The following is a 115,343-nucleotide window of genomic DNA, read 5'->3' on the forward strand; positions in this document are numbered from 1 at the left end:
ATTTAATTCAGTTACAAAACCGAATTTCCCAGTTGAATTAATTTTTAAAACTCCATCAAATTCATCATGTAAAATCGGTGTGTAATATTCACCGTCTCAATTCTTAAATATTTTTAATTCAGCTTCAAGCTCGATCAAAGCTTTACTTACATTTTTATTTTCACTAGGCAAAAATTTTAATTTTCTAACTAATTGAACAAAATTAATTGGTCCAAATTTGTTAATAATCTCAAAAATTTCAGTTTTAATATTTTTTTTATCCATAAAACTATAAGAAAATTCTAATTAAAATGCTTGCTAAAAGTAAAAGAATACCAAAACCAAACATTGAATATTTAAGAATTTTCTTAAACCCTCTCTCCTTTGAAGTTTTAAATAACTCTAAATCTCCAGAACCAACTAAAGCTCCAGAAAAGGCATTAGAATCAGGTGACATAATAAATGAAATTATTATAATAATTACTGAAATAATTAATAAAACAATAGTTAAAATTAACATTTTCCTCCTATTCAAGTATTTTTAAATTTTACACTTTTTTATCCATATTAAAACTTATTCATTTATATTATATATGAGAGTTTTTGATTTAAAAATTGAGTATTTTTGTGTTTTCTTAAGATTGCTTTAGTTTTCGATTTTGGTTAGGAATAAAAATTGTGTCTATACACAGAAATTATTCGTCTTTTATTTAATTATTTACAATTATGGTAGAATTTATATGAATAAAAAGTGTGTCTAGACACAGAAATTATTCGTGGAGTGTAAAATGATTATTGAAAGAAAGCAATATTTAGATAAATTAATTAGAAAAAAAGATAATGGAAGAATTAAAGTTATAACAGGGATTAGAAGATGTGGGAAATCATTTTTACTTTTTGATCTTTATAAAAATTATTTGTTACAAAATAATATAACTGATGAGCAAATAATCGAGATCGCACTTGATAATATCGATTTCTTAGAATATCGTGATCCATTTAAGTTAAATGATTTTATTAAAAGTAAAATTAATGATGATAAAAAATATTACATTTTTATTGATGAAATTCAATTTTGTACAGAAGTTGATAATCCTTATCTTAAATATAGTGAAGAAAAAATTACATTTGTTGATATTTTATTATCCTTAATGAAGGATAAAAGATTAGATATTTATGTAACTGGAAACAACTCAAAAATGCTTTCAAAAAATGTTTTAACTCAATTTAGAGATCGTGGAGATGAAATTCACGTTTTCCCTCTATCTTTTAGTGAATTTTCTTCATTTTATTATGATAAAAATATTGCATGAGAAGAATATGTCCTCTATGGTGGAATGCCTTATGTTTTACAACTAGAAACTTTTGAAGAAAAGAGCCAATATCTTAAAAATTTGTTTGATGAAACTTACATTAAGGATGTAATTGAAAGAAATAAAATAAATAATGAAGCTCAAAATTTAGATATTTTATTAAACTTTGTTTCTTCTTCAGTAGGATCATTAACTAACCCAAATAAATTATCTAATAGATTTGCTTCTGAACAAAAAGTCAACATTTCAAATAATACTATTTTTAACTATTTAAGTTATTTTGAAGAGTCTTACGTCTTGTATTGTGCTAAAAGATATGACATTAAAGGTTCTAAATATTTTTCTACACCTAATAAATATTATTTTGCTGATATAGGTCTTAGAAATGCACTATTAAACTTCAGACAAGTTGAAGAAACTCACCTGATGGAAAATATTATTTTCAATGATTTATTAAGACGTGGGTTTAATGTTGATGTTGGTGTAGTTGAATCATTTAGAAAAATTGATGGTAAAACAGAAAGAAAAACATTAGAAATTGACTTTGTTATAAATAAAGGAAATAAAAGATATTATATTCAATCTGCTTTTGCACTAAATAACCAAGAAAAAATTGAACAAGAGAGAAATTCACTAAGAAAAATTGATGATTCATTCAAGAAAATCATTATTGTAAAAGATAATATTATTCCTCGATATGACGAATTAGGAATATATTATGTAGGAGTAAAAGATTTCTTGTTAGATGATAAATTTTTTGATTAGTTATTTTATTAACTAAATGTTTATTTATTTTCATACATATTTTAAACAAGTTAAAAAAAGCCTCTTTAAACTTTTGTGTTTCATTTTAAGATTTTACATTGTAATATCTAAAAACTTGTTCCCTTAAATGTAAAAGTTGTTATACAGATAAGAGTTTATTTAATACAAACAATGCTTCAATGTTCTATTACACTTCCTCTTATATAGTTTATGTATATGTTTATAATATGTTTAATTAAGTATCTATACAAATTTAACAGAATTTTAGACATTGAACGATTTCATATATAAAGATATTTATTTTTAATTATTGAAAGGAATTAAAAATATGAAAAAACTTATCGAAAAACATCTGAAGAAAATTATTTTTTCACATTTTATTTGTGGATTGATAATGACTATAGTCTTCATTGGAATTTTAATAAAATTAAAAAATGGTAATGATATTATTACAAAATTTAAATTAAATAAACTAGATATTATATTTCTTGCATTTTTCGTATTTTTTCATTTAATAATATTTATTTGTATTGTTAAATACAATAGTTTTAGTTTATCGATGGTTTTCTTATTTATTCCATCAATTCCTTTAAATATCATATTTTTTGACATTTATTTAATTAAAAAATTTCCTTTTCATTTTTATAAAGAGACTAATAAAATAGATATTAATGATGTTTTATTAAATTATTGTGATAAATATTCTACTAAATCAAACGATAATAAAGATAATAAACAAGTCAATGATGAAGACAATTATAAGAAGGGAATGGTTTTTGAATATCAAATAATTAACGAATATATCGAATTAGGTTATGAAGTAAAATGAAATGCCTTATTAAGGGAAAAAGATAATGGAATTGATTTAATTGCTAAAAATAAAGATACATTAATTTTTATACAATGTAAAAATCATTCAAATGAACCAAATCAAAAAGATATAAGAGCTTTTTTTGCAGATTCAATTTGAAAGAAATATTTTATAGATCGCAAAAAAGGAGATTTAAGTAAATATGAAAAATTAGAAATTGTTTTTATATATAGCAATAAGACTGATAATTCAATATCAAATTGAGTTAAATATCATAGACAATTTAATTATGAAAATACGAAAATTGATGTGTATGAAAAATGCATTGAATGAGATTCTAAAAAGTACCATATGAACTATAAAATACCAGAATTTAATCCTGATAAGTGAATTAGTAAAAAAGACATGAATAACAACTAAAAGAAGTTTATATTTGTATATGAATTATGATTTTATAAAAAATATTAAAACTAACAAAAAACATTTATTAATATAAAATTTAAATATGAAAAATAATACATTAAAATTTGCCTCAATTGATATTGGTGGAACTAATACAAGATTTGCGATTTTTGAGAATGATAAAATTATTAAAAAAATAAGATTCTCAACTGATCAAAATGATTATAAAAAAACATTAAATAAAATTTGTGACTTACTTAATGAATACAATATCTCTGGTGTTGGTATTTGTATTCCAGGACCTGCTGATTATGAAAATGGGATTATTTTAACTAGTCCGAATTTACAAGGATGAAATGGTAAGGATATAAAAAAATATATTTTAGAACATTCTAATATTTCAGAAATTGCATTTGAAAATGATGCTAATGTTATGGCTCTTTCAAATCATGTAGAATTTAATCAAGGGATGAACGATATTACTCAATTTTTTACCATTTCAACCGGTTTAGGTGCTGGTTTAGTATTAAATAACAAAATTTTTACTGGTTCTAAATACCTAGCTCAAGAAATTGCTAGAGCACCAATTGCCCCTATATCAGAACCTGGATTCCATCTGCCAGAGTACTCACTTGAATTATTTTGCTCTGGAACTGGATTTTCACTAAGATATGAAAAAGCAACAAACTTGAAGAAAACAACTAAGGAAATTTGTGATGCTTACCTAGCTAAAAATGATAATGTTGCTTATAAAATTATTTCTGAAGGAATTGAAGTTCTTGCTAGATTAATTTCAATTTCAATTGCTTTTGTTAATCCAAATTTAATATCATTTGGTGGATCAGTAACTGAATTTAATAAATGATTTGTTGAAGAAGCAATACAAAGAGCAAGAAGTTGAACTGAAGAAAATCAATTTAACAATGTTAAATTTGTTTTTGATAAAAATGGTGATGATTCAGCTCTATTCGGACTAAATTATTTAATTAAATCTAAATTTGCTGAAAAATAATAGAGGTTAGTATGATTAGAAAATTATTTATTCAAGAGAAATTTCTTAAAAAAATTAGAGAAGGTAAAAAAACTATAGAGATGAGGTTAAATGATCCTCGTAGACATAACTTAAAAGAAGGAATGGTTCTTAAACTTGAAAATATTGATGATAACAAAGATATTCAACTAATTGAAATCACGAAAATTAATAAGTATAAGAATTTTGACGAGTTATATAAATGCGAGGATCCTATTTTACTTGGATATGATTGTGCTGAAGAAGCTAATCCAAATGATATGCTATACTTTTATTCTAGAGAAAAACAGGATGAATGAGGAGTTATTGCCATCCACTTTAATATAGTTAATTTTAGTTTTGATTTAGTTGACACTTTCATTTTTGATATGGATGGAACAAGCCTAAACTCTAAAGGACTAGTAAGTAACGAAAATAAGGAGGCTTTTGCAAAGCTTAAATCATTAAATAAAAATATTATTGTTGCAACTGGGCGTCCTCATTATACAGCTTTTGATTGAATTCCTCATATTGGTACTGATTTACCTATCATCACAGCTAATGGTTCAATGATTTATGATCACAAGAATAAAAAAATGTTACATTTCGAATCAATACCAAAAGATGAAGCTAAATTAATTTATAGATTTTTACATGAATTAGAATATGATTTTTTAGTTTATACAACAGTTGGAATTTTAGGTAATAATGCAAATAAAACTGATTTTTTTGTGAAGTCAAATTACAAGACAAGAATACCAGAATTTTACCAAGAAGGTTATTTTATAGATCAAATAGACAACTATGATGTTACTAAATTTTTAGTTATAACCACAAGTAACTCACAAAGAATACTAAATTCAGTATTTGATTTTATGAGTGAGTGTAAAGGTTCGTACATAGTTCAATCTCAGTGAAATATGGTGGATATTCAAAGCAAAAAAGCATCTAAAGGAAATGGACTTAAATTTCTACTTAAAGAATTAAATTTAGATATAAATAGAACAATTTCCTTTGGTGATGCAGATAATGACATTAGCAACTTTGATGTAACCAAATTCTCTGTAGCGATGAAAGAAGCTTCTAGCGAAGTAAAAAGTGCTGCAGTTCTTCAAACCAAAAGTAATGATGAACCTTGAATAAATGATTTTATTGAAAAATATTCAAAATAAATTATCGAATTTAAGTTTATTAAATTAACATGTTTAAAAATAGTTGTAAAATAATAACGGGAATGATGTTCTCCCTGTTGGATTAAACAAACCGCATTTTTAATGCTAATGACGTCTACGACTTTTTTGTCGTAGGCGTTTTATTTATAAGGAGGTAGAAATGAGTGGATTTATATTTTCATTAGGAATAATAATTCTTCTGGGTTTTATAATTGGTTGAATTTTATCAAAAATTAAAATTCCAGGTTTAGCTGGAATGATATTATTTGGAATCATTATTGGACCGTACATGTTAAATTTAATTAGTAAGCAGATGTTAGATCTTTCAGATCAATTTAGACAAATTGCCTTGGTTATAATTTTAACTAGAAGTGGACTAAATTTAGATATTAAAAAATTACTTAAAATTGGTCATAGTGCAATTTTAATGTGTTTTTTACCAGCTAGTTTTGAGATAGCTGCTATTACAGTAATTGGACATTTTTTATTAGGAATAAGCTTTGTTGAATCAGCAATGCTTGGAGCAGTTCTATCGGCAGTTTCTCCTGCTGTGGTATCACCCAGAATGATTAATTTAATTAATAAAAATATCGGAACTGACAAACAAATTCCGCAGGTTATTTTAGCCGGTGCTTCGTTTGATGATATTTATGTAATTGTATTATTTTATAGTTTCTTAAATATTGCGACAAGCAGTAGCTTCTCAGCACTTAGTTTATTAAAAATCCCAACAAGTTTAATTACAGGTATTGTTGTTGGAGTTGTTTTTGGAATTTTTGTTGGTAAACTTTTTGTGTTCTTAACAAAAGAAAAAGTCTTAAAAGTTATCTTAATTTTTGGCATTAATGTACTATTTTTATATTTTGAATATTTAATAAATCAAATGAATTGAAATTCATTTAGTTATAATGCTTTGATTTCTGTGCTAGTGTTTAATATAACAATTTTTATTATTAATAAAGAAAAAGTAAAAGAAACTAGCGACACTTTTAATTATCTTTGGATAGTATTTGAGATTATTTTATTTGTTTTAGTAGGTGCTAAGCTTCAAATTAAGACATTAAACTCAAATATATTACAAATGATTTTAACAATCTTTATTGGTTTATTTTTTAGAGCAATTGCAGTATATTTATGTTTTATCAATACTAATTTAAATATTAAAGAAAGAATCTTTTGTGTCATTGCTTTCATGCCTAAAGCTACAGTTCAAGCTTCAATTGGTAGTGTTGCACAAAGTAAAGGAGTTGACCCTAATGGTGTTATATTAGCCACTTCAATATTAAGTATTTTAATTACAGCACCTCTTTTTGCCTTTTTAATTGATTTTAGTTCTAAAAGATTATTAATCACTCCAAAAAACATTTCTAAATGAAATATATAAATAATATCTATCAAAAAATACTAATATGTAAAAAATAGTGTAGAATTAAAGAACATTTATATTAACATTGATTATTATAAATTGATGTTTATAATGCGGTTTTTTACCATTATTATGTTTTATTATTTAAAAAAATTTTTATGGTATAATTCTAAAGCATTTAATAACATATACTTATTGAAATTAAAATTAACGTAAAAGGAGAAGCAATGAGACAAACTACAATCGTAAATAAAGAAAATGCTGATAAAAAGTGATTTGTAATCGATGCTGAAGGTCAAGTTCTTGGTCGTTTAGCAGCACAAGTTGCTACAATTTTAAGAGGAAAAAACAAACCTACATTTACACCTAATGCAGATATGGGTGATTATGTTATTGTTGTAAACGCAGAAAAAGTTGTTTTAACAGCTAAGAAAGAAGATGATAAAGTTTACTACTCACACTCAGGATACATGGGCGGATTAAAATCAATCACTGCAGCTAAATTAAGAGCTAAAAAACCAACAGCATTAGTTGAAAAAGCTGTTCACGGAATGATTCCACACACAAAATTAGGTGACAAACAACGTCGTAATCTTTTTGTGTACGCAGGACCAGAACACAAACATGAAGCACAACAACCAGTTAGAATTGAGGTTAAATAATTATGGCTAAATCATTAGAATATCGTGGATTAGGAAGAAGAAAATCTTCAGTAGCTCGTGTAATTTTAAGACCAGGTAAAGGTAAATTTGTTATCAATGGTCGTGAAGCTTTAGAATATTTAACATCTGAATTATATTTAAAAGATGCTAGCCAACCATTTGTTTTTACAGAAACAACTGGACAATTTGATGTTAGTGTTAAAGTTGCTGGTGGTGGATTAAATGGACAAGCTGGTGCTATTCGTCTTGGAATCGCTAGAGCATTACTTGAAGCTAGTGAAGATTACCGTGGAAAATTAAAAGCTACTGGTATGTTAACTAGAGATGCACGTGCTAAAGAACGTAAAAAACCAGGTCTTCGTGCAGCTCGTCGTGCAAGACAATTCTCTAAACGTTAATTTTCAAATAATTTTATATCTATTTTACTTTTTTATGGTATAATAGGTATACATTTGCGAGCGTAGCTCAGCTGGTTAGAGCACACGACTGATAATCGTGAGGTCGATGGTTCAAGTCCATTCGTTCGCACCATTTCATTAAGTTGACCAAATAGCCTTAAGGCTATTTTTTATTTCCAGTTTTTTCCACAATTTTCAAAAATGCAAAAATAATATATAATTATTAAACATTTATACAAAAAGGAGATAAAATGAACCAAAAAAATGTAAAAAAAGACCGTTTTTTATTCGCTATTGACCTTGATGGAACTACACTCCAATCAAGTGAAACATGCGAAATTCATGATCAAACAATAGCTGCGATTAAAAGAGCTAAAGATGAAGGTCATGTTGTATGTATTTTGACAGGTAGACCTTGAAGAAGTACTAAATTTATTTATGATGAATTGGGCCTAGACACTGTAGTAGGAAACTATAATGGTGCTCACATTCACCACCCATATGATGATTCATTTATACCTTATGTTAAATATCTTAACTTAAATGAAGCTTTATATATATTAGGTGACGAAAAAGTTAAAAGCGAAGTTACTAATATTGCTTTTGAAGGACCAGATTGAGTTCAACTTCAAAATCGTGATGTTGATCTTGAAAAAGTTTTCGGTTTTACTTCAACTTCTAAATTCAAAGAAGGCCTTGACTTATATAAAATTCCATTGATGCCAACAGGAATTATTTTTGATGTTAAAAAAACAACAAACCCTGAAGAACTTAGAACATATTTAAAGACCCGTTATGGTGATTTAGCAGAATTTTCATATTGATCAAAAGGTGATGGACTTACTCCAGTTTTTGATATGACTAACATAACTGCTAATAAAGGTAAAACACTAAGTATGTTGATAAGATATTACGATGTAGATGTTGATCATACTGTTGCTATAGGTGATGGTTTTAACGATGTCCCTATGTTTAAGGTTGCTAATATTTCAGTAGCTATGGGAAATGCAGAAAATAGCGTTAAAAAGTATGCAACTATAAGAATTAATAAAACCAATAAAGAAGGTGGAGTTGGTTGATATATCAATAAATTCTTAGATAATCCTGAGAAAGAAATTAAAAGAAGTAAAGAAAAGAAAATAGCGATGAACAATCCTAAGATTGATGAATAATGAGATATTATGATTCATTACATGAAGTAGATTTAGAACAAAAATATATCATTGGAGTTGACGAAACAGGTGTAGGAGACTATTTTACACCTCTAATATCATGTGCAGCTCTGGTTCCAATAGAAAACATTGAAAGACTAAAGAAATTAGGAGTTAAAGATTCTAAAGAATTAAGTGATATTCAAATAATAAAAATGGCACCAGATGTTTTAAAGCTTATTAAAACAAGTGTTTATAAACTATCTCAAACTGGTTATAATTCACTAACTAAGAAATATAACACTAATGAATTAAAATTTTTTAGTCATATTAAAGCAATTAATCTACTAATTAATAAAGTTGATACCAAACCTAATTTAATAATAATTGATAAATATTCAACAACCAACTCTATATTAAAATATCATAACAAAATAATGGTTCAAGATAATTGAGCAGAATTGAAAAATATAGACTGTGATGTTTTATTAATTTCTAAAGCTGAAAAAATTCATATATCAGTAGCTGCTGCCTCAATAATAGCAAGATACAAATTACTTGAGTATATGAAAGAGCAAGAAAAAGAGTGAAATTTTATTTTTCCTTTAGGTGCAAATCATGAAGTTAAGGAAAAAGTTAAGGAATTTGTTCAAATCTATGGTGAGAAAAAATTAAAAAATGTATGCAAATTAAATTTCAAGATCTAAAGCATTTTTGCTTTTTTCTTTTTTAAAAAAAATCAACATTAAGTTGATCTTTTATCCTATTCTAGTGTATAAAGTGTATCATGTAGGTAATGTTCAAGCAGTTTCTAATTTGTTCAATATCACTAAAGTGAGCAATATTATAATCACCATTAAAACAGTAAAATCAATTCAAGTAATTCTTAGTATTCTATAGTTTGTTCTTTTTGCATAAGGATCATATCCTCTTGTTTCCATGGCATTACTTAGTTCTTCTGCTTTATTAAATGCAGAAACAAATATCGGTATTATTAAAGTGGTCATAGAAATAACTTTTTCTTTAAGTTTCCCGTTCTTAAAATCAACACCACGACTAGATTGAGCTTTCATAATTCTGTTTGCTTCATCTAACAAGGTTGGAATAAATCTAAGTGCTATTGAAATAATCATTGCAAAGATGTGTACTTTAACACCGATGAATTTCAATGGGTATAGTAATCCTTCGATTCCTTTAGTTAATAAAATTGGTTTAGTTGTATTAGTTAATAATGAAGTTAACAAAATCATTATGTAAATTCTAATAAATAGTGAAATTGACAGCGTGATAGCTTCATATGTGATAGCTATTCCTTTAGCAGGTCAAATTAATACCTTAAAATCTGGGTATTTTGTAATAATGTTATTAAATTCTCAAACATTATTCACTTCATTGAATGTTCCTGATTCAGCATATTTTATAGAGTAAATATTAATAAGCAATATAAAAACAGAAATTACAAATGGTAATTTAATAAGTTTTATGGTAGATCAAATTCTTTTATTAGCAATCATAAAAACTAAAACTACTGGTATAGTTAGAATTAATAAGTCAATTAGATATTTTGAAATAAATAATAAAACAAAATATAAAATTAAAAAAAGTATTTTGATTCTTGGATCAATTCTGTGCATAAATGAATTTCCAGGAATGTACCGACCAAATAAACTATTCATCGTTACCTCCATTTAAATATTCTGCTAATTGATCAATATTTCTAACTTTAGGAATCTTGAATCCATTTTCTTCTAATTTATCAATAAATTGAAATAACTTGGGAGGTTGCATGTCATTTTCTAATAAAAATTTTGTGTCTCTTAAAACATCATAGGTATCACCATCGCGAACAATTTTTCCTGACTTGAATAAAAGACATCTTTTTGAGTGATTCAAAATATTATCCATGTCATGCGAAACATTAATGATGGTTTTTCCCTGATTGTTTAATCTAGTAAAAATATCTAAAATTTCCTTAACCCCAACCGGATCTAATCCTGCAGTTGGTTCATCTACTACTAAAAAATCAGGTTCCATAGCTAGTATTCCTGCAATAGCTACCCTTCTTTTTTGACCTCCGGATAGTTCAAATGGTGATCTATTCATATATTCTTTAGTGAGTCCAACAAGTTCTAGGTATTGTTCTGCTTTTTTATAAGCTTCTTCTTTAGACATTCCAAATGAAATAGGCCCAAAGGCAATATCATCACAAATTTTATCTTTGAATAATTGATATTCAGCGAATTGAAAAACTACTCCAACTCTTTTTCTAAGTTGTTTAGCTTTTTTTATTTGTCTAGTTTTTGTTTTTGAGTGCACGATTATATTATCTATAAAAGAAACATCGCTTTTTGATTTTTTATCGTATTTTGTGTTGGAAAATACTCACTCAATTGTTCCACCATCAGGAAGGAGTAAAGCGTTTAAGTGCTCAATGAATGTAGTCTTACCTGAACCTGTTTGTCCAATAATGCCAACATATTCACCTTGTTCAATATTTGCAGAAACATTATCTAAAGCTTTAAAAACTAATGGTGTTTTTTTGTTGAAAATGTGAGTTAATTCTTTGATTTTAATTTGCATAATTGTTCAATTAACTCCTTTTCATCATATGTTGTTTCAACACCCTTAATTTTTTGGCTAAGCTTAAAAATAAAAGGGGAATCGATTTTTGCTAATTCAATAATTTCATTGTTATTTAATATTTCTTTAGGTGATCCTTGAGCAATTAATTCACCTTGACTAAAAACAAGACAATAATCTGCTAAAATTGCCTCATCCATGTCGTGAGTGATTGAAATTAAAGTCTTTTTCCTTGTTGATTGAAGCTCTTTAATAATGTCTAAAACCATTGATTTACCTTTTGGATCCAACATTGATGTGACTTCATCAAAAATAATTATTTCTGGGTTCAAAGCTAAAACTGAAGCTATAGCAACCCTTTGTTTTTGTCCACCACTAAGAAACTCAGGTTCTCGATCAAGGTAATTTAACATTCCAACCTTATTTGCGTATTTTTCAACTAACGGTCTCATTTCATTAGTTGGAACTTGATTGTTTTCAAGCCCAAAGGCAATATCATCTTCCACAGTTGAACCTATAAATTGACTATCAGGATTTTGAAAAATGATACCAACCTTTTCACGTATTTTTTTCTTCGTTTCACGTGAGTACTCTATCCCGTCAACACTAATAGTTCCGCTATTTGGTTTGATCAATGCAGACATTATTTTAGATAAAGTGCTCTTACCTGACCCATTGTGTCCTAAAATAGCAACATATTGACCAGTCTCAATTTTAAATGAAACATTTTTTAAAACTGGTGGCAATGAACTGCTATAACCAAAAGTAATATTTTTTAATTCAATCATAGATATTATTATACCAATATTCTATGATACGTACTTAATTTTAAGATTTAAACTTACTGATTATATTTTCCTTTATCATTGATTTTATAGGTTCAAAAGTTTTTCTATGAAATTGAGTATATCCATGTTTTTTTATAGCCTCTATATGTGCTTTGGTGCCGTAACCATAGTTATCATCTCATTTAAATTCTGGATATGTTTTTGACAATTCGCTCATGAAATTATCCCTAGTCACTTTGGCTAAAATACTAGCAGCAGCAATAGTTAGTGATTTGCTATCGCCTTTAACTAAATTAATCTCTTTTATATTATCATTCCCTAAATTAATCTTTTCAAAATCTGTTAAAATTAAATCAATTTTATCAAGAAATGGAATTATAGCTTTTTGCATACCGAATATGGATGATTGCTTAGGATTTAATTTTTCGACTTGTTCAACGTCAATAAAAACTATCTTATAAAATAAGCAATCTTTAAGTATCTGTTGATATATTGCTTCTCGTTTATTTTTAGTTAATTTTTTTGAATCATCAATATTATTATTAACATAGTTTTTTGGAAGGATTACACTTGCAACAACCATAGGTCCAGCAATACACCCTCTACCAACTTCATCAACTCCAATAATATTATTGAATTCATTTCATAATTCTGTTTCAATTTTATTCATTTTATAATTTATTATATGCATATTTTGCTAATACATGAAAAAAAAAAAAAAAAAAAAAACATATAATTATTCCAAATCTAAATATATATACATTAAGAAGGTAAAATGAAAAATAAAAAATCGATTTTAGTATTTGCACCATTAACAATTCTATCACCGATAGTATTTTCTTCAGCAATTGAAGCACAAACAGTTCCATATACAGATCTAAATGACACTCATGCATACTACTATAGTTCTACTAAGTTAAATTTTAATGACTGAATGTCAGCTGTTCCAGGTTGAAAAAAACTTGGAGATTTAAACATTCCCGGAACACACGATTCAGGTATGTTTAGTGGTCATGGAATTGCATATGCTTTTGGTAAAGCATATGCAAAAACTCAATCATTAAACTGAGCTCAACAATTAAAACAGGGAATACGTTTCTTTGATATTAGAGTTAATGAAGAGATGTGAATAAAACATGGTGCTACATGGTCATATTACGAAAATTTATCAACATTTTTAAACGCTATGGTCGATTTTCTAAAGCAACATCCAAGAGAAACTGTTATCTTCAGAGTTAAGGATGAGGATATTTCATCACCTTCTAGTCCAAACCTAGATTTTGTTAGAAAAATGAGGGAACGTTTTGAAAATACTTTATCCGATCCTAAATATCAACCATACATGTTTAAGAATACCAAAAAAGTTATTGGTCTTAATCCAACATTGGATGAATTAAGAGGTAAGATATTTGTTTATAATCATATGCACCACAATATTTCTACTGATATAAGATTTGGTACATTATGAAATAATACTTATAACAAAACAATACAACAAGATTTTTATAATAGTACTGAACAACAAAAGTTTAATGCAGTAAAAGGGTTGATTCAATTAGCACAAGAAAGGCAAAACGGCGATACTATATTTATGAACTTTGTTAGTCGTGCTAATGGTGAGACTATTTGAAACACTTCTAGTCCTATGAATAAAAAGATTCTTGAGTATTTGAATACTGAGGCTAAAAATTATAATAAACTTGGTGTATTGATTTTTGACTATCCTGGTGATTCGCTTGTTCATAGAGTTATTAAGACTAATTATTATATAAGTGATGAAGAAATCTCTAGAGGTGTTTTAGGTAAAAATAATACTAGTTTTCAAATTTCTAATATTTATGACTACACTGATAAAATTAATTTTGGTTCTAATTTTAATAACAATACTTATATTGATTTATATATCGATAATGTTGCTAAACTTAAAAGATATAAGTTGTCAGCAAATACAAACTCAATTACTTTACCTAACTCTCAAAAACTAGTTTATGGTCAAAAAGTTAGAATCGATTCATACAAATTAGTTGAAGATAACATTTACTACCCAGAACGTAAATTTAATATGATAAGTTCTGAAAGAGTTGTAGAACCGTACCCACCTTATATTTCTTTAATTGAGGGCACAAAATCAAAAATATTAGCTGAATTAGGTAATGTAATTAATTCAAGCATTAAAACTAGAATTCAAGAGTTGATTGAACAGCTTTATTTATCTAAATTAGATAATCTTTATTCAACAAAAAAAGCAAGTGATGCAAACATTCAATTAGTTAATAAAATTGCATCTGAGTATCTTGAAATGTTTGGAAAAATGAATGAAGTTTCAAGCTTAGTTAATAAGTATGATAATTTAAAAACCAAATTAAATGGATTAACAAATGTTTTTGATAATAGTATTAAAAACCAAATTGATGCTAATGTTGCAAAAATATGAACAAATATAAATGCAATTATTGATAATTCATTTGATTTAACTAGGTCAAACACTTCGATAGATTCATTGACTAAAGAACTAGATTTTAATAGCGGAATATTCAACATTTTTTCAAATTTAAATTCTAATTGAATTAATCTTGATTCAACTTTTGAAACAAGTAAAACATTGACTTGATTAGACACTTCGAAATTAATGTCAACATTAAAATCTGAACAACAAGAAATAATTAATCAGTTTAATTCATCATTACATTCAAAAAATTATTCTAATTTAGAGACAGATGTTTTTGCTAAAAATAATAAAATAAAAACCCATGTAAATCATTTTAATAATGTCATTTCAGTTTACGATACAAATAAAGTGAATAAACTTTATCAAAATCAAATAAAATTGATTAATAATTTATTTAACGAACATGTAAGTAATTCAAATTTAGATTCGAATGTTTTAAGCAACAAATTAAATGACTTATCTACTCAAAAAACACAAATATTGGAAGTGTTAAATAAATATGAACTTTTAATTAGTGAGAATTGATACATTTGAGTTAATCAAGCATTAAAAAGTCAATTAACAACAGATCATACAAATTTAATATCATTATTCGAAAATAATTACTCAAATAATAATGCTATTGATGTTAGTCATATTTCAGAAAAAATAGCAAATCTCAACAATACTATTAATCTAATTTTTGAACAAAATGTTACTTTTGAAGACTATAAAACAAGAGCACTTGAAGATTTAAAATTAAGCAATCAAATTATTAAATATATTAAGAATGATTATTTAAGCAAATTACAAAATGCAAAAGCAATTAACGAGATCAATTTACTAATTGTTGAATACAATAGAGTCAATAACGAGAAATTATCTTTACTAAAAAACTATAATTTAACAGGACCAAAAGCAAGTGATTTAATAAAGAATGATTTATTAAAGAGTAACTCAGAAGCTGAATTAAATGAAATATTAGCTAATAAAGCCCAAAAAATGCAAGAGTTAGTTATTCAATTGAATGCTTTACCTCAAAAATGACTTAAAGTTTTAGGCTTAAAACAATATGATAATATAATCATTGATCCTTATAATGTTCCTGAGGAAATTAAAAGCACTTATGCAGATTCGATTAATTTAGTAAATGAATCAATTAGAAATATTTCGGATATTTATGAAAATGAAAAATTGTCTGAAATAATTAATAAATATAATCATTCTGAAAGTGAATTTGTTAAATACGATTATTTTTCAAAGAAACTAGACGGATTAAAGCAAAATTTAAATACTTCAAATATTAGTGCAATTCAAAAAAGAGAATATTTAACAAATTTAAGTACTATTTCTTATATCTATGATTTAGTGGCGCTTGAAAATCAATTCAATACTTCTAAAGCTAAAGTTGAGAAATTCAACGGAATTAGAGTTTATAAAGAAGCTTCAGAGTTACAGGCAAAAATTCTTAACTTAAAAGACCAAATTTCAAACGATTCTGGATATGATGAATTTTATAGTAACACTTTAGTTCCATTAAATGATGCAATTTCAAGATTAAAAGATTTAATTAATACTGCAACAAATGCTAAAACATCATGAAATTATAAAAACTCAGATTTATCACTAAAAAATAACCTCGACACAAATTTACAAAATTCTCCTACATTACTTAATGAATTAGACTATAAATTAATAAATAAACAATCGGATTTATTAAGAACTTCTGTGCAAAATCTTAATGGTGATATTAGATTTAATAAAATATTAAATGAGTTTTTATCGATAATTCATAACCAAAAAATATTAAATATCTCAGTTAGTGATGAAATTTATGCTAAAACACTTAAAATAAATGATATAAATGAACTAGAGAGTTATAAAACCTCAATAGAGAAAATAATTAACAATTTAATTGAATTAAAGAAAGCAAAAGACACAAGTTATAAGATATTATCTGAATATAACTATATTGATTCAGATGAATCAATTAAGAATGAATATAGTAAAAACGTTCAAAATATTAATTCAATTTTAACTAGTCAAAATTCATTAGATAAGGTTGATTTTAATACTGTAATCCAACAATATAATAATAGTTATGGAAAATTAAATGGAACAGCTAAATTAGTTCTATTTAAAGCTGAAAAAAGTAAATCTTTAACTGATGAAACAATTCCTACATTTAGCAGAATTATTTCAGACTATAAGCTAGAACTAAATTCAGATGAAATCAATAATCTAGCAAGTGCAAATGATAAATGAAATGAAATTGAAACTAAAGTTAATGCTCTTAAAAACATAGATAACATTTTAAGTGAATTTAATAGTAATTATAATATTACTGAATTTAAAAACAACTTTGTTGTTTCGATAACCACAAAACAAGATATTAATGAGTTAAATGAAACGGCTGAAAAATTAAAATCAACTAAATTAGCTTTTAACGAATTAATTAAGGAAATTGAATATGATAGTGAATTTGTAAATACAGAGGAATTTACTAAACTCACAGAAAATGAGTTAGCCAGATATAAAGAAACTTTATCTGTTTCTAAACAATATATTGGAACTTATTTCGATTTAGAAAATCTTAATTTACATATTAACAATTTAAGAAATTCAAGAATTCATAATATTCAAGTAATTCCATTGATTCCTCTTCAACCTTCAAGACCTATCGCCAATAATAAACCTACTATATTGCAATTTGTTTATAAATCTGTTGATGAACAAACAAATAAAGAAGTTGAACATTTTGTTGGTGATGCTATAGAAATAAGTGATAAAGATTTTGATAATTTTAAATATGAAGAGTTTGTTCCACAAGGCTTTGTTGTAGTTTCTCCTGTATCTTTAGTAAAAGGGCAAAAAAACATTGTTTATATTTCATTAATTTTAGAAAATAATAAACCACTACAACCTGAAGGACCATCAGTTACTGAACCAACTGTACCAGAAAAACCAAAGGAACCTGAAATTACAGAGCCATCTGAACCGGTTATACCAAATCAACCTGAAGAACCATCAGTTACTGAACCAACTGTACCAGAAAAACCAAAGGAACCTGAAATTACAGAGCCATCTGAACCAGTTATACCAAATCAACCTGAAGAACCATCAGTTACTGAACCAACTGTACCAGAAAAACCTAAAGAACCAGAGATTACAGAGCCATCTGAACCGGTTTTACCTGATGAACCTGAGCAACCAAATAACACTAATAAACTTCCTGAAGCAAATTCTTCATCGAAATTAAAAATAATTGTCGCGGCCGTATCTACGCTAGTTGCTTTAACTCTTGGTTCAATATTTATCTATTTAGGAGTTAAGAAAAAAATATTTATTAAACTATTTAAAAAGTAAATATGTTTTAATGTCTCTTAAAATACAAGCATTATGTTTGTATTTTAATTTTGCCCTTTGATCCGTTGAATATGCATGCATTAATACATAAAGAACTTCATTTACTATATCTTATATTATGGATACATTAATTATTAAATTTAGATTTAGTTTAATTAAAAAAATGACAGAAAAGATCCCATCATTTTTTATATATAAAATTATAGCTTGCCTTTTTTTATTTTTGTTCCTAAAATATGACAGTGTCTGCAACGTGCCTCATATTCATTATCACCAAGTAATCTAATTTCCGTAGAATTATCTTTTCTAAATGAGAAGGCGGCAGCCGAGTGACAAACTACACAAACTGATTTTAATTTGGAAACTTCATCAGCAATTGCAAGTAATTTAGGGACTACACCAAAAGGTCTCATCATATAGTCCATATCTAAGCCACTTACTATAACTCTCACGCCTTTGCTAGTTAATTTGTTTATAACATCAATAATTTCTTCATCAAAAAAGTGAACTTCATCAATCGCTACTGATTTGATGGATTTATCATAATGTTCTAAAATCTCACTAGGTTTACTAACGTTTATTGCTTTAACAAATTTACCATTTCTACTAACAATATTGTCAAACGAAAATCTTGTGTCAAATCTAGGTTTAATAATTAAGGTGTTAATATTTGCGATACTTAAGATATTTATTCTTTTTAATAATTCTTCAGTCTTACCAGCGAACATAGGACCAGTAATGACTTCTAATGTTCCATCAGGATATTTTAAAAACATTTTGCCTCTTTTCAATATTATTTAATTATAAATTTATTTTCTTAAAATCTAATAAAATTTAATATGTTATGGATAAAAATCTTAGCTTTGCTCAAGAGATAAAACTCGAAATAATCAATAATCAGAAATTACCAAAAAATATTAAATCTTTTATTAAAGGTTTTATATTTTCTGGATCTAAAATTTTTGATGATAGTTATGTGTGCATTGTAAGAAATAAAATTTATTTAGAAAAAATAGTTAATTTATTAAAAATAATTAAAGTGGATTTTGATTTAAATAACACTAAATTAATTATTAATAAGAAGTATTTTAAGAATGATTCTATAAATTATCCATCAAGTTTTTTTGCAGGTGTATTCTTTTCTACTGGTAGTTGTTTTAATAAAAATAGTACATCATATCATCTAGAATTCAGTTGTAATTATGAAAGTAATATGGATGTTTTAGTTGATAAATTAAATTCATACGATTTTAATTTTCACGTATTAAAAAGAAATAATAAATTTACAGCTTATATTAAAAAAATAGATAAAATAAGCGAGTTTCTCTTAGCTATTGAAGCTAAAAAAGCTTATTTTTCGTTGCAGGACGTTAAAATAGAAAGAGATTTAGAAAATACAATCAATCGGGTAAATAATATAGATTTTTCTAATCTAACTAAAGTTGCAAAATCATCGATTAGTCATATAAAAATGATTAATTTTGTGTTTGAAAATAATTTAGAGAAATATTTTAATCAAAACCAATTAGTTTTCTTTAATATTAAACTTCAACACCCAGAATTATCACTACAAAATATCTGCGAAATTTTAGAGAAAGAATATAACATCTTTATAACTAAGGGTGGATTGAATCATTGAATAAACAAGTTAAAAATGGTTTACACTAATTATAAATAGTGTTTTTTACTTATTTTTAATACTAAAAAATAAAAAACCAATCATAAGATTAGTTTCAATTAGTTATTTTTGTTGTTTGAATTATTCTTGTCAAATACTTCTGCAGCTACAGACATTGTTGATGCCACATCTGAGATATTTGGTGGAATAATTATTTTTGTTGCATTACCATCTGCTAAAGTTTTGAGGCTCTCTATTGATAAATATTTTAAATACTCTGATGTGATTTTAGCAGAAGAAATCAATTCAATAGATTCTTTTTCAGCTTGAGCTTTTAATATTTTAGCTTCTTTATTTGCTTCAGCTTCAAGGATTAAAGCTCTACTTTTACCTTCTGCAATTTTAATACTTGCTTCTTTTCTTCCTTCAGCCTCAAGAATATTAGCTCTCTTTTCACGTTCAGCTTGCATTTGTTTTTCCATAGCTTTTTGAACGTCTTTAGGTGGTGTAATGTTTTTAACTTCAACTCTATTTACTTTGATTCCTCATGCATCAGAAGCTTCGTCTAAAATAGATGTTAGTTTATTATTTACAATTTCTCTAGATGTTAGAGTGTGATCTAAATCTAACTCACCTAGTAGGTTTCTTAGTGTTGTTGCTGAAAGTTTTTCAAGTGCTAAATTAGGATTTTCTGCTCCATATGTGTATAACTTTGCATCTGTAATTTGGTAAAAAACAACTGTATCAACAGTAATTAAGACATTGTCTTTTGTAATCACGTCTTGTGGTTCATAATCCGAAACCTTTTCTTTATAATTACCCTTTAATGCCACTTTGTCTATAAAAGGAATTTTTACGTGAATTCCACTATTTCATACTTTTTTATAAACTCCAAATCTTTCGATAACATAGAATGAAGTTTGTGGAACAATTTTAACCGACAAAGCAAATCCAACAACGATTAAAACAACGATTATTATTATTGGTATTAATAATAAAAAATTTATTGTGTTCATTTTAAGCTCCTTTAACTGGTTGAATAAATAAGGTATTTCCTTCAATTCTAACAATTTCTACTTTTGTACCTTGTTTGATAAAATCGATATTTTCAACTGGGATAGTTCTAAAAGTTTTACCGTTTACATAAACTTTACCATATTCTTCTATGGTTTTTGGTTGTTTGTGACTGTCAACTAATAAATCGGTTGTCTGTCCAATTAACTCTAAAATAGGACCTTGATATTTTGTTTTAAGTAATTTTTTACCAAAGAAGTAAAATAAAACAATTAACAAGGATGATAAGACAATAAATAAAACTATTTCAACCAAGATACTAGTTAAACCTGGTTTAGAAAAGATAGAAATAAATAGTGAAGGAATTGCTGAAATAGTTATTAAACTACTGTAAATCCCAAAAGTTGATAATTCAATTATCAATGTAATTAGGATAATTGCAGATCAAATAACTACTGATGTTATCATAATTTCGTTCATGTACTAATTATAAAATAAAATATGTTATTTTATAAAATTTAACTATCTAAAACAAACGATATACATTTTTAATATTTAATTTTAAATAACAAAAAGATTCTTAATTTATTAAATTACTATAAAAATTTAGCATAAAAATTAGATCATTTTAAATAAATGATCTAACGTCGTTTTACGGTTAAAACTAATTAAGTAATGACTAGCCTCTAAAGTCTAGGTCCGCTTTTCCTTCTTGTTTTCATTTATTTAAAAGTTCTTCTCATTCTTGTTCATTTCTACAACGAAGATAATCAACTTGCATTTTGTCTTTAACTAAGCTATATTTTGGCGAAACATTAGTGTTAGTGTAGTATCTATACCATTGTTTTATTTTATTGATATCATCTAAAGTTTCAGATTCATTTACTGCAAATGTGTAATTAGCAATTCTTCTTTGTTCTAAATCAACGCCTTCAGGATTTTCATAATCACCTTTATCCTCTTCAAGAAATGCAGCTACAATGCTATATTTTTTTGAATTCATTAGATATGAATATAATTGAGCTTGTTTTCGATAATTCGATGGTATGTTTTCAAATGAACCATTACTATTTTTCTTGTTTCAAGTTTCAAAATTTTTACTACCAGTTGTTTTTATTTCTAAGATCATATTCTTAGATGGAATATATCCATCTGGGACACCACCTATAATATCGTCTTTATCTGCAAAATAGTCATAATTGTAGTCTTTAGCACTATAATTTTCAATATCTAAACCTTTAAATTTTTTTCTTAAAACATCAAAAATTTTCGGCTCCAATACAGTACCTGCATAAATATATTTCTTTTGGAGTGCGTCCATTTTTAATCTAGAGATATGACAAAAAGCATTAAATTGAGAACTAAAAGCAGTTACCTCAAGAACATCAGCAACTGTACTACCACCAATTTTTTTATATGACTTAAATTTGTTGCTTTTATCTTTTAATTGAGCAAAAAAATCAGGTGATAAAATTACAACCTGTTCCTTCTCATCTAAAATATATTCTTTTCCGTTGTAATATTTTCTATTCAAAATTTCTCCTTATTTTAAGAGGTTAGCTATTATAGCTTGAGTCATTGTTGTAACATTATCAAAGTTAGCTACACCATTTTCGTTAACCATAATTTTAGCAGGAACTATATAGTCAAAGCAAATGTTTACTAATTTATCAAAACTTGTTTCTGTTATATTATCATCAACCCCAACAACAAATTTGTTTGCATCCATAAATTTTTCTATTCTTATTGACAGTATTTTTACTTGTGAATTATTAGTACTGTTTTTAATTTTAGCGATATTACCTTTAAAGTAATCCAATTCATTTGGAAATCTCATATCATCAATTAAATATAAACTACTAACACCATTTGACTCTGCTAATTTAACATTTTCAACAATTTTATTAAATGTTCTTGCGCATCAAATGTCTGGATCGATATTTCTTCCTACTTCTCCCATTGCAATTCATAATGGTCTAACAACTTCTTTATCTTTACCATCTCAAGCAATTTCATCTAAAATAGGTTTTGTAATAGTTTTGATCGGTTCAGCAAAAGAAAGAATTTTAATATCCTTAAATTCTTCTGATAAGTGTTTTCTAAGAGATTCAGTTAAAAGTCCTTTTCCTGACCTTCTCTTACCATTTATTAAAATAATAATGTGTTTTTTTATATCGTTCATGATTTCTCCTAATTCTACATTTATAATGTTTGTATAAAATAATAATAGCACTTAAAGTTTTAAGAGTTTATAAATTTTCAAAATAGTTAGGTGTAAAAAATAAATAATTTTCAATGCAAATTTTTAAATTTTTTAAAGTAATTTCACAATAAAAAATATTCATTGATTTTTTATAGAAAAAATAAGCTAAATTACATTTTTTGATTTTCATAAACTGCCAATAATGTGGAAAAATTAAATAAAAAACTTTTTCACATTTTTATATTTTCAATAACAAATTTAAAATTACCTAGTTAAAAAATTCTTATGTGTAAAATTACCAAAATATCCACAAAATAACTAGCTAAGTAAACCTAAAAAGGATATCTCTACACTTATTTAAATATATCTTTGTAGTAAAATATAAAGTATATGTTAAATAATAAGAAAAATATGCAAGAAATTGTAAACCACTTGAAAAATTCAGGTTTTGTTTATCAAGGAAGTGAAATTTATGGAGGTCTCTCAAACACATGAGATTATGGACCATTAGGTTCTCTCCTAAAAGATAATATTGAAAGTTTTTGAAAAAAAGAATTCATTTTTAAGGAAAAGCAAAATTACTTAATTGACTCAAAAATTTTAATGAATCCACAAGTTTGGGTAGTTAGTGGACATGTAAGTAATTTTAATGATCCTTTAATTGAAAACAAAGTTAATGGTAAAAGATATCGTGCTGATAAGTTGATTGAAGAATTTGATCTATCTATAAATGCCGAAATTATGAGTTTTGAACAAATGAAGAACTTTTTAGTTGAGAATGTTAAAAAATATGATGGTAGTGAAACTAATTGAAGTGATATAAGAACCTTTAATTTGATGTTCGAAACTAAACAAGGTGTAACAGAAGATTCTAAAGCTAAAGTTTATCTAAGACCAGAAACAGCTCAAGGGATTTTTGTTAACTTCAAAAATGTTCAAAGAACTACAAGAAGTAAATTACCAATGGGAGTTGGACAAGTTGGAAAAAGCTTTAGAAATGAAGTGACTCCTGGAAACTTCATTTTTAGAACTAGAGAATTTGAACAAATGGAATTAGAAGTGTTCTGTTCACCAGAACAAGCAAATGATACATTTAACTATTATGTAAATAAATGCTATGAATTTGCTCAAAAATTAGGAATTAGAAAAGATAGCTTAAGAATCAGACCTCATGAAAAAGATGAATTATCTCATTATTCAACTGCTACAAGTGATATTGAATTTACTTTTCCATTTGGTTGAGGTGAGTTATTAGGTATTGCTAATAGAACTAATTATGATTTATCAAGTCATATGAATGCAACAGGAGAAAGTTTAGAATATCTTGATCCAGTTACAAATCAAAAATTTATTCCATATGTAATTGAACCAAGTATTGGTTTGGATAGATTAATGCTTGCTATTATTGTTGACTCATATGTTGAAGAACAATTAGAAAATGACAGCAGAATTGTATTAAAATTATCTAAAGAAATTGCACCATATAAATTTGCAGTTTTACCACTTGTTAAAAAACTTTCAGATAAAGCTAGTGAAATTTATGATAAGTTGATTGAATCAAATATTTCAGTTACTTATGATGAAACAGGATCAATTGGAAAAAGATATCGTAGACAAGATTCCATAGGTACATATTATTGCTTAACTGTTGATTACGACACTTTGAATGATAATTGTGTAACTATAAGAGATAGAGATACTATGGAACAAATCAGAATAAATATTAACGATTTACATAAATATTTTTAATTGGAGTTAAATGAAGGATTTTAATCAAATAATTAATGATGCTGATATAGTTTCAACTATTTCAAATTTTGTTAATTTACAAAAAAAGGGTAAGGATTATGTAGGTCTTTGTCCTTTTCATGGCGATTCAAATCCTAGCATGAGTGTTTCTCCAGACAAAAGAATTTTTAAATGCTTCAGCTGTGGTGTTAGTGGGAACGCCTTGACTTTTTTGATGAAAATTAAGTCATTAAATTTCACTGAAGCTATAAAAATTTTAGCTAGAGAGCAAGGTATTGAATTAAATATTAGAGATCATTCACTTGATTATATGAATCAAATTAGCGATGAACAAAAAGAACTTTTAGAGATTTTAACAAACGCAGAAAGTTTCTTTCATGTTAGCTTATTAGCTAATATTAACGCAAGGAAATATTTAGAATCAAGAAATATTTCACTTGATTTAGCTCGCTACTTAAAAATTGGTTATGCTCCGCAAGATGGTATTTTAAAATTAATTGAACAATTCAAATATAAAGATTCCGCATTGAACAAAGCCGGTTTAAAAAATGAAAATTTAAGTGAGTATTTTAGAAATAGAATTATATTTCCAATTCATGATGAATATGGTAATACAATAGCATTCAGCGGAAGACAAATTAGTAAGGAAGAAAATTCACCAAAATATTTAAATTCACCTGAAACTATTGTTTTTAATAAATCAAGTGTTTTATATAACTATGACCGAGCTAAAGAAGAAGCAAAAACAAAAAAAGAAATTTTTCTATGTGAAGGATTTTTTGATGTTATAGCACTTCTTAAAGTAAATTATAAAAACGTTGTTGCTTTAATGGGAACTGCATTAACTAAACAACATTTAAACTTATTAAAAAACTTAAAAATAAATATTTTTCTTGATAATGATAGTGCAGGGATTAATGCAACCTTACATTCAATACATTTTTTACTTAAAAATAAATTCGAAGTTTATGCTGTAGAAAATCCTTTTGATTTAGACCCGGATGAAATTTTATCTAAAAATGGACCAAGTGCTTTAACCGGGGTGTTAAGTAACAAAATTACGGGTATTGAATATGTTTATAAAATTTTAATTAAGCGTTTTAATTTTAATGAACCTAGAAATATTACATTATTAAATATTAAAAATTTTGTAGAAGAATTTAAAAATTATCTTGCTTATTGTGATGATGAGACAATTAATTATTTTAAAAATATTATCCATAACAAATTTAATTATGAGTTTGATGTTGTAAAAACACAACTAGATGAACCTAAATATGAAATAGATAATGCAAGTAATTTAATCGATAATTCAAAAATCTTTTACAATACTACAACTACAACAAGCAATCGTAATTTTAATGATAAATCTAGAGTTAAACGGTTCAATCAAGTTAAAATTAAGAATCATCTCTCTTCAGATCCCTTAAATATCCTTTTAATATCATTTTTAAAAATCCTAGCATTGAACAATATGTTTGAGAAAAGGGCAATAAAATAATTAATGAATATGCTCGCTTTCTTAAAGAATCTATTACTCATGAACTATTTATGCAATATTGTTATGAGTATAAAAAAAGTAATGGAAAAATTTCTCAAGAACAAAGAAATAGAATTTTACAATCAATTTATAATAAATTTTATTATTTTATAATCTCACACATAAACTCAGAGGATATTTCTAAAAATATTCTTGATAATTTAATTAGTGATATTGATAAACGAGTTAATGAATTTAGAAATTTAGAAGAATTTAGAAACTTCATTAAAAATACTTATGATAATATTAATTCTAACCAATTTTTAATTCATAAATATACCTTAGCCGAAATTCCAGAGTTTAAAAAAGACATACTTATTAAAAATATGGAAATAAAAAAAGGTAAGAAAACAGAATAAGAGGTGAATATGGAATTTAAATACAAAGATTTAATTGATATGCTTGAAGCTTACATGAAGTCTAAAAAGAAAAAAACGCTTAGTCAAGAAGACGTTTTTGAATTTTTAGAAAAAAATAATTTAAGTATAGATGATGAAGAATCAATAGAAGAGTTGCTTGATGAACTTTACGAAGCAGAATTAATTGAAGATAAGGTTGATGATGGTGATCTAAACGACATCTCTGATTCTGATTTTGATGAAATTACTAAATCAATATCATCAAATAAAAAAGATTCTAAAAAGAAATCAAAAAAATCCGAAAACATCGATATTGATGAATTTGATTCAGACAGTTCAGCTGATAAAAATGAAGATGAAATGGATTTTGATTCAATGAATGATGATTTTGATGATGAAGATTATGATGATTTTGATGGCGAATTTGATGAATTTGACGATTTATTAAATTTAGATGATCTTAATGAAGATGATTTACTTAATGATTCAAACGAATCTGAAGAAGATGAAAAAGAAGAAGATGAAGAAGTTGAACTCAAAGATCATGAAAATTACTATGATGAAGATCTTAATTTAGATAATTTAGATTTAGATGTATATAATGATGCAGATTTTGATGTTAATCAAGATGATTTAATTAGAGGAAAATCGCTAAATAATAAACTTACTGAAACAAATGATATTGTTAAATGATATATGAGATGAATTGGTAAGTATGGTGAACTTCTTAGTGCTGATGAAGAAGTTGAGTTAGCAAAAACCATGAATCTTGGTGGTTTTAGAGGAAAAAGAGCTAGAGATAAGCTTATTAAACGTAATTTACGTTTAGTAATAAATAATGCGAAAAAATATAAAAATAGAGGACTTTCATTTATTGATTTAATCAGTGAAGGTAATGCCGGTATTCTTAAAGCAGCTCAAAAGTATAACGTTGATAAAGGATTTAAATTCTCTACTTATGCAACTTGATGAATTCGTCAAGCAATAACTCGTGCTGTGGCTGATCAAGCTAGAACTATTCGTGTACCTGTTCATATGGTTGAAACAATTAACAAAATCACCAAAATAGAACGTGAATTACAACAAGAACTTGGTCGTGAACCTTTAGATGAAGAAATAGCAGCTAAATTCGGAAATGCTTATACCGCAGAAAAAGTTAGATATATAAGAAAAATTAATATTGATCCGATCTCTTTAGATAAACAAATCGGGAAAGAAAATGATTCATCATTTAGTGATTTTGTTAAAGATGAAAGTATTCCAAACCCTGTTGATTACGCTTCGCAAGAGCAACTTAGTGAATTATTACTTGATTTGATTGAAAATAATCTTGATAAAAATGATAAAGAGTTAATTTGCAAACGTTATGGTGTTGGATATGATGAGAATGGAAATAGATATAGAGTTCACTCATTTGAAGAGCTAGCTAAAGAACGTGGTGGTGTTTCTAAAGAAAGAATCCGTCAAATCGAAAACAGAATTCTTAGAAGACTTAAAAACTCATCAAAAAATGGTAAGCAACTAATTAAGGATTTCCTTAAAAACTAATTATGAAAATTAAACAATTAACTGAATATTTATTTAACAAGTATCCTTTAAGTCTTAAAGAAATCTGAGATCCGACTGGTTTTGCATTTAAGTTTAATTTAAGTGAGAAGTTAACCGGTGTACTTTTAGCAATTGATGTAACTGAAGAAGTAATTAATTATGCTATTGAAAATAACTGCAATGTTATACTAACTCATCATCCCTTTTTATTTGAAAAATCAATTGAATTAGAAAAAATTAAAGCTCCATACAAAATAGAATTAATTAAAAAAATTAAACAAAACAGAATTAATATTATTTCATTTCATACAAATTATGACAATCACATTCATGGAACTAGCTATCAAATTGCTAGATTTATGGGTATCGAGAACTATTCATATTTTCAAAACGTTGGTTATCCTTGTGTCTTAAACTATAAAACTACCGTCAATGAATTTATTAAACTTTTAAGAGATAAAATTAAAATCAATAGTTTTAGAACAAACTTAAATGACAAAGAATTAAATAAAAATATCTCAAAGATTGTTCTAATGAGTGGTAGTGGTTTTGTGGGTGATATAAACCAATGAACTAAAAAAGGTGCCGATTTAATTATTTCAAGCGATTTTCGCTGAAGTGATTGAATAAATTTTAATCAAATAAAAGCACCAATTTTAGAAGTTCCGCATCTAGACGAACATGTTTTTGTCTGAGATCTTAGTACTCAACTAAAGAAGAAATTCACTAAAGTAAATATCCTTACTTTTGAAGTTTCTCAACCTTATCGTAATATAGACTAATCAGATTATCTGATTTTTCTTTTCAATTTATTTTAAAGTATAATAAATAATATATGCGTTTAGATAAGTTTTTAAGCAAGGTTTTGAATTTAACTAGAAGTGAATCAAAAAATTTAATAACAAAAAATTAATAAAAGTAAATGATTCAATTGTCACTAAAAATATCAATATTCATGAAAATATCGATTTAATTTATTTCGAAAATAGATTACTTAAATATCAAGAATTCATCTATTTAGCACTAAATAAACCAAAGAATTTTGTAAGTTCCCATGCAAATGAATTAAATTACCCTTCAGTTTATAATTTAATAGATAAGAAATTTTATAAATGCCAAATCATTGGTAGATTAGATGTTGATACCACTGGATTACTAGTTTTTACAAACCAAACTGACAAAATTCATGAATTACTTTCACCAAAAAAACATGCCTGAAAAACTTATTTAGTTACCCACTTACATCCTTTAAGTGACCTTGATATTTCAAAACTAGAAAAGGGAATTCAGATAAACAAGGACTTTCTAACATTAAGCTCCAAAGTTGAAAAAATAAAAGGAAACCAAACACTTTTAAGTATTAGAGAGGGTAAGTTCCACCAAATAAAGCGAATGTTTGAAGCGATTAACAACAAAGTTATCGAACTTGAAAGAGTATCTTTTAATAAATTACAACTTAATAATCTAAACCTTAAAAGTGGTGAATATAAAGAATTAAATGAAAGGGAAATAGAATTACTATTAAATAATGAAAAAGACAACAATTAAAGATATATCTTATATTTCTATATATTTTTCAATAATATTAATTTTTTCTTTAGTACCTTTTTTAGGTTTAGTTCAAGTTTTCAGCGTAAGCATAAATTTACTTACTATAATTATTGTGATAGCTACATTTCATTTAGGAATAAAAGGTTCTCTTTTTACTGCATTGTTTGTTGGTCTTGGTTCATTTATTAGTGCATTAATTTACGGAAAACCGTTATTCATTTTTCCAGATATTTCTATAATTTCAAGGTTTATGCTTGGTTTTATAAGTTATTTTATATATTGAGTTTTCAGAAAAAAAGTCACCATTTTCTCAGTATACATCAATACATTTGTTACTGTGTTATTTAACAGTGTTTTAGTAACAACTGTTTTATTTATTCATCACTCAATTGCAAAAATTGACTTCATTCAAAACTTTAGGGTTTGAGTAAGTTTGATTTGATTAAATGTTGTTATTGAAATAAGCATTTTACCAATTTTAGGAATTTTATTATTCAAATTTATAAAATTTATTCATGATAAAAGAATGGATGAATCTAAAAATTCTTCTAACATATATTATTAGTTATTTTTTCATATTTAAATCATTATTTTATGTTAAATTAATTTTTTACTAAAACTAGTATATAATTAATAAGAATTACTATAGTAAAAAAGGATGTAAAATGAGTATGACAAACAAAAAAGCTCTAAAAATTATTACAGGATTACTTCTTGGTGGTGCTGTTGTTACAGTTGGTTCATGTGTTGTAGCTCAACAAATGATTGAAAAAGAATCTCTAAGAAGAGCATATACAAAAAATTTTGAAATCAACGAAGTTAGACGTAATGGTTTAAGAAACTTAATTAATAAATTTGATGATACTGACGAACACAGAAATAAAAGAAATTCTTTATTAGCTAAATATGACTATATTTTAAGTGTGACAACCGATCCTAAAAAACTAAAAGAAAATAACACAGAATTAGAAAATATATTTAATGAACTTTCAAAAGAGATTAATCCATTATATAACACCGAAAAAGAAAAACTAGAGAAAGTTTATAATTCATCACTAATGGCCAACTCATTATATGATGAATTATGTCAAATTTTAGTTATTAAAGAAATTAACGATTCAAAAGATTGATTAAACAACATTGACAACGCTATTACAATTCAAAATATTAAAGATGAAATAGCTAGAATTCAAAAAGATATTAATGACTTACAAGAATCTGCAGAATTAAGAACTAAAATTAAGAATTTAATTAGTTTCCAAAGTCCAGAATCTCTCAAAGCTAAAAATATTATTGATGCTGCAAAAAATTCTAATAACCCAACATATAAAGATCAACCTGCAACAGCTGAGACAGTTACAAAAATACTAAACATTAGTAATCAAATCGAATCGAAACATTCAATGTTGGAAGCTTTTGCAAAAGTAGGAAAATTCACAGTAGCTCAAAAAGAATTACTAAATCAAACTTTTACTGAATTAACTGCTCTTTACTCAAGTTTAGAAAATCTATAATTAATATGCCTATATGGCATTTTTTATTACGTTTTTATTTAAAAAGCATTAAAAAAACACCGATTAAGGTGTTTGGTCAACTTTCATTGAACTGGTACGCTCTAGAGGATTCGAACCTCCGACCCAATGGTTAAAAGCCATTTGCTCTACCTTCTGAGCTAAGAGCGCAGATAATTGGTGCCCAGAACTGGACTTGAACCAGCACAGTATTGCTACCGAGGGATTTTAAGTCCCTTGCGTCTACCTATTCCGCCACCTGGGCTTTTGTTTTGTTGCTTTACTATTATATACTAAATTTTTTTATTTCAAAGAATTTTTAGTCTTTTCTTTTAAACTTTTTTGTTTACTTAGTTTAACAACGGAGTAATTATATTACAATATAATTAAACTTAAAATATTTTTTTTAAATATATTATTAAAACGGATTTACATTTTGTTAATATAGTGCTAATGATTATGAAAAATTACTAAAAGTAATAAAATATAAACATATATAAAATATAGGAGATTTTATGGATCAAAACAATAAAAAAGTTATGGTTACCGGAATTAAGCCCACTGGTGATTTAACTCTAGGAAATTACATTGGTGCATTAGTCCCTTTTGTTAATATGCAAGATAAATTTGATGAATGTTACTTTTTTGTAGCAGACTTGCATGCTTTAACTACAGGAGATATTAAACCAAGTGAATTACACAAAAACAGAAGAGATGTTGTAGCTTTTTACTTAGCTTGTGGTCTTGATATAAGTAAGGTAAATATTTTCTATCAATCTGAAGTGATGGAACATGGAATGATTCAATGATTATTAACATGCGAAACAGCTATAGGTGAGTTAGAAAGAATGACGCAATTTAAAGATAAATCACAAAAAATGATTAAACAAGCAAATGGAACCGAAAAAATTCCAACTGGGTTATTAATGTATCCAACCTTGATGGCTGGGGATATTATTCTTTATGATGCTGATGCTGTTCCTGTTGGTGAAGATCAAACTCAACATTTAGAATTAACAAGAACATTGATCAAAAGAATTAATAAACGTTATAAATTGAACTTTAAAACTCCTAAATCATTTATTCCTGAAGTTGGTGCTAGAGTAAAATCCCTTAGTGATCCAACACAAAAAATGTCAAAAAGTGAAAAGAGTAGCAAATCAACAATTTACTTATTTGACGAACCAAGAGAAGCATATAATAAGATTCTTAAAGCAGTTACTGATAGTGAAAATAAAATTTATGTAAGTGAAGAAAAACAAGGTGTACTTAATTTATTAAATATTTACGCTGCTCTTAAAAAAATTTCTCTTGAGGATAGTGAAAAACATTTTATAAATAAAAATTACAAAGAACTTAAAGAAGAAGTAGGACAATTAGTGTTTGATTTATTAACTGATATACAAACTAAATATAAACTAGCTCTTGAAAAAGTTGATGAGATTACTGAAAAAGGTGCAAAAAAAGCAAGAGTCGTAGCTTCACAAAATCTAAACAAATTAATGAAAAATATGGGATTTAAATAAACGAGGTTAAAATGAAAGCGAATAAACAATTAAATCACACAACAAGTCACTTACTTGGTGCAGCTGTTGAAAAATTATATCCAAATGTTAAACTTGGTTTTGGTCCTGCTACTGATGAGGGATTTTACTATGATTTTGAATTCGAAAATCCAATTAGTGATACAGAATTAAACAAAATTGAAAAATTGATGAAAAAACTAGCTTCAAGAAATTTAGTTATGAAGCAAGTTACAATCAATGAATATAATTTTGAAAATAAACCATATAAAAAAGAACTTTATGATGAACTTAAAAATAAAGGTGCAGATATTACTTTTTATGCACTAGTTGATCCGCTTAGTAACGAAACTGTATTTGTGGACTTGTGTGCTGGAAATCACGTTGAGGATACTAAAAAAATCAAACATTTTAAACTTCTTTCTTTAGCCGGTGCATATTGAAGGGGAAATTCAGATAATATTCAATTAACAAGAATTTATGGAACTTCTTGAGAAACTTCTCAAGAATTAGAAGAATATTTAGAAATTCTTAAAGATAGAAAAGAAAGAGATCACAGAAAAATAGGTAAAGAATTAAAACTTTTTGCATTCAACCGCCTTTCCGGACAAGGCCTTCCTATTTGACTTGAAGATGGAATGTATATTCACAATGAAATAAGAAACTTAATTCTCAAAATGGACCGTAAATACGGCTTTACAGAAGTGTTAACTCCACACTTTGGTGAGGAAGAACTTTATAGACGTTCAGGACATTTAGCACACTATAAAGATGATATGTTTAGTGCTATGGTAGTAGAAAATGAAAGACTTATTCCTCGTCCTATGACTTGTCCACATCACATTATTTGTTACAACATGGAAAAACGTTCATACCGTGATTTACCAATTAGATATAGCGAACAGTCTCAATTATATCGTTATGAAAAATCAGGTGCTTTAACAGGTCTTGAACGTGTTAGAGGAATGCTTTTAACTGAAGGTCACCTATTTTTAAGAAAAGATCAAATTAAAGAAGAGTTTAAATTAATGTATTCGCAAATTAAAGAAACTCTTGAACTTTTCAAACTTCAAATTAGTTATATTTCACTTAGCTTAAGAGATAAAAATAATAAAGAAAAATACTATGATGATGATAATATGTGAAATACTTCAGAAAATCAACTTCGTGAAGTGTTAAACGAACTTGGTGTTGAATATGAAGAAAAAATCGGTGAAGCGGCATTTTACGGACCAAAGATGGATATTCAGATCTTTACAGCTTTAGGACATGAAGTTACAATTTCTACATTACAATTAGACTTTTTATTACCTGAAAAATTTGATTTAAGTTTTATTAATAAAAATAATGAAAATGAAAGACCTGTAATGTTGCACCGTGGACTTATTGGTACTTACGAGAGATTTGTTGCTACAATGCTTGAACAAACAAAGGGTAATTTACCATTTTGACTTGCCCCAAAACAAATCACTATACTTCCAGTAAATGAAAAAATTAATTTGGATTATGCTAGAGAAATTAGAGATTTATTATTTAATTTAGATTTTAGAGTAAAAATTGATGATCGCGAAGAAAGAATCTCAAAGAAAATGAGAGAAGCACAAATGTCTAAATCTAAATTCCAATTAATCTTAGGTGATGATGAACAAAATAATAGAACCATTTCTTATAGAGAATATGGTAAAACAGAAACTAAAACTGTTTCAATTGATGAATTTGTTTTGTTAATAAGTAAATTAAAAGCAAATTATGAATAAAACAACAGAAAAAATAAAACAAATAAACCAATATATTTTTATAACAATTTGCATATTTTTGCCCGCGATAACCTTTTGAATTATCGGAACTGATGACTTTAAACTAAGAATTTTTTCACAAAAATGACTTTGAATAATTATTTCTATAACAATAATATTTGATTTAATTATCTGAGTTGTTTTACTAAGATTAAATCTAGTTAAAAGTAATAGCTTTGGAATTATAGGTTCATTGTTGGCAGCTTTTTTCTTTATTTTAGGTTTTAACGAACTTAAAAATATTTGAAGAGTTGTTATGTTAATACCAGTTATTGTTCTTTCATTATTGAGTTTCTATGTTTCAGACATCATCGAGGACTATTTAACCGTTAAAAAAACAAGGAGGTAAAATGACACTAACTAAAATCGCACGAAGAACTTGACTTGAGTCAAGTATTTCAATTATTTTTGTGGTTATAGAAGTTGGTTTTCAAATTTTAATACCAACTTTGATGGCTAATTTAATTGACAAAGGTATTAGTGCACAAAATCAAAGTGAAATTTACAAATGAAGTGCTTTAATATTTCTTTTTGCAATATTATCACTGATTTGTGGAGTTATTTCTGGAGTATTCTCTTCAAAAGCTTCAGGTATTCTAGCTAGAGATTTAAGATATGAATTATTTAATAAAATTCAAAATTTTTCATTTAGTAATATTGATAAATTTAACACAGGTAGTTTAATTGTTAGATTAACTAATGATATTACCAACATCAGAATGGCTTTTATGAACATGATTAGATCACTATTTAGAGCCCCAATTATGCTAGTAGGAGCGATCATATTAGGTTTTCTAACTAGCGGTAAATTAGCATGAATTTTACTAATTTCACTTGTGATTATGAGTATAGTTTTTACTACTATTTTCGCTATTGTTTATCCTAAATTTAAGAAATCGCTTGCTATAATGGATGAATTTAATAGTAAAGTTCAAGAAAATCTAAGTGCAATTAAAACTATCAAATCTTTTAATAAAGAAGAATATGAACTTACCAATTTTGAAAGATTTACTATTAAACTTAGAAATATTTTAATGAAAAATGACAAAACCATCGCTTGAGGTCAATTCACCTTTTTAGGTTTAATTTTCTTATCATCTTTAATTATTTCCTATCTAACTGCTCAAAATATTGTAGAAACTAAAGGTAATGGTGATATCACTATTGGTATTCTAACTTCATTTATTTCATATTTATGACAAGTTATGATGTCATTGATGATGATGGTAATGGTTGCCGGTTCAATTATTTTTGCTAAAGCTGGTGCAGTTCGTGTTGCTGAAGTTCTTAATGAAGAAACTACAATTAAAAATAGTGACAAAGCAATAAAAGAGATGAATAATTTTGATATTAAATATGACCATGTATTCCTTAAATATCATCAAGGTGATGATAATTACACATTAAAAGACATTAATATCGAAATTAAACAAGGACAAACAATTGGAATAGTTGGTTCAACCGGGTCAGGAAAATCATCATTAATTCAACTTCTTCCGCGTCTTTATGATATTTCAGAAGGTAAATTAACCATCGGAGATGTTGATGTTAAGGACTATGATCTAGAGTTTCTGAGAGACAATGTTTCGATGGTATTGCAAAAAAATGTTCTTTTTAGTGGAACTCTTAGAGAAAATATGCAATGAGGTGATCCAAATGTTACTGATGAAGAGATCAATGAAGCCCTTAGAAATTCTAGTGCTTATGATTTTGTTTATTCTAAAGAAGAAGGACTTAATCAACAAGTATCACAAAAAGGTAATAATTATTCAGGCGGACAAAAACAACGTCTTTGTATAGCTAGAGCATTAATTAAAAAACCAAAAATTTTAATAATGGATGATTCAACAAGTGCTGTTGATACAAAAACTGATAGACAAATTCGTCTTGCTCTTAAAAATAATTTACCTAATACAACAAAAATTATTATTGCTCATAGAATTAGTTCTATAGAAACTGCTGATAAAATTATTGTTATGAAAGAAGGGGAAGTAAACGGTTTTGGAACTCATCAAGAGTTACTTAATAGTAATGAATTCTACTCTGGATTATACAACTCACAAAAAGGAGGTGAATAATGCATAATAAAAAAGTGCATATAAAACACCTATCCAAAAAGGAATGTTTAAGGCGTTGTTAAAATATGTTTTTAAAACAAATAAAATTAGATACCCGCTTGCAATCATTCTAAATTTATTTTCATCATTAACAATGATTCTTGCACAGATGTTTATTGGAGTTATTGTAATTGGTAAATTTTTAGAACCATGACTAAAAGATACATCTGTGCAATTTGATTGAAAAACATTTAATCTTTATATAATTGCATACATTTTAATTTTAATATTTACTCTTGTATCGATGATTTTATCACAAAGACTTATGGCCAATATTACTCACAATACCTTAAAAAGTCTAAGAAATGAACTTTATAAATCTATCCAAAAGAAACCAGTTAAATTCTTCGATACAACTAAAGATGGTGAGGTGATGGGTTACTTTATTAATGATATTGAATTAATTAAAACAATGATCCAATCTATTCCCGATATTGTTCAAGCTATTTTTACCGTTATAGTTTCATTTACATTTATGGCAATTTTAAGTTGATTATTAGCTATTGTATTAGTGATTCTGGTTATATTTATTATGGTGGTTATGCAAATTATTGTTAGACTTTCAAGTAAATATTTTGTTAGAACCCAAACTAGTTTGGGTAATACTAATGCATATATAAATGAAATGATTGATGGCTTAAGAGTTTTTAAGGTATTCAATCATGAACAAAAATCGCTTGAGAAATTTAATGAATTAAATCAAGATTTATATAATAATGACAGAATAAGCAAAAGCTTAAGTAATATTTTAATGCCTGTAGCTATAAATATGGGAAATATTAATTATGCTATTTTAGGATTAATCGGATCAATTTTAATTATTAATACAACTTCTTTAGCATCATATGGCTTAGCCTTAAGTGTTGGTGTATTAATCTCATTTCTACAACTAGCTCGTAGCTTTACTCATCCAATTAGTTCAATTTCACAAAATATAGGTTCAATTTTAATGGCATTGAGTGGATTTCAAAGAGTTAAAAATGCCCTTGATCTACCTGAAGAAATTGATGAAGGTAATGTAGTTAGCGTATATGCTTATAAAGACAATAACAATAATATTATCGAAGTTGATCAAAAACTAAATGATAGTGAGATAAATGTTAAAAAATTCTGAAAAATTAATAATAATGGGACAATTTCTTATATTCCTTGTTCAACTAAAGGTATAGTTCTTGAAAATGTAAACTTTGGATATAATGAATCTAAAGAAATTCTTAAAAATATTAATTTAACTGTTAAGCCAGGGCAAAAAATTGCTATTGTTGGTCCTACAGGAGCTGGAAAAACCACTATAACTAATTTATTAAATCGTTTTTATGATATCACTTCAGGAAATATTTATATCGATGGAATCAACATAAGAGAAATTAGCAAAAAAGACTTAAGAGAAAAAATAGGGGTTGTCCTTCAAGATACATATCTTTTTAGTGACACAGTTAAAAATAATATCTCTTATGGAAATCCAAATGCAACTCTTGAAGATGTTATTCGAGCAGCTAAAGTTTCAAATGCAGACTCATTCATTAACTTAATGAGCAAAGGTTATGATACTTTTCTTGAGAGTGCTGGAGCCAATCTTTCCCAAGGTCAAAGACAACTTCTTAGTATCGCTAGAGTAGCTTGTTATAATCCTGATATTTTAATTCTTGATGAAGCCACAAGTAATATCGATACACAAACTGAAAAAGAAATTCAAAAAGCTCTAAGTAACTTAATGGACAATAAAACCAGTTTTATTATCGCACATAGATTAAGTACTGTTAGAAATGCTGATTTAATACTTGTGCTCAAAGATGGTGAAATTAATGAACTTGGAACTCATGAAGAATTAATCAAAAATAAAGGTCTATATTACGCATTATACACCGGAAACCTTGAATTATCTTAAACAACACATATATGTTGTTTTTTTATTTGATTTTTTGCAATAGTAAAAATTAATTTTTAGACGTTGTTGAATTATTTAAATAACTTTATGGAATATATGAAATTAATATTTGAAATTTTCGTAAAATAGAAAAGTCATGCGACCATTATCGCATGACTGTTTTTATTTATTGGGTCTTTTAGTAAAATAATAGTGCAAAAATAAGAAAGGACCCAATATGATTATAGCAAATATTAAAAAATCTTTAGAAGAAGTTGTATGCATAAAAACTAAACAAAAACATCTTCCTAACAATCATTATTTGATAAAGAATTCTGACGAAGAAATTAGGCTATTGCATTCAAAAATCATAAAAACGAGATTATTAAAAGAAAACCAAATGAGTATTCTTCATTTCAATGAATGTTTAAGATTAATTAAAGAAAATAAGACTATTTCTCAAGTTTCGAAAATTGTAAGATTTCAACCAAAAACTATTAGAAGGCTGTTGAAAATTTCTACAACAAATCAGGGTGATTTTGTTAAGAAATTTAAAAAAGTTTGTCCTAATTGTGACAATTATATTAACTATGTTAACTATTTAGATTTTAATTTATTAGCTGAACATTTAATATTTTATAAATCAAAAAGAACTAGACTTCATTCCAAAACTATTCAAGATAAATGAAAAAGTTTTGTCAAATTTTGAAATAATGAAGTTAAATACTTTAGGGAAAATCGCTTTAGTAAGGATTTTACAAAAAGAGCTATAAAAGTTTCTGCTAAGGCACTTGTTAATAAATTTAAAAAACATTATCCTAATAGTCCTTGTCCCACTACAAGTACTGTATATAAGTGTTTAAAGTCAAATGAGTTTTCCTTATCTATAGATATTTTGCAGTTTCTTTCAGTAGGAAAATACCGAAAGAGAGTTATTAAAACTCAAAAAAGTTCACTTAAAAATGCAATCCCAATTCATCAAAGACCTGAGGAAGCTAACAACAGAACTACTGAATGACATTATGAACTTGACACAGTTATTGGTAAGCGCGAAGATAAATATTGCTTAGTTACTGTTTTAGATAGAAAATCTAGAAAACTTTATTCAGTTAAATCCTTAAAGACTTCACTAGCAGTAAAAAACTCACTGATCAAAATTATTAAAAATAATGCATTGCAAGTCAAAACTTTGACAATAGACAATGGCTCCGAGAACGTGTTGTTACACGAAGTTATTAATCAAAATAATTTATACAAATGCGATGCATATTGTTCATATAAAAAAGGTTCAATCGAAAATATTCATAGACATATCAGAAGATATATTGCTAAAGGAATTTCGATGGACAAATTTTCGGATGAACAAATCCAAATAATGATCAATAGAATTAACGAATATTTATTACTTATCTCAAAATAATATCGAAAAAAATTTAAAATCGGTCATGACCGATTCTTTTGGTGTGCTTTTTTATATAAAAAAGCAATATAATTATAAATATTGAAGCACTATCGTACTTCAAGCTCTTTAAATAAAAATAATGGTCGCATGACTTTTCCACTTTATATATTTGAAATTTTCATGTTTTTTTTTTTTTTTTGATAAAAATATAATTTAAATATCACACTTAATTAAAAGAAGATCAAAATGAAAAAGAAACACAAGAAAATACTTATATCATTAATTGCTTTAGGTGCTGTTGGTGCTACAGCGCTAGGTGCTACTTTGGTGGGTTGCACAGTTTCAAGTAGCAATACAAATTCAGAATATAAAAAGAAACTTTATGAATTAATCAACAAAACTAAGAGTGAATTAGCATTTTTAACTGATGACAAAAGAGAAGAGGTAGTTAAATTTATTGAATTAGTAAGTCAATTTCAGAATGAATTATCAAATAAATCAATTAATTTCAAAGACAAATATAATGAATTATCCAAATTATATGCTGAATTTAATTTAAGCATAATTGAACAAGAAAAGACAAACTTAACAAACTTAATTGATAAAACTAAAAAACTTTTAGAATCAGAATTTGCAGATGAAAAATATTCTGATATTGTTAATCAAATCAAATCTTTATTAGATAAAAATTCAATTAAACCTGAAGATAATTTCACCTCATATGTACCATTAATTCAGTCTCAAAACGAGATTCTTAAAGCTATTGAAAAAGCCAACAGTTACAAAAATCAACTTATTGAAAACGAAAAGAACAACCAAGATAAAGTTGCTCAAGAACTAGAAAATAAACAAAATGCTTTAATTGATAAAGTAAATAAAATTAAAAAACAATATCTTAAAAATTATCCAAGTTTAAATGACTTTAAACTAAATTCAACATTAAGTCCATTGAATGATTTAGCAAATAAGATCTTAGATTCAGCTAAAGATATGGAAGTAGAACAAATTAATGAGAATACAACTAAATTAAATGATTTACTAAAGAAAACATTGAATGAATTAAATACATATAATGAAGATAAAGAAAAATCATTAAAAAATTATCAAAATAATTTATCAGCTCTTAATGAATTAAAGAACACATTAGTTGCAAATAATTCATATGAAATTTTAGATAAGGTTAATACTTATTTAAGCACTCTACCCACTGAAGAACAATTATCTAATTTTTCAAAAGAACAATTAGATGAAAAAGCTGAACAAATTTCGATTGTTGTAGAAAATGTTGTATCAAGTATAAATGAAGTGAAATTAAAACAACAATATCTAAAAAGTCTTTATGATAAAGTTATTGCAAATGAATTAGAAAAATACAATGACTATCCAGAAATAAAAGAAGAATTCAAAAAATCATTAGATAAAAGTATTGATAACTATCAAAATGTTATGGATATGAATGAATTAAATAACAGAATCCAATCGATTAAAGATGCAAATACTAAAGCTAAAAGCGATTTAGAAAAAGCACATAATGCTGCTTTACATGAAGCTAAAGTAGAACAATTAAAAAACTTAATTGAATTTATAAAAGAAAATCAATTAAAAGATTATGAAACAATTAAAGAATCAGAGATCAAAAATATATTATCTGAACTTAATGATGCTACAACTGATGCTGAAAATAACATTTCTAATCTTAATGATCATGAAATTGATGAAAAAATAAATCTATTAAATAATATTATTGATAAAACCAACACTAGTATTACAAATTATAATAATCAAAAAGATGAAGCTATAAAACAACTTAATGAAGATATAAAAAATGCTACAACTCTTTTAGATTCACTAGCAGATCAAAACTTAGATAAATTTAAACAAGAACTTTCTAAAATTATTGATGATGCTAATAGTTTAGACACAAATGTTGCTACTCTTGCTGACATAAATAATTTAAGCTCAAAATTAAATGACAAAAGTACTAAAATTACTGCAATAGCAAATCTTTATGAAGAAATTAAAAAAGCTAAACAAGAAGTTTCGAATGCATTAGAAAATAAAACAGAATATCAAACTATTCAAGATAATTTTGATAACATCGTAAATAATCTTTTAGAAAATATTAATCTTGATCAAAAACAAGAATTGTTCGATCAAAATATAACTCAATTGCTTGAACAATTAAATAAAGCTAAAGATAATGCCTTAATTGATAAATATAGAACCGATATTAATGCTGAAGTTTCGTATTGAAATGAAAATGAACGTCTAAATAATGATTTTACTTATATTGAATCAACAGATTTAGCTAGTGACATTAAAACTTCGTTTGATAATGCTTCAAATAACCAAGATTATTCATTAGAACAAATTAAGGAATCATTTGATACTATGAACTCAAAAGTTCTTGAAGGTTATAAAGATATTCTAAATAAACTTGTTACTAAAGTTGAAGCAGAAAATTATAATTATGATTTATATCCCGAACTTAAAACTAAACTTGATGAAGCAAAAGCTTTATCAACAAGCACTAATTCTCGTGAACTTCAAGCTAAATTTACTGAATTAAAAGATGAATATGAAAAAGTTAAAACTACTGAACGTGCTAGACTTAGTTCATTAGAAAAGTTAAAGAATAAAATTGCTGAATCACAAACTTTTGACGCTAATACAAAAGATAATGCAAGATTTTCTCAAATCAAAACTGATATTAAAACTGCAATAAATTTAGCTAATGAAGGAACCATTGAAAATTTAAGTCAAGCAGAGATTGAAAAAAGATTAACTGTACTTACTCAAGCACTTGAAACAGCTACAAATGCTAAAGCCGTTGAAGAACAAGCTGCTGAAACAAACAAAACAACTTACGAATCAATAATTAAGCAAATTAAAGCCGAAGAAATAAAAATAATGTATGAACCTCTTTATGCAAATATTAAAACTACTATGCGTAGCAACACTGATTCAATAGTTAACGAAAACACACCTAAAATTGATGATTTACACTCAAGCACAATTGCCGAATTAAATACTAAATTATCAAAAATTTTAGAGGATTCTAAACAAGCTGAAGCTAATAAATATAAAGAAATTAAAGATCGGTTAACAGAATTATCAACTCAATTTGATACTAAATATACTGCTTTTTCAACTTTAGTTCAAGGTGATCAATGATTTGCTAACAAAAAATATAGTGATGATTTCAAAAATAAAGCTAGAACTTATGCTACAAAAATGAAAGTAAAAGCAGATAAATATAAAGAGTATTTAACTTCTAAAAATGCTGACATTTTCTCTATGTTTGGATATTCAAGAAGTTATGAATTCTTATTAAAATTCATGGAATGATTCGAAAATGTTGCAGCAGTTAGCACACAAGATGAGTTTATTACTGATAATTCTAAGGCTGAATTGCTAAACGAAATGATAAACTTACATTACAATAGTGACACAACATCTGCGTATAGACAAAGTGTTCTATTTACTGGAGCTAGCGGGTCAGAAAATTATAAAAATACGTTTAATACGAATATTTATTCAGAACATGGATATCAAAAAGAGATATATAAAGATTACATAAACAAGCAAGGACAGAATTTAGATGTTAGAGATGCCAAAAATGAGGAATTATGAAATAAAAATGGTCTAATACCTCTTATTTGAAATACACAACAATGAATGGATTACCTATTTTCACCTAGTTTCTTAGCTTCAGTTGATGCCTCAAACCCAATGTTTAGAAGCAATCTTTACAACAATGTTTTTGTTAAGGCAGAAAACGATGATACTGTAATCGGAAACAATGCTAGACCTCATGTTGTAATGAGACGATGATTCTCAGCAAAATACTTAGTAGAATTACAAAGTAAATTTATATCTAATAAAAAAACCTATCCAGAGATTAATTTTACTGCTGATAGATTATTGGATTAATAAACGCAAAGTTGACATTAATTAGTCAACTTTTTTAATCAGATTCAAATTAAGTTATAATTATCCTATGAATAGATTTTTTGCTATAAGTAAAAATAATCAAGAACTATTTTTTGATGATAAAACTATCAAACATTTTAAGGTTCTTAGATTAGAAAATAAAGAAATTGTTGCTGTCTATGATAAAAGATTTTATTTGTGTACATTAAAAAATAATGTTGCTTTAATAAAAGATGAAATACATGAAAATCATGAGTTCAATTTTAAAGTTAAGTTAGGTATATCTTTAATTAAACTTGAACGCTTTGAATGGTTAATAGAAAAAGCGGTCGAATTAGGTGCAACTGAAATAATTCCTTTTGTGTCGCAACATACCATCAGTGAAATTGCTAAGTTTAAGTTTAATAAGAAAATAGAACGTTTTAATGAAATTATGTTTAATGCAGCCCAACAGTCATATAGAAATATTAATATTGAATTAAGTCAACTAAGAACTTTTGAAGATATTTTAAATGAAGAGGCTGAAATTAAAATCATTGCTCATGAAAAAAATAATAATGAATTTATTAATCAAAAAATTAATAAAGATGTTTTATTTTTGGTTGGTCCCGAAGGTGGTTTTAGTGAAGAAGAGATTAATAAAGCAACCCAAAAAGGATTTTCATCAGTAAGTTTAGGAAAGCGAATTCTGCGTGCCGAGACAGCAGCGATTTATTTATTAAGTCAAGTTGAGGTAAGTAATGATTAAAAAAAATGATAAGTTAATTAGTTATTCTCAATTTAGAATGTTATTTATCACTATAGTTGAAAAGGAATATAATAAAGTTCAAAGGAAAATTGAGCGTACTAAAATAAGAAAAGCTAAAAATAGAGAGTATTTAAACAGATTAGAAAAATTGATGAATGAATTAAAAACAGGTAAAATTAAAGATCAAGATCTTGAAAAAAACAAGAGAGCATTCGATAAACTTAGAAATGATCATTATTTACATTATTGAGTTATTGGAATTCTTTCAATTGTTGTCATTTTAATATTTATTACTACTTTATTAAATTTTCTTTTTGCAAATAGATAAGGAGAAATTATGTTGAAAGTTTTAGAACACCCTTTAATTAAAATTAAGTTAACAAACATGAGAGATAAAAACGCAAATCACTCACGTTTTAGAAGAAATCTTAATGAGATTGCCATGCTTATGGTTTATGAAATTCTCAGAGATTATAAAACAAAAAGTAAACTTATTACTACACCATTAGAAAAAGAATATAACGGTTTTACATATGATAAAGAAATTGTAATTGTTCCGATTTTGCGTGCAGGGCTAGGAATGGTTGATGGACTTCTTGAATTAGTTCCAGAAGCTAGAGTAGGACATATTGGTCTTTATAGAGATGAAAAAACTTTTCAAGCTAAGGAGTATTACTATAAAATGCCCGAAGTTGCAAAAGATAGTGAAATTTTTGTAGTTGACCCAATGTTAGCGACTGGTGGTAGTGCAGCTGATTCAATTGAGAGATTGCAAAAAGATGGATTTACTAATATTAAATTAGTATGTTTAGTTGGAGTTAGAGAAGGTGTAGAGCACATTGAGAAGAAATTCGGCAAAGATTTTATGATTTATTTAGCTTCTCTTGATGAAAAGTTAAATAAAAATAAATATATTGAACCAGGTCTAGGCGATGCTGGTGACAGAATATTCGGGAGTAAATAGTGAAAATTTTAATTTTGTCAAGTGCCAGTATTGCTCTAAAAAAGACAAATCAATTAATTAAGGTCTTTAGTGAAAATAATCATGAAGTTAAATTTGCCTTAACAGATAATGCTCTAAAGATGAATTTGGTAAAGTTAGATCATAATTACGTTGTTGATGATGATTTTAATAATCTAACAACTAAACATATAGAACTTGCAAAATGAGCTGACAAAATAATAGTGTATCCAGCAACCTTTAATACAATTAATAAATTTGCTAACGGAATAACTGATAATTTTGTTCTATCAATTTTATCTATAGGTTTTTTTAATAAAATTTATGTTTGTCCAGCAATGAATTATAGAATGTTTGATAATCTAATTTTGCAGGAAAATATTAACAAATTAAAAAAATTAGGGGTAAGTTTTATTGGTCCTGAATTTGGTCAACTTTATTGTGGTGAAGAAGGGTATGGAAGAGTTTCTGAACCTTGTGATGTTTTAAATTTTTTTAATAATGAAAACAAGAAGAAACTTTTGATTACAATAGGTTATACAGAAGTTAAACTTGATGATGTTCGTACAGTTTCAGTTCGTTCATCAGGGAAAATGGGATTATCATTAATTAATGAATTAAAGAATACTTTTGATTTGACTGTGATAAATTCTAACTTACCGGAGTTAAATAAATATATTAATAATGATATAAAAATAATTAACGTATCCACAGTAGATGAATATTTCGAAGCTGTTAAAAATAGTATTGAATCACAAGATATTTATTTGTCAGTTGCAGCTGTTAGTGATTTGATTTTTGATAAATTTGATGGAAAAATAAAGAAAGATTCAGAATTTCAATTTACCTATAAAATAGGTGTAGATGTACTTAAGTGAGTTTCGGAAAATTACCCTGATAAAGTGAGAATTGGTTTTGCTTTGGAAAGTCAAAATGTCCTAGAAAATGGACTAAAAAAACTGAAAAATAAAAATCTTAATATGATTATTGTTAATAATAAAGAAACATTAAAATCAAATTTATCTTCAGGTTATATAATCACAAATAATTCTCAAAGAGAATTTAATAATTTATCTAAAACTGAATTGGCAAAGAAAATAGTAAGAGAAATAAAAAATGAAATCAAATAATATATATATGGTTATTGACATTGGTAATACAAATTGTAAAATCAATGTTATGGATTATGAAACAAACGTTATAAATAATACTAAAATCGAGAAACACAATAAATATGATATTGAAACAATCATGAATAATCTAATTGAGCTTATTAAAAAATATAATACCAAGACTATATTGATTGGTTCGGTAGTTCTTAATATTGCAGAAAAAATTATTAAAAAACTAAAAATACAATTTATTGGTATAGATATTTATAACATGGATTCATTAAGAAAATTCATATCTTATGAAATAGATGAAAAATTGCTTAACCAAAAGGGAATAGATTTAATAGGAAATACAGAATTCTTGTTCAATAAATATAGAAATTGTCAACAAAAAGGTATATTTTTATTTGGCACAGCTTCGATTTTTATTTCGTTAAATGATAATAAATATAATGAAATAATAATTACCTTAGGAATAGTTAGAACTATTGTAAATCTTATTAAAGACGCTTCAATTTTGAGAAAAAGATACTATAAATCAATATCAAAAATGTCTAATCAAGAAATAATTGAATTTACTAAAGTTAATATACCAAATGTATATAAAGGAGCATTGGTAAGTGCAAATGGATTTATTAATGAATGTCACAATACATATTTAGACAATAATAATTCATCTAATTATTTAATAAGTGGTGGCGATGCTAACTTGATAGATCCGATGCATCATAAATTTATAGAACAAGAAACTACATCTAAAGGTTATCTATTAATCTTTAAGAATTTCAAAAGAACTGAAGAAATATTTTAGTTTGTAACACACATCACAATTAATTTGTGGTGTTTTTATTTGAGCTTTAAATAAAAAAATAGCACAAATGTTAGTTTGTGCTACTATTGTTTATTTTTTGCCTTTTTTACTTTTGAATAGTATGATGAGACCAACTGTTGCTATTACTACTAATCCGCTAATTACACTACCAATAATAATTCTTGTTCTCTTAGTTCTTGCTGTTTTTTGTTCTTCTTTTTGTTTAATTAATGAATTAACTTTATTGTTAAGTTCGTTTATAAGTTGTTTTTGTGTGTTCAATTTAGTGGTTGCACTTAAAATAATTTTAGATGAACTGTTTAGTTGGATTTTACTTTGTAACTCACTTAGTTCAGGTTCATCAGTTAAATTATTTTTAGTAATTAGGTCTTCAATTTCTTGTTTTAATGTTTCTAATTCATTAAATTGACTATTAATAAGTGTTATTCTCAAGTTTATTCAAAGTTGGTCATATTGTCTTACTAAATTGGTGTATTGATCAATTAGTTCTAAGAAAGAATCATCATAATTAAGATTATTAATTTGATTAATAATGTTTTGATATTGATCGATATTAAGTTGTTTTGATGATTCGTTCATTGTTGAATTTATCGATTCTTTAATTTTTTCTAAATTATCTCTAATAACATCTTTTGATAATGGAATACTTAGTAAAGGAAGAGTGACTAAGTTAGATTTTAAAATTTCATTTGCTTTTGTTGTTAATTGTACGATCAAGTTTTGATGAGTTTCTTTATCAGAATCAGGAATGTTAGTTACATCAAATGAGTTTATGTTCGTGATTTCTTGGTTTAATTCGTTTTTAATCGGATTTTGAATCTCTTGATTACTTAATAGTTCTAAAAATCTGTTTAATTGTGATAAATTAGATTTAATTCAATTTCTATTGTTAGCAACTCTCTTGTTTTGAATCTCATTTATTTTACTATCAATTTGAGTTTCAATCATGCTAAGTTCTTCAAGTGTATTAGAATTATTAACGTTGTTTTTGTAAGCGTCTAATTCACTTTCTGTTGAAATTTTATTTAATAATTCAAGTTTTTTATTTTGGATTTTTTGTTGAGTTTGAACTTGAAGTTTATCTTCCAGTAAAGCAATTAGATTTCTTATTTGAACTAAGTTATCGATTTGTTGAATTTGATCATTAGTAATATCTTCCTTATTTTCAATTTTATCCAATAAATTAGATGCTTTTTGTTTTAGTGTATTAATTAATTCTTCTATTTTTTGATCTACTTTTTGTTTGAAAGGATCGTATTGACTTAGTTCAACGATACTTCCTAATTCATCAACTAAGGCAGAAATTAGATTTTGATCATCAAGTTGCTCAATTTTTGATCTAATTTGTGCAATTTTTTGTTGTTTTAATTGTTCTTGTTGAATCTTGAATTTATCTTGAATTTCTTTAATTAAATCTTTTAAGACGTTTACATTATTTGTATTTTCAATTCTTGTTGCGTAATTTTCTTTGTTAATTAATTTGTCTAACTCACGATTTGCATCTGTTTTATATTTTGAAATCAACTTATCAACAATTTCTCTTAATTCGTTGTTTAATGTTTTAAGTTCATCTAATGTGTTTGAATTTTGAAGTCTATTAGTAAATGAATCTTTTTCTGATTCAAGTTGATTAATTAAGTTGTTATTTTGTGCTCTCAATTTGCTTATATTCTTAATTAACTCATTTTCTTTTTCTCTTTTAATTTGTTCTATATATTCATTTAATTTTGAGATTGATAAACTTGATAAATTATTATTTACATCATCTAATATAGAATTTTTTAGTTGTTGATTTTCTAATTCGGTTAAATTATCTCTAATTTTAGAAGCTAATTGTTCTTTAGTTTCTTGAATTTGATTTCTAATTAAATTAATGATGTTTTCTAGACTTTGAATATCGTTAGCATTATTTAAGTCATAAATGAATTCATTAATTTTTTCTTTATTGAGTAATTGATTAGCTAAATCAATTCCTTCATTACGTTTTTTGTCAATCTTATTATTAGATTCTTCTATTAGTTGATTTTTTATTTTTTCAATAATAACTTTTATTGTCTCTAGATTTTGAGCTTGATCAATTTCATTATTAATTTCTTCTTTATTATTTTCTAGTTTTTCAGCAAGTGATTTTGCGTATTGTTTGATGCCATCTAAATTACTTTGATCTTTTAACTGTAGTTCATCTGTTGCAGTTTTCATATTTTCGATTAATGAATCAATCTCTTCTTCTAAAATTTTATCTGGGTTAGCGACAAGATCCTTAATTTTATTTGCAACTTCTAGATATTTATTGAACGATTCTTCTGTGTATATTTGCCCATCCTCAATCAATGTAGTCGCAATAGATTTTAATTTATTTATTTTATTAGCTTTTTCAGTTTGAGAATCATTAAGAGCTTTAGTTAGTCCTTCTATTGCGGCGTTTATAGATTCAATTGTTGAATCATCGCTGTTAACTTGTTTGTCAAATTCAGTTATTTTATCATTTAATTTATTTGATAAATTTTGTCATTGTGAACCATTTTGGTCGATAAATTTATTAGCTAATTCTTTGATTTTGTTATATTCATTGAACTTAACTCCTTTTTCTGAATCTACTAACTTTTTGTATAACTCATCATATTCAGAAATTAGTTTAGCAAATTCTTTTGGGTGAATTTTATCGGTTAATGAAGCTATATCATCATCGGATATTTTTTGTTTTATTTTAGTTACTTTTTCATGTAATAATTGATAATTTTCTTCTAAAAATCTATTAGGGTTTAATTTCTCAAAATCATTAACTTTTATTTTTAATTCGTCCTTGTTTTTAGGTGAAAATCTAAGTTTAGATTTAGCGTCCATTAATTCTTGATAGATTAAGTCAATAACATCTTGTGTTTCATCAGCTGAGTTAGCTATTAAATTTTTAGCTTTTGCTAAAGAATATTTATATTCTATGGTTGTCGATTCAACATAATATTCCAGATCAGTTATTTCAGAGTTAACTTCAGCTTGTAATTTGCTTATATCCCCTTTTAATCTTTTGTTTTGAATTATACTATTGATATTATTTACTAGCTTATCTAAAGTTTTTTGTGTGACATGTTCATAACTTAAAACTTTTTTAGCAATTTCAATTAAATTGTTTAATTTGGCTTTATCTTCATTAACTCAATTATCAAAATCACTTGGCAACTTTGTTAATTTTGTTAAAGGTTCCTTATTCAATTCAGAAGTTTCATCAGAGTCATATAAGGTCATCTCTTTAATTTGAGGTTTCTTATCTGTTCAATTTATTTTAACTTCTAATATACTTTCTTTTTCAGGTATTCTAAATGATATATTATCTATAGATAACTTACCTAGTTGATATTCTTTGACTACCCCAGTTTCGTTAGCTGTTTTTACTGTTACAGTTGCATCTGAATATTTATCAGTTGTAATAAATTGAATAAATTTACCTGGTTGTGGATCATGTTCGAAATATTTAATTTCTGAGTTTGACTCTTTTGGTTCATAATAAGTTGATAAATCTGAATCCATCATTTTTGATGGAGTTGTGTTCTTTGAACTTTCTTCTGCACCGCTAAATCTAGGATCGTTAGGAATAGATATATATTCACCATCATTTATTTGAATTTCATTAAATACCAACGAAAGGTTTGGATAATCTTTAGTTACTAATAATTTAATGTATCTAGCTTTTACTGGTTGGTTTAGGTCTTGTTCGTGTCCAAAATATCTCATTGCTGGATATTTGCTGTCTACTTTAATAGATTCTGAATTAACATTATCTAGTCTAGTGTTACGATCATCAACGGTAGGAATGTCAAATAACTTAGTGTAATTATTTTCAAGGTTTGTCGAATATAACACTTCGATATTTCTTGGAAAGTCAAGTGAATTACCACGTGCATAAATACGTAATTTACGTAAATCAATTTCTTTTCCTAAGTCATAAATTATGTAATTACCCTTTTTAGGTACCATTCCAAATTTAGTTGCACTACCAATATTTCCATCAAAGGCAGCCTTGTTTCATCTACTGTCACCTCATTTATTTATACCTTGACCAAAAGTAGTTTTGGCTAATTTACCAAATTCAAGAGTGTCTTCTGTTGTTATTACAACACTATCTAAAGTTATTGATTTACTTGATTCAGTTTCACTGTTATTTATTATTCTAATAAATCTAACAATTTTGTTTTTAATAGAATCTACTGAATCTGCATTTTCTCAAACTATACCATTTAGTGAAGTTTGTAATTGAGCGCCATTTAAATTGATTTGGTTTTTACTTACTTCTTTTATTTTTTCAAGTGTTTTTAAGTCAATTCCAACATATTGATCTTTATTTAGTGTAATTGTTTTAGCATCATTTCCTTGTACTACTAATTTATAATTATTTTCACTTCTTTGAACTAATAAATTGTTAGCTGGATTTTCAATTACATATTCTTTTGAAGGACGTCTTTTTTCATGTATTATAACATCTGCTAATTGTCATCAAGAATTAGTATTTTTTGTTGATGATACTCTTATTTTTGTGAAGTGATTTGTTAATTTTGATGCATCTACAGTATATTCTCTAGGAGCATTACTTTGTTCATCTATTTTGATTCACTCACCATTTTCATACCCTTCAATTTTTATTCCAGATATGTTATCTCCGTCACCTTGACGTACTATAATTTTTTCTATTTGCATTGATTTGTCAAAATCTATGACAAGGTTGCTATTAGCTTTAATGTTTTGATTTCTTTTTCCATTTTCTGTTACTGACATTCACGATATAGTATTTCTATTACCATCTAATACATAAGAAAGTTTATTGTTATTTGATCAGTCGTTGATTATACTATTTGTAGCTATAACCAAATTATCGCTTGAAATACTATATTTAACATTTTTTCTTGGTTCATAACCATATGCTCTAGCTTCTGAGATTCTTCATCAAACATTTTTATCTTTTCTATTTCTTACACGCATTTTTGTCGTGTTAGCATAACCAATCACACTTTGAACTCTTGAATTATTTATTTTACCATCTCCAAATTGTTTTCATGATTTAGAAGCATCATCATATCATTCAACAACTCCTTCATTAATTACATCATTAGCTGAAGAAATACCTTGTATAAATTCAAATTTAGTAACTTCAGTTTTTTGATTAAAATGAAATTCTACCGATTCATCTTTTTTTATAGAATCATTTTTTGGTTGCTGATCTGTTTTAACATATAACTCAATATTTTCTGCGTTATCTATTGCGTTTTTTGGTTGTGTTCCATATACCGCTTGTAATTTATCTAATACAACATTATTAAATTTGATAGGTTTAGCTAGTTCAAGATCTTTAAGTTCAGGTTTGTTAATTTGAAAACGGTTAACATCGATTCATTTTGTTCCGCCATCATTTTGTGTAGAAATTAATCTAACAGCCTTAACGTTTCTTATTTTTAAGTTACCTACCTCAATAGGTTCAATTGATCCTTCGGGTCTAAAATATACTTCACCATTAATGTCTTTTCATTCTGTTTGACCATTTAGTTGATATTGTAGTTTAGATCTAAAGAAATGTCTTCTTCCAGTACCCATTTCAATTGATACACTATTTAATTCAATTGGTTTACTAAACTCAGCGCCAATGTAGTCATCTTTTTTGACAAGATTAGGATTTGTGAATTGAATAGGCTGAGGCTTGTCTAGATTAAATACACCATTTAAGTTGCCGCTACTTGGATTTTTAAATACATTAGAAGTTCAAGTTGTGGTATATTTGTTTTTATTTAATACTTCATTTAGGTATTCAAATGTAAAATTATCTAATTTGGTTAAAAAAGGTTGAATGTGTTGAGCACCTACTTCAGCATTCTTAGATTCTGAAAGATATGAGAATTTATGGTTATTTCTAGCTGAGTATAACTTAGCTTTAGCTTGAGTATATAGTGAATTAATTGTATTGATATCTTCATCTTTTATTTTCACCAATATTTCTAAATAGAATAGTGCAGCTTGTGTAAGATCTATTCATGATTCTAGAAATGGTCTAATTTGCTCAACTAGTTTTTTGTTATTTGCTTGTTCAATAAATAAATTTGCAGCATCCCCTAATTTTGCAAATTCAGCAACCAAACCGTGAACTTCATCTTTTGTGTATGATTTTTCAGTTAATTTATTTAATAGAGCTGTTAATTTCGGTGCTAATTCAATAGATTCTTCTAACTTTACAACACGACTGTCCATTTTTTGGTTGATCATGTGTTTTGAAAGTTCCCTAAATGCTCTTGATACCGGTGTATCAAATGCTGATTTATTGTCAATGTGTTTAAATGCATCATCTCAAATTTTGTCGGCATCATTTCTATCACTTCATTTGTTTCATGAATATGATGCTGCACCAAAAATCGCAACTTTTGATGGTTCTGATTGTTGCATTGGGTTTAGAATAATACCTTCAATGTTTTCTGGATTAACATTAGCATGTAAAAATTCTTTGTATCCACCCATAATTAAGTGATTCTTTGAATTATCAGTACATGGCCAATTTATTCATAACATCGGACTTCTTCCGACTTTACCCTTAAATGAATCAGTAAAGTTTTTTGATACTTCACCTCATGTTTTTCCACCAGTCATAACTATTTGAACTTCTTGTGGAAATCTTTTGAAATATTCTTGTCCTCAACCTCCATACTCTCTTACTACATATGGTAATGTTGTTTTTAAATCGGGATATTGAGTTTTCTTAAGTTCTTTAAGTCAATCCACAATTTCATTAAGTAGTTTAACTTGAAAATCTTCAGCTATAGCTGAACCAATATCATCAGCCAAAATAGCTATTTGTCTTACACCTGCTTTAATAACTTGTAAAAATTTAGCTTTGAGTTTTTCTTTTTTATCTTCAACATTACCATTATCCAGACGATTATGCATAAATGGGTGAAGGGCATAAATAAATCTAACTTTAGACTTATTACCGGCTTCAGCAATTGGCTTTATAACACGTTCAATTTCTTCATTAGTGTATAATTCAGCTCAATTTCTATTGTGTTTTGGATCATCCTTAGGAGCGTAGAAGTATGCATTAAGTTTGTAGTAACCACCTCAAGTCATATAATTAATTCTATCCTCAACACTTCAAGGATTACCATAATACCCTTCAACAACACCCCTTGTTTTTACGTCTGCATAGTCTTCAATTTTAAGATCTTCAATTTGGTGTCCTTGAAGTTGATTGAAAATATGCCAAAGTGTTGTGACACCATAAAATGTTGAATCAACTTCATTTCCATAGATTGCAATAACATTATTTTTAATACTCAATAAATATGAGTCTATCTTATCCATTAAACCATCCTGATAAGTGATGTTTTGTGATTTGATATAATTATCGACAAAGGTATCCCTATTATCTTTAGTACCTAAAATAAAGTTTGTTTTATCACTATCAATTCTTCTTGTAAAGTTTATATCAGTAATACCTTGCAACTTAAGTGTTTCTTTTAACCTTGTAATTGTGTCTTGATCAATTCCATCTTCAACCACAACATTTACAGATTGAGTTATCAAAGATTGACTTCCATCATATGAAATATTATGGGGATTAGGGTAAATTTCATATTTATTTTGTGTTTCTTTAGAGTTGGTGTTAGCAGAAACTATTCCTAATGATAATCCAGCAATTCCTGAACCAATTGTAATAATGCTTAACGCTTTATTTTTCTTTTTCATTTTGACCTCTTTTAACAATTTTAATATTTGTATCAACAATTTAATTTTATAATGAAAATTCACCAGTTTTAATGTTTTTTTTTTTTTTTTTTTCATTAAGTTAAATTTTTATTCAAAAAAACAATAAAATTTAGCTTTTTACATATTTATTGTTAATAATCGAAAGACAAATATGAAAATTTTCATATTTACAAAGATGATAAAATTTCAATGAGTAAAAAGTCTAAATAAAAAAACATCATAGAATTTATCTATGACGTAAGTATTTTTAGAATTAGTAACTATTTGTTTTTGTTTACAAATTCATCAAGTCTTGATTGTTTTCTTGCACCTTTATTTGGGTGGAAAACACCTTTTTGAACTGCTTTAGCAATGATTGAATGTGCATTTTGAACTAATTGTGCTGCTTTTTCATCTTTAGCAATAACAGCTTCACGAGCTGCACGTATTGCTTTTCTAACACGTGATTTCATAGCTGCATTTCTAGCTCTTGCTTTTTCAATCTTAGCAATGTTCTTAACCTTAGATTTAATATTTGCCATATTAGACCTCCCTTTTTCTTTTGAAAAATCTAAACTATTATATTATAAATTATAAAAAATGTATTTTTAAATAACAAATGTACTACAAAATTTTTAAAATTATTGAAGATGATCAGTTTGTTAAATATATTAATAAAATTAATTTATGAACAATTATAAATAATCACAAATTTAACTTATTTATAAGGTCATTTGTATTATGGTAAAAAATTTCATACTAAAAAAAATTCATTTTATTATAATATAACTTTAATGTATGGATAATAATTTAATTATAAGGAAAATTTTACATGAAGGAGATGTTGTGATACAAGGATCTCTTTCGCTTTACATACAAAATATAATATCAAGAAAGCTAAATGATATTGATATTTTGTTTTTAGATATTTATAGAACAAATCAGTATCTTGTTAGAAAGTAGATGATTCTAGTTATTTTATTAGACATATAGATTGAGATTGGGGATATTATTAATTAAAATAACTTTAAAAGCAACACATATATTAGTAAACGTCATCGAAGCAATTATATTTTTAGTTTGTTACACCTTCACAACACTTTTTGGTAGTCAGGTTAGTTTTTATACCTTAATACCATTATTAGTGTTCTATCCGTTAAATTTCCTTCTTTATATCCTATTCAAAAAGAAATTGACTCCTAAAGAGATAATTAAAAATAATATTTTTGTTTCCGTAGGTATATTGATAGTTTTTTACTTTTTCATATTACCTCTACAGGTAAATGATACAGTTAGAATATTATCTATCTCTATGAATGAAGAAAAACTTTTACATTTATATAATCACTACTATGGAATATCTCATGCTAGATTTATTTTAGTATTTATATTTATGCTTAGTATGATTTTTTCAAACAATTTACCAATTATAGTATTAGATAAACGCCAACTAAGTTTTAAACATAAAATAGATAAAAGTTCAATAAAAAACATAATATTTTATAGTTTTATCTTCTTTTTGATTATATTAGTAAGTATCGTAATTTCACTAACTGGTCAAAATTTTAGATTCAGATTTATTTCGATTGTAATTTTGACAATTATTTTTACAGCTATTATCAATATTTATGAAGTAATTAAATATTTTGTCCAAAAAAGAAATTACTTATTATATGAACAAATAACTCAAAAAACAATTAATCAATACTTAATTTCTTTAATTCTCGCCTGAATTCTAATGTTGACGATGACAATCAACTTTTCTACTATAAACTATGATAATTCAGAATATAATGAAATGTTTAATTTTTGAGTTCACTATAGAGCGATGATGTTTGGTGCTATAGGAATTGTTTATTTAATAATATACAGTGTAAAAATTACTTCTCATTTTTGAATAAATTCTTTTATCAAAACCAAAAACAAGAAACAAATAGCACAACTTAAAGGACTTAGGGATTAACTCCTAAGTTTTTAATTATTTTTATACTTCATTAAAACTTAATAATGTACTTCAAGTAGAATTATGGAAAATTTTTCATAGTAAAAAAATATCGAGATTTCAGAATTTTTATTAAATTTACCTTTTATACTATAAAATAGCATTATAAAAGCTTGACTGGTCAAGTCCATTAATCATAAGATTAAACAAGAAAAAAAGTTTTTATCCAATATTAATATTTATAAAAATTATAATATTGTAGGACATAAAATGAAAAAAATAGTAAAACACAAAAAGATTCCTTTTATTACTAAATTAAGATACTTATTTATTGGTAAAAGACCAACAGAGAGAAAGACTCTTCCAAAAATTCAAGAATATCTATATTTATGTTTTAACTCAATTTATATTTTATGTTTCACAATATACTTAGTAAATGTTTTGATTCAAAAAAGATTTGATTTTTCTATTCAAAAATTTTCAGAAGTTTTGATGGAATGACAACAAAATATTATTGTTAGAGCATTTGTTACATTATTCATAATGGTTTTGATTATAAATATAATTTTAGCTATTCATGTATTTTATATTATTAAGAAAACTGAATTTAACAGATGGATAGGATATTTATCAATATTATTCTCAATTTTATTGTTAAGTCCTTTTGCAATTGTGTTTTCGTATGTAGCATATGAAAAAAATCAAATAGCGTTTGAATAAAATAAGGAGAAATATGAAATTTAACAAATTTTCAAAATTAGTTATAGGTTTAAGTGGAGTAACTTCTTTAACAGCTTTAACAGCATTATCTGCAGCATGTGATAAAAAACAAACCCCTCAAGATCCTGGTAAAGGAGTTGTATCTGAGAACAAAGAGATCGTTATTGCTGTTGATGGTGTTCAAAGAGGAATGTATGACAACGTTGTTAAAGAGTTTAACAAATCTGAATACCACACAAAATTAGGTTACAATATCAAATTAATTGAAAAAGATGTGTGAAGTGCCTTAGATACTACAGTTGGTGCTACTGATACTAAAGCTGTTCCTGATATTTTCTATGGACCTCATGATAGAGTTACTTCATCAGTTCAAGGTAATACAGTTGTTGATTACAATGCTTTTTTACAAAACACTAAATATAGTGGTAAAAACATTTGGAAGGCAATTTTAGGTGATGGAGCTTCAGATGAATTAGTTAAAAGTTTAGTAGAATTTGGTTCTGTTGAAGGTATTGGTAAGAAATCAAATAATATAATTTCAAAATTTGTAGCGTTAAGACATAACCAAGAAGGAATAGTCTTAGCGACAAATAAATCACTTGCCGAAGCAAGAGAGGAACTTTCTAACCCAGAGAGTGATTCGATGGCTGAATTAGTAGCTAAAGGTGAAGCAATTTTTAGAATTCAAGACTTTTGATATGGAAATGGTATTCTTGGCGGTGTATTTGACAAATTGTCTAAAGAAAATCCAGAAAATAGAAACTATGACAACTTAATGTCTAAAGTTTTATATTCTTTAGGTGCTAAAATTACAACAGGATTTAATGGTGATAGCGATTCACAAAACTCACCTGAAGTAATTGAAGCATATAAAAAAGCTGTCTTTACTGCAGCTAAATTAGTATATCCAATTTTTGACGCAGTTTATAATAAAACACCTGAAGAATATAGTAAAACACCTTGAGGTAAAAAAGGTATTAAAGTTGAAACTTTAGAATCATTATTCACAAATGATATGGGTCAAGTTCAAAATACAATTTGAAACTTGCTTAAAGAGAAAAAGATTAGCTACGCAATGGTTGGAACATGAGACATTCAAAATACTCAACAAACAGCCAATGCACAAACCTTTATTAATACTATTAAAGTAACTGATGATTATGACTATATTCAAGCTCCAGGTTCATGAAGTTTCATGGTTAATATTAGAAATAACGCATATTCAGCTGCTCGTAGAGAAGCTTTAGTGGAAATTCTTAAATTAATTTATAGTCCTAAATCATGATTAGAATACTACAAGAGCGATTCTAAAATTCCATTTGTCGAAAAACAAAAAGAACAATTGATTGCAGATGCAAGAAATTACTCACAACCAGAAACTCAAAGATTATTAAAATTAGTTAAAGACAATACTGGATATGACACATTTGACGAATTTTCTGAAAAATTCGAGGAATATAAACCAGTATATAGTCTAAGTAAAAATAAACTACTAAAAGACTCTATGTGAGTAAAAGAAGTTAAATCAATTGCTGATGTTAAAGCGGCATATTTAAATGAATACTCAAAAGTTCCTGGATTTGATAAACAATTAGATAGTTTCTTAACTGATCAAACTAATAATGGATCAGTTATTGGTTTAAGAAATTACGAAGCAACAATTTTTGGAATTGATGTAAATGAAGAAAATAATCCTAACTGACTTCAATCATATATTCTTTCAAAAAGTGTATTCAATGAAACAACAGATCCATTATTTAATGAACTAGTTGAAGGAGATGGTTTCCACGTTAGAAAAATAGAAAAATTCATCTTTGGTGCTAACGGAGATAACGGTTCTGAAATCGATGCTTTATTCGCATCATTGTCTACAGCAATTAATGAAAATAAACTTGAAGAAAAATACAATGAAGTTATTGCTAAAGCCAAAAAAATCGCTTCATTTGCAGCTAATAAACCTAGTGATGAAGTAATCGAAAAAGCAACAAGACAATTATTCAACAACTACGTTTATGACGTTCAAATTCAAAACTTATCACAAAAAATTGTTAAAACCCAAAAAATTACTAAAAAAGATGGTTCACAATCAGAGTGAACAATTGAAAAAGCAGCTGCTATTTTAGAAAATATTCAAAAGTTAAACAGTATTGGAAAAATTATTGATGTTGTTACATCAACAAAAGAAATTTCTAATGGAGGATTAGGAGTTTTCAAAACTCAAAATTCACGTATTGACAGCGGTAACCCACAATTTGGAACAGTAGCTTGAGCAACATGAAATGATAAAACATTTGGTTCAAAAGAATTTATTAAAAGCATTCATGATAATGATGCAGATAAAAATGTATCTGAAGAAGAATTTGCACAAGCAATTTACAATAACTTAAGCAAGTTATTCAGAGATGGGGCTCGTGTAGTTGAAAGCTCTCAAAGTTCAACAGTTATTACATTTGATAATGAATAATGAATTACTATAAGAAACTAAAAAGAAACCTATCTAAAAGAGAATTTTATCTTTATGTTACTGGAATGTCATTTGTAACATTTGTTTCAGTATTTTGAATAGTTTCATTCTTTGTTTTCCCAATTTCTAAACCAGAAAATATTGATCCATCTTTATCTAAAGATCAACTAATTCAAGGTGCTAGCAAATACCTAAATAATTTTGCATTATCAAAAATATTATCTTACATAGCAAACTCATTAATTCTAATATTCTTCTTAATATATGTCTGATTACTTAGAGGTAAAATAAGTTGTGGATATGGATTCTATATAAGTTTTATAACACTATTCATTATTTTGGTAGGTATACCATTTATTCAATGAAATCAAATAACAACAAGCCAAAAATCCATTGGCTTGTTGTTATCATTTAGTAATTTATTTATAGCGATTACTCTGACGGTATACATGTTTGTATTATATAGAGATAGAAGAATTCAAGAATTTGAATGAATAAAAAACAAAGGAAGGAGATAATTTATGGATAATCTTAAGTTGTATAACTGATATGGTGAAGAATTTGAACCAATACTCCCTGAAATTGGTCATAGTTTAAAGGCATACAAACACCATGTTCGTAACATTCATACTAGAAGCACAGATAAAATCAATTTAAGAAAAAAAATCGAAAAAGATCTTTTTCTGAGAGCTAGATACAAAATAACAACTAACCTAAAAAGAGAATTATCAAGTCATAAGGTTGCATTTAAAAATAAAGCCAAAGTCATTCAAGATTCAATAAGAAGATTAAAACATTCTAAAAATTTAGAAACTTTAATAAAATTTGAAATTAAGAAAATTCAAAAACAAAAACAAGACATAAAAATTTATTCATTCGATTTCCTAAAATCACTAGAAAAAACTGCTGATGATTTAGAGCGAAAAAAACTTCTTATTAATAATTTAATTCACAAAACAAAATTAGAAGAAAATGATTTATTTAAAAAATATTGTATTTTTTCAATATCCTTACTTTATTTAAAATCTAATAAATCATATATTATTGGTGACTTAATTAAAATTGATACATTAAACCAAAGTAAACTTCATGATTTTGAAAAAGAATGCATTAAAAGTTTAGAAAATCCTAATCAATTTTTTACTGACTTTTTAAATGAGTTAGAAAAGTCTAGAATCGCTTTGGTTCAAAAAAAATTAAATCTTAAAGAAGAATTAAAACAAACTAAAAGTATTGAAAAAAGAAAATTTATCATTGAAAAAAATAATATTAAACTTTCTGCTAAAAAGAGAATAATAGAATTAGAATACGACTATAATCAAAAAATTGAACAACAAAAAACTGAAGCCAAAGAAATAAAAGCTGCTTCTTTAAAAAAGATTAAAGAAAATAAAGAAGCGATTATATCTGTTCAAAGAAACAACAAACATAAAATATATAAAATTAAACACTCCACAAAGAAAAAACTAGCAGCTCTTAAAAAAACATATAAAAGCGCCGTTAAAAGTGAAATGTTAAAAATTGATGATATTCTTCAAAAAGAATTTGATGCATTTATAAACAAATATAATTTAGAGCTTGCATATAACAAAGATACTCAAGTTTTTTATAAAAAATATTTCTTCAATATCTTTAATAAACTTAAAGTTAAGAAAGAAGTAAAGCAATACCTTAAATCAAGTTATTTACTATCTCAATCACAAATTTTAGAGAAAACATCTTATGAATCTAAGTTTAAAAAAGTTGAATCTGATTCATTAAGAGATAAAGTTCTTGAAGATAAAAAAATAAGAGAAAAGTACATCTTTGAGAAAATACAAGCAAAATATACAATGCATACTCTTAAGAAAGAAAATAAACTTCAATTAGAAAAGAGCGAGTTTAAGAAGAATAAAAATCAATTCAAGAAAAATTATTTAAATTCTCTTAAAGAGTTTAGACTCAAAAGAAAAGCAAAAGAAATAACCAAACAAGCATTTCAAAATAAAAAAATTGAGCTTAAGGTAGCTTATAAAGAATCTGTAAGAGAATGTGTATTAAACTCACAAGTCTTCAGAAATAAAAATATTTTAAAAACGCATGAATTTAGAAAACTATCCGAAAGAAAAATAAATAAAAAATTATATGATTCAAAAATAACTGAGGCACAAAAATCAATACCAACTGAATGCATCAAAAACCTAAGATACTACTCTTTAATACTTGGGTTCCTATTCCCAGGTTTATCAGAGATATTATTCTTTAAACAAAGAACTAAAGGTGTTATAATGCTCTTGGTTGCTGTTCTTATATGAACATTAGTTGTTCCCTTTTCATTTGGAGCTTATTGAAGTAAAATGAATGGAATTCCAGGTCTTTATGACCTAGGTTCAGGAATATTAGATGCCCAAAAAGGAATTTTTCCTGATGCTAGATATTATTTATTTGGTGCAGTTATTTCTATTTTTGCAATGATATTTTCAATTATTTATTTAAGTGTTTCATCTATTTCTTCATTCAGAGTTGCTAAAGCTCTTGAACAAGGGTCAAGACCATCTAATTGAACTCACACAAAACGTTGAATTAAAACAGGTGGTTTCCCTTGAATGATTTCTATTGGTGGTTGAACATTGATGATCTTTATTGTTGCAGCCCCAATAGTTACTTCGGTTTTATTATCATTTACTAACTATGGATTTAATCATCAAGCACCAACGCAAGCTGTTGATTGAGTTGGATTAAAACAATGAGGTTTATGATGAGTGTTCAGAGAAAATAATTTATTCTTATCATTAAGTAGAGTTATTGGTTGAACAATCGTATGAACAATTTCATCAACATTAATTCCTATAACGTTAGGTATAATTATTGCTATTTTAGCAAATAATAATAGAATTAAAGGTAGAAAATTCTTTAGAGTAGTATTTATATTACCTTGAGCTATCCCTGCATTTATTTCAATAATGTTTTTAAGAAATGCCTTTCAAGGTGGCCAATATGGTTATATAAACTATATCTTGCTATCTTTAGGAATTATTAAAGAAAGTGTTAACTGACTTAATCAAATAGATACTGCTAGAGCATTGGTTATTCTTGTTCAAACTTGAATTGGATATGCTTGAATTTTCATGTTAGTTACCGGTAACTTACAATCTATTCCAAAAGATATATATGAAGCAGCAAGTGTTGATGGAGCAAAAGGTAAGGATGTATTTATTAAAATAACATTGCCTTCACTATTATTATCAATTGCACCTATGTTGATTGGACAATTTGTGGGAGCATTTAACAACTTTACCACAATCAGTTTATTTACTGGTGGTGGTCCTGCTTTTGCCGAACCTACTGTATTTGGTGAAGCATCAACAGATATTATTATTTCTTGAGTTTATAAATTAACAACCGGAACAGTTCAAATTGATGGAAACCAAGCCTTTGCTGCAGCTTTAACAACTTTTGCTTCAATTTTCAGTATTGCTATTGCTGCAAAAGGATTTATAAAATCAATGTCAAGGAGGGATTAATGCTAATTAGAAGAAAAACTTTTTATAATTCTTTATCAAAGAAAATTCATGACAGTGTAAATGAGAAAAAACTGCAACCAAAGAGAATTTCTTTCAATGATTCAGATTCTAAACCTCCTACACCGATTGAAATTGTTTGAATTTTTATAAATTATGCAATTTTATTATTTTGATCATTAATTGTATTATTTCCAATTGTTTCATTAATCATTTCAGCATTTAACGTTCAAAATACTCGTATTATCTCAATTTATCCATTTAAATTTGGATTAGATAATTTCAAATATTTATTCTATAATGAAAGAAGTTTATTTCTAACTTGATATAAAAACACAATTATCATTGCTGTGTTAACAATGATTATTTCCACTGTTTTTGTTGCATTAAATGGATATGCTTATTCTAGATTTAAATTCGCTGGTTCAAAACACTCTTTAACAATCATTATGTTACTTCAAATGATTCCGGCAACTAGTTCATTAATATGTCTTTACATTTTAGTTGGTTTAGGTGAAAGTATTGGTATAGACCCTAAAATAATGCTAGTGTTGATTTATTCTGGTGGAGCAGTCGCTTCAAATACATTCATGTTAAAAAGTTATTTGGATACACTTTCAACAGAACTTGATGATTCAGGTAAAGTTGATGGTTGTTCTAACTGAGGATTATTCTTCAAAATTTTAGTTCCAGTTATTAGACCTGCACTCATAATGGTTGCCCTTTGATCGTTTTTAACACCATTTACTGATGTTATACTACCAAAATTTGTTTTAAGAACACAAAGTGAAAGAACCTTAGCTGTTGGATTAGACACATTTCTTAACACTGACCCTAAATATGTAAATGCAGGGGCATATGGTGCTGGTTCAATTCTTGCATCATTACCAGCATTTTGCTTGTTTATGTACTTACAAAGATATATTGTTGGTGGTTTAAGTGATGGGGCCGTGAAAGGATAATTATGAAAAAATATCAAATTGAAAATAATGAGTTAGATCAAGAATTTAATCTTGAAACTGTAGACTTAGATAAATTGATTAATGAAGTTGGTGAAGTAAACAGAGTTAATAATGGTGCTCATATCAAATTAGTTAATTTATCTAAAAAATATGAAGGAAATGAGAAGTATACTCTCGAAAATATTAATTTAGAAATTAAACCTGGTACTTTTTGTATTTTCCTAGGACCTTCAGGTTGTGGAAAAACAACTTTATTAAGAATGATTGCCGGTCTAAACTCAATTACTAAAGGTGATTTGTTATTCAATAATAAACGTTATAATAATCTTTTACCTAATGAGAGAAACATAGCTATGGTTTTTCAATCTTATGCATTATATCCACATATGAATGTTTATAATAACATCTCATTTGGTCTTAAAATAGCCAAAGAACGTAAAGATATTATCGATCGTAGAGTAAAAGATGTTGCTAAAATATTAAAAATTGATGATTATCTTTACAGAAAACCACGTGATTTATCAGGTGGACAACGTCAAAGAGTTGCTATCGGAAGAGCTATCGCAAGAAAACCTCTGGTTTTCTTAATGGATGAGCCGCTTTCTAACCTTGATGCTAAACTTCGTGAAAATATGCGTCGTGAAATTGTTAATATCCACAGAATGCTTAATACTACAAGTATTTATGTAACTCACGATCAACTTGAAGCTATGACTATGGGGGATCAGATCGTAGTATTCAACGATGGTAAAATCCAACAAAGTGGAACTGGACGTGATTTATACTTCAGACCTGCTAACTTGTTTGTTGCTACTTTTATAGGTTCACCAACTATGAACATTATTGAAGGAACAATAGTTAATGACAATTTTTTAAGTAATGACAAAAATGTTACATTAGAGATTGATAATGATTATAAAAATAAATTAACTGAAAATCAAAAAGTGTCAATTGGTTATAGATCAGAAGATATTAAAATATTTACAAAACCAACTAAAAGTTCTATTAAAGGTAAAATATCAAACATTGAATTGATCGGTAAAGATCAACTTGTTGCGGTTAAATTATCCTCAGATATTGAAATAATTGCCAACTGCAGCAATGATATAGAGTACGAATTGTTATCCGATGTTTATGTTGAATTTAACACTCAAAAAGTCCACATTTTTGACAGTGAGTCTACTAAGAGAATTAATTAATTATGAAAAATTATTTATCAAGAAAAATTACTGTAATTCTAATATTTCTAATTTCATTAACTATCGGAATAATATTTATTAACTTGCTATTTAGATTGAATGCAAGAATTAGTTGAGAACTTAACTGACTTAAAGAAAATCTTAGTGTTGAAAATCAAAATCAAATAAATGATAAATCAACTACTTATCAATTAAGATACTTAACAACAATTTTTTCCACTGTTATAATTGTATGTTCATTATCAATTTCGGTAATATCTAGTTTAATTATTTACGGATTATTTAGCGAAAAATTTAATGGTTCAAATTTATATAAATTTATTTTATATTTAATAACTATAATTTTAATTGCAATGTTTATATTTTTAACATTGCAACCACAAGAAGTTGTAGTTCAAATGAAGAAAATTCTCAATGGAAGAGATTTTTGAGTAAATATTAAAAGTGATAAAATAAGTTATGCGGATGCCTTCAGTGCATTTCTATTAACGTTTATTTTATTAATAATTACTTTTATTTCAAAGAATTCGTTCGGTTATCTTAAAAAGGATATTTATTTATCAAGAAAATTTAAGTCACTATAACAAAGAGTTGCTTAGGCAACTTTTTTGTTTCTTAACACATCAAGATTCAAAATTAACAAAAAACAAAAATTGGTAAAATCTTGGTATGAAACAATTATCAAAATATGCAGAAAGTTTTTATGTACAAAAACTCTCAGAAAACTCTCAATTAATTGCAAATTGAGACGACAAAAAGTTTAGTTATAATAAACTTTTAGACTACAAAAATTTATGACTTAATGCACCAATGTCTCATCCATTAAAAGAATTTAAGAATAGTGGAGTTATTTATCAAGTGTTGGTATACAATTTTGCTGACGGAAACAATGACGGAATTGGTGATTTTATTGGGTTAAAAAATAAATTAGATTACTTTGTAAATTTAGGAGTTGACACCTTATTGTTAAGTCCGATTCATCCTTCGACATCATACCATGGTTATTCAGTGTTGAACTACTGTGATGTTGCTCCACAACTTGGAGGATTTAATGCCTTCTTGGAATTTCTAAATTGTGCTCACGACAAAGGTATAAAGGTTTATATTGATTTTGTTTTTAATCATACTTCTTATGAACATCCATGATTTCAAGAAGCGTTGTTTGATAACCAAAAATTTATAGAATACTACGAATTTGATCGTGATGAAAATGATAAAGATTTAAGAGTCGATACTGAGTCACACAGAAAAAGATACCCCAATTTAGATACACCTTTAGGCGGTACAAATAAAAAGTATATCGGAAGATTTTGAGCTGGTATGCCAGATTTAAACTTAGACAATCCTGTTGTTATAGAACAACTTTGTGAAATTCAGAAATTCTGAACCAAAGTTGGTGTTGATGGTTTTAGATATGATGCCTTTTCGGAATTCTTTAGTAGTGAATCAGAAACAAAGAATAATTTTAATGAAGCTAAGATTTTTAGAATGCTTAGAGAAGCTTCTAACTCAATCACTGAAAAATACAATATGAATGAAGTATTTATGATTGGTGAATGACTAGCTGATCATAAAAAAGCGATGGAGTATTTAACATACAATAATAAAACCGCTTTAAACACTATTTATGATGGTGGTGAACACTTTAAAGACCATGTAGATACTAGGGTAGGTTTCAACAAACTTGTAGATATTTGCAAAATGTATCAAAGAAGTTCTAAAGATAGTGTATGAGTTCCATTTTTAGAAAACCATGACACTAATCGCTGATTAGATGTGTATCGTCGTGAAATTTCTAAAATTTCACCTGAATCAAAAGAATATTTTAACTCATTAACTGAAGATGAAAAAGATGCTCAAAGAATTGCTCTTTTACAATTATTAATTCTTCCAGGACAACCAATTATTTATTATGCTGATGAATTGTGTTATTATTCGACAAGAATTTATGATGATCCAGGATTAAGAGAACCTCTCAAATGATTAAATAAAAACGAAAATTGCGCAATAGTAGAAAGAAAGATTGATGCAAGTCATGCGAATGTATTTCTAAACATTTCTTCTACAATTGCAGAAGTTGAAAAGGTTATTTCAGAAGATAATTCTATTTATAAATCTATTTCATTAATAAATAAAATAAGACAAAATAATCCATTCATAATGAAAACTGATCCAAACACTATTTTAGACCCATTTGATTTTGTTGATGCTGATGATTATAGTTCTGTTATTGTAAGATCTAAAGGCGAAAATAGTAGTGAATTCTTACTTTTTGCCTTTAACAATCATTTAAATACAAACAAAAAAATGGGTAAAATTTCAAGAAAATATCGCTTTGAAGTTTTATATTCATATAAAGTTGAAGATCATTCATGGGGTGTAACCTTACCTATAAATAGTTGTGTATTGTATAAACTAACAAGAAAATAATAAAAATTTTGTAAAATATAATTAATATGAATAAACCTGTAAAGAAAACTCAACAAATAATAAATTATTTGATGGAATTGATACAAAGTAAAAAAATTCCGACAAACAAAATCATGCCATCTGAGCATGCACTAATGATGAGATTTAACTGCTCAAGATCTGTTGTTGTTGCTGCATACCAAAAATTAGAAGCTTTAGGAGCTATTTACTCTATTAGCAAGAGAGGACATTTCGTAGCAGAAAACTTTCACAACTTAATTAAACCAGTATCCTATTTGATAGGATGTGACAAGCAAATAGTTAAATCAAGAACTAAAAATTTTGAACTACCTGAATGAATCATTAATAATCAAATTATTTTTGTTAATGGTGTTGAAAAAATTGAAAAAGAATATTTTATCAAAGGTGAATTAGTTGCTGAAGGTGAAATTTATCTCTCTGGTAAGTATATAAGTCCTGATACCGAAATTATCGATAATACAAGTTTAATCGACCATCTTAACAATGCTGATGGATTAACAAATATTGTTTATAAACTTAACTATGAAAAAGTTAATAAGTTTAATCATGAATTTTTAGTAGTTGTATCATTTTATGGATACGATGAAGATAGTATTTCTATTGCTGGTAAGTATTATATTAAACCTGAGCACTTCACTTTTTATCACCAAGAATTCTCATTGAATCATTAGTTATTAAAAACTAATGATTTTTTTATTAATTAGCTTATAAATTAGTAAGATATATATAATTGACCACTCAAGAATTAAACTATATTATAAGTATAAAATATTAAGTTTTATATAATTAATTAGCTATGAAAAATAATGAATTTTTAACATTAAATTTGAGTTATTTTAATGATTTAGATAAATCATACTTTTATGATGGTGATGACTTAGGTGCACACTTTAAAAATGATAAATTCACACTTAAATTATGACAACCATTTGCTGAAAAAGTAAGAGTTTTTATTTATGAAAACTCTGAATCTGAAACTGAATACGAAATACTTAATATGAGCAAAAATGCTAACGTTTGAGAGATTTCACTGGATAAAAGTTACGAAGGAAAATATTATCTATACGAAGTAGAAAATAAAAATCAAACAAAATTAGCAACTGATCCATATTCATTCTCTTTATCAGCGGTTAAATGAGAAGGTGGTGAAAACTTAAAGGTAAAAAGTGCTATTGTTGATATTGAAAAAATTAAAAATAATTATCCCAAATGAAATAGTGATATATTGCCAAGAAAAGCAAATATATATGAATTACATATTCGTGACTACACTTCAGGATTAGACCAATCAAAACTTAAAAATAGTTTTGGAACATTCAATGCTGCACGTGAAGCTGGGATTTTTGAGTATTTAAATCAATTAGGTATTAATCATTTACAACTTCTTCCAATTCACAGTTGTTACACTTTAGATGAAACTAACATAAAAAAATTATCTAAAAATGAAGGAAAGAAATGAAATACCAACTATAATTGAGGTTATGATCCGTTAAACTATTTTAGTATTAATGGTTCATATTCTTCAAATCCTCACGATCCTTACGCAAGACTTTTTGAGTTTAAGAATTTTGTAGATGAAGCTCACAAACACAATATCGGAATTATTTTAGATGTTGTATATAATCATCTTTTTACAAACAATACTCTTAATGATATTTTTCCTGGATATTATTTTAGAAATGAATCAAAAGTTAATCCAGTAAACTATCCCCCACTTGCTTCACAAAGATTCATGGTAAGAAAATTAATTGTTGACTCACTTAAATATTTTATGGAATATTTTGATGTAGATGGATATCGTTTTGATTTATCATCATTCATAGACAAAGAAACTACTGATATAATTTATCAAGAATTAAGTAAAATTAAACCTAATGTTGTACTTCATGGTGAAGCTTGAGCATTTACTGATTTAGACTACGATAAAAATTATGTTAAAGGTTTTTTACCTAACAATATAAATTTTGGATACTTTAATGACACAACCAGAAACGCAATCAAAGGTTCAGATCATTCCAAAGATCAAGGATTATTCGCTAATTTTAGTAAATCATATTTCCTATCTTATGTTAACTCAAGTGTTGGAAATTTAATAGATTATAATTTTGATAATTTCGCTTATAGCCATAAGGCTTATGATCTATTTTGTTCTAATGTTGATATGAACTTGCAATATAACGCTTGTCATGATGGTTTTACTCTTTGAGATAAACTTAATATTTCTACAACCGAATTAAGCTTTTTAGAAAAAATTCAAAGATATAGACAAGCCCTTATTATGACAGTGACTACTCAAGGTAGAATTTTACACCTAGCCGGGACAGAATTACTTCAATCTAAACCTGCTGACAGAAGTGGAATGGATTTCGAAAGAACAATCGAAAGTAATTATTATGATGAATTAAATGATGAACCCGAATCAAATAGATATCATCCAAATAGCTATAAAACAACCGATTTTGTTAACTGCATAAAATGAAATCACCTCAAAAACTACTATGTAAAAGAATATGTATTTGATTTCTTTGCAAAATTAAACAAATTTAGAAACCAAAGTAATATTTTTACTTTATCAACTGAAGAAATTTATAAAAATATTAAGTTAAAGGTGGTTGATGAAAATAAAGGTATACTAATTTATGAAATTACTGATAAAGAACAAAAGTATTTAGTTGCACATAATTTTACAGATGTAGATTATTCATATGATATGACTAATTATGTAGTAGTTTTCGATAACAAAATTAAATTTAACGGTGATAATAAATATATCACACCACACACCTCACTTATATTAAAGGAGAAATAATGAAAACAATAAAATTAGAAGATAGAGTAATTTATCAAATATTTCCTAGATCATTTTATGATGCTAATAATGATGGAAATGGTGATTTAAAAGGAATTACTGCTAAATTAGATTACATTAAAGAACTTGGATGTAATGCTATTTGACTTTGTCCAATTTATGACACAAATTTTGTTGATGCAGGATATGATGTTTTAGACTATAAAAATGTTTGAAGTAAATTTGGTACACTTGAAGATTTCAAAGAAATGACAACTAAAGCTCGTGAAAAAGGAATTGACATTATCATGGATATTGTCCTAAATCACGTTTCAAACGAACATGAGTGATTCAAAAAAGCTTGTGAGTCAACGAATAATAAAGAACACAACTATTTTATTTGAAGAGAAAAATTAAGTACTGAAGAACAAAAAGCAATGAGTATTTTTGGTGGTAGTGCTTGAGAATTTGTACCTTCTGTTAATAAATATTACTTCCATTTATTTGCAAAAGAACAGGTTGACTTAAACTGAGCTCACCCAGACACAATTAAAGCTATGAGCAGCGTTATTGATTTTTGATACGATTTAGGTGTAAGAGGATTCCGCTTTGATGCAATTAAACATATTGCTAAAACCTTTACTGATGTTGATTCAAATCCAGCTTTTGCTTGATGTGATGGAGCTGTTGAATATCTTAAAGAATTTAACAAAATTGCATTAAAAAACAAAGATGATGCATTTATTTTAGGTGAATCTAGCGGAATTAACGTTGAAGAAACAATTAAATATGGTTCAGGTAATGATAAAGTTTCAGATAATTTCTACAACTTCTGCTGATGATGAATAGGTTGAGGTAGAACTGGAAGAAACGGTTATGATGCAAATTGAGATTATCGTAATTTTGCTAAACAATTCAAAGAATTTCAAGAGAATGAACAAATTAAACCATGAATGATTACCAACTTTTTATCAAACCATGACACTTCAAGAAGTGTAAGTCGTTGAGGTTCAGAAACTTTCTTTAGAAAAGAATCTGCCAAAACTCATGCTCTTTTATTAATGTCTGCTAAAGGTGTTCCATGTATTTATTATGGTGAAGAAATTGGATTGTTAAATAATGTATTTTCTAAACGCAAAGATTTTATGGATTGTGATATTCACAACGGTTTTGCAGAATTAGTTGATCAAAAGAAAATATATAGCGAAAGCGAAATGTTAAAATGATGCAATATCAACTCTCGTGATAGTGGTCGTGCAATTATGCAATGAGATAATTCGATTAACTCAGGATTTAATAGTGGTACACAAACATGAATTAAAAACTCTAATCGAGCTTTAGAAATTAATGTGGAAAATGATAAAAAAGATCCAGAAAGTATTTTTAACTTCTATAAAACTTTAATTAATTTAAGAAAAGATAAATTCCATGATTTATTTATATATGGTACTTCAAGAGTAAATTTACAAAATGGTGGTGCTATTGAAGTTATGCGAGAATTAAATGGTCAAACTATTTGTTTTTATATAAATATGACTGCTAACGAAATTAATTTTGATAGAGTAAAAGGTGAATTAATTTTATCAAGCTACCATGACAGTAAAAATTCTGAAAAATATCTAAGACCATATGAGTCAATTATGATTTTGAAAGGCTAAAATGAATTATTTAAAATACGATACAAAAAATAAGATTATTACACAAGATATTTTTAATCCTAATGTGACTGCCAAAACTGAAAGTATTTTTTCACTAGGAAATGGTTATTTAGGAATAAGAAGCGCTGACGAAGAAAAAAATGTATTTAATAAAGAAGATTTTTTTGTAAATGGTATTTTCAATAAAGATAGTGAAGACGAGGTTAGTGAGTTAGCTAACTTAGCTGATCTAATGACAAATACAATCTCCATAAATGGGATTGTTTTTCAAATTGAAAATACTGATATTTATAAAAAATCTCTTGATATAAAAAGAGGGATTTTACTCAGAGAAGTAATTGCTAAACGTAGTTTTGGGACATTTAAGCTTAGTTTTGAACGTTTTGTTTCACAAGATGATTTAAATGTTTATGGACAAAAAATTACAATTGATGTAATTGAATTAAACGATAATCAAGATATTGACATTCGCTTATTCCCATCAATTGATGCTACTGTAACCAATAGTGGAACTCAACACTTTTCTGAAGGTTCTAAATTAAGACCAACACAAACTTCTTTAAGAATGCAACAAAAAACAACTTTTAGTAAACGTTTAGTTGTGCACAATTTAGTAACAAAATTTTTAATTAATGGTGAATTAATCTCTGGTGGAACAGATGATTATATTATTGAAATCAAACGTAGACTAATTAGATTTAATATTAAAGCCAATGTTAAAACAGGTGATAGGTTAGAATTGTTCAAATTAATGTCTGTTCATACTTCAGTTGATGATGCAAATGAAATTTTAAGTGATGAAAAAGTTATTGAAAATGCTGATAAAAAGTTAGAAATGTTATTAACTTCTGATTATGAAACACTCAAAAATGAATCAATTAAAAAAATGAATGAAAAAGTGTGAAATCAGTTTGATGTTGAAATTTATGGTGATGAAAAATCTGAATACGAAAAACTTGCACTAGATTTTGGGATTTTCCATTTAAATAGTTTTGTTCCGAAACATTCTACATTCTTAAATGTCGGAGCTAAAGGACTTTCAGGAGAAGGATATCAAGGACATACATATTGAGATACCGAGTTTTTCATTAATCCAAATTATCTTTTTACTGAACCTAAAATTGTTCGCAATTTATTAACTTATAGATACAGAGGAATTGAATCAGCTCGTAATAAAGCTAAAGAAATTAAATTAAGAGAACAAGAAAGCAATCTAGAAGGAGCACAATATCCTTGAGAAATGGCTTGACCTACAGATGGTGAGGTTTGTCCATATTGAGGTCAAGCTGATGTGGTTAGTGGAAAACAAGTTCCTATTGCTTCTAGAAGACAAGAAATACATGTTTCTGCTGATGTCGCTTTTGCTATTCATCAATATTACAATATAACCAATGATCAAGACTTCATGGATAAGATGGGTTATGAAATGATCATTGACACTGCGATTTTTTACTCAAATAGAGCAGAAAAACAATCTGACGGTTCATATTCAATTAATGATGTAATGGGACCTAATGAGTATAAAGGAAATATTGATAATAACGCTTACATCAATCGTTTAGCTAAATATAATATTGATTTAGCTTTACATTATATTGACAAATTAACTAAAAACAATAGCAAATTACTTAATGAAATTCTCTCAAGAATTCCATATTCAGTTAATATTAATAAGCTTGAAGAAGTATCTAAGAAATTAAAGCAACAACTTCCAAATAATGACTTAATTATCGCTGAAAATGACCAATTTTTAGCTCTTCCAAGAATTGATGTCACACCTTTTCAACTTCTTGGAGATGCAGGTAAAAAATTATTTAGCACACAAGAAGGACATAAACGTCTTTGCTCTCAATTAGTTAAACAAGCTGATGTTGTTTTATTAACTTATTTGATGCCTGAGTTATATAATGAAGAAATTAGAAAAGCTAACTTTGAATTTTATGAACCAATAACAACTCATGATTCTTCATTAAGTGCTGCAACATATGCTATTGAAGCAATTAGATTAAGAAAAATGTCTAAAGCTTATCAATTATTTAGATACGCTATAAATATAGATATGGGTCAAAATATGCACTCTTCTGATGCGGGAATTCATGCTGGTAGTTTAGCAGCAATTTGGCAGATGATTGTTTTTGGTTATGGTGGTCTTTCATATTACGATGATAAAATTACTATAGATCCTGTTCTCCCTGAAAATTGAGATAAACTAAGATATAAATTTAGTTATTTAAATACATTAATTGAAGTATGTGTTGATAAGACTCACTTCATATTAAGAACTGTAAAACAAGGTGAAAAAGTAAAATTATGAGTTAGAGATTCATTAGTAGAGTTAAGTAATAATGAAACAAAATTTGAGGTAAGACATGCTTAAAGGTATTTTATTTGACCTTGATGGTGTAATTACTGATACAGCTAAATTACATTATTTAGCATGAAAAGAAATAGTAGCTGAATTAGGTGTAAATTATACTGTAGAAGAAAATGAAGGTCTTAGAGGATTGCCCAGAAAAGATACTTTATTAGCAATCCTAAAATTAAAAAATAAAGATATTCCATCAGATCATATTATTGATGATTTATGTCATAGAAAAAATGAATTATATAAAAAATATTTATCTGAAGAATTAAAATCAGACTCAGTTTTACCAGGAATAATTGAATTTATTAATGAAGCAAAAGCAAATAATATAAAATTAGCTATAGCTTCTAGTAGTTATAACGCTCCAGTAATTCTAAAAAAATTGGGAATTTACGATAAATTTGATTTTATTGTTAATCCTGGAGATGTAAAAAAAGGTAAACCAGCTCCGGATATTTTCATAGCTGCTGCAGAAGGATTAAAACTTCAACCTAATGAATGTATAGGTATTGAAGATTCGGTGGAAGGATTAAACTCTATTGTTTCGGCTAAAATATTTTCGGTAGCTATTACTAATAATTCTAACGAAGATTTTAGTAAGGCGGATGTTCAATTAAGTTTTACTAATTCACTTGACTTTAATAATATTAAAAAATTATTTCAAAGTAGTAAAGGCACCAATTAAAACGGTGCTTTTTTAATATTTTGATGTTCTAATTAATTCTCTTAAAATAATGTACAAAGATGATTTTATTTATTACATTCAAAGTTAAATTAATTTGAACAATTGCTAATCCAGCAAAGCTATTAAGTTCAATTTAGTCTAATTTTATGAAGTAACTGAATTGTTTTAGTTATGCAAATAAAAAAAGAGTAATAAATTACTCTTCTTCTCATTGAAATTGATATTCATAGATATTAACTGTATCGCCTGGTTTGATATCTAATTTAATTAATTGTTCTCATACTCCTATTTTTTTTAAAATATTGTTAAATCTTAATAGGTTATCATATGAATTTAGTGGAATTTTATTGTATAGTTCCAAAACCTTAGGTCCATATACTTCAAAATGACCATAGTAAGGAGAGATGACTGTATAAGGAGCTTCGTATGTGATTTCAACTTCAGTAGATTCTTCTTCAACTGGTTTCATAGTTTCTTTTTGAATCATTTCTCATAATACTTTTTTAACTAGTTCCATATTTTCACGATTTATTGCCGAAATTTCAATTAATGTTATTTCTGGGAAATTATCCTTAAATTTAGCAACATTATCTTTGAAGTGCTCTAAGTCTGACTTATTTGCAATAATTAATTGAGGTTTTAATTCTAATTTTAAATTACAATCTAATAATTCTTTTTGGATTGTTAAGTAGTCATTAATTGGATCCTTATTAGGATCACCAAAGTCAATAATATGAGCAATAACTCTACATCTTTCAATATGTTTAAGAAAACGAGAACCAAGTCCTTTACCTAAGCTTGCACCTTTAATTAATCCAGGTAAATCTGCCACAGTAAAGCTATTTTCGTAAAATTCAACCATTCCTAATTGTGGAACTAATGTAGTAAATTCATACTCAGCAACTTTTGCTTTTGCATTAGAAATAGCATTGAGGAATGTGCTTTTACCTGCACTTGGTTTACCTACAACCCCAACATCTGAAAGAATTTTAAGAACGATTTTTGCTTCAAATTTCTCACCAGGAAGTCCATTTTCACATATTCTTGGTGCTGTATTTTTAGATGTTTTGAATTTAGTGTTTCCCCTTCCACCTTTTCCACCTTTAGCGACTAAATAAGGTGTATCAGGTAGAATTACATCAGCTACAAGTTTATTAGCATTGTAAACAAGTGTTCCAACCGGAACTTTAATATATGTGTGTTTAGCGTTGGCACCATAAAGATTTTTTGGACCTCCTTTGACACCATCTTCAGCCACAATGTGCTTATTTTTGTAAAAACTTAGCAATGTATTTTTTCCTAAATCACCAACAAAATATACATTTCCGCCGTTTCCACCATCTCCACCATCTGGGCCACCTTTATCTACATGGGCTTCTCTACGGAAAGAAATCATTCCATCTCCACCTTTTCCGGCTTGGAGCACAACCTTAACTTCATCAACGAATTTAGCCATTCTTTCTCCTTATAAAATTATTTAAAATTATAAATTATTATATTTTTCTTTACAATCAATTATTTTGTGAATTTAAGCATTTTTTTAAATAAAAAAATGGCGGAACAGAGAGGATTTGAACCTCCGCGGGAGTTGCCTCCCCTACAGTCTTAGCAGGACCGCCTCTTCAGCCTCTTGAGTACTGTTCCAAGCAAAAGTATTATAACCTAAAAATATAAAATTACTAGCATTATTTTAAATTAATTGGTTAAATTATAGAACTTTTACCTTATTTAGAAAATCTTCTACCCAAAATTGATTTAATTTGTTCGCTAGTTGGATTTTTAACCAAGAAAGTTCCAGCTACGCAGGCATCTGCACCATATTTGAAACACTCAGGTCCAGTGATATTGTTAATTCCACCATCAACTTGAATCAAAAAGTCATATCCATTATCTATTCTTAATTTCTTAAGGTATTGAATTTTACCATAAGCACTTTCGATGAATTTTTGTCCACCTTTACCAGGTTCAACAGACATAACTAAAACTAAAGAAAGGTATTTTGCAAATTTATTCACAACTTCAACATTAGTATTTGGTTTAATTGCTAATCCTATTTTACAATAATGTGTATTTTTAGATTCCAATCAATCTAATAAAGACTCTTCATCAATAGACTCGTAATGAAAAGTAAAAACATCAACGTAGTCTTTTAATTCTTCAACATATTCTGTTGGGTTTTCGACCATTAAATGTACATCTTTAAAATGTTCCTTGGTATTTTTAGAAATATTTATAATTTCTTGCTTTGAAATTGCTAAGTTAGGAACAAATTTACCATCCATAACATCATAATGAATTCAACTAATACCATTATTAATTAGTGTATTTGCCATTTCGACTCTTTTGTTGACATCTACATTCAATAAGCTTGGTGTAACGAATTTTTTACTCATTTCATCTCTCCTTTTTTGTCTCTTTACTTAATTTTAAATAATTTTTATATCTTCATTGTGGAATTGAAATGTTAATTTGCCTTTTGATTGCACAATCATGTAAGTTTTCATTTATATGTAAACATGAACGATATTTACAATTTGGAAAATGTTTTTTAAATAGTTCAAAACTTTGAGCTAATTCTAGTGAATTTATGTCCAAATCCAATGAACTGAAACCTGGAGTGTCAATCAATTCTCCGTTATTAAATTCAATAATTCTAACTACTCTAGTTGTATGTTTTCCCCGGCCAAGAGCTTTACTAATTTGTTGTGTTTCAAAATTATTTTTGGACAAACGATTAATGGTTGTTGTTTTACCTACTCCAGTTTGTCCTAAAAATACATTTGTTTTATCCTTAAATATTTGTCTAATCTTATTCAAATCAGATTCATTTTTATTATCAATTAAGTAAACTTCATATCCGCATTTTTTATATTCTTCAATTCAATAAAAATTATCTACAAGATCAATTTTAGTGAAAAATAATACTGGTTTAATTTCCTTAAACTCAATAATTGAGAGGAATTTATCCATTAAAAATGAACTGAATTCAGGCTCTTTTAAACTCATGACAACAATAACTTGGTCTACATTAGCAACCTTAGGTCGAATAAAATTATTTTTTCTGTTTAGAATTTCTAAAATCATCTTATCGTCATGTTCAACAAAATCACCAACTAATGGTGTTAGATTATTAAATCTTAGCTTACCACTACCTGGAATTGAAATTATTGAATTATCTAAGTTTTTTATTTCATATATTCCTGAAACTATTGAATAAATTTTGCCTTTCATATTCTCCTAAATTAAAATTGAAATTGTTATTAAGATTGCGCTGATTAAAACCAATACAGAAATCAAGATAAGATTGAATCTTCAACTACTTGTGTAATCAGCTATATTTTTTTTAACTTTGGCAGTTTTTGCTGAAATAGGAGCTTCAAGCGAACGTGATGTAAGTAAGCAAGTATCGATATCTTTTCTAAATTCTCACATCGATTCATACCGGTTATTTGGATTTTTAGCAGTTGCTTTTAGAATTACATTTTCTAATGCCTGTGGTACTTCTCTAAATTCTCTGACTCTAGGGAACTCGTTTTCTTTATGCATTTGAATTGTTTGAATAGCATTTTTGTTAGTAAATGGATATTTTCCAGTCAACATTTCAAAAAGTAACACACCAAGTGCGTATATATCGACTTGCTTAGTGATTTTAGTATTATCATCGATTAACTCCGGTGCCAAATAATACACTGAACCAATTATACTATGTGTTTTAGTCAAACGTTGATTATTGTGCTCGCTTGACATAGAAATCCCTAAATCGATTATTTTAACAGTTAATTTATCTGAAATAAGAATATTGGTACTTTTAATATCTCTATGAACAATTCCATTAGAGTGTAGCTCTCCAATACCAGCAGCAATTTGTTTTGCAAAACTTACAGCTAAGCGCGAATTCAAAAAGCCATTTTCTTCAATCATTGATTTTAAGCTTTTACCATTAACATATTCCATTACAAAATATTGTTCTTTTTCATCAATGTGGTAATCAAAAAGTTTGGGAACATTAGGTGAACTGATTTTTTGAAGCAGTTCAATTTCTCGTTTGAAACGTATATAATTGTTGTTATTATTGTCTTGAATACGGTATTTTAATGCGTATAACTCATTAGGTTTATTTTTTTTATTAACCAAAAAAACTGAACTCATTCCACCTGTTCCAATTAATTTTAATATTGTGTAACTTTTATAAACTCTTGATTCTCTAAAAGGTAATTCTGTATAACTTCTAGACATAATCTTCCTCATCAAAATCTATAATTGCGACACTCATATTATCGTTGGAATTAGCTATTTGAGCACTAGTTAAAATTGTTTCAATTCTACTTTTTAGAGATAAGTCCGAATTTTTTACAATAAGTTCAATTTCATCATTATTTATAAAACCATGAATTCCATCACTTGTTAGCAAGATGCTTTTAGTCTTCATGTAACTTTCAGTGTTTAATTCAAATACTTCTAAGGTTGTTTTTTTACTTGGACCAAGAGCACTTGTTAAGTATTTAGACTCTCTTTGAGAATTGGCTACTATTTTATCGTATCCTTCTTGAATTAATTGATTGTAATAATTGTGATCTACGGTTATTTGGATTAGATCATCATTTTTATTGAGTATGTATGTTCGTGAGTCTCCTGAGTTGAAAATAATAATTTTCTTTTGTTTTCTGAAAATAAGTGCAGCAGTTAAGGTTGTCCCCATATCATGCATTTCTTCATTAATTGATTGTTTTTTCATGTTTATTTTGACAATATCAATCAAGTCATAGAATCATTTTTTATGATCAGCTAGATTCTGGTTAAAGCTATTTAGGAATTCATTAACAATTACATTTACAGCTATTGATGAAGCAAAAGAACCACCGAAGTGGCCTCCCATTCCATCACATAAAAGTGCTAAAACGGTATTATCTTTTTCTATAATTTCAACTCTATCTTGATTTTCGTCTCTAAAATCACCTTTAATCGATTTTGCTAATCATTGCATTTAATACCTAACTCCTTGTAAAGAATTTCTTTAATTTCATTAGCAGCACGTTCAGGTATATCGTTAATAATTTTATACTTAAATACACTAGATTCAGCAATTTCCTCAGTCGCTTTGTGTAATCTAGCTTTCATTGTATGGATATCTTCCGAACCTCTTTTTAAAATTCTATTTTTTAGATCGTCAATCGAAGGCGGAAGTAAAAAAATTGTAATTAAATGATATCTAGGATCATCCTTTAATTTTTGAATTACCTGTTTAGCACCACGAGTTTCAATCTCCAACATTGGAGTCATCCCGCGATTTGAAATTCTAGTTAACTCAGTATATAAAGTTCCATAGTAATTATCAAAATGATAAGAAAATTCAATAAATTCTCTTCCTTTTATCATTTGTTGAAATAATGATTTATCGTAAAAATAGTAATGTATTCCGTTAATTTCACCTTCTCTTGGTTTTCTAGTGGTTGCAGAACAAGATAGCGATAAGCGTAACTCATCGTATTCAAATAATAATCTTTCTACTGTTCCTTTACCAACTCCACTAGGACCAGAAAAAATAACTAACGGGGTTTTCTTTATAATACTATCTTTATCCATAATTAATTGTTATTATATATTTTTATTTATTTTTTACTAGCAATATTTATATTAAATTTTTATTGTTCTTTTAGTAGAAAAAAAGATTTAATTTGCAAATTAAATATATAAATTGCAGTTTTATTAAAATTATTATGAATAAGACTTATAAATTATTATCATTTTATATTAGTATGACCTTATGACATATTTGCTAACTTATTAATTAATGTAAGATTATTAAAAATCATATTTTTAAGCGTTGGTTATGGAAAAAAAACCATAACAAAATATTAGCTAAGTTCTTAAAAATCTTATATTGAATTTAATATATTATAATTAATTATAGTTTAACAAGGAGTAATAATGAGTTTTCTAAATAAATTAAAATCAATTTTTATTAAAAAAGAAGAAGGATCAACAGAAGTTCCCTCACAATTTATCCAAGATTTAGTTTTTAATCTTGGTGGTATAAGTAATATTACTGGATTTAATAATGGTGCAACAAGCTTAAGATACGATGTTAAAGATAGTTCTAAAGTTAATGTTGTTGAACTAGAAAAAAACGGAGTTGAAAAAGTTACGATTATTGGCCCTAGATATGTAGAAATTAAATTAGGAGAAAAAGCTGACGAAGTAAATGCAGAAGTTCGTAAATTTATTACATACTTCAAAAAAATCGAAGCAAGTACTGTGCATGTTCAAGAAGGAAATTTAGCTCCTAAGAAAGTTCAAGAAGAAGCTGAAAAAAAAGAATGTAACAGTGATACATGTTTATCACAAACATATGATGAGGATGTAGAAAAAGTAGAGTTATTAGGAATTACTAACTCTAAAATCCTAAGTGTAGAATCATTAAATGATGGTGTATTTAGTGAAAAAATGTTAGGTGATGGGATTGTATTTGATATTTCAGATAAGGAAATTGTTGATATTATCTCACCAATTGATGGAACATTAGAAGTGTGTTTCCCTTCTAAACATGCCTATGGCATTGTTTCACCAAATGGATTAAATATTTTAATTCACATTGGTATTGATACAGTTAATTTAGGTGGTATTGGATTCGAAACCTTTGTAACTCAAAATGAGAAAATTAAAAAAGGTCAAAAATTAGTTACTGTAAATGTAAAAAGAATTTTACAAGATAATTTAAATCCAAATGTTATTTTAATAGCTACAAATGAATCTAAATTCAAAAAATTTACAGAAGTTAAGAAAAATTCTAAAGTAAATGAAGTTGTCGCAGTGATAACAAAATAAAAATTTTAATAAATAGAAAGAAGGAAAAATGAAAGTTTTAGTACTAAAAGGTCATCTTGTTGCTGATGCTAACTCATTCTCAAATAAAGTAGCTGATTATTTAATTGATAAAGTACAGTCTAAATATATCGATTCAGAAATTGAAGTAATTAATTTAGCTGATACTAAATTATCAGAAGTATTTCTTACACAAAAATCATTTACAACTTATTATTCTGATGTTGAAAGTTCTAAATGAATCGCAAAAATTAAAGAAGTTGATAAAGTTATTATATCTGTTCCTATGATTAATTTTGGTCCTTCTATAATTGTTAAGAATTTCATAGATGCAATATCAGTTGCAGATCAAACTTTTTCTTATAAATACAGCAAAAAAGGAGATGCAATTGGTTTATTAACAAATATTGACGTAACAATTATTGCATCACAGGGTGCTCCCGAAGGTTGATATTTATGAGGTAATCACTTATCTTGACTTGAAGGAACATTCAAATTTTTAGGTGCAAAAAAAGTACAATCGCTTTTAATTTCAGGAACAAAAGTTAACTTGGCAAAATCCTTAAATAATGGTGAATTGATTGATGAATATAGCAAAAGAATCGATTCACTTGTTGAAAATTTATAATAATATAATTACCTTTATTGGTATTTTTTTGTAACTTGATTGTACCTTGAAGTTGAAATATATTTGTGCTAGTGTCTTTTTTATTCAAAATAAAAAAGAGAAACAAATCAATCTACAAACGTTTCTCTTTTAACTGATAATATGGAATAAGGTCATATATATTGCACACAATCAATTCAAAAACAATGAATAATAATTTCTCCACACATTTTTTCCACCAGCCATATTAATGATATTTGAACTTATTTTGAACTAATTAACTTAATTTAGTTATAACGTTTCACTAAAAAACAATATATGTTTACCTTACATTTTTATTAAATAACTAAAAAAGTTGACAGGATTAACTGTTAACTTTTTATTCTAGTTTTATTGAAGTTTTATTTTTCTTCTTCAATCACTTTGATAAACAACTCTTGAAGTTGTTCTTCAGAAACTCCACTTGGTGCTTCTGTGAAGACATCTTGATTTTTTGCATTTTTAGGGAACGCAATAACATCTCTAATTGTTTTGTGGTTAGCTAAAATCATTGTTAGTCTATCCATACCTAAACCGATTCCGCAGTGTGGTGGAACTCCGTAATTGAAAGCTTTTAGGAAGAAACCAAATTTTGATTCTTGTTCTTCCTTGCTCATACCGATTAGTTCAAACATTTTTTGTTGCATTTGAGGATCGCTGATTCTAGCAGAACCAGAACCTAATTCAAAACCATTCAATACTAGGTCATAGCTTTTAGCACGTAATTTTGAAAGTTCCAAAGTGTTAATTTCTTCTAAAGTATTATCAAATTGAGTAAACGGATGGTGTGCTGCTTGCCAACGTTTGAATGTTTCATCATACTCAAACATTGGTCAATCAACTATTCAACTAAAGTTATATTCATCACGAGCATAACTAAACATGTTATTCAATTCAACACGAACTGCTCCAAGAGCCTTAGAAGCATTTTCAAAATCATCAGCAACAACAAAATATGAACCATCACCATAAATTTGAATAAGTTTATTTACTTCATCAGCAACTTTTTTAGCGAAATTTGAATGAGTAACAACACCATTTTCTACAACAAAATAGAACAATATTTTGGCTTTATTTTTATTTGCAATTTCTTCAAGTACCTTAAAATCTTTTTTGGTAATTATCGAAGGAACTTTAAGCATTCTTTTGCTTTTTGCATCTCTAATTACATTAAAGTCTGTATTGTTGCAGAATGAATCAATATCAATAATTTTATATTCATATCTTAAGTCCGGTTTATCTGTCCCATAGTCTCTAATACAGTCATCAAATTTTAATCTTTGAAATGGAGTTTTAATATCATGACCAATTTTTTTCATAAAGTGTTTAAATAAACCTTCAACTATTTCTTGGAATTTATCAACTGACATAAAACTTACTTCGATATCTAATTGAGTAAATTCTGGTTGTCTATCTTTTCTAGAATCTTCATCTCTGAAGCATCTAGCAAATTGATAATATCTTTCAAATCCAGCAACCATTAGTAATTGTTTAAATAATTGTGGTGATTGAGGCAATGCGAAAAATGATCCTTTAGTTCTAGTTGGAACTAAAAAGTCTCTAGCTCCCTCAGGCGTAGCCTTGGCTAACATTGGAGTTTCTAATTCAGTAAAGTCATTTTCTTGCATATATTCTCTAATGTGATAGAAAATTTTATTTTTAAGTGCAAGAGTTTTTTGCATAACTGGTCTTCTTAAGTCTAAATATCTATATTTTAGTCTTAAATCTTCTTTTACTTCGATTTCATCTTTGATTGAAAAAGGTAATTCAGCAGAGCTTGAGAGAATTGTGAAGTTATCAACAACAACCTCAATATCTCCAGTTTCTAAACTTGGATTTTTATCTTTTCTTTCTACAACCAATCCTTGTACTTCTAAAACACTTTCTTTTGAAAAATTAATAGGTTTATTAAAAACTAGTTGAGTAATTCCGTATTTGTCCCTTAAGTCAACGAAATTTAATTCACCAAATCTTCTTTTGTTAGCGACCCATCCATAAAGAGTAACTTTTTGACCAACATTTTCTAATCTTAATTCATTATTTTTAATTTCTTTTTTCATAATTATCCTTAGTTATTTTTAATCAAATTCATAATATTTATTAGAATTGAATCATTTTTTTCCAATTGATATGTTTCTTTAGTTTTTAAATTCTTGAGTAATATTTTGTCTTTTACTTTAACATCATCAAATAATAAGAATTTAGCATTGTATTTTTGAGCATGGTTGAATATTTTTTTAATTTTTATTTCTTCGGGATTAAATTCAACACTAATGTTATTTTTTCTTAAGTTATTAACTAATTCAAAAATTATTCTTTTATTTTCAATATTGTCAGTACTTGTTGCAGCGAAAACTTCAACTGAATCAATGTTTTGTTGTAATTTTTCATTTATTTCCGGATGAAGTTCTTTAATTAAGGTCATCATACGGTCTACACCAAGACCAAATCCGATACTTGAAAGTTCCGGTCCACCAAGTTCATTAATTAATTTTGAATATCTTCCACCGCCAAGAATAGTTAATTCTGTGTCTTGATCTTTAACAACAAATTCAAACACTAATTCATCATAATAATCTAACCCTCTTACTAAATCTGTGGAAATAGTAAATTTGATGTTCTGATTTTTAAGATTATTACAAATTGATTCGAAGTAATCCCGTGAACTTGAACTTAGATAATCAATAATTTTTGGACATTTTTTAATAAATTCATGCTTTGAATCAACTTTATCATCAAGAATTCTTAAAACTTTACGTTCATCTAATCTCTCTTTACTTGTTTGAGTTAGTTGATCATAATATGGAATGAGAAAGTTATAAACATCTTCTTCATATTTTTTTCTAGTTTCAATATCGCCGATTGAATTAATTTTTAATTCAATTTGTTTATCAAAGTCAAAATATTTCTGAATGATTTCCTTGGCCATTAAAATTACTTCAACATCATATAATGGATTCTTATTTGAGATATATTCAATTCCGGCTTGAATAAACTGACGGTAACGACCCTTTTGAGGTTGTTCATATCTAAACATAGGTCCAAAATAAGCAAATTTACTTTGATCTACATATCACTTATTTTCAATCAAAGCACGTATAAATGGTGCAGTACCTTCAGGTCTAAGACAAATTGAACGTTTACCCTTATCTAAGAAATCATACATTTCCTTACGCACCATATCACTTGATTCATTTGAGCGCTTAAATAATTCTGTAGCCTCAAAAATTGGAGTTTCAATCATTTTAAAATTGTAAATTTTAGTTAAGTTACTAAAATTATTATAAATATCATCTCTTAAAGCAACATCGTATTTGTCATAATCTTTTGTGCCTTTAATTTTAAAAATCATATTGCTCCATTCATGTTATAAATATTAATTAAATTTTACATTATTTTAAAATATTATTAGTTAGTTAAACACAATAAAAAAGGTTAATTTATAAAATTAACCATAAATTTTAGTAATTAAAAATAATTGCAATAAATTCTAAATCATCTTGTGATATTGTGATTAAATTGGAAGTTATTAAATTTTGTAAAATTTGAGTGTATTCCGGAAAGATATTAACCTCTCCTTCGGTTCTTTTTAGTGTTAATTTATTAATTTTTGAATCATTATTTTTTTCTTCTGAAATGTTTGAAATTACTAAATTACTTAGACTTGTAATGAATACCGCACCAGTTTTATCTGTTGCCTTAATTCTTGTTACTGATTTTAATTTTGGATTTCTCTTTAGTACTTCGTTGATAATGTTAGTGATTGAAATTGTAAGTTCTTCATCAATATCTTCATCTTGATTTGAGATGAATCGATCTTGATTCTTAATGTATTCAATGGCAACTACGTCTTCATTTGAATTTTTGATAAATTTAGAATTAGCATTCGATGAGTCTAAATCATTTTCAAAGATTCTTCAAGTTTCTAAAGTGGTTACAAAAGCTGGTTGAACTTCGAAATTTATATTATGAATGAATTTTTGAGGGATTATTAATCCTTTTTTTATCTCGTTGTTTTGAATCAAATCGGCATATGTTAAAGCTTTAACGGTAGCTTGAAAACATAAAAATGAATATGACATTTGTTCTGGTGTTTTCTCTTCAAAATTATCTAAAGTTTTTTGAATTAATTGCAATAATTTATCTTCAGTTTTAACTTGGAATAAATTATTTGCTAATTTGTATAACTCAGGTTTATTTTCTTTTATATATTCCAAATATGATTTGTGTAAGTTGAATGTTAATAAAGTTGATTTATTAAACATAGATTTTCTATAGTTTGTATTAGCCTCACTAATTTTGTTAATGATTTTGTTATCAAATTTGTTTTCTGAGTCATTGATAGCAGTGTTTAAATTTTGTGTAACAGCAACAATTTTTTGTGTATTTATTTCTCTTGCAGAGTTTTCGAATTCATCTAGTTTTTGATTTAAGTCAATTTCTCTAGATTGCGAAATTTTAATTAATAATTCATCAATACTCGAAGTTAAGCTTTTAAACGAAACAGTTTCATTGGATGAAATTGAGGCAAGTATTTCTTTTAAATTATTTGCAAATCTCTCAGCTAAATCAATGGAAGAAATTGAAAATTCTAAGTATTTTTTTTGAATTGATTTAAAGTTATTTTTTCTAAAATCATCAACATTTTTTTCTAGAAAAAAATCATTGTCTAAATCTACTACAAATGAATTTTGATAATTAAAACTTAGGTTATTTTCAATGTTTTTGGTTGGTTTATCTGGATTAATTGGTTTATCATTTGAACATGACGCTGATAGTGTAGTAAATGTTGGTAGCAAGATTACTGAAGAACCAAGTAAGATTTTATTTTTAATTTTTTTCATCATTCCTCTTTTAATAAATTAATTTTATATTAATAAATCTAAAAATAAAACTAAAAAGTTAAAAAGTCTTAGATGTCGCTCAAAACCTGAAAATACATATTTGTGGTAAAATATGAATATAAATATTTTAAATAATATTTTGTAAAAAGAGGAAACCGTGGAAAAAATTTATAATCACAAAGAAGTTGAGAAAAATATTGAGAAAAAATGACAAGAAAAAAGATATTTCATGAATCATGATGAGAGAAAAAAACCGTTTTCAATACTTTTACCACCTCCTAATGTTACAGGAAAATTACATCTCGGACATGCATTAGATTCCTACATTCCTGACACTATTATTCGTTACAAAAAATTGAATAATTATGATGTGTTTTGAATAGCGGGTATGGATCATGCGGGAATTGCAACACAAGCTAAAGTTGAACAAACTTTATATGAAAACAAAGGTTTGACAAGACATGATTTAGGTAGAGAAGAATTTCTAAAATTAGTTTGAGAATGAAAAAAAGATTATGCTCAAACATTTAGAAAACAGTGAGCATCATTGGGGTTAGCGTTAGATTATGCTAACGAGAGATTTACATTAGATGAAAGTGCTAATAATGCTGTTCTAAAAGTATTTATTGAACTTTACAACAAAGGACTAATTTATAGAGATATTAAAGCAATAAATTGAGATCCAGAATTAGAAACAGCTTTATCAAATATCGAAGTTGTTAATAAACCAACTGAACAAAAAATGTACTATATTAAGTACTTTATTGAAAACTCAAGTGAATTTTTAGAAGTGGCAACAGTTAGAACTGAGACATTACTTTCAGATGTTGCTCTAGTATATAATTCGGAAGATAAAAGATATAAACATCTTCAAGGAAAATTTGCAATTCACCCAATCACTAAAAGAAAATTACCAATAATTGAAGATGATTATGTAGATAAAGATTTTGGTTCAGGTGTTATGAAATTATCAGCTCATGCTGAAGTTGATATTGAAATAATTAAAAAACATGGATTGGAAATTATTGAAACTATCGATAAAAGAGGATATATTAATTCTCCTAATTCTACCTTTGATAAGTTAGAAAGATTTGAAGCTCGTGAAGCTATTGCAAAGTTCTTGAGCGAAAATAATTATTTAACTAAAGTTGAAAATTCAATATCAAACGTTGGATATAGTGATAGAAGTAAAGCGCCAATTGAAATTCTTGTCATGCCTCAATGATTTGTTAAAATGGATAAATTTGCCAAAGACATTTTAGAACATCTTAATAGTGAAGAAAAAGTTGATTTCTTCCCATCACGTTTTGAAAGTACATTAAAACAATGAATGGAAAATGTTTATGATTGAACAATTTCTAGACAACTTTGATGAGGTCACCAAATTCCATGTTGATACAAAAATAATGAAATTAAGGTTCAAATAGAATGTCCAGGAGAAGGTTGAGTTCAAGATCAAGATGTGCTTGATACTTGATTCTCTAGCGGCCTTGCTCCTTTCGCTTTCTTGGGATGGCCTGATAACGATGAAAAACTTAAGAGATATTATCCAGGAGATGTTCTAGTCACAGGGTATGACTTAATTTTCTTCTGAATTGCTCGTATGTATCTTTTTGGATTAGAATTTCAAAATAAAAAACCATTTAAGCATGTATTACTTCACGGTTTAATAAGAGATGAACAAAATAGAAAAATGTCTAAATCATTAAATAATGGTATAGATCCAATTGATGTTGTAGAAAAATATGGTTCAGATGCATTAAGATGGTTTTTAATTGCAAATACAACTCCAGGAATGGATATTAGATATTCTCCTGAAAAAATTCAGGTCGCATGAGCAATGAATAATAAACTTTGGAATATTGCAAGATATATTTCAGAAATGGAAGATAATTCAAGTACTAAGTACACAGATGCTGATAAATGAATCACTAATAAAATTATTGCTCTTCAAAGTAATATCGATAAATTTATGGAAAAATATGAATTTACATTAATGTGTGCAGAAGTTAACAAATTTATTTACAACGATTTTAGTTCTTGGTATATTGAATTGATTAAGTTGAATGCTTCTAAAAAAGTTTCATTAGAAATCCTTAAAAATATTTTGATTATACTTCATCCCTTTATGCCATTTATCACTGATAGATTATTTAGTGATATCTTTAATGAAGAATTATTAGAATACTCTTGACCTAAACTGGAAAAATTTGAAAATGTTGAGTATATTGATACATTAATTGAAATAATTTCAACAATAAGAAGGTATCGTGAAGAAAATCAAATTTCAAAAAAAGAAGTTATAAATTATTACTTTGATAATGAATTAAATGAAATAGCCAAAGAAACTATCAAAAAGATGGCAATTGCTGAATTTAAAAATAACAATGATGCAATTTTTGCGTTAAATTCGGGTAATTTATTTATCGAAATTGATACAAATCAAAGAGAAATTAATAAGCAAAGATTACTTGAAAAAATTGAAAAAGTTAAGTTTGAAATTAATAGAGCAACAAATATGTTAAATAATAAAAGCTTTACTGATAAAGCTCCAGCTGATAAAGTTCAAGCTGAAAGAGATAAGCTTGAAAAATACCAAGAAGAACTTAAAATTTACGAGGAGGAACTTAGATGCAAATATTAAGTGGTGTTGAATTAGCTAAAAGTGAGTTAGAAAAATTAAAAAATGAAATTGATTCAATGAACTTACCAAGAAAAATTCGTCTTGGGATTGTTCAAGTAGGTGATAATCCAGCTTCTAACAAATATGTTCAAAACAAAATTAAAAAAGCCGAATACTTAGGTATTGAAGCTACATTATACAAATATGATGAGTCAATTAGTCAAGATAGACTACTTAAAAAAATGGATTCAATTAATGATTACAGTGATGGAATAATCGTTCAATTACCATTGCCAAAGCACATTCCAACTCAAGTTATTATGGACGCAATTCCATATGAAAAAGATATTGATGGATTAAGTAACAGAAATGAATTTGCTTTATATAACGGTTCTAGAACTAAAGATAAATTCTTTGTTCCAGCTACCGCTAGAGCTGTTTTAGAATTGATGGAACACTACAATATTAAAGTTGAAGATAAAAGAGTGGCTGTTATTGGTAGAAGTTATTTGGTTGGTAAACCGGTTGCTCACATTATCAAAAGAATGGGTGCATCAGTCGCTACTTATGATGAGCACACAGGTATTAAAGGTGTAGAAAATGCTGATATTGTTATTGTTGCTGCTGGTGAAGCTAAATTAGTTAAAGAGCCTAATGTTAAAGAAGGTGCTATAGTTATTGATGTAGGAACTAATTTAGATGATCATTTACCTGATGTAATTTCTGGTGATGTTGATTTTGAAAGTGTTAAAGATAAAGTTGCAGCAATTACACCTGTGCCTGGCGGTGTTGGACCTATGACTGTAGTTTGTCTTCTTAAGAATTTAGTAGATTCAATAAAATAGAAATCGTAAAAAGAATTATAAATTTTGAATGACATCGTAATTTATATGTTATGATGTTTTTTAAATTTAAAAATCCAATCATTAAGATTGAATTTTATTATTTAGGCAGCTATCTTTAATAATCCAAAGACAACAATAGATACAAATGCCCCAGCTAATAATGGAGATAAACCAGGAACTAATAAACCATATTTAAAGTCTGCACTTGGAGCATCTTTTGCGTCTTTGAACATTAATTTTACTGTTAAGAAATATACAAATCTAGGAACTAAATCTCTAACTGGGTTGATTGCGTAACCTGTTGCAGAACCAAGAGACATACCAACTCCTAAAACAACAAATGGAACTGCCATAGCACCAACTTGGCTGAATCCATCATATTTGCTACCTGCTGCAATCAATCCGATTAAAACAGCTGTACCAACGAATTCATACATCATATTGTGTGCGTATTTATTAGGATGTGAAGCACCAGTACATGAAGAACCTTTCAATAATCCAAGTTCATTTTCTTTAATGTGATTTCAGTTAATTACATTAAGAATAACTTGCCCTAAGAACGCTCCTACAATTTGACCTAAAACATATAGTCCGTGTTTTCCAGCTTCAGTACCAGTTAATGTATTTGATAATAGTTTATCAAAGAAACTTCATACTGTAACTGCTGGATTTAAATGAGCAACCGCTCCTTGGAATAAATAAGCTGCGACGATTCCACCAAAAACCGCTATTGCTCATCCAAATGTAATTAGAACTCAGTTTGATGTTTTGTGTGCAAACATATTTTTAAAATTTGCTGATGCACATACACCATTACCAAGAATTATAAGAACCATTGTACCTATAAGTTCACTTAAAAATGCTATTGCCATTTATTATTTTACCTCGATTTCTTTTACTCAGTTAAATGTACGTTTAACTGCTTCATCTCAACCACGAATTAATTTTTTAACTTCTTCGGAAGATAATTGTGGTGAAAATTCTTTATCAACCATTGTATTCTTTTCAATTTCGTCAAGATTATCTCAATATTTTGTTGCTAGTCCAGCTAGGAAAGTAGCACCTAATGCAGTAGTTTCAACATTTTTTGGACGAATTACTTTAACATCAGAAATTGATGATTGGAATTGCATTAAATAGTTTGAATTTGATGCTCCACCATCCACTTTAAGAACTTCAATTTTTTTATCAATATCAGCAGCCATGGCTTTAATTAAGTCATTAGATTGAAATGCTATAGATTCTAATGTAGCTTTAACAATGTGTTCTTTCTTAGTACCTCTTTCTATACCAAAAATAGCTCCACGTGAGTATGAATCTCAATAAGGTGCTCCCAATCCAGTAAATGATGGTACTAAGTACACTTGGTGTGTGTTATCTTTTTCAGCCAATGCAGCATAGAAATCAGACTCAGCTGAATTATAGATTAATTGTAATCCATCACGAATTCATTGAATAGCAGCTCCAGCGATAAAAACAGATCCTTCAAGTGCATAAACTGGTTTTTCTTTGCCTAGTTGTCAAGCAACAGTTGTTAACAATTTATTTTTTGATAGAATAGGTTTTTCACCTATATTCATTAATGTAAAGCAACCTGTTCCGTAAGTGTTTTTAACCATACCAACTTTATTACATAATTTCCAAATAAAGCTGATTGTTGGTCTCCGGCTACTCCGGCGATTGGAACTTCCCCTGTTGCTCTTAATGATCAATGTTTTGGATCAACAATTCCATACACTTCACTAGAAGATTTAACTTCAGGAAGGATTGAACGAGGAATTTCAAATAATTTAAGTAATTCATCATCTCAATCCATTGTGTTTATATTGAATAGTAATGTTCTTGAAGCATTTGATACGTCGGTTGCATGTACTTTTCCGCTTGTTAATTTTCAAATTAATCATGTGTCGATTGTACCTGCTAGTAATGTACCACTTTCTAACGCTTTTTGTGCTTCTGGAACATTTTTTAGAATTCATCTTATTTTTGTTCCGCTAAAGTATGGATTAATAATTAACCCTGTTTTTTCCCTAACCATTTCTACATGTTCGGTTAAAGTATCACAGTAGTCACTAGTTCTTCTGTCTTGTCAAACAATAGCATTATATACTGGTAATCCAGTTACTTTATTTCATAAAACAACTGTTTCACGTTGATTCGTAATACCAAGTGCTGCAACATCATTAGATTTAATGTTAGCTTTGTTTTTGGCTGATTGCATTGTTGACAGTTGGGTGTTCCAGATTTCTAATGCATCGTGTTCAACTCATCCACTTTTTGGATAATATTGTGTAAATTCATGTTGAGATGTAGATACAATATTAGCATTATGGTCAAATACAATTGTACGACATGATGTTGTACCTTCATCTAATGTAATAATATATTTTTCTTTATTCATAGATTCCTTTGCTAATTAATTTTAGAATACATCAATTTCATAATCAGGTTTGAAGTTTTCACGTTTTTCTAGTTTTAGTTCAAGCAGTTTAACTATTTCTTCAGCAATTGAAGGGGCCGAACTAAGTGCAGGTGATTGCATTCCTGCCGCTAAAACAAAGTGTGGGTTATTTTTTGATTTACGGATTACAAAGTCATTAGTCTCAACATCAATTGGGCGAGAACCTGAAAGAGTCATAATTGTTCTTTCTAATTTAAGTGAAGGAACTATTTTCTTTCCTATTTCACCGATGTAATCGTATTTTTCTCTTGTAACAAGTCTTGTATCTTCACGTGGCACACCTTCTTCAGCTGTAGGTCCAACTAAGTAGTGTCCATCTAATGTTGGAGCAACAATAACTCCTTTTCCGTGAATTGTTGGTACTTTAAATAATACCGAACCAATTAAATTCTTATCGTAATTATCTAAAATACGGTATTCTCCACGACGTGTTGTTTGTTTGAAATCATCAAATTTGAATTTGTTTGCAAGAATGTCTGCATAGTGTCCAGCAGCATTAACAACTTTTTTAGCAACAACTTTATCTGTTCCGTTAAGTGTTATTGTAAATTCATTGTTTTCATATTTAATATCTGTAACTTCTGAACTTACTCTTAATTCAGTTCCGTTTTGTTTTGATGCTCCTAAAAGTGCTTTAGTAGCTTCAACAGGGTGAATAGCAACAGATGAAGTACATAATAAAGCTCCTAAAACTTCTGGATTTACATTAGGTTCTTTTTTAAGTACTTCTTCTCTTGTAAGAACTTTTAAGTCTTTAGGATCAAGTTTATTTACCAATCCACGATCATATAACATGTGAACATGTTTCATTTCTTCTTCGTTAAAAGCTAAAATTAATGAATCAATTTTCACTCTTGGGAATTTTAAGTGCTTAAATCAATCAGTTTGTCATTTAATATTCCCTGCTAAGTTTAATTTAGCCTCAATTTTATGTGGTTCGGGGTCAAAACCACCATGAATCAATCCTGAATTTCCTAGAGAAGTTTCATCAGCAACTTTAGGATTTTTTTCAACAACTAATACATCAAGTTTGTATCTTGATAATTCGTAAGCAATAGATGCTCCGATAATACCAGCTCCTATAATAACTACATCATATTTTTTCATTTTAAATCTCCTTACGTGTTTGATCACATTTATATTTTAATGAAATCATTTTCATTTTTTAGAAAAAAAGTAAAATTTCCATATTTTATAAAGTGGAAAAGTCATGCGACCATTATTTTTATTTAAAGAGCTTGAAGTACAATAGTGCTTCAATATTTATAATTATATTGCTTTTTTATATAAAAAAGCACACCAAAAGAATCGGTCATGACCGATTTTAAAATTTTTTTCAATATTATTTTGAGATAAGTAATAAATATTTGTTAATTCTATTGATCATTATTTGAATTTGTTCATCAGAAAATTTGTCCATTGAAATACCTTTAGCAATATATCTTCTGATATGTCTATGAATGTTCTCGATAGAACCTTTTTGATATGAGCAGTACGCGTCACATTTGTATAAATTGTTTTGATTAATAACTTCGTGCAACAACACGTTCTCGGAGCCGTTGTCAATTGTTAAAGTTTTGATTTTTAATGCGTTATTTTCAATAATTTTAATCAATGATTTTTTAACTGCTAATGAAGTTTTTAGTGACCTAACTGAATAGAGTCTTCTAGATTTTCTATCTAAAACAGTAACTAAACAATACTTGTCCTCACGTTTACCAATAACTGTATCAAGTTCATAATGACCTTCCATAGTTCTATTGTTAGCTTCCTCAGGTCTTTGATGAATTGGAATTGCATTTTTAAGAGAACTTTTTTGAGTTTTAACAGTTCTCTTTCGGTATTTTCCTACCGAAAGAAATTGTAAAATATCTATAGATAATGAAAACTCATTTGACTTTAAGCACTTATATACAGTGCTTGTCGTAGGACAAGGACTATTAGGGTAATGTTTTTTAAATTTATTAACAAGTGCTTTAGCAGAAACTTTTATGGCTCTTTTTGTAAAATCCTTACTAAATCGATTTTTTCTAAAATAGTCAACTTCTTCATTTCAAAATCTAATAAAATCTTTTCATTTGTTTTGAATAGTTTTTGAGTGAAGTCTAGTTCTTCTTGACCTATAAAATATCAAATGTTCAGCTAACAAATTAAAATCTATATAGTTAACATAGTTAATATAATTGTCGCAATTGCGACAAACTTTCTTAAATTTCTTAACAAAATCACCTTGATTTGTTGCAGAAATTTTTAATAGTTTTTTAATAGTTTTTGGTTGAAATCTTACAATGTTTGAAACTTGAGAAATGGTTTTATTTTGCCCTATTAACCTTAAACATTCATTAAAATGAAGAATACTCATTTGATTCTCTTTCAATAGTCTTGTTTTTAAGACTTTCGAATGTAATAACCTAATTTCTTCATCAGAATTCTTTATCAAATAATGATTGTTAGGAAGATGTTTTCGTTTAGTTTTTATACACACAACTTTTTCAAGAGAATTTTTAATATTTGCTATAATCATACTGGGTCCTTTCGTATTTTTTGGAGCAATATTATTTTACTAAAAGACCCAATAAATAAAAACAGTCATGCGATAATGGTCGCATGACTTTTCTATTTTACGAATTTCCATATTTATGAAACGCTCTTAAAACTCAATAATTACCTGCTATTTTGTATTTTTTATTTATAATTAATATAAAGGGAGTAAAAATGAATGATTTAAAAATTAAGTGTCCAAACTGCAGTATCACAATTGAACTAACTGAAAAAGTCGAGAATGAAATTTACAATTTCTTTTACGAAAAGTCAAATAAAAAAATTGAAAATGAATTGCACAAAAAAATGAGCAATGAATTTGAAAGTAAACTAGAAAAAGAGAAAAATGCTTTTAAAGATCAGTTAAATGACTATATTCGTGAAGCAATACGAGACAAAAATATTTTGACTAGCGAAATTACTGAATTAAAAAATATAAACATTAATATCGTTAAAGAACATTCTCTAGAGTTACAAAAAATGGAAAATGAATACAAAATTTCGTTAAATGAAGAAATTAGAAAAATTGAAAACGGAATCAAAACACAAATAGATATACTAAAAGAGCAAAATACAAGATTGATTCTAACTAGTCAAGAAAAAGAAATCGAAATGACTAAAAACTTTGATGAAAAATTAAAACAAACCATTCACGAACAAAAAGATAAACTGGAAAAATTAATTAATGATAAAGATGCTGAGATAGCAAAAATTAGTCTAGTTAATAATAAATTAACTGAAGAATTAGCAAAGATAAATGAGACTCAAAAAAATGAGTTCAACTCATCTAAAATTTATGGTATTTCAAGTTTTGGCGGAACTCTTGAAGAATATTGTAAAGATAAATATTTAGAAGAATGTGACCCAGAAATTCAAAAATTTTCATTATTTTATAAAGATACAAAAGTTGACGACGAAAATGAAAAAGGTGATTTTATTTATCGTTTATTTTTAGATGAAAATAAAAAGATAGAAATTACATCAATTATGTTTGAAATGAAACGTATGATGAGTAATGAAAATAAGAAAAATACAAGTTTTTTAGAAAAACTTAATAGAAATCGTGTAAACAAAAAATGTAAATATGCAGTTTTAGTTTCAACTTATGAACCTGAAAATGAAATTTATAATAATGGTTTTAAAGATATGAGTGGTATTTACGAAAATACATACATTATCCGTCCAAAACAAATAGTTGAATTTATAAAGTTTATTGTCAAATTTGAGAGAGATTATTATAAATTAAAACTTAAAGATAAAGAAAATGATGAATATAAATTATCACTAATAAATTTAGAAGAAACCATACATTCACAAGTAACTTCTATTTTAAAGACCTCTGAGGCTATGGATAAAAATTTAGATAAAGTTGAGGCGTCTATTGATGCGGCCATCAAACAATTAAGCCTAGTTAAAGACACTTTTACTATTTTCAAAAATAGGTTAAATTCTGAATTGCCTAATAAACTACATAATTTAGAGCTTAAAAAATTAGTAAATAAAAATCCTATAATAAAACAAAAATTAATTGATGAAAAAGCAAAACAGGAATATGAGGCAGAAATCACAACAGAAGAATAAAAATCAACCATTAAGGTTGACTTTTTTTATTGTTTTGAAAAAGTTTTTGTTAAAAGAGTTTCCTTTAAAAGATCTGATAAAGCAGTATTTTCATTATTGGTAGCTGTCGCAACCATTAATGATTCTACAAAAGGTGCATCAACCAATATTACTTTTTTATCATTAATCATTTCGACAGCCATTTGCGAGCTCATCAGTGATGAACCGATTTCGCAAAATACCAACACTCCATCACCATCATTGACAGAATTGATAGAATCGATGATTTTTTGAACATCAGTTCCAAATCCTTCACCATCAATAAGCCCAGCTGCATTAACAATTTTAAAGTCAGAATTTTTCATAATCGAAGCTAATTCAATTGCAGCCTGAGCTAATTTTTTACTGTGGCTCACCACTACAAAATTAATCATTATAATTCTCCACTAAGGTCTCTAAAATGTAATACATACTTTGTGAACCAGGATCAACAATTCCGATTGTACGTTCACCAAGATAACTAGCTCTACCTTTTGTTGCTGGTTTATTTTTAACCAATTCTTTAGAATCGTAAGCAACTTTAAGAGCTTTTTCTAATGCGGATTTATTTTTTTCACCATTTTTAGTTAATTGATCAAATGTTGTGGCAAAAGGTTCTAAAACATCTAACATAGTTTTTTCACCAACATTAGCTTTACCACGCATCTTAATTCCTTCAGCAGCTGCTAAAAGCATTTTATTCAGTTCATTTTCTTTTGCCATTCTCATAAATGCTGTAGCTAAAAGTGGACCTGAACTACCACCGACTTTACTCATCATTGTCATAGAACAAGCATTTAATAACTCTGTTGTTGTTTTATTTGAACTAGTTTCTAAAATTGGCAATAATTCGTTAAATCCACGTTTTAAGTTTGTGCCGTGGTCTCCATCACCAATTTGTCTATCTAAATCAGTTAATTCTTCTTCGTGTATTTCAATTTTATGAGCAATTTTTTTAAGAATATAGATTAATTCTTGAGTTGTAACAATTTTATTCATTAGTCATCTTTCTACAAATTCAATTAAAATAGGTTGTTTTTAATGTCAAAATCTAAATATTTCTTTGTTTTTTCATTTAATTTAAGGATTGTAATTGAAAAACCAGGCATTTCAAGGGATGTCATATAGTTTCCAACTAAATTTTTGTGAATTTTAATTTTTTTAGATTCTAAATATTTGTTAACATCATTATTGATTACATAAAGTTCCATAAGTGTTGTAGCACCAAGACCATTTACTAAAACACATATTTCATCCTTTTCTGTAATATTTGAGTGTTCAAGAAGTTTGTCTAACATATATTTGACATGTTCTTTTGAACTTCTAATCTTTTCTTTGTGGGTTCCAGGTTCACCATGAATTCCTAGCCCCATTTCAATTTCATCTTCAGCTAATTCAAACGATTTCTTACCTGAAGCTGGAACTGTGCAACCTCCAAGACTCATTCCAAGAGTTGCGGTATTATCTACTACTTCTTGTGCGAGTTGAGTTACATACTCTAAATCATGACCATCTTCAGCTGCTGAACCTGCAATTTTATGTACTAAAACTGTTCCTGCAACTCCTCTTTTACCAACAGTGTATAAACTATTTTCTACTGCGATATCATCATTTACAATAACACTTTTAACGTTTATATTTTCCATTTGAGCAAAATCTGCTGCCATTTCAAAATTCATAACGTCCCCAGTGTAGTTTTTAACAACTAAAAGAACTCCTTTTTCGTTAGCTACTTCTTTAATTGCCGCTAAAACTTGATCAGGTGTTGGTGAAGTAAAAACTTCCCCTGAAACAGCTGCATCAAGCATACCATAAGTTACATACCCTGCATGAGCCGGTTCATGTCCAGCACCACCACCTGATACTAATGTTACTTTTTTAGTTTTGTTTTTTCTAGCTATAACATTATAACCTTCAAGTTTAATGATATTAGGGTTAGATTTAGCTAAACCTTCAAGCATTTCTGGTACAACATTTTCCACTTTATTTAATAATTTCTTCATAATCCCTCCAATTAATTTAATTATATAAATTTATATGTGAAGTAACAACATTTCCATATTTTTTCATATAGGGATTTGGATCTTACATTTTAATATTATTAATAATTCCAGTCATTGTAATATTAATTTATTTAATAAACTAAAAGCTTTGTTTTTTAATTAGCTTGAATACTCCAAAACTAATTCCTTTTTCTAAAGTTAGTTGATTATCTTTTAATGTTATATTTCTATTCATTTCTGGATGAATATTTTCAACAGTGAATTTTTCATTAATTTGAATAACTGGATTAATTTCATTGAAAACATTATCAACTAATACAAGTAGATATTCATTGTTGTTTAATTTTCTAACTGTGTAATATTCAGCAAAACTATTTGTTATATTACTATTAGTGTGAGTTAAAAATTCTTTTGTATTAGCTATATATTCACTATTAGTTTCACGTAGTTGGATAAATTCTCTTCTTAATTTATTGATGTCGCTAGCGATATTGTACAATGAATTTTTATCTTTGATTAATTCTTCAGGACTACTTAGATTTTTAATTGAATGTGTATAAATATGTGAGCTATCTTTTCCTGAACGTCTTTCGTAAAAATCGACATTATATTTATCATTTTTTCAATTAAAGGCTTCACGTACATATTGATCACCTAAAGCTTTATTTCCATGCATCATTAGTTCATCGCCATGATAAATTATAGGATTCCCACCTTTGGTTAACATATTTAAAAAGTTAAGACTATAGTAATTTTTTAAAATATCTTTAACGAATCCATTTTCATCGATTTGTGTACCTGAGTAAAATTCTCGATTAATTTTTTGTATTCAGCGAATTCTATCATGGTTATCTATACTTGGGAGTCATAATGAATTATATGGTAAGTAGTCTTTGATTAATTTTTCTGTATCTGATGTTATAAAAGTAGATGAGTTTGAAGCGTAGTTAACTCCGTCTAAAACACCATTTAATGCTTTATTATTATTTTTATCTACAAAATATTTTTTTGCATCTGAAGGATTACCTCATCATTCTCCAAACATAATTAATTCATTACTACTTCTTTGGTTTGATGTATCAGCAATAGCTAATTCTGAATTTTTTCTTAATTGTGCAAAAATTGATGCGATTTTACTTCCGTCATCTCTACTTTCATGATTATTTTCTGAATTAAAGAAATGATAAAAAGCATCATATCTAAAACCATCTACACCTTTTTTAGCTCAAAATGATTGTATATTTATTAACTCTTGAATAACTTCAGGGTTGTCTAAATTTAAATCAGGCATTCCACCTCAGAATTCAGCAACATAGTGTTTATTCGTTGGTGGTATTTTTTTGTCAACATTGTGGAATAGACTACGTAAGTGTTGATCATCTATACCGTATTTAACTTCTTTTTCATTAGCTTTAGGTTCATAGAAATTATAGTATTTCATATATTTTGGGTCACCTTGTAGAGCTTTTTGGAATCATGGATGCTCATAAGAAGTGTGATTAAATACTAGATCTAATATTACTCTAATACCTTTTTTATGTGCTTTGATTAGAAAATCATCAAAAGCTTCCATTCCACCAAGCTCTGGTGCTACATCAGTATAATCAATTACATCATATCCATGATATGAACTAGCTGGATGAATTGGAGAAATGTATAAAGTGTCTATTCCTAAATTTACAAAGTAATCTAATTTTTCACTTAAACCAATAAAATCACCAATTCCATCATTGTTTCCATCAGCAAAAGCATATGTAATTAATTGATAAAATGTATTTGAATGGGGTATATTTTTGTTGAATGGTGCAATGAATTTAACCGTTTGAAGCTCATCACTATAAGTTAAATTATCAAGTTTTATTTTTTTGTTAAAACTATCATCTCCTCATAATTTATTAGTTTTTTTATTTTCACATGAAATTGTTAAAAATGAAGTGCATAAAGCTATTGAGCTAGCACTAAGCAAAAAGTTTCTTAATATATTCTTGTTTTTCATATTTAAATTATATTAAGCTAAGTGTTAAATTAAAAATATATCTAAAAAAAATGACCATACAAGTTGAACCACAAGTTATTCACAATTAAATTAGGGTATTTTTTACATAAGATTATTTTATAAAAAAAATATATAGTAAATTAAATTAGTATAATAAAAAAATGAAAGGAAATTATGAAATTTTTAAAACTAGATACTACATACTCAATGATTGAAAATTCTAAATTGAATTTATTACAAGATCGTGTCGATCAAATTCATAATGCAGTTCTTAAACGTGAAGTTACCGAAAAAGATTGACTTGGTTGATATGATTTACCAGATAATTATGATAGAGATGAAATGAAAACTATGAAGAAACTTTCTTCACAATGAAAAGAAGATGGTGTTGAAGTAGTGGTAGTTATTGGAATAGGTGGTTCATATCTTGGTGCGAAAACTGGATATGAGTTTATTTTTGGTGAATATTCTCAAAGAAGACCCGATATGGAATTAGTCTTTGCTGGTAATGATATTTCATCTGAAGCCCTTGTTTCAAAATTAGCTTATGTTAAAAACAAGAAATTTGCAATTAATGTTATTAGTAAATCAGGAACAACACTTGAACCATCTATAGCATTTAGAGAATTTAGAATTTTACTTGAAGAAAAAATTGGTAAGGAACAAGCATCTAAATACATCGCAGCAACAACAGATGCAAAAAAAGGTCTTTTATTCGAACTAGCTTCAAGAAATAATTACACTAAATTTATCGTACCTGATGATGTTGGTGGACGTTTCTCTGTATTGACTGCTGTTGGATTATTCCCATTCCTTTGTGCTGGAATAGATGCTGAAAAAGTTTTAGCTGGAGCATCTTTAACTAATAAAGAATTAAGTAGTTCAAAAATTTCTGAAAATGATGCTTATAAATACGCTGCAACTAGATATTTATTAAATATTGAAAAGAATTATCATGTTGAAATGATGGTTTCATATGAACCTAAATTACAATATTTCAGCGAATGATGAAAACAATTATTCGCTGAAAGTGAAGGTAAAGACGGTAAAGGGCTTTGACCAGCAAGCGGTATTTTTTCAACTGATTTACATTCACTAGGTCAAATGATTCAAGAAGGTTCAAAAGTTTTATTTGAAACAGTTTTAACTATCGAATCTCCTTCAAATAATATAACTTTCACTACAAACTCTGAAGATGTTGATCAATTAAATTATTTAAGTGGTAAAACTTTACATGATGTTAATAATGTAGCATTCAAAGCTACTCAAAAAGCTCATTTTGAAGTTGGACAAGTACCAAATTTACATATTTCATTTAAAGACTTCTCTGAAGAGACATTAGGTTCTTTATTTATTTTCTTCGAAAGAGCTTTAACAATGTCTGCATACCTACTTGGTGTTAATCCATTTAATCAACCAGGTGTTGAGGTATACAAGAAAAATATGTTTTCAATGTTGGGTAAGAAATAATTAAAGTTTAATAGAGTGCTATAAGCACTCTTTTTATTTAACAAAAAATAGCCTAACGGCTATTAAAATTATTTTATTTTTATTTCAAGTGTTCATTGAGCATTTTCGTCAATGTTTAATGTTTGACCTTTAACACCGGTTGTTTCATAGAAGTTCATTGTTACTGTTGTTTTATCTTCTGAAAGAGAGAATTTAACACGTTTATCAGGTTGTCTATAATATTGGTATGATGAATTATCTAAAGATGATTTGTTTAAAGGAGCACTTAAGTATGATTCATTAAAGTTTTTCATGTTAGAATATATTTTCATAACAGTTTTTCTAATATTAAAATCTTTTTCAGATGTAGTAACATTTTGATATGAAGTATATCCCTCGGGTAAATTATCTTTATTTTTATATGAATCAAAATATAATTCATTTTTAGCAGAATTACTTAAAAAAGTTACTAATGATTCCTTGTCGATTAATTTAAATAAATATTTATTTTCTGAATTAAGTGACTTAAAGGCTAATGTTACTTCATTTTTAGCCTTTGTTAAATCTAATTTTATTTTACTTCCCTCAAGAACAATACCTGTTTCTTGTTTTTCTTCCGTTTTACCACAAGAAGCTGAAAGAGCTACAAGTGGCATCATTGAAGTAACCACTCCTCCAATTAATAGGTTTTTTAATTTAAATTTCATAATTCCTCCAATTAGTTATGTTTAAATTTTATATTATTAACACTTTTTTTATGTATGTGAAAATGCTTTTTCATAAAAATTATCTTTTAAAACTGTTGTTTTTCTTTTTTTCATCAAAAAGTTCAACTGTTTCCTTAAGTTTTACAAAAAGACCACTATCATCAAAAACTTTAGGTTCTTGCACGTTGTTTCAAAGAATAGTTAAATAATAAACTAATATTTTTTGCTGAATTAGATACTCTTCTCAATATGATTCATATGCATCTAGAAATATTTGTTCTTGTTCTTCATTTAAGAATGTACCTGCAATAAAGTATGCTAAATCAAAGTGTTTATCACCCATGGTTGCATATTCTCAATCAATGAAATAAACTTTATTATTTTTGTCAACTAAAATATTCCCTAGATACAAATCATTATGTAATGGTCTATTGGTGTTACTATTCTTTAATATCTTTAAAATTCTTTTGTAGTAGGGATCTAGTTCTTTAATTGTTTTATTTTTATCTTTAAGAATTTTAAGATATCCTTTAACTCTTTGTGAAATATTATTTTTAGGGAAATTTACATTTGAGTTATGTAAAGTCTTAAAATTTTCTGCAATTTGAACTAATGTTTCTTTATTTAATACTAATTCATTAGTTTCGATTCATTCATATTTCAATGTTTTTTCATCATTTTGAAGCAATTTTGGAACAAAATCAAATTGTCTGAGAATTTCATAATCAATTTTGTGATTAAACCCAGTGTATATTTTTTCTTGGATAAATTCATTATTGTTTCTAAAAGATTTATTTGTATTACCACCTTTAATTTCAATCATGTCTCTCCTTTTTTTATTTTAATTGTATATTTTTTAAGAAATAAAAAAAGTGCAAAACTTAAAAAAGTTACACTTATAAAATGAAAAAGTCTTTTTTTAATGAGTATAATCATTAACACCATTAAACGTTTGTTCTTCAGGATTGTTAACAGCCCAAAAGCGTCTGTTGATTCTTCTTTGAATTCCTTTTTCTCTGATGTTATTAAAGAAATATTGTAAACCTGGAATTATAAATAAAATAATTAAGTTAAGAATAATCATTGATACTAAGAATACTAATGGTATTCAAAGATTAATTGTTCCTACAAATGAAACTGCAAACATAATTACGCTAGCAATTAATTGAATAAAGAATAATTTAATATTTTGTTTAACAAATGAAATAACAGAAGTGTTGTATAGTTGAGTTAAATCTTTACTTGTTAAAACCTTTTTATTTGTAAATAAATAATTTCTAATTTCATTTGAGTTAATTAAATTATTAAAGATTGTAATTAGTGAGATTATAAATATTACTGAAATGAGTAATAAAATATGATTGTTTATTTGAATGTGTAATAAATTAGTTATAGCTATTACGCTTAAAATAACTAAAGAAATTGATATTAATAAAGTTAATAAATTTGCTCAATTTGTTCTTATTAAAGTATAAAAAGCAGTAATACCTAAGATTATTCCTATACTTATAAACGTACTTTTAATTATATTTATATTAAAAGTGTTGTTTGTTATAAAATAATCTAATTTTAACATTCCAAAGTTAACTCTTAATTGATTTATTAAATTGCTTATATCAAATTGATTTTCAAAGTTAATTTTAATTAAATAGTTAAGTGACTCTTTTTCAGTTAACATTATTAATGAATCTTGAACTTTAGGTAAGTCAGAACTATTTAATATAAACTCATTAATTTTTTGAGCAGTGTTATAAGTTATATAGTTTTGATTAATTGCATCACTTTGAATAATTAAAGTTGAACCTGATATGAAATCACTTGTAGTATTAAATGCTAAGAAAAATTCTTGTTTTACTAAACCTACTGTAATAATAACAATTACAGAAATTAGTAAAACTATAGCAAAAATTATTGAAGAAATTTTGAATGACTTAATAAAATTAAATGATTTAACTTTATCATTAATTAATTTAGCATTAGCTTTTGAGAGGTTTATACCAAAATATTTTTGTTTATTATCAAAGTAACCGGTTGAAACTAATAAACTTGATGTTATACGAGTAATTAAAATTGAAGTTATTAATCCTGCCACAATTGTGATAATCAAAGGAATAGAAAATTCTCTAATATTTGCAGTACCAAAGTAAAACAATATAAACGACACAATAAGGATTATTATATTTGAGTCAACACAATGTTGTAATGTATCACGATTTGCGTTTCTAAACGCTTTTTTAACACTATCACCTAAATAGATGTTGTTTTTGATCTTTTGAAAGGTTTGAATATGAATATTACTTACATAAATTATTCCAGTAATCATTGATAAATATAATAACGGACTGTAATCACCTCTTAGTAAAATAAACATCATTAGAACTATTGTAGTATATAATGCAAGTGAAATGGTTGAAATTGCTCCAAGAATTCCATAATTAACAATCATTAAAATTGAAATAAATGTAACTGCTAATACAATTGAAACAATAAAACCTATAATAGGTAAATTTGAGTGATCGTTTTGAATATATGAACTAGAAACTAATTCAAGTTTATAATCTGATAAAGAATAGTTTATATCATCTCTTAGAGAAATAGCATAATTGTAATTATTGTTTAATAACTTAAAAGTAAAAGATGAATATTGTGAAAAGTATGAAATTTCTTCAACTCCGATTAAGAAACGTTCCGCATCAAAATCTGCTGATTTTAACACACTAGGTTTAGTTACTTTTGAATTAGTATTTGAATCAAGAACTTCTTGTGTTGATTTATTGCCAACGTGAACAAAATTGTATAAATTATGACCACTTTCTTCCCAATCTGCTGAATATTTTTTAGTAAGTTCATATAACTTATCTAAATTTCTTCATATTAAAATTTTAGGATCTTTTTTGCTTTGGATATATTGAAGAGCTTTATTAAATTCTAGTTGAGACTCTGAATTTTTATATTCAAGAATAATGTGACTGTTATCATTAGTTGTTAAGTCAGCTTTTGCACTTTGACTTTGGAATGGAGGGGTGTAGCGATATGGATCATTATTATTAAAATTATCATTTACACTAAAAAGACCATCTCTAAAAAGAATTTTCCCATCAATATCCGTAATGGTAATTAAAGGTTTTTCAATAATATTTTTAGCATAGATTTCTTTAAGTGAATCATTAAATAAACCTGACTGATTAATTGTGATTATCCCATTTTCATTTGGAACAACACTAATACCAGAGAATTGATTAGAACTAATTCTGTTGTGAATTGAATCAGCAATTTTATTTGTTTCCTCTTTTGTAGTAGCATTACCTTCTTTTTCGGTTTTAACTATTGTTTGAATTCCAGAGCCATATTCAATGGAATTTCTTACCCCTTTAGTAGATAAAAAAACACCACCAAAAATTATGGTCGCAATTGATGCGATAAATATTAAAATAGTTAATGTTATTCTTTTTCAATTATTTAATTTAAAGAATTCTTTTATTTTATTATTCATATTATAAATGTTAACATATTAATTAATTTATGGTAGTGTTTTAAATGTTTTTGTATCCTTTAAAGCCACTTATTTCAAAAGTGATTTGTTTAGTTTTCTGATCAATTAAACTTTGATTATTATTGTTTAATAAATCTATATTAAAAAATATTTTTCCCGGAATTGACTTGTCTAGATTAAAGTTAAGAAATTTAACTTCTGTTAGATAATTTTCAATATTTTTTGGTGGAAAATATTGAATAACCTCTTTATATACTTGAAATTGAATAAACTTAATGCTTTCAGGCATATAGTTGATAAATTCATAAGCTTCAATTTCATTCATTTTTTTGTTATTAAATACTAAAAGGTTATCTTTGTATTTATCAAAAGTTTCAATAAGTATTTGACTGAGTTTTTCTCTTACAAATTCATTAGGATCATTATTAAACTTAATTGAAGTAGTGGATGGATATGAAAATCTTATATTATTACTGTCTTTATAACCATTGAAAAGATGATAATGATTTGTGAAATTTATTGAATTTCAGTCATAATATTGAACTTCTCCATTGTTTTTTGTTACTATAACTGTGAAAAAATAATCTTGAAACATCTCTTTGGTTAAACTAGTTTTATTTGGTTTAAAAATTAGTTTGTAACTTTTGTCGATATTTTTTCTATATTCAGGAACTTCTAATTCAACACTTTGACTAAAATCCGAAATAAGTTTTATAAAAGTAAGAAGGTTGTATGAATTTCTTGGATTATCAACAAGTGAATCAAAATTGATAATATTGAATCTTTTATCTGAAAAATTCATTTTAATATCAGAAAGATATTCATTAAATCTAACTTTGTTATCTATATCCTCAAAATTGTAATTATTATTTACATATTTATAACTAAAGAATCCTTTTAAATAAAATTCATTATCAATGCTTTTTCCATTAAGCTCAATTTTAAATTTTATAGCTGTATTATCTTCGATGGAGTGGATGTCTTTAATTTTCACATTGAAGTTTTGATTTTTTGAATCTATTGAGTATCTATTTAAGTTTAATGCAATCAAATTTTCTAGATAAAAAATTTGTTCAGTATTGTTTAGATAACTAATACTTCTGATATTCTTTATATCTATTAAATTTGGGTAAATTCTTTTATAGTAATCATAGTTATCATAAATATCATAAATTATCAGTTGAATCTCAGGTAAGAAGTTTTCATTGTTATATAAATCATTTTTTATTTTATTTCTTCTTAATAGAGAAGAATGAATTAAATCGTTTTCTGAATATGACTTGATTATAGTAGCAAAAGTAGTTGATATATAGTTAAGATTTTTATTATTTTTAATGAATTTATTGATTTTCTCGTGATCTGTCTCATTAAATATTGAGCTAAATTCCACTCTATTATTAAGTGTATATAGTTGATTCTGTGTAAAAATTTTATAATCAAAATTATCAGCAAATACATTTTTTTGTTGATAACAACTCACTAAAACTGTTGGGGTAGTTAAACTAAAAAATGCAAGACTACCAAATATAAATGATTTAACTCTCATGATTTTAATTATATATTATTTAATAATTTAATATATTAAGCAGAAATAAGATGTTTTACATAATTTATTCAATATTCTATAAAAATGAAAACAATATTCATATATTGACTTCGAAAATTATTAAAAAATTATTAAAAATTAAAAATGTATTATAATTAAATTATGCGTCGTTAGCTCAGCCGGTAGAGCAACTGGCTCTTAACCAGTGGGTCACAGGTTCGAACCCTGTACGACGCACCATTTTTTTTATTTAAATTTTTGTCATTATAATAAAAATTTATACCGTAGGGTATAAATTTCAAGATCCTATTTTTTTATAAGATTTACTCTTTTTTTAGATTCATATTGATAATCGTAAACATAAATTGATTTATCAATACATTTAATTTCTATAGCGTTTTTAATTGGATTAATTGAAGCGTTAAAAAGTTTAACTCTTTTGTCGTTTATAAATGTGAAAGCACCCGGATTTGAACTATAAGCTTTAATTTTGTTTATTACTTGCTTAGCTGTATTATTAGGATTAATCTCAGCTTCATCCTTAGTTAATTTTGGAGCTAAAATTACTTGTGAAGTATCTTGAACTAATTCAGTGAATTTGCCTTCAAAGACTTCAACAAGTCATTGAGTAATATTTTTTGCAGATAGAATACTTAATTTATTAAAAAGCGTATCGCTTGTATCATTTTCTTCAATATTAATTTCTGCTGATTTAAGGATATTTCCAGCGTCCATTTCTTTAACCATATAAATTAGATTTATTCCAGTTTTTTTATCTCCATTTAAAAGTGAATGTTGAATTGGAGCTGCACCACGATATTTAGGTAACAAGGAACCGTGAATATTTAGTGCTGCTTTTTTTGGGAGATTTAGTATTTTTTCAGGAATATATTGTCCAAATGCTGCAGTAAGTAAAAAATCAAATTCTAATTTATTTAATTCCTCATAGATTTCAGAAATTTTATTAGGTTGGTAGCATTTAATATTGTATTTATCTGCAAGTAATTTTGTTGGAGTTGCAATTAATTTATATCCTCGATTTGCCGGTTTATCAGGCTGAGAAACAATAGCAACAACATCGAAATTTTTAATAACTTCCTCAAAAATTGCCACGGAAAATTCGGGTGTACCTGCAAGAACAACTTTAATCATCACTCTCCTTTGTTTCTATTGTTTTGTAAATATTAACTTCAATTATTTTAATTAATTTATCAATTTTAATTGTTTCCATTGTTGAATCATTTTTGGAACTTTTTTGGATTCTTTGAAGATAATTTTGTTTTAATTGAATTAAGTTTAAGGTACTGCTAAAAAATGTCGGTAATTTCATTTTCATTCTATATTCTAAAATTTTAAGTAATACATTAGTCGCAAACCAGGTCGAACCTTCTTCCATTCCTAAATCTTCAAGAAATAAATAATTAACATTTGACAGATTTTCGATTAAAAATTCTACAGTTTTAACCTCGCTAAATTTGTTTTGACTTTTATTAAATATATCGATACATTCTGTGTAAATATTATTTACTGGAATAAATGCAATTTTCACATTATCTTTATTTACTATCCTAGCTATATAAGACATTATTGCACTTTTACCACTAAGAATACCACCATGAATATAAAGTCAATTCTTAGAAGCGGTATTAATATTTTTTAAATAGTTAGTTAATTGATTTCAATTTGTTGAATCAATATATTTATTAATTAACTCTATAACGTCAATTTGATATAAAGGTTCCCCTAGTTCTTTGTAAACTAAATTTTTTAGTAATTCTACGCTAGCTCTTAAATCATCTGAAGCGTAACGTTCGAAGAAAACAATTTTTTTAGTCATTGGGTCACGTTCAAAATCGGTAACGGTAATTTTATTGGTATTTTGTTTACTTTCACTAATCATGCGAGATAATTCTATAATAAAAAAAGCAATCTCTTTGTCGCTAAGATTGTATTTTTTAATTTTAGGTTTTAGATAGTTATTATTTTTAATTTCTTCAACTATTTTAGAGTGATCAAAAGTATGTTTTTGAGAAATTTTATTCAATTCTTTCTGAAATAAATCTTGCTTATTCATAAAACCTCCCATAACCTATTTTAATTATATATAAAATATCTAATTATTCGTTCATCAAAGAGCACATTTTAATGAATGCATCAACAAGTTGAATATCATTTTTAAATTTACCATGAAGATACTTTTCACAAGTTTCATCATCTATTATATAGTTATTATATTTAATCTCATTGAGTAATTTAATAGTTTTTCTAAAATCTACTTTATCATTATTTTCTAGATATACATATAACATAGCTAAATTAGTTACTTTAGATAAGTTTAATATTGAATTTAGTTTAATAATTTTTTCTCTAACAGAATCTTGAAGGTTAAAAGTATTGGTGAGTTGACAATAAAATTCCTCGCAAGTTAATTCTTTAGTTGCTTTATAGTGGTTGCTATTTTTTATTACACCAATTTCAAATTGAGTTTGATAACTTTTGCTTGAGTCTCACACTTTTGAAGTGTTTTCTTTAATTTGTGCACCTGCTTGAACTAGTAATTCAGTAACTTTTGATTTAGTTTCGCTTTGTAAACTAAACATTTCATGGAATGATGCCGAAATATTAACTAATGTTTCATTACCTTTAAATGTATTATTGTTTGTTAAATTTACTACACGTTCATAATTTACTTCACCAATATTATTTTTAATTAATCTTGGAATGAACGCGTTTTTGATCATTTGAGCTGATGAAAGAGGTTTGAATAAAACAAATATAGTTCTAGATTCTTTTGAGTCACTATGAGTTTCTATTAATGAAACTGATTCGAGTTTTTGTCTTGCTTCATTTAATTCATCCATTGATATATTTAAATATAAGGATAAAGTATCATAAGTAAAAGTTGAATCATATTTATCCTTATTGAAAATTAAATCATATAAAAATTCATAAAGTAAAACAGTAGTAGCTCCTAAAAAGCTAGTGTAAAAAAGACGCAGATTTCTTAAATCTTCGCTGGCAATTTGTTCCCCCCTATAAATTCTGAAAAATGAATAAATCAATTTAGAATTTGCGTCCATTTTAGCCTCCGTTTTAATCGTTGTGATTTTATTTTAATTCAGTATGTTGTTATCGATTAAAAATTTTTTAATAAGTTCTGTGTTTTGATGATTATATTCATAGATATTAACAATATCAATATTCATAAAAAGTGTATTTTTAGCTAAAAAACTAGCATTTTTATTGTTTAATGCGTCAAAAAAAGAGTTATCCACATTTCTTTTTTTTCTTTGAAGATCTAATTTTTCAGTGCTTGGAACCACGTTTATTACTTTATTAAAAAAAGTTAAAAAATTGATGTTTTTTGACACTAAAACGGGTATTTCTGCAAAATCATATTTTTGTGTTTTAAAATGTGAAAAAATATGTGGAAATACCATATCTTCGATTGTATATATATATTCAAAATTTTCTCTTATTTTTTGTTTTAGAAATTCTTTAGAAATTTTGTTATTTTGTATAACCAAATCGCCAAAAACTTTTCTAAAATTATTCTTTATTTCATCATTTTTTTCGTAAAGAAAATTAACGTATTCATCAGAAATAAAAACCTTATATCCCATCTCTTTAAGTTGGTTAACAAAAAAAGTTTTACCTGATGCTACTTCTCCTATTATCGCTACCATATTAACTCATTTCTATAATATTTAATATTTGATTTAATTCTAATTCTTTAAGGGTTTTAGTCCCACTTTTATCCAATTTGAATTTATAATCATCATCATTTTTAGAAATTTCTTGAACTTGAGTGTTAATTATAGCTAATTTCTTACACACAATTCCACTTTCAATATCATTTTTTATCTTTAATGAAATAGAAGGTGATAAATTATTTAAATTTTGGAGAATATTTTCTAAACTACCATATTTATTAATTAGCTTAATAGCGGTTTTTTCGCCAATACCCTTTATTCCATGCAAATTATCTGAACTATCACCTGCTAGTCCTTTAAAATCTGGAATTTGAAATGGTTGTATTTCATAAATCTCTTTGAAATTATCATCAGTTATTATTGCATAATCTTTAATTTTATTATCCTTAAAAATTACTGTAGTATCTTTTGAAACAAGTTGTAATAAATCTTTATCTCTTGAGTAAATCATTTTTTGACCGCTTAAATTTTTTGAGAGGGTACCAACTAAATCATCTGCTTCATAACCTACTAATTCATTGTGTTGAATATTTAACTCACTCAAAATTTGTTTTACATGATTAAATTGAATAAAAATTTCTTCAGGAGCTTTTGAACGTCCATCTTTATATTCTGGGTAAATATCATGTCTTTTTGTTTTACCTGGAGCATCAAAAGCTATGAAAATATGTGTTGGATTTAATGAGTTTATTAAATTGAATAAAATCATAAAAAACATATGAGTTCCATTGGTTGGAACTCCTTTTGTGCTTGACATTATATATCCATTTGGTGAATATGTTCCATAAAAACTCTGGAACATTAAATAATTACCATCAACTAGTAAAATTTTGTTTTTTTCATTACTCTTCATAATATATTTCCTTGCAATCTAGAATTTTGAGTTTACCAGTGTAACTTCTACTTAATAAAAAGCTATAAATCTTATCTTTTTTAGGTATAGTTTCAAATTTTTTAAAATTATTTTCCACAACTCAAGCACTATCGGTTAAGGTTGAGTCCTTGATAGTAATCATCACTAAACCTCTACTAAAAATTTGTTTTACTTCTAAAACTAAAGCAGTAACTCAGTTCTCTGATTTATTAATTAGTTTGTTTAGTTTATAATTAGTTTCATAATTCAATGTTGGTACAGCATTATAAATATTACCCAAGAATTCATTTTCATTTTTAGATTCTTCTTGAAAATCAGCAGGTAGAACTTCAATAAAGTCTTCAAAGTAATTACCATCTTTATCAACTCTAATAACTTTATGTAAATCAATTAACTCTAAAATTCTTTGGTAAGTATCACCAGCGTAATCTTTTAGTGAACTAGAAAACATTTTTCAGAATTCTTTAAGAGTTTCGAAATAATTTAATAAAGTGTTTTGATTTCCAAATTCTCTAAATACACTAGATTTTATTAACACTTCAAAAACTGAGTCTGAAACACCTGAATTTCTTAATCTGAAGTAAGCTTCAGAAAAAGTGTTGTATTTTTTATAGAGCGCCCTGTCATATAATATTTTTTCTACTGCACTATTTCCTACTTTTTTTATTAATATAAATGGTAGGTATATACCATTTTTGGTCGCAACAGCTTCAAATGATGAATGATTAATTTCTGGTGAATTAACCTTAATATTTTGTTGAATACACTCTTCTACATACTTATTAACATCAGCTTGAGAACTACCTGAATTAGTAATTAATGCTTTATAGAAAATTTCTGGATATCTAACTTTGTAATATGCCATCTTGAATGTTATCATCGCATATGCTACTGCATGAGCTTTATTAAATCCATATGAAGCAAATTTTTCTATTTTATTATAAATGGTTTCACTAGTGTGTGGGTCAATATTATTATTTTTTGCTAAATCATTGAAGAAAGTTTTATACTGTTCCATTTTTAATAAGTCTTTTTTAGAAATGGTTCTTCTTAAAATATCAGCTTGTCCAAAACTCATTCCAACAAGTTTTTGTGCAATTTGCATAATTTGTTCTTGGTAAACAATAATTCCAAATGTTTCTCGAACTATTTCATCA

At 26.8% G+C, this 115,343-nt stretch carries 90 protein-coding genes, 5 tRNA genes, 2 pseudogenes and 1 riboswitch (2 of these 98 running past the window's edge); of the genes and pseudogenes, 54 read left to right on the forward strand and 43 right to left on the reverse strand.

Annotation, left to right across the window (positions count from 1 at the left end; translation table 4 throughout):
• Together rnr and secG are read right to left on the reverse strand one after the other, a co-directional pair.
• Positions 1 to 264 carry the start of a ribonuclease R gene (rnr, locus tag EXC66_RS00785; protein ID WP_006886515.1) on the reverse strand. 1,938 nt of this gene lie to the left of the window's left edge, so the window shows 264 of its 2,202 coding nt (coding positions 1–264); its start codon is at positions 262 to 264; its stop codon lies off the left edge, out of view.
• Between the two features lie 4 nt (positions 265 to 268).
• A complete protein-coding gene (secG, locus tag EXC66_RS00790; RefSeq protein WP_006886516.1) occupies positions 269 to 499 on the reverse strand; it encodes a preprotein translocase subunit SecG in 231 nt (76 codons plus the stop codon).
• Between the two features lie 268 nt (positions 500 to 767).
• On the opposite strand from secG, the gene EXC66_RS00795 reads away from it, so the two are divergent.
• From EXC66_RS00795 to EXC66_RS00840, 10 genes are all read left to right on the forward strand, one after another.
• A complete protein-coding gene (locus EXC66_RS00795; protein WP_006886517.1) occupies positions 768 to 2,057 on the forward strand; it encodes an ATP-binding protein in 1,290 nt (429 codons plus the stop codon).
• A 328-nt stretch (positions 2,058 to 2,385) separates the two neighbouring features.
• Positions 2,386 to 3,288, forward strand: a complete 903-nt coding sequence (locus EXC66_RS00800) for a restriction endonuclease (RefSeq protein ID WP_006886518.1) — start codon at positions 2,386 to 2,388, stop codon at positions 3,286 to 3,288.
• A gap of 85 nt (positions 3,289 to 3,373) precedes the next feature.
• Positions 3,374 to 4,282 carry an ROK family protein gene (locus EXC66_RS00805; RefSeq protein ID WP_006886519.1) on the forward strand — a complete coding sequence of 303 codons (909 nt, stop codon included), beginning with the start codon at positions 3,374 to 3,376 and terminating at the stop codon, positions 4,280 to 4,282.
• Positions 4,283 to 4,293: 11 nt separating this feature from the next.
• A complete protein-coding gene (locus EXC66_RS00810; protein ID WP_006886520.1) occupies positions 4,294 to 5,451 on the forward strand; it encodes a Cof-type HAD-IIB family hydrolase in 1,158 nt (385 codons plus the stop codon).
• A gap of 49 nt (positions 5,452 to 5,500) precedes the next feature.
• A riboswitch (Fluoride riboswitch) is annotated at positions 5,501 to 5,576 on the forward strand.
• A 35-nt stretch (positions 5,577 to 5,611) separates the two neighbouring features.
• Positions 5,612 to 6,835, forward strand: coding sequence for a cation:proton antiporter domain-containing protein (locus EXC66_RS00815; RefSeq protein WP_006886521.1), 1,224 nt, complete (start codon positions 5,612 to 5,614; stop codon positions 6,833 to 6,835).
• A gap of 209 nt (positions 6,836 to 7,044) precedes the next feature.
• Complete coding sequence (gene rplM, locus EXC66_RS00820) at positions 7,045 to 7,479, forward strand: 50S ribosomal protein L13 (RefSeq protein WP_006886522.1); 435 nt, start codon at positions 7,045 to 7,047, stop codon at positions 7,477 to 7,479.
• A gap of 2 nt (positions 7,480 to 7,481) precedes the next feature.
• Entirely contained in the window at positions 7,482 to 7,877 is a 396-nt protein-coding gene (gene rpsI, locus EXC66_RS00825) for a 30S ribosomal protein S9 (RefSeq protein ID WP_006886523.1), read from the forward strand.
• Between the two features lie 56 nt (positions 7,878 to 7,933).
• Positions 7,934 to 8,010: transfer RNA gene (locus tag EXC66_RS00830), tRNA-Ile, on the forward strand.
• A gap of 118 nt (positions 8,011 to 8,128) precedes the next feature.
• Positions 8,129 to 9,049, forward strand: a complete 921-nt coding sequence (locus EXC66_RS00835; RefSeq protein WP_006886524.1) for a Cof-type HAD-IIB family hydrolase — start codon at positions 8,129 to 8,131, stop codon at positions 9,047 to 9,049.
• On the forward strand, positions 9,049 to 9,735 hold the full coding sequence (locus tag EXC66_RS00840; RefSeq protein WP_006886525.1) for a ribonuclease HIII: 687 nt from the start codon (positions 9,049 to 9,051) through the stop codon (positions 9,733 to 9,735). The genes EXC66_RS00835 and EXC66_RS00840 overlap by 1 nt, the downstream gene beginning before the upstream one ends.
• Positions 9,736 to 9,786: 51 nt before the next feature.
• Here EXC66_RS00840 and EXC66_RS00845 read toward each other — a convergent pair whose 3' ends face one another.
• Genes EXC66_RS00845 through EXC66_RS00860 form a run of 4 tightly spaced genes read right to left on the reverse strand, consistent with a single transcriptional unit; the run spans position 9,787 to position 13,066 of the window.
• Complete coding sequence (locus EXC66_RS00845) at positions 9,787 to 10,704, reverse strand: energy-coupling factor transporter transmembrane component T family protein (protein ID WP_006886526.1); 918 nt, start codon at positions 10,702 to 10,704, stop codon at positions 9,787 to 9,789.
• Positions 10,697 to 11,608: an energy-coupling factor transporter ATPase gene (locus EXC66_RS00850; protein WP_006886527.1), complete on the reverse strand. Its 912-nt coding sequence runs from the start codon at positions 11,606 to 11,608 to the stop codon at positions 10,697 to 10,699. Before EXC66_RS00850 ends, EXC66_RS00845 begins: the two co-directional genes overlap by 8 nt.
• Positions 11,584 to 12,396: an energy-coupling factor transporter ATPase gene (locus EXC66_RS00855; RefSeq protein WP_006886528.1), complete on the reverse strand. Its 813-nt coding sequence runs from the start codon at positions 12,394 to 12,396 to the stop codon at positions 11,584 to 11,586. Before EXC66_RS00855 ends, EXC66_RS00850 begins: the two co-directional genes overlap by 25 nt.
• Positions 12,397 to 12,436: 40 nt before the next feature.
• The gene (locus EXC66_RS00860; protein WP_040544377.1) at positions 12,437 to 13,066 is read right to left on the reverse strand and encodes a ribonuclease HII; all 630 of its coding nucleotides are present in this window, start codon (positions 13,064 to 13,066) and stop codon (positions 12,437 to 12,439) included.
• Between the two features lie 105 nt (positions 13,067 to 13,171).
• Here EXC66_RS00860 and EXC66_RS00865 point away from each other — a divergent pair, with 105 nt between their 5' ends.
• Positions 13,172 to 18,190, forward strand: a complete 5,019-nt coding sequence (locus EXC66_RS00865) for a phosphatidylinositol-specific phospholipase C domain-containing protein (protein ID WP_112579161.1) — start codon at positions 13,172 to 13,174, stop codon at positions 18,188 to 18,190.
• Between the two features lie 200 nt (positions 18,191 to 18,390).
• Here EXC66_RS00865 and EXC66_RS00870 read toward each other — a convergent pair whose 3' ends face one another.
• Positions 18,391 to 18,966 (reverse strand): thymidine kinase, encoded by a 576-nt coding sequence (locus EXC66_RS00870; protein WP_006886497.1) that lies wholly within the window; start codon positions 18,964 to 18,966, stop codon positions 18,391 to 18,393.
• A gap of 68 nt (positions 18,967 to 19,034) precedes the next feature.
• On the opposite strand from EXC66_RS00870, the gene whiA reads away from it, so the two are divergent.
• Positions 19,035 to 19,868 carry a DNA-binding protein WhiA gene (gene whiA, locus EXC66_RS00875; protein ID WP_006886496.1) on the forward strand — a complete coding sequence of 278 codons (834 nt, stop codon included), beginning with the start codon at positions 19,035 to 19,037 and terminating at the stop codon, positions 19,866 to 19,868.
• Between the two features lie 59 nt (positions 19,869 to 19,927).
• Here whiA and EXC66_RS00880 read toward each other — a convergent pair whose 3' ends face one another.
• The 4 genes from EXC66_RS00880 to EXC66_RS00895 all read right to left on the reverse strand — a co-directional run bounded on the left by EXC66_RS00880 (position 19,928) and on the right by EXC66_RS00895 (position 23,004).
• The gene (locus tag EXC66_RS00880; protein WP_006886495.1) at positions 19,928 to 20,824 is read right to left on the reverse strand and encodes an SPFH domain-containing protein; all 897 of its coding nucleotides are present in this window, start codon (positions 20,822 to 20,824) and stop codon (positions 19,928 to 19,930) included.
• A gap of 1 nt (position 20,825) precedes the next feature.
• Entirely contained in the window at positions 20,826 to 21,302 is a 477-nt protein-coding gene (locus EXC66_RS00885) for an NfeD family protein (RefSeq protein WP_006886494.1), read from the reverse strand.
• A 199-nt stretch (positions 21,303 to 21,501) separates the two neighbouring features.
• A complete protein-coding gene (locus EXC66_RS00890) occupies positions 21,502 to 22,356 on the reverse strand; it encodes an MAGa7180 family putative nuclease (protein ID WP_006886493.1) in 855 nt (284 codons plus the stop codon).
• A gap of 9 nt (positions 22,357 to 22,365) precedes the next feature.
• On the reverse strand, positions 22,366 to 23,004 hold the full coding sequence (locus tag EXC66_RS00895; RefSeq protein WP_006886492.1) for a hypothetical protein: 639 nt from the start codon (positions 23,002 to 23,004) through the stop codon (positions 22,366 to 22,368).
• Positions 23,005 to 23,415: 411 nt separating this feature from the next.
• Here EXC66_RS00895 and EXC66_RS00900 point away from each other — a divergent pair, with 411 nt between their 5' ends.
• The 9 genes and pseudogenes from EXC66_RS00900 to EXC66_RS00935 all read left to right on the forward strand — a co-directional run bounded on the left by EXC66_RS00900 (position 23,416) and on the right by EXC66_RS00935 (position 31,286).
• The gene (locus tag EXC66_RS00900; RefSeq protein WP_006886490.1) at positions 23,416 to 24,774 is read left to right on the forward strand and encodes a glycine--tRNA ligase; all 1,359 of its coding nucleotides are present in this window, start codon (positions 23,416 to 23,418) and stop codon (positions 24,772 to 24,774) included.
• A gap of 10 nt (positions 24,775 to 24,784) precedes the next feature.
• Positions 24,785 to 26,275 (forward strand): DNA primase, encoded by a 1,491-nt coding sequence (gene dnaG, locus EXC66_RS00905; protein WP_129622310.1) that lies wholly within the window; start codon positions 24,785 to 24,787, stop codon positions 26,273 to 26,275.
• A 50-nt stretch (positions 26,276 to 26,325) separates the two neighbouring features.
• Positions 26,326 to 26,673: a hypothetical protein gene (locus tag EXC66_RS00910; protein ID WP_129622312.1), complete on the forward strand. Its 348-nt coding sequence runs from the start codon at positions 26,326 to 26,328 to the stop codon at positions 26,671 to 26,673.
• A 9-nt stretch (positions 26,674 to 26,682) separates the two neighbouring features.
• Entirely contained in the window at positions 26,683 to 28,221 is a 1,539-nt protein-coding gene (locus EXC66_RS00915; RefSeq protein ID WP_006886488.1) for an RNA polymerase sigma factor, read from the forward strand.
• A gap of 2 nt (positions 28,222 to 28,223) precedes the next feature.
• Positions 28,224 to 29,003 (forward strand): Nif3-like dinuclear metal center hexameric protein, encoded by a 780-nt coding sequence (locus EXC66_RS00920; protein WP_006886487.1) that lies wholly within the window; start codon positions 28,224 to 28,226, stop codon positions 29,001 to 29,003.
• A gap of 235 nt (positions 29,004 to 29,238) precedes the next feature.
• Positions 29,239 to 29,613, forward strand: a pseudogene (locus EXC66_RS04525) (pseudouridine synthase); the annotation flags it as partial.
• Positions 29,614 to 29,769, forward strand: coding sequence for a pseudouridine synthase family protein (locus EXC66_RS04435; protein WP_235666072.1), 156 nt, complete (start codon positions 29,614 to 29,616; stop codon positions 29,767 to 29,769).
• Positions 29,750 to 30,337, forward strand: a complete 588-nt coding sequence (locus EXC66_RS00930) for a hypothetical protein (protein WP_006886485.1) — start codon at positions 29,750 to 29,752, stop codon at positions 30,335 to 30,337. Before EXC66_RS04435 ends, EXC66_RS00930 begins: the two co-directional genes overlap by 20 nt.
• Before the next feature lie 100 nt (positions 30,338 to 30,437).
• On the forward strand, positions 30,438 to 31,286 hold the full coding sequence (locus EXC66_RS00935; protein ID WP_006886484.1) for a hypothetical protein: 849 nt from the start codon (positions 30,438 to 30,440) through the stop codon (positions 31,284 to 31,286).
• Between the two features lie 92 nt (positions 31,287 to 31,378).
• Here the strand turns inward: EXC66_RS00935 and EXC66_RS00940 are convergent.
• Together EXC66_RS00940 and EXC66_RS00945 are read right to left on the reverse strand one after the other, a co-directional pair.
• A tRNA-Lys gene (locus tag EXC66_RS00940) sits at positions 31,379 to 31,454 on the reverse strand.
• 7 nt (positions 31,455 to 31,461) lie between these two features.
• Positions 31,462 to 31,548 (reverse strand) — tRNA-Leu (locus EXC66_RS00945).
• A 250-nt stretch (positions 31,549 to 31,798) separates the two neighbouring features.
• Here EXC66_RS00945 and trpS point away from each other — a divergent pair.
• From trpS to EXC66_RS01005, 12 genes are all read left to right on the forward strand, one after another.
• Complete coding sequence (gene trpS / locus EXC66_RS00950; protein ID WP_006886483.1) at positions 31,799 to 32,809, forward strand: tryptophan--tRNA ligase; 1,011 nt, start codon at positions 31,799 to 31,801, stop codon at positions 32,807 to 32,809.
• 11 nt (positions 32,810 to 32,820) lie between these two features.
• Entirely contained in the window at positions 32,821 to 34,563 is a 1,743-nt protein-coding gene (thrS, locus tag EXC66_RS00955; protein ID WP_006886482.1) for a threonine--tRNA ligase, read from the forward strand.
• Positions 34,556 to 34,951, forward strand: a complete 396-nt coding sequence (locus tag EXC66_RS00960; RefSeq protein ID WP_006886481.1) for an MAG3450 family membrane protein — start codon at positions 34,556 to 34,558, stop codon at positions 34,949 to 34,951. The genes thrS and EXC66_RS00960 overlap by 8 nt, the downstream gene beginning before the upstream one ends.
• Before the next feature lies 1 nt (position 34,952).
• Positions 34,953 to 36,680: an ABC transporter ATP-binding protein gene (locus EXC66_RS00965; RefSeq protein ID WP_006886479.1), complete on the forward strand. Its 1,728-nt coding sequence runs from the start codon at positions 34,953 to 34,955 to the stop codon at positions 36,678 to 36,680.
• A 43-nt stretch (positions 36,681 to 36,723) separates the two neighbouring features.
• Positions 36,724 to 38,607, forward strand: coding sequence for an ABC transporter ATP-binding protein (locus EXC66_RS00970; RefSeq protein ID WP_129622314.1), 1,884 nt, complete (start codon positions 36,724 to 36,726; stop codon positions 38,605 to 38,607).
• Between the two features lie 217 nt (positions 38,608 to 38,824).
• The gene (locus EXC66_RS00975) at positions 38,825 to 40,006 is read left to right on the forward strand and encodes an IS30 family transposase (protein ID WP_129622316.1); all 1,182 of its coding nucleotides are present in this window, start codon (positions 38,825 to 38,827) and stop codon (positions 40,004 to 40,006) included.
• Between the two features lie 228 nt (positions 40,007 to 40,234).
• Positions 40,235 to 43,921, forward strand: coding sequence for a rhoptry family protein (locus EXC66_RS00980; RefSeq protein WP_006886256.1), 3,687 nt, complete (start codon positions 40,235 to 40,237; stop codon positions 43,919 to 43,921).
• A 67-nt stretch (positions 43,922 to 43,988) separates the two neighbouring features.
• Positions 43,989 to 44,669 carry a 16S rRNA (uracil(1498)-N(3))-methyltransferase gene (locus EXC66_RS00985; RefSeq protein WP_006886257.1) on the forward strand — a complete coding sequence of 227 codons (681 nt, stop codon included), beginning with the start codon at positions 43,989 to 43,991 and terminating at the stop codon, positions 44,667 to 44,669.
• Positions 44,662 to 44,997: a hypothetical protein gene (locus tag EXC66_RS00990; RefSeq protein WP_006886258.1), complete on the forward strand. Its 336-nt coding sequence runs from the start codon at positions 44,662 to 44,664 to the stop codon at positions 44,995 to 44,997. The genes EXC66_RS00985 and EXC66_RS00990 overlap by 8 nt, the downstream gene beginning before the upstream one ends.
• 9 nt (positions 44,998 to 45,006) lie before the next feature.
• Positions 45,007 to 45,633, forward strand: a complete 627-nt coding sequence (upp, locus tag EXC66_RS00995; protein WP_006886259.1) for a uracil phosphoribosyltransferase — start codon at positions 45,007 to 45,009, stop codon at positions 45,631 to 45,633.
• Entirely contained in the window at positions 45,633 to 46,760 is a 1,128-nt protein-coding gene (gene coaBC / locus EXC66_RS01000) for a bifunctional phosphopantothenoylcysteine decarboxylase/phosphopantothenate--cysteine ligase CoaBC (protein ID WP_006886260.1), read from the forward strand. Before upp ends, coaBC begins: the two co-directional genes overlap by 1 nt.
• Positions 46,747 to 47,553: a type III pantothenate kinase gene (locus EXC66_RS01005; RefSeq protein WP_006886261.1), complete on the forward strand. Its 807-nt coding sequence runs from the start codon at positions 46,747 to 46,749 to the stop codon at positions 47,551 to 47,553. Before coaBC ends, EXC66_RS01005 begins: the two co-directional genes overlap by 14 nt.
• Before the next feature lie 90 nt (positions 47,554 to 47,643).
• Here EXC66_RS01005 and EXC66_RS01010 read toward each other — a convergent pair whose 3' ends face one another.
• The gene (locus EXC66_RS01010; protein WP_006886262.1) at positions 47,644 to 55,290 is read right to left on the reverse strand and encodes a beta-N-acetylglucosaminidase domain-containing protein; all 7,647 of its coding nucleotides are present in this window, start codon (positions 55,288 to 55,290) and stop codon (positions 47,644 to 47,646) included.
• Positions 55,291 to 55,571: 281 nt separating this feature from the next.
• On the reverse strand, positions 55,572 to 55,832 hold the full coding sequence (rpsT, locus tag EXC66_RS01015) for a 30S ribosomal protein S20 (protein WP_006886263.1): 261 nt from the start codon (positions 55,830 to 55,832) through the stop codon (positions 55,572 to 55,574).
• A 770-nt stretch (positions 55,833 to 56,602) separates the two neighbouring features.
• Here rpsT and EXC66_RS01020 point away from each other — a divergent pair.
• From EXC66_RS01020 to pgmB, 14 genes are all read left to right on the forward strand, one after another.
• On the forward strand, positions 56,603 to 57,253 hold the full coding sequence (locus EXC66_RS01020; RefSeq protein WP_006886264.1) for a hypothetical protein: 651 nt from the start codon (positions 56,603 to 56,605) through the stop codon (positions 57,251 to 57,253).
• A 249-nt stretch (positions 57,254 to 57,502) separates the two neighbouring features.
• Positions 57,503 to 57,952 (forward strand): hypothetical protein, encoded by a 450-nt coding sequence (locus EXC66_RS01025; protein WP_006886265.1) that lies wholly within the window; start codon positions 57,503 to 57,505, stop codon positions 57,950 to 57,952.
• Between the two features lie 13 nt (positions 57,953 to 57,965).
• Positions 57,966 to 60,416, forward strand: a complete 2,451-nt coding sequence (locus EXC66_RS01030) for a hypothetical protein (RefSeq protein ID WP_006886266.1) — start codon at positions 57,966 to 57,968, stop codon at positions 60,414 to 60,416.
• Positions 60,416 to 60,934, forward strand: a complete 519-nt coding sequence (locus EXC66_RS01035) for a hypothetical protein (RefSeq protein ID WP_006886267.1) — start codon at positions 60,416 to 60,418, stop codon at positions 60,932 to 60,934. The genes EXC66_RS01030 and EXC66_RS01035 overlap by 1 nt, the downstream gene beginning before the upstream one ends.
• Before the next feature lie 3 nt (positions 60,935 to 60,937).
• Positions 60,938 to 63,919: a carbohydrate ABC transporter permease gene (locus tag EXC66_RS01040; protein WP_006886268.1), complete on the forward strand. Its 2,982-nt coding sequence runs from the start codon at positions 60,938 to 60,940 to the stop codon at positions 63,917 to 63,919.
• On the forward strand, positions 63,919 to 64,878 hold the full coding sequence (locus EXC66_RS01045; protein ID WP_006886269.1) for a sugar ABC transporter permease: 960 nt from the start codon (positions 63,919 to 63,921) through the stop codon (positions 64,876 to 64,878). Before EXC66_RS01040 ends, EXC66_RS01045 begins: the two co-directional genes overlap by 1 nt.
• A 2-nt stretch (positions 64,879 to 64,880) precedes the next feature.
• The gene (locus tag EXC66_RS01050; RefSeq protein ID WP_006886270.1) at positions 64,881 to 66,077 is read left to right on the forward strand and encodes an ABC transporter ATP-binding protein; all 1,197 of its coding nucleotides are present in this window, start codon (positions 64,881 to 64,883) and stop codon (positions 66,075 to 66,077) included.
• 2 nt (positions 66,078 to 66,079) lie between these two features.
• Complete coding sequence (locus EXC66_RS01055; RefSeq protein WP_006886271.1) at positions 66,080 to 66,661, forward strand: hypothetical protein; 582 nt, start codon at positions 66,080 to 66,082, stop codon at positions 66,659 to 66,661.
• A gap of 85 nt (positions 66,662 to 66,746) precedes the next feature.
• A complete protein-coding gene (locus EXC66_RS01060; RefSeq protein ID WP_006886272.1) occupies positions 66,747 to 68,507 on the forward strand; it encodes an alpha-amylase family glycosyl hydrolase in 1,761 nt (586 codons plus the stop codon).
• 26 nt (positions 68,508 to 68,533) lie between these two features.
• Complete coding sequence (locus tag EXC66_RS01065) at positions 68,534 to 69,199, forward strand: winged helix-turn-helix domain-containing protein (RefSeq protein ID WP_006886273.1); 666 nt, start codon at positions 68,534 to 68,536, stop codon at positions 69,197 to 69,199.
• Between the two features lie 125 nt (positions 69,200 to 69,324).
• On the forward strand, positions 69,325 to 71,337 hold the full coding sequence (locus EXC66_RS01070) for an alpha-amylase family glycosyl hydrolase (RefSeq protein ID WP_006886274.1): 2,013 nt from the start codon (positions 69,325 to 69,327) through the stop codon (positions 71,335 to 71,337).
• Positions 71,337 to 72,974 (forward strand): alpha-amylase family glycosyl hydrolase, encoded by a 1,638-nt coding sequence (locus EXC66_RS01075; RefSeq protein ID WP_006886275.1) that lies wholly within the window; start codon positions 71,337 to 71,339, stop codon positions 72,972 to 72,974. Before EXC66_RS01070 ends, EXC66_RS01075 begins: the two co-directional genes overlap by 1 nt.
• 1 nt (position 72,975) lies before the next feature.
• A complete protein-coding gene (locus tag EXC66_RS01080) occupies positions 72,976 to 75,351 on the forward strand; it encodes a glycosyl hydrolase family 65 domain-containing protein (protein ID WP_040544253.1) in 2,376 nt (791 codons plus the stop codon).
• Positions 75,344 to 76,024 carry a beta-phosphoglucomutase gene (gene pgmB / locus EXC66_RS01085; protein WP_006886277.1) on the forward strand — a complete coding sequence of 227 codons (681 nt, stop codon included), beginning with the start codon at positions 75,344 to 75,346 and terminating at the stop codon, positions 76,022 to 76,024. The genes EXC66_RS01080 and pgmB overlap by 8 nt, the downstream gene beginning before the upstream one ends.
• Before the next feature lie 196 nt (positions 76,025 to 76,220).
• Here pgmB and obgE read toward each other — a convergent pair whose 3' ends face one another.
• The 7 genes from obgE to gmk all read right to left on the reverse strand — a co-directional run bounded on the left by obgE (position 76,221) and on the right by gmk (position 81,607).
• Entirely contained in the window at positions 76,221 to 77,480 is a 1,260-nt protein-coding gene (obgE, locus tag EXC66_RS01090) for a GTPase ObgE (protein ID WP_006886278.1), read from the reverse strand.
• A 97-nt stretch (positions 77,481 to 77,577) separates the two neighbouring features.
• Positions 77,578 to 77,668 (reverse strand) — tRNA-Ser (locus EXC66_RS01095).
• Between the two features lie 80 nt (positions 77,669 to 77,748).
• Positions 77,749 to 78,417: a ribulose-phosphate 3-epimerase gene (locus EXC66_RS01100; RefSeq protein WP_006886279.1), complete on the reverse strand. Its 669-nt coding sequence runs from the start codon at positions 78,415 to 78,417 to the stop codon at positions 77,749 to 77,751.
• On the reverse strand, positions 78,410 to 79,255 hold the full coding sequence (rsgA, locus tag EXC66_RS01105) for a ribosome small subunit-dependent GTPase A (protein WP_006886280.1): 846 nt from the start codon (positions 79,253 to 79,255) through the stop codon (positions 78,410 to 78,412). The genes EXC66_RS01100 and rsgA overlap by 8 nt, the downstream gene beginning before the upstream one ends.
• A 6-nt stretch (positions 79,256 to 79,261) precedes the next feature.
• A complete protein-coding gene (locus tag EXC66_RS01110; protein ID WP_006886281.1) occupies positions 79,262 to 80,260 on the reverse strand; it encodes a serine/threonine-protein kinase in 999 nt (332 codons plus the stop codon).
• The gene (locus EXC66_RS01115; protein WP_006886282.1) at positions 80,253 to 81,008 is read right to left on the reverse strand and encodes a PP2C family protein-serine/threonine phosphatase; all 756 of its coding nucleotides are present in this window, start codon (positions 81,006 to 81,008) and stop codon (positions 80,253 to 80,255) included. Before EXC66_RS01115 ends, EXC66_RS01110 begins: the two co-directional genes overlap by 8 nt.
• Positions 80,996 to 81,607, reverse strand: coding sequence for a guanylate kinase (gene gmk, locus EXC66_RS01120; protein ID WP_006886283.1), 612 nt, complete (start codon positions 81,605 to 81,607; stop codon positions 80,996 to 80,998). The genes EXC66_RS01115 and gmk overlap by 13 nt, the downstream gene beginning before the upstream one ends.
• Positions 81,608 to 81,952: 345 nt before the next feature.
• On the opposite strand from gmk, the gene EXC66_RS01125 reads away from it, so the two are divergent.
• Entirely contained in the window at positions 81,953 to 82,849 is an 897-nt protein-coding gene (locus EXC66_RS01125) for a glucose PTS transporter subunit IIA (protein ID WP_006886284.1), read from the forward strand.
• A gap of 28 nt (positions 82,850 to 82,877) precedes the next feature.
• On the forward strand, positions 82,878 to 83,474 hold the full coding sequence (locus tag EXC66_RS01130; RefSeq protein WP_006886285.1) for an FMN-dependent NADH-azoreductase: 597 nt from the start codon (positions 82,878 to 82,880) through the stop codon (positions 83,472 to 83,474).
• A gap of 380 nt (positions 83,475 to 83,854) precedes the next feature.
• Here the strand turns inward: EXC66_RS01130 and aspS are convergent, their stop codons facing one another.
• From aspS to EXC66_RS01145, 3 genes are all read right to left on the reverse strand, one after another.
• Entirely contained in the window at positions 83,855 to 85,552 is a 1,698-nt protein-coding gene (gene aspS, locus EXC66_RS01135; RefSeq protein ID WP_006886286.1) for an aspartate--tRNA ligase, read from the reverse strand.
• Between the two features lie 8 nt (positions 85,553 to 85,560).
• Positions 85,561 to 86,844, reverse strand: coding sequence for a histidine--tRNA ligase (gene hisS / locus EXC66_RS01140; RefSeq protein ID WP_006886287.1), 1,284 nt, complete (start codon positions 86,842 to 86,844; stop codon positions 85,561 to 85,563).
• Positions 86,845 to 86,953: 109 nt separating this feature from the next.
• Positions 86,954 to 88,336, reverse strand: coding sequence for a hypothetical protein (locus tag EXC66_RS01145; protein ID WP_006886288.1), 1,383 nt, complete (start codon positions 88,334 to 88,336; stop codon positions 86,954 to 86,956).
• 157 nt (positions 88,337 to 88,493) lie between these two features.
• Between EXC66_RS01145 and EXC66_RS01150 the strand changes: the two genes are divergently transcribed.
• Both EXC66_RS01150 and EXC66_RS01155 read left to right on the forward strand, forming a co-directional pair.
• Entirely contained in the window at positions 88,494 to 90,980 is a 2,487-nt protein-coding gene (locus tag EXC66_RS01150) for a valine--tRNA ligase (protein ID WP_006886289.1), read from the forward strand.
• Positions 90,968 to 91,804, forward strand: a complete 837-nt coding sequence (locus tag EXC66_RS01155; RefSeq protein WP_006886290.1) for a bifunctional 5,10-methylenetetrahydrofolate dehydrogenase/5,10-methenyltetrahydrofolate cyclohydrolase — start codon at positions 90,968 to 90,970, stop codon at positions 91,802 to 91,804. Before EXC66_RS01150 ends, EXC66_RS01155 begins: the two co-directional genes overlap by 13 nt.
• A 101-nt stretch (positions 91,805 to 91,905) precedes the next feature.
• Here the strand turns inward: EXC66_RS01155 and EXC66_RS01160 are convergent, their stop codons facing one another.
• From EXC66_RS01160 to EXC66_RS01175, 4 genes and pseudogenes are all read right to left on the reverse strand, one after another.
• A complete protein-coding gene (locus EXC66_RS01160; protein ID WP_006886291.1) occupies positions 91,906 to 92,676 on the reverse strand; it encodes an MIP/aquaporin family protein in 771 nt (256 codons plus the stop codon).
• 3 nt (positions 92,677 to 92,679) lie between these two features.
• Positions 92,680 to 94,205 (reverse strand): annotated as a pseudogene (gene glpK / locus EXC66_RS01165) (glycerol kinase GlpK).
• A gap of 21 nt (positions 94,206 to 94,226) precedes the next feature.
• The gene (gene glpO, locus EXC66_RS01170) at positions 94,227 to 95,372 is read right to left on the reverse strand and encodes a type 2 glycerol-3-phosphate oxidase (protein WP_006886292.1); all 1,146 of its coding nucleotides are present in this window, start codon (positions 95,370 to 95,372) and stop codon (positions 94,227 to 94,229) included.
• 235 nt (positions 95,373 to 95,607) lie between these two features.
• Positions 95,608 to 96,789 (reverse strand): IS30 family transposase, encoded by a 1,182-nt coding sequence (locus tag EXC66_RS01175; protein ID WP_129622287.1) that lies wholly within the window; start codon positions 96,787 to 96,789, stop codon positions 95,608 to 95,610.
• Positions 96,790 to 96,980: 191 nt separating this feature from the next.
• Here EXC66_RS01175 and EXC66_RS01180 point away from each other — a divergent pair, with 191 nt between their 5' ends.
• Positions 96,981 to 98,387 carry a DUF2130 domain-containing protein gene (locus EXC66_RS01180; RefSeq protein ID WP_112579147.1) on the forward strand — a complete coding sequence of 469 codons (1,407 nt, stop codon included), beginning with the start codon at positions 96,981 to 96,983 and terminating at the stop codon, positions 98,385 to 98,387.
• 26 nt (positions 98,388 to 98,413) lie between these two features.
• On the opposite strand, the gene dhaM is transcribed toward EXC66_RS01180, so the two are convergent.
• From dhaM to EXC66_RS01200, 4 genes are all read right to left on the reverse strand, one after another.
• On the reverse strand, positions 98,414 to 98,785 hold the full coding sequence (gene dhaM / locus EXC66_RS01185) for a dihydroxyacetone kinase phosphoryl donor subunit DhaM (RefSeq protein WP_158004707.1): 372 nt from the start codon (positions 98,783 to 98,785) through the stop codon (positions 98,414 to 98,416).
• Positions 98,786 to 98,792: 7 nt separating this feature from the next.
• On the reverse strand, positions 98,793 to 99,404 hold the full coding sequence (gene dhaL, locus EXC66_RS01190; RefSeq protein WP_006886889.1) for a dihydroxyacetone kinase subunit DhaL: 612 nt from the start codon (positions 99,402 to 99,404) through the stop codon (positions 98,793 to 98,795).
• Positions 99,405 to 99,427: 23 nt separating this feature from the next.
• Entirely contained in the window at positions 99,428 to 100,408 is a 981-nt protein-coding gene (dhaK, locus tag EXC66_RS01195; RefSeq protein ID WP_006886890.1) for a dihydroxyacetone kinase subunit DhaK, read from the reverse strand.
• A gap of 139 nt (positions 100,409 to 100,547) precedes the next feature.
• Positions 100,548 to 102,404, reverse strand: a complete 1,857-nt coding sequence (locus tag EXC66_RS01200) for an alpha-amylase family glycosyl hydrolase (protein WP_006886891.1) — start codon at positions 102,402 to 102,404, stop codon at positions 100,548 to 100,550.
• Positions 102,405 to 102,578: 174 nt separating this feature from the next.
• Between EXC66_RS01200 and EXC66_RS01205 the strand changes: the two genes are divergently transcribed.
• On the forward strand, positions 102,579 to 103,874 hold the full coding sequence (locus EXC66_RS01205; RefSeq protein ID WP_165166776.1) for a glucose-6-phosphate isomerase: 1,296 nt from the start codon (positions 102,579 to 102,581) through the stop codon (positions 103,872 to 103,874).
• Positions 103,875 to 103,942: 68 nt separating this feature from the next.
• On the opposite strand, the gene EXC66_RS01210 is transcribed toward EXC66_RS01205, so the two are convergent.
• The 4 genes from EXC66_RS01210 to EXC66_RS01225 form a co-directional block, all read right to left on the reverse strand.
• On the reverse strand, positions 103,943 to 104,560 hold the full coding sequence (locus EXC66_RS01210; protein WP_006886893.1) for a hypothetical protein: 618 nt from the start codon (positions 104,558 to 104,560) through the stop codon (positions 103,943 to 103,945).
• A 79-nt stretch (positions 104,561 to 104,639) separates the two neighbouring features.
• Complete coding sequence (locus tag EXC66_RS01215; protein WP_006886894.1) at positions 104,640 to 105,383, reverse strand: phosphotransferase; 744 nt, start codon at positions 105,381 to 105,383, stop codon at positions 104,640 to 104,642.
• Between the two features lie 96 nt (positions 105,384 to 105,479).
• Positions 105,480 to 108,053, reverse strand: coding sequence for a protein translocase subunit SecDF (gene secDF, locus EXC66_RS01220; RefSeq protein ID WP_006886895.1), 2,574 nt, complete (start codon positions 108,051 to 108,053; stop codon positions 105,480 to 105,482).
• A gap of 40 nt (positions 108,054 to 108,093) precedes the next feature.
• Positions 108,094 to 109,599, reverse strand: coding sequence for an MAG3240 family lipoprotein (locus tag EXC66_RS01225; RefSeq protein ID WP_006886896.1), 1,506 nt, complete (start codon positions 109,597 to 109,599; stop codon positions 108,094 to 108,096).
• Between the two features lie 164 nt (positions 109,600 to 109,763).
• On the opposite strand from EXC66_RS01225, the gene EXC66_RS01230 reads away from it, so the two are divergent.
• Positions 109,764 to 109,839 (forward strand) — tRNA-Lys (locus tag EXC66_RS01230).
• Positions 109,840 to 109,905: 66 nt separating this feature from the next.
• On the opposite strand, the gene fmt is transcribed toward EXC66_RS01230, so the two are convergent.
• The 6 genes in view from fmt to dnaE are tightly spaced (at most 43 nt apart) and all read right to left on the reverse strand, a layout consistent with a single transcriptional unit that may run on beyond the window.
• The gene (gene fmt, locus EXC66_RS01235) at positions 109,906 to 110,751 is read right to left on the reverse strand and encodes a methionyl-tRNA formyltransferase (protein ID WP_006886897.1); all 846 of its coding nucleotides are present in this window, start codon (positions 110,749 to 110,751) and stop codon (positions 109,906 to 109,908) included.
• Complete coding sequence (locus EXC66_RS01240) at positions 110,744 to 111,673, reverse strand: hypothetical protein (protein ID WP_006886898.1); 930 nt, start codon at positions 111,671 to 111,673, stop codon at positions 110,744 to 110,746. Before EXC66_RS01240 ends, fmt begins: the two co-directional genes overlap by 8 nt.
• 43 nt (positions 111,674 to 111,716) lie before the next feature.
• Positions 111,717 to 112,679 carry a replication initiation and membrane attachment family protein gene (locus EXC66_RS01245; protein WP_006886899.1) on the reverse strand — a complete coding sequence of 321 codons (963 nt, stop codon included), beginning with the start codon at positions 112,677 to 112,679 and terminating at the stop codon, positions 111,717 to 111,719.
• A gap of 33 nt (positions 112,680 to 112,712) precedes the next feature.
• Complete coding sequence (locus EXC66_RS01250) at positions 112,713 to 113,285, reverse strand: dephospho-CoA kinase (protein WP_006886900.1); 573 nt, start codon at positions 113,283 to 113,285, stop codon at positions 112,713 to 112,715.
• Position 113,286: 1 nt separating this feature from the next.
• Positions 113,287 to 114,165: a 5'-3' exonuclease gene (locus EXC66_RS01255; RefSeq protein ID WP_006886901.1), complete on the reverse strand. Its 879-nt coding sequence runs from the start codon at positions 114,163 to 114,165 to the stop codon at positions 113,287 to 113,289.
• Positions 114,155 to 115,343, reverse strand: partial view of a DNA polymerase III subunit alpha gene (gene dnaE, locus EXC66_RS01260; RefSeq protein ID WP_006886902.1) — the final stretch only. Its footprint extends 1,784 nt past the window's final position; the window shows 1,189 of its 2,973 coding nt (coding positions 1,785–2,973); its start codon lies off the right edge, out of view; the stop codon is at positions 114,155 to 114,157. Before dnaE ends, EXC66_RS01255 begins: the two co-directional genes overlap by 11 nt.

Origin of the sequence: Mycoplasmopsis anatis (genome assembly GCF_900660655.1) — a bacterium.
Taxonomy (GTDB): Bacteria; Bacillota_I; Bacilli_A; order Mycoplasmatales; family Metamycoplasmataceae; genus Mycoplasmopsis; species Mycoplasmopsis anatis.